We start from the raw sequence: 115343 nt of genomic DNA, 5'->3' as shown, positions 1-115343 counted from the left end.
AAAAACAGTATTAAAATTAGCATCAGTTGTTTCATTTATTACTTTTTTAGCATGATTTTTTACTCAAAACGAAAGTACAAAAAACCATTAAAATCCACTATCTTTGCGCCTATAAATTCACCAAATGAGATTACATAGAAATTTAGTTTACGCAGTTATTGACAGTTTACGTGACGTTTTTAATGATGACGTATATGCCGATAAAGCTGTTGAAAAGGCATTAAAAAGAGATAAAAGATGGGGCGCACGTGATAGAAAATTTGTTGCCGAAACTATTTATGACATCGTACGATGGAAGCGTTTATACGCAGAAATTGCAGATGTAAAAACTCCATATTCACGACCAGATTTATGGCGTTTGCTAGTAGTTTGGTGTGTATTAAAAGGAATTAAATTACCAGATTGGAATCAAATTGAAGAAACGCCAACAAGACGAATTAAAGGAAAATTTGATGAGCTTTCTCAAATTAGAAAATACAGAGAGTCTATTCCTGATTGGATTGATGAATTAGGTGTTAAAGAATTAGGCGAAACTGTTTGGACTAAAGAAATGGCGGCATTAAACAAACGTGCCGATGTTATTTTACGTACCAATACATTAAACGTAACCAAAGAACATTTACAAAAAGATTTACAACAAGAAGGTATTGAAACGGAGTTTGTAAACGGTTGTGATGATGCATTACGTTTAGTAGAACGTGCCAATGTTTTTAAAACAGAAGCATTTCATAAAGGATTTTTTGAAGTTCAAGATGCTTCTTCGCAATTAGTAGCGGCTTATTTAGACGTTGCTCCAGGAATGAGAGTTATTGATACCTGTGCGGGTGCTGGTGGTAAAACATTACATTTAGCGGCATTAATGAAAAACAAAGGGCAAATTATTGCCATGGATATTTACGAAAGTAAATTACGAAAATTAAAAGTTAGAGCGCGCAGAAACGGTATTAGTAATATCGATTTAAAAGTAATTGATTCTACCAAAGTAATTAAAAAATTATATGGTAAAGCCGATAGAGTTTTAATTGATGCACCCTGTTCTGGTTTAGGTGTTTTACGTAGAAACCCTGATAGTAAATGGAAATTACAACCTGAATTTATTGATAATATCAAAGAAATTCAGCAAGACGTTTTACAGCGTTATTCACGAATGGTAAAGCCAGGCGGTAAATTAGTATATGCTACCTGTTCTGTGTTACCTTCTGAAAACCAAGATCAAGTTAAAATATTTTTAGCCTCTGAAGACGGGAAAGATTTTAGCTTAGTAAAAGATCATAAAGTATTAGCCCATGAATTTGGATATGACGGTTTTTACATGGCGCAATTAGTAAAAAAATAATTGTTTTTCAATTTTAAGATTGAAACAAAAAAGCTCGGAATTAAAATTCCGAGCTTTTTACTTTTATAAAAGTATATAAAATGGCTAAATAAAGAGTTTAAACCTTATTTAATACGTAATTTTTGCCCAATAAAAAGAGTATTATCTTTTAATTTATTTAACTTTTTTAAATGATCTACAGGCTGTTTATAACGAACCGAAATTCCGTATAAAGTTTCTGTTGCTGTAACAGTATGATATTTAACTACCGCATTTTTACCTGTAACAACAGCTACTTTTTTTGCTATAACTTTCTTTTCAACAACAGGATCTTTTTCTACAATAAGCGCAAAACGTTTTGCGTACGATTCATTTAAAGCCTTTTTATTTTTAGGAGTATCTTTAGCTATTGTTTTTGTTTCAGCTTTAACTTTAATAGCTTTTTTAGTCGCTATTAGCACTTTTGGTTTGGTCAAAGTTGACTTCACCAAAGGTTTAGGCGTTGTTTCTACCTGAATTTTAGAGTTCACTTTCTTAAAAAAAGCAACTTTTTCTGCTTTACTTTGCCCGTAACCAATTACAACTTCTTGTCCTATTTTTAAGGTATCGAAATTAGTCATGCTATTTAATCGGTATAACCTAGATAGTTTTACATCATATTTTCTTGAAATAGTACTTAATGTTTCTCCTTTTTTTACTTTATGTGTAATTGTTGGATCAAAGGCTAGCTTCCCCGAAGGTTTTACCGCAGCTTTTGTAGGGTATTTTTTAGAAATACTTCCTGTAATTAAATTCATATAGGCTGTTTTATTATCTAAGCTAATAACATCCCAGCCTGCTGGTAATTTTTTATCTTGTGAAAAAACAGTTATACTTATAAACAATAAAAACACTAAACTAAATTCTTTCTTCATCTCGTTTATTTTAATTTTGATAAAACATTTTTCTATAAAACTACCCCAATTCACCCAAAGCATCGGCTTTTATTTTTGGTAATTCCAACTTATACTTCACTACAATTGATCGTATTAAAAAAACAACCAGTGTTGGTATTACAAACTGAAGGTCTTTATTTATCTTAAATTCTTCTAAAATAAGATATACGACTCCACCTGCTAGGCAAGCGGATGCGTATATTTCTTTTTTAAATATTAAAGGAACTTTTCGGGTAAGCACATCTCTAAGAACACCTCCAAAAACTGCGGAAACCATTCCCATAACCAAGGCTACAAAAGGATGTAAATCATACGATAAACCTTTTTCTAAGCCCAACAAAGTAAATACGCTAATACCAATAGTATCAAATAAAAACATGGTTTTACGTAGTGGCGCTATTTTACTTCTAAATAAAAAAGTAAAACCAACGGCAGTTAAAATTGTCCAAATATAATTAAGGTCACTAATCCAATTTATAGGATGCGCGTTAATTAAAACATCTCGTATCATACCACCACCTACAGCGGTAACAAAGGCGATAATAACAACACCAAATACATCAAATTGTTTTTTCATTGCCACCAAAGCACCACTAATGGCAAAGGCAAATGTTCCTGCAATATCAAGAGCGTAAATAATATCCACTGAAAATACTAATTAAATATTAATTTCTGAAAACTTTATCTGTAATGTTCTTTCCACCTCTTTAATATTATTTCTTTCGTTATTTAAAATTAATACTAAAGAAACACCTTTTTTCCCTGCTCTTGCAGTTCTTCCGCTTCGGTGTGTGTAATATTCTAATTGTTCTGGTAATTGATGGTGTACTACAAAACCTAAATCTCGTACATCAATACCTCTTGCGGCAACATCTGTAGAAACTAAAATTTGAAGACTCTCATTTTTAAAAGCTCGCATTACCTTTTCACGATCTCTTTGCTGCATATCACCCTCTAAAGCGGCAACCGAAAAACCATCATCTTGCAACAATTTTGTTAATTTTTGCACACCTGCTTTTGTTCTAGCAAAAATGATACCTCTTTCGCTAGGTCTTTTTTCTAAAAACTTTACAATTACATCTACTTTTTCAGGAATAGTCGTTTGTATAAACTGATGCGTAATATTAGCATTCACCAACGAATTTTTATTTACCTCCACTTGTTTTGCCGATGAATCCATGTATTTTTTAATGATATTTCTAATTTCATCGGGCATTGTTGCCGAAAATAACCATGTTTTTCTAGTACCTGAAGTGTATTTTAAAATACGATTTAAGTCTAATTTAAACCCCATACTTAGCATTTCATCCGCCTCGTCAAGTACCAAAGTATTGATATCTTTTAAATTTACTTCACCTCTTTCAATCAAATCGATTAAACGCCCTGGAGTAGCTACAATTACGTGTGTCGTTCTTTTTAAGTTATTTATTTGACGGTCTATTTTTTCACCACCGTAAACAGCTTCTATAAAAATTTTATCATCTACATATTTTGTAAACTTAAATAATTGTTTTTTTATTTGCTGCACCAATTCTCTTGTTGGCGATAAAATCAAAGCTTGAACCGTATCTTTTGAAGCGTCAATTTTATGTAAAACAGGCAAGCCATAAGCCGCAGTTTTACCCGTTCCTGTTTGCGCTAACCCGATAAAATCAGCATTATTTTGCAATAAATATGGTATTGCCGCTTCTTGTACTTCGGTAGGTTTTGTAATGCCTAATTCCTTCAGTCCTTCAACGTATTGCTTTTGTACTCCTAACCCTGTAAATGTTGTCATTATTTCTATATATAATATGCAAAGATATTGCTTATTTTTTTCCTAAAAGTACGTTTGTAACTTCTTTAGTTATTCTTTTTGGTTTTTGTGTTTTTGCATCTAATAAACAAAAGGTAGTTTCCGATTTCACTAATAAATCAGTGCCTTTGTGTATTTCAAAATGACGAACAGAACGAATTCCTTCGGTTTTACCAACCCATGTTTTTACACTTATTTCATCGCCTAGAACCGCTTGTTTTTTGTAATCAATTTCATGACGAATTACAAACCAAACATAATCAGGTTTAGCAATATTTTTAATTAGCAATAACCAGTGTGCAGCAGATACCTCTTGCATCCACTGTACATACACTACATTATTAACATGTTGGTATTCATCAATTTCGTTTGTGGTAACAGTATATATTTTTTCATAAAAATTCATAAAACAAAACTACATGAATACTGTTAATTATTACTTAAAATACCGCTTGATTTTCTTTCTAAATTACATTTTTATTTCCGCATGATCATAACCGCTGAAAATTATTATTTTTTGAAGCAATTTCCCGCTTTCCGCACTCGCTTTTTTTGTTTTTTAAAAGAAAAACAAAAAAGAGCTCAAACAAAGCTTCAATCGGGGCTAGGCATTTGTACTAATTTCAAGCTATTCGATTCTTTTGATTGTAACCTGTAATTCTTTAAATCCTGTTTAAATTATTACATTCTGTTATAAAAACTCAAAACAACCTGTCAGTTCGAGTTATTTTTTATTCTTCAAAAAAATGGTATCGAGAACTTTTTTAGCATAAAATAATTCAAATTATCGATATAATTTTAATTCTTTTTAATCATTAAAATCACTCGAATTGACAAAAATCATCAAAAAAAAGCGAAGAGAAAATTTATTTCAGCATCGCAGCAATCAAGTTTAAAGTAAACTTTCACCGTTTAAATTGGTTGTTAATACCTCGCTCACCAAATTAAAAAAAGGTCGTAAAGCTTTATAAGAAGTATCAATTTCTGATAAAAAATTATTAGACAACACCTCTTTATCTGTAAAATTACGCACAGCGATAAAGCCTTTTTTTCGTAATAAATCAATATCAGGATGGTTTTTATCAAAACCTCTAGGTGCCGATTTTAATTCATCGCCTTCAAACTTAGTTCCGAAATTTTTTACAAACTCAGGGTTGTTTAAAATTTCTCTAAAATCAGAAGCATCGAGTTCAATTTCTTTTCTAATACGTAGTAAATCTTCTTTATTGGGCTGCCAAAATCCACCGGCTAGAAAACTGTTTTCTGGTTCAATTTGTAAATAATAACCACCTCTTAAATGACTTCCTTTTCGTGAAAATGACCCTGAAAAATGTGTTTTATATGGCGTTTTATCTTTTGAAAAACGAACATCTCTATAAATTCGGAATAATTTAAACTTATCAATAACATCGTGTGTTTCTAGGTTTTCGCTTACTTTTCCATAAAACTCTTTTACGCTTTTTTGAACCTCAACAAAACGTGGTTTTTGATCGGTAAACCAATCTCTATTGTTATTTTGTTTTAAATTTTCTAAATATTGAAATATTGATTTATCGACCTGCATATTTATTAACGCTATTTTATGTTTGATAAGATACAAAAAAAACGCTGTAGAATTAATCTACAGCGTTCTGGTTTTGCGTTAGGGATTGAACGGCTTGTTTGAGCTCTTTTTTAAATTTTTTCTATTTAAAAAAAGCGAGTAGTGAAAGCCCGCCCGAACGCCCTAATTATTGTTTTAAAATTTAAAAAATTAAACGTTAAATCTGAAGTTCATAATATCGCCATCTTGTACAATATATTCCTTTCCTTCAACACCTAATTTCCCTGCTTCTTTTACTTTTTGCTCACCGCCTAAAGTAACGTAATCGTTGTATTTTGTAACCTCAGCTCTAATAAATCCTTTTTCGAAATCGGTATGAATAACACCTGCTGCTTGTGGTGCAGTATCGCCAATATTAATGGTCCAAGCACGTACTTCTTTTACTCCTACAGTAAAGTAAGTTTGTAGGTTTAACAACTTGTAAGCGGCTCTAATTAAAATCGATGCTCCTGCTTCTTTTAAACCGATATCGGCTAAAAACATTTCACGTTCTTCGTAGTCGTCTAACTCGGTAATATCAGCTTCGGTACCTACAGCTAACACAATTACTTGTGCGTTTTCGTCTTTTACAGCCTCTCTTACTTTGGTTACATAGTCGTTTCCGTTTACTGCCGATCCTTCATCAACATTACAAACGTATAACACTGGTTTTGCCGTAATAAATTGTAAACTTGCTACAATTTCTTGGTCTTTTTCTGAAAAATCAATAGCTCTAACAGAAACACCTTGTAATAAAGTTTCTTCGACTTTTAATAAAATTTCTAATTCTATTTGCGCTTCTTTATTACCAGTTTTAGCCGTTCTTTTTACACGCTCTAAACGTTTTTGAACGGTTTCTAAATCTTTTAATTGTAACTCAATATCAATGGTTTCTTTGTCTCTAATAGGATCAATAGAAGCATCAACGTGAATAATATTATCATTATCAAAACAACGTAATACGTGAATAATAGCGTCTGTTTCTCTAATATTTGCTAAAAATTGGTTTCCTAAACCTTCTCCTTTACTTGCTCCTTTTACTAAACCAGCAATATCTACTATTTCAACCGTTGCAGGCATTACTCTTTCTGGGTTTACCATACCTTCTAAAACCTGAATTCGTGGGTCTGGTACGTTTACCACACCAATATTAGGTTCTATCGTACAAAATGGAAAGTTGGCACTTTGCGCTTTTGCGTTTGATAAACAGTTAAATAATGTTGATTTTCCTACGTTTGGTAATCCTACAATTCCGGCTTTCATACTATTATTATGTATTGTTTTTATTGAAAATTTGCGTTTGCAAATATACTTGTTTGCTTTCAATTTTAACCGTTTATTTAAAGTTGAATTGACTTTTTTAAAACGAAATAAAAATTGATTAAAATATTTTTCACTACATTTAAAACGTATTAACCTAAATATCAACCCTTCTTTATGAAAAAATTGTCTGACGAAATTTTATGGAAATCATTAAAAGAAGGTGATTTAATTGCTTTTGAAGCGCTTTTTAAAAACCATTACGAGCCTTTATTTAAATACGGTCTAAAAATTTCAGGAAATAAAATAATTACCGAAGATTCTCTTCAAGATTTTTTTATGTATGTATATGAACATCGTGAAAACTTAAGCGATTTAACCAAAATTGCGCCTTATCTATTTGTTTCTTACCGAAGGTTTTTAATTAAAGTTCTTCAAAAAAATCAAAAAAATAAACTTGTTCGAGATATAAACCAACTTATTGTTGATATTCATTTTACCCCTGAAGAATTTCTTACGCATCAAGAAGCAACCGTTTTTAGAAACAAAAATTTAACAGCTTCGTTAAATAAACTTTCTAAAAAACAACGAGAAGTATTGTATTTAAAATATAATTGCAACCTAAAAACACCTGAAATAGCCGAAATTATGGATATTAACTACCAAAGTGTACTTAATCATATTCATAAAGCGATAAAACGATTGCGCGAAGACGTTTTAATTTTACAATTATTTAATGCTTAAATTTGCAATCTTAAAAAGAGTATATATTTTTAGTAAATTACTTCTAATAGTATATTTCTGTTTGGCACTATTGCAAAATGACACACAAAACATACCATAACATTACCGATTTTTTAAAAGATACTTCGTTTAAAAATTGGGCTTTAAATTCAAACCTAAGCGATGTTTCTTTTTGGGAATATTGGCTAAAAAATAATGCCGATAAAAAAGAACTCGCCCAAGAAGCTAAAGCAATTATTATAGGGATTCAATTTAAAGAAAATCCTATTGATACCAAACAAGTAAACCTTGCTTGGAATACTTTTGAAGCTAAAATTTTAGAAAAACAACAAACCAATAAAAACACTGCTGTTAGTAAATTGTTATGGCTTGGTATTACCGTTAGTATTGCACTTTTTGTAGGCATCGGTTTTTATAGTTTTAACAACCCTACTACAACATATAATAGTGGTTTTGGCGAAGTTTTACAGGTTAAACTTCAAGATGGTAGTTTGGTTACTCTAAATGCCAATTCATCTATTTCTTATTCAAAAGATGCTCCACGAAAAATTAAACTACAAGGAGAAGCGTATTTTAATATTGCTAAAAAAGAAACTAGCAATGCCAAATTTTGGGTTTGTACAAATGCCTTAAAAATTGAAGTTTATGGTACGAAGTTTAATGTAAATTCTAATAAAAAAAAGACACAGGTGTTTTTAGAAGAAGGAAATATATGGCTCGACTTAAAAAATGGCACTGCTAAAAAAATGCTTCCCGGTGATTTTATTTCTTATTCTGCCCAAAAACAGCAATTTTTAGAAACACGTACACAAGTAAATGCTTCTGAAAATACTTCCTGGAAAAATGGATACTTCACATTTAACAACGCAACACTATCCGAGGTATTTAAAAAGGTTGCTGATACTTACGGTTATAAAATTCTCTTTAAAAATACTGCGATTAAAAACACGTTAATTTCAGGAAGCATACCAACAAGAAACTTATCTATTTGTTTAAAAGCGATTGAAAAGGCTGCTAATGTTCACATTAGAAAAGAAAACACTAAATTAGTTGTTTCTAAAAAGTAATTTTTCATTTTATCAAACAATTTGTCTCTTTAAAAAAACGTATATCAATAAACATAATCCTCTTTTGGTTTTTATGTTTTTTTACGACGCTTTCGCTTTGTGGTCAAAATAACATTAATAAAAAAGATAGCCTTTCGCTTGCTCAATTACTAACTTATTTAAGCGACAAACACTCCGTACACTTTACTTACAATCCACAGATTTTAAGCAATATTACTTTTAAAAAAGTGCCTTTTAAAACGCTATCTTTAAAAGAATCATTACATCTTTTAAAAAAAATCACACCGTTAAATATTGATGCACTAGGCAATAATTATTATGTATTATATGCTACAAAACCGCAACATATTTTTACTTCGGATAAAAAAACCACCACCACCACGTTAAAAGCTAATTTACAGCTTGACGAAGTGTTAGTTACTGGTTCTAGAAATAATTTTAGAGCAACAAAAGATGCTGCTATTGCTACTGATATTATCGATTTAAATAAAATAGCCTCAAAAAGCAGTTTGCTAGAAATCAATGACTTTTTACAAAAAAACATTCCTTCTTTTAATGCCAACAAACAATCTGGTGCCGATGGCGCTGACCACAGTACTCCTGCCACGTACAGAGGTTTAGGGCCCGACCAAACTTTGGTACTTATTAACGGAAAAAGAAGGCATCAAGCATCGCTTATTAATTTGCACGGAACTCGTGGAAGAGGAAATTCAGGTACCGATTTAAACGCCATTCCTGTATCGGCGATTAAAAAAATTGAAATTTTAAAAGATGGCGCATCGGCACAATACGGTTCTGACGCTATTGCGGGGGTTATAAATATCCTCTTAAAAAACGATTCTAATTCACTAAACGTACAGACAACACTTGGTTTTAATAACGCTAGTAAAAACACGAATGCTACAAATAATATTGATGGTCATATTGATGGTTTTACCTATAAAATTGCTATTAATTACGGCACTAAATTATTTAATAAAGGGTTTTTAAATATTTCGTCAGATTTTTTATCAAAAGACCAAACCAGCAGATTAGGAACCGATATTAGGAGAAAATATGGCGATGCCGCTATAAAAAAAACGAGTAGCTTTTTTAACTCAGAAATCCCTATTGCTAAAAATTTAGTGTTCTATGCAAACGGCGGATATCATTTTAAAAACACTGCTGCCTATGCGTTTTCACGAAAAACGAATAGCGAACGAAATGTAACAGCGCTTTACCCGAAAGGTTTTGACCCTTTAATAACAGCCAAAATTTCAGATAAATCTTTTTCTACAGGTTTAAAATTAACCCACAATAATTGGAATATTGATGTTAATAACACCTTTGGAATAAACAACTTTCACTATTTTATTAAAAACACCTTAAATGCTACCTTGTTAGAAAAATCGCCTACAACCTTTAATGCAGGCGGTCATTTATTGAGTCAAAATACCACAAGTATTGATTTTTCTAAAAACGTTCCTACATTTTTTAAAGGAATTAATATTGCCTTTGGAACAGAGCATCGACTAGAAAAATATCAAATTTTTTCAGGCGAACAAGCCTCTTATAGTTCCTACGACACCCAGGGTAATTTAGTTACTCCTTTAACATTAAAGGAAAAATTAGTTACTTTAAATACGAAAATAAGACCTGGGGCATCGCAAGGATTTCCTGGGTATTCGCCTAAAAATGAGCTGCAAAAAAGCCGTAACAATTTAAGTTTCTACCTAGATTCTGAAGTAGATTTCACCAAAAAATGGATGCTTGCCACCGCTTTCAGATATGAACATTATACCGATTTTGGCAATGCCATTAATTATAAATTAGCTAGCAGAATTAAACTTTTGCCCACACTTAACTTAAGAACTTCTTTTAGCACAGGCTTTAGAGCGCCTTCGTTGGCACAGGTTTATTACAATTTTTCATTTACAAATTACATCGGAAATACTCCTAGCGAATCGGTACTTATTGCCAATAACAACCCTATTTCCCGCACATTTGGAGTCGATAAATTAAAAGAGGAAAAAACTAAAAATACGAGCTTCGGAATTGCTTATAATCCTAAATATAATTTTATTGTTAATGTTGATACTTATTTAATATCAATAAAAGACCGAATTATATTAAGCGGTAATTTCAATGCTACGACCTTAAATTTACCTGCCCAAAATATTCAATTTTTTGCCAACGGCGTACACAGTACTACCCGCGGTTTAGATATTAAAATAAATTGGTTTAAAAAATTTAACAATTCTAAATTATCAATAGACTTATTTGGAAATATAAATTCTATGAAAATAGATAAAGTAGCCCATAAAAACCTCGATAAAGAAACTTTTTTTGGTGTTCGAGAGCGTCATTTTTTACTAGCCTCTGCCCCTAAAAATAAATTTATCTTAAATTTTAATTATCAAAAAGAAAAAATCAATATCAACACAAATATTACTAGGTTTAGCGGCGTTACATTAATTGACTGGAAAATGAATAACGACATTTACCATCCAAAATATACGGTTGACCTACAATTTCAATACCATCTTTTTAAAAATATAATTGTACACACTGGGGCTAGCAATATTTTTAATACCTATCCAACAATTCAAGATAAATATACCGATAGCGGCGGCGTTTGGGATGCTACTCAAATGGGGAGTAGCGGTGCTTTTTACTACTCTAAAGTTCAATTTTCTTTTTAAAAAAAATTATTTGAAGCTATTTCCCGCTTTCCGCACTCGCTCTTTTTTGAAAAAAAATCAAAAAAGGAGCTCAAACAATTGCTACAATCGGGGCTAGGAATTTGCTGCTTTTATTAAAAATTCAAACTACATTGCTTATAAAAGTTATTTTAATTTAAATAAAAAGCAACAAATTGAACAAAATCGAACAAACTGCTCTTAAAAAACCATAGTCCTAACAACTAAATTATTATATTTGTAGCTCTAAAAATGAAGCCGATACATGTTTAATAATTTAAGTGAAAAGTTAGATAAAGCGTTACATACGCTTAAAGGACACGGAAAGATTACAGAAGTTAACGTTGCTGAAACACTAAAAGAAGTTCGTAGAGCTTTATTAGATGCCGATGTTAACTTTAAAATCGCCAAAGAATTTACTAAAAGAGTACAGCAAAAAGCCATAGGACAAGACGTATTAACTACGTTAAACCCAGGGCAATTAATGGTTAAATTAGTTAAAGATGAATTGACCGATTTAATGGGTGGTGACACTGTTGGTATTAATTTAGGAGGTTCAATGAGCGTTATCCTAATGTCTGGTTTACAAGGATCTGGTAAAACTACTTTTTCAGGTAAATTAGCAAACTTCTTAAAAACTAAAAAGTCGAAAGAAGTATTATTAGTAGGTTGTGATGTGTATCGTCCTGCCGCTATTAATCAGTTACAAGTTGTTGGTGAACAAATTGGTGTAGAAGTTTATGCCGAGGTTGACAATAAAAACCCGATTGAAATTTCTCAAAATGCTATTAAGCATGCAAAAGCAACGGGTAAAAATGTAGTAATTATTGATACCGCTGGTCGTTTGGCTGTTGATACAGAAATGATGGATGAAATTTCAAACATTCATAAAGCTGTTAATCCGCAGGAAACGTTATTTGTGGTAGATTCAATGACAGGGCAAGATGCTGTAAACACCGCAAAAGCCTTTAACGATATTTTAAATTTTGATGGTGTTGTACTAACAAAATTAGACGGTGATACTCGTGGTGGAGCTGCATTATCTATTAAATCAGTCGTAAATAAACCGATTAAGTTTATTGGTACTGGTGAAAAGATGGATGCCATTGATATTTTTCACCCCGATCGTATGGCAGATCGTATTTTAGGAATGGGAGATGTTATCTCATTAGTAGAACGTGCCCAAGAGCAATACGATGAAGATGAAGCTAGAAAACTTCAGAAAAAAATTGCAAAAGATCAATTTGGTTTTGATGACTTTTTAAGTCAAATTCAACAAATCAAAAAGATGGGTAGCATGAAAGATTTAGTTGGAATGATTCCTGGGGCGGGTAAAGCCTTAAAAGATGTCGATATTGATGAAGGCGCTTTTACAGGGATTGAAGCAATTATTCAATCAATGACTCCGCTAGAAAGAAGTACACCTTCTTCTATAGATGCGAGTCGTAAAAAACGAATTGCAAAAGGTTCTGGAACGTCAATTCAAGAAATAAACCAATTGATGAAGCAGTTTAACCAAATGAGCAAAATGATGAAAATGATGCAAGGTGGTGGCGGAAAAAAGATGATGCAAATGATGCAAAACATGAAATAATTAAAATACAATATATTAAAAAGAGAAGCCGTGGCTTCTCTTTTTATTTAGATATAATTATTAACAACAACACTCTACAAAATGATTTTACTAGACGGTAAGAAAACATCAGCAGATATTAAAGAAGAAATTGCTATTGATGTATTAGATTTAAAAAATCAGGATAAAAAAACCCCTCATTTAGCTGCTATTATAGTTGGTAACGATGGCGCAAGTTTAACCTACGTTAATGCAAAAGTAAAAGCCTGTGATCGTGTCGGTTTTGAATCTTCTTTAATTCGATTATCGGAAGATATCACAGAAGAAGAATTATTAAATGAAATTGCTATTTTAAACATTGATAATGATATTGATGGTTTTATAGTGCAATTACCACTACCCGATCACATTAATGAACAAAAAGTATTGATGGCAATAAACCCAGACAAAGATGTGGATGGTTTTCATCCAACGAATGTTGGTAAAATGGCATTAAATTTACCTACTTTTATTTCAGCAACTCCTTTTGGAATTTTAGAATTATTAGACCGCTATAAGGTAGAAACTTCTGGTAAAAACGTGGTAGTTATTGGGCGTAGTCATATTGTTGGTAGCCCAATGAGTATTTTATTATCTCAAAAAAGAAACGTTGGAAACGCTACTGTTACTTTAACACATAGTAGAACTAAAAATTTAAAAGAAATTACCTTACAGGCTGATATTATTATTGCTGCTTTAGGAATTCCTGAATTTTTAAAGGCTGATATGGTAAAGGAAAATGTAACGGTAATTGATGTAGGAATTACCCGTGTTGCCGATTCGTCTAAAAAGAGTGGTTTCCGTTTGGTTGGTGATGTTGCTTTTGATGAAGTTTCAAAAAAATCAGCATTTATAACGCCTGTTCCTGGTGGTGTTGGTCCTATGACTATTGCAATGTTATTAAAAAACACCTTGTTAGCTTGCCATAGAAATTCATAAAATAAAAAACAAATTATATAAATAAAAAGGAGGTCAAATTGACCTCCTTTTTTTTAAAACTATTATTATTATATTGTTAATTCAAAAAATAGATACTATATTTCAAAGATATTTTATCATATTCTCCACCGTAGTACCCATCAATAGCATTTAAAAATTCAAATGAATTACCATTGTTATTTTTTGGTACAGAAATTAATTTATTACGGCTATCATAACCTATCCATTCTTTTTTTTCTGCATTATACTCATATATAATAGCAGCAGTACCTCCATCTTCTTGAACTACATAACGATCATCAGCTTCACCAGCAACAGATACTAGTCTAAATCGCTCACCATTTACTTGATCTACATCAAAATCAATAAATTTACTGCGATTCCAAATATTTTTTGTGGTATCAAATTTGTAAAAATCCCTTACTACGTGCTCATTACTAAACCCCCAATTAATAGAAGATCCTATACTATACCAACTATTTGTAGCTTTATTAAATTTTTGTACACTTAATTTTCCAAATAATTCTAAACCAGAAGTACCATGATCGTACCCCCAATAATTAGTAGAAACAGTTAATGGGTTAAATCGTACTTTTTTTCTACTTACAAGTTCACAATCTCTTTGCACATACTTAACATTGCTTACAACCTTAAAAGGAGAGTTATTAGATACGTAATTTACTTTATACGAAATAGGATATCCTGGATTTGTTCTAGATACATTTGCTCCTTCTTTTAAGAAAGTATTTATAGCTTTCAAATCACCCGATACCGCACTTAAACCTGCAGTTATTCCTGGCTGTGCATCTCCACCAATTTGCTTTACTTTTACTGTAGTATTCTGTAATGTTTGATTATATTTTGTAGAAACATCAGCTTTAACAGAACCTATAGCGCCTTTATATGCAAAATTTAATGCAGCCGAGACATCTTTAGCACTCTCTGAAGATTCATAAATCAAAGAAAATAATCTACCATATGTTATAGATTCGATATAAGAAGCTGGATTCATATTAACATTTGAAATATTTTCCTTATAATCAGTTACATAATTAGTAAGATTTTCAGGAGTTACACTATTATTAAACCATCCTCTATCACCTATTAATTCAGCCTTAGGCGTTACTGTTGCAGTAAAAAAACGTTGTTTTAATGAAACTACATAACGTGTTTTTTTATCACTAAAATTAATTCCTAATTGACCAGCAACATCAACTCCTGAACCTGAGTAACCAGCTTTTAAAGCAAATTGTAAATCACTTGAGTTATGAACTCTTTCTATAGATACTTCAAATGCTGCTGGAAAACGAGCTCCTGAATCATAGTAGTTTCCTAAAATTCTATTCAACTCATTTCTCACAGAACCGGGTGTTGGGTTCGGAATAATTGTAGATGTAGATGCAGATGTACCTGAAATAACATCTAAACCTATCTCAATTGAATTTCTATCTCTACCATAAAATGGAACAGATGTTGGAGATCCATCTTGAATAGACCTTGCTCCGACTAAGTTACCTGGCCATAACAAGCTTCCATTTGGATTAATTAGAAAAAAATCTGAATCTGTTTTATCAAAACTTACTTCTTCCTCTACACAGTTTGTTTCAACCTCAGATATTAAACCTCTATTGTATTTGGTAATATCTTTAATCACTAAATTACTAATTCCATCTGGAATATCTTCATTTAAAAATTGACTTTTAGATGCTTTTAAATTTTTACCATCAAAAGTCTCTTCTTCATTACAAGATACTAGCATAGTTAAACATAATGCAAGTACTGTAAACCCTCTATATTTCTTCATTTTTAAAATATATTTATGTGTTAATTATAATTTATTTAAAATAAGGAAACAAATCAGATTAACCGATTGTTTTTTGAACAGTATCACACCAAAGAAGTCACTCCTTATTTTCATATCTCTTAATTATGAAATATAAATATAGGATTTTAAACAGCTATAATGACATATTACAAAAGTAATTTATCACGCAGTTCGATTGCACTCGGGGGATATGCCATCTCTTATTTCTAGTAAAAAGACCATTAATTACAAATGACTAGTATATCATATTAAGGTTAAATTACATACTGGCAATTTACACTTTCATCATTAATAAACTATTAATAATCATTATAAATTATAATAAAAATTAAAACACTCATATTCAAGTAGATACATATAGTGAAATTATAAAAATCCCTTAATATCAAAATTATAAGAGTTTAATTTTACAATTTTTATAGAATAAAACAGCTGGTAAATTTTATTTAATAACAATTTTGCAACTATTTTTTAATCATAAATACTTAATAATTATAATTATTTTTCATTTAGATAACTCACTCTTTATTTTTATTAACAGATGATGAGTAACCTACACAAAAACAAGTCTCTATTTATTTGTCTAACAGATAAAGAAATTTTTTATACTTCCCTCTTTTCATTTCTTCTTTAGAAATAAAACGTAAAGAGGCACTATTAATACAATATCTTAAACCTCCTTTATCAGCAGGGCCATCATTAAATACATGTCCTAAGTGAGAATTTCCTGTTTTACTACGTATTTCAGTACGAAGCATACCTAATGTTTTATCTGTTTTCTCATAAACTGATGATTTACTTAAAGGTTTTGAAAAACTTGGCCATCCACAACCAGACTCAAATTTATCCGTAGATATAAATAATGGTTCACCTGTTGTAATATCTACATAAATCCCCTCTCTAAATTCATTCCAATATTCATTTTTAAAGGGCACTTCTGTAGCATTTTTTTGTGTTACTTCGTATTGTAAATTACTTAATTTATTTTTAAGCGCTGTATCACTTTGTTTTTTATAAATCTGATTGTTTGAATCTGATATTCGATTAGCCTCTTTCGTCATTTGAAAAAAGAATTTAGGAATATGACAATATCCTGAAGGATTTTTATCTAAATACTTTTGATGATACTGTTCTGCTCGATAATAATTTTGTAATATATTAGATTCTACCACAATAGGGTTATCATATAATTTAGTAAGTTCGTTTAAAGTTAACTTTACAATAGCTTCATCTATTTTTTCAGTATAATATATACCTGTTCGATACTGTGTACCTATATCATTTCCTTGTTGATTAAGTTTTGTTGGATCAATAATTTTAAAAGTTTTTTTAATGTAATTTGAGCTGGATTATATTCTACTTTCACTGTTTCAACAAAACCTGTTTCCGTAGTAGATATAATTTTATAAGTCGGATTTATAATTTTTCCATTAGCATACCCAACCTCGGTATTTATAACACCTCCGATTTGTTGTAAAAAATGCTCTATTCCCCAAAAACAACCTCCTGCGAGATAAATTTCCTTATTTTTTATCATTATTTTTTCTGATACTTGAGCATTTAAACACTGTGTAATTACAGTAAATGCAAACAAAAACATTAAAAAATTTATTTTTTTCATATTTATTAATTTTTACAAAAAAGATACTTTGGTGACCTTTATATATATAGTCGAAAAATTTTATAAATACTGACAAAAAATAAAATTAAATATTTATTTTATTTTTAATTAAACCCTTAAGCTCCTGTATATCAGATTTATTTATTTTTATTTTTTTATTCTCTTCTATCATTTTTTTTGATAGAAGAGAATCTATTTTTTCAAATTTACGTTTATAAGAAGCACATGATATACATACGTATAAATGAAAACTAAGCCATTTTTCATTGATAAATGAAAGATTTCCTGTATTTTGTTTTTCTATTAAAATTGGAATTTTTTCACATGGCTTAATAATAAAATGAATTAACTTATTAATCGTTGTTTTCATAATTTTTCAAACCAATTTAATTCTATACATTTCCTTAATTGCATACGACTTCGTTGAAGTATTTTCCACAAGTTATTTAGGGAAATATTCAATTCACTGCAAACCTCATTGTTCTTTTTTTCTTTTAAATAATAAAGTTTTACAACAAGTAACCATTGAGCGGGTAAATCTTCAATACATTTATCTAATGTACTATGTAGTGAATTTTGATTTTCTTGTTCATTTAAATTTTGATCCCAATCATTAAAAATTGAATTATCTGTCCAAGAACCTGTTTTCGAATCAAAAAAATTTACTATATTAATGCTTTTAGTATTACGATATTTTTTTCGATAAAAATCGGCAACTTTATTTTTAAGAATAGTTTGTAACCAAGTAAGTGGAGTACTTTCTTCTTTAAAATGATGATACGCTTGTACTGCAGAAACAAAAACTTCTTGTACTAAATCTTTCGCATCATCTCTATTTTCTAGTAAAAATATAGCTCTTTTAAGTAATGGTTCTGAATAAAGATCTACCCATTGGTTAATTACTATTTCTTTATCTTTCATATTTAAAGTACACATCTAAAATGAATAAAAAGTGATTTATTAAAATAAATTCATTCTATGAATCTTTGTGTTTGTATTTAATTCTATTGGTTCTTTATCTTTTTGAAACAAACGTGCCGATAAAGTTCCTTTTAAAACAATTTCATCTCCTGTTACCGCTAACCAACTTCCTTCACGCAATCCTAAAACGGGTGTTTCATTAAAAACATGGTATTCTTTGATACGAGTTTCACGAGTCTCGCCCATATGAGTTGAGTTTTTTATAGGATCTAAATAATGCGCGTTAATATTAAAAGGAATCAAATTTAAGGTGTTAAAACTCGGCGGATATACAATAGGCATATCGTTGGTATTCATCATCGTTACGCCACAAATATTACTTCCTGCGCTGGTTCCTAAATAAGCTGTTCCGTTTTCTACAACATTTTTTAAAGTGTCAATTATATCGTTTTTATATAATTGATTTACCAATTCAAAGGTGTTTCCGCCTCCTGTAAAAATTCCTTTTGCTGCTTTTAAAGCTTCCTTCTGATTTTCAAATTCATGGATTCCTTTTACTTTTTTATCAAGCTTTGCAAAATATTTTTTGGCAATATCGGTATATTGGTCATAGGTAATTCCACCAGGTCGGGCGTAAGGAATAAATAAAATAGTGTCGGTATCTTTAAATAAATTAATCAGTGTTGTGGTTATATATTCTAAATATCCACTTGCGTGAACAGTCGATGTGCTTGCTATTATCATGTTTTTCATAGGTCAAATTAACAAAAATTTACCATAGCATTACAACATTTTTAAGACAATTAGGTGATTTATTTGTAATATGAAGTGCTTTTGATGATTTTTAAAAATAAAAATAACCAGTGTTCAAAAAAAATATATGAAAAAAAAATACCTATTAATTTTATTCCTTTTTAGTGTTATTAAAATCACTTTTTCTCAAGAACAGCAAAAAATCCCTCCAAAATTTTTATACGGTAACCTTAAAGATACTATTGGAAACCTATATAATGCGCACATCATCAATTTAACGACAAAACAAGGAACTTTTACCAACCAATCTGGTGAGTTTAGAATTTTAGCAAGCGTAAATGATTCTTTAAAAATATCGTTTGTTGGTTATAAATCAATCCGTATTAAAGTGAGCGCAAATCATTTTGGAATTCAAAAAAACAGCTTTATTTTAAGTAAAGAAACTTTTGAACTAGACGAAGTTACCTTAAAAAAGCATCAATTAAAAGGGCGTTTATTTAGCGATTTAAAAGAAGTTCCTACAAATTTTGGAGCGATAAAATCAAAAAAAGCAGTAGATTTTTCAATGATTGATTTTAACCAAATTGTTATTTCAAAAGTTGATGCAACAGCGCGTATCAAAGCGCCTGACATGAGAAAACAAGTTGATCCTACAGCAAGGTTTGAAGGTGTTTCTATCAAATCTGGAGCAGGAATTGACCAATATGCCGCCGAAAAAAGAAGGCTTCGAAAAGAAATTCAATTTAAAGAGAACTTTCCTAAAATATTGCTATCAGAATTTGGTGAAAAATTCTTTTTTATCGAGTTGAAAATCCCCAAAGAAAAATACCATCACTTTTTAAATTATTGCAATTATTTAGGTATTGAAGAATTATACAAAAAAGGCAGGGTTTTAGAAATGCTTAAAATACTTCAACAACAAAGTGAAAATTATTTAATAATTATAAATTCAACAGAATGAAAAAAATAGTTTATATCTTGTTTTTAATACTTTTTTGTTTAAAAATACAGGCGCAAAAACAACAAATACCTCGAAATTTTTTATACGGAAGCGTGAACGATAAAATTACCACTATTTATAATGCGCACATCATCAATTTAACCACAAAACAAGGAACTTTTAGCAATCAAGCGGGGGAGTTTAGAATTTTAGCTAAAGTAAATGATTCTTTAAAAATATCGTTTGTTGGTTATAAATCAATCCGTATTAAAGTGAACACAAATCATTTTGGGATTCAAAAAAATAATTTTAAACTACATAAACAAGCCTATGAATTAGATGAAATAACACTTAAAAAAAATGATTTGCTAGGTTTTTTATCCTCAGATATAAAAAATATAAAAACAACAGCTCAAATAAATGCGACAACATTAAACCTGCCTTATGCAGGCTCTAAACAACTAACACCTGCCGAAAGAACACTGCAAACCGCTATGGGAGGAAGTAAGCCTTTTACCTTTGGTTTGGCGAATGTAATTTCGTTAGACTACATTATAAACACCGCTTCTGGAAGGATAAAAAAGCTTAAAAAACTAAAAGCCATCGAAAGTTTAGAAGTAAAAGTAAACAAGATAAAAAGCAGCTATTCGGCGGCTATTGTGCAAGAATACAAGATAAAAAAAGCAGACATTTATAAATTTATTTATTATTGTACTTCGGATGAAAAATTTGAAGAAACCTATAACGCTGGTGAAATAAATATGATTTTATTTTTAAAAAAGAAGGTCGAAAAATTCAAAAAATTAAACTTAAACGATTACAAAGAGTAAAAAAGAGTAATTTGGCGCATTTATCAGTATAAAAACATCAAAAAATAAACTTAAAAAGATACATGAATAAAAATATCATAAAAATAAGCCTACTTTTTTTTATCCTTCCACTACTCGCTTTTAGCCTTCATAAATACTATATTTCATTAACTGAAATTAGCTATCAAGAAGAAACAAAATCAGTACAAATGATTATGAATGTTTTTATGGACGACATAGAAACTGCCATAAATAAAGAGTATAATGTCGATTTACAATTAACGTCAAACAAAGAATTGAAAAATGTTGACTCACTTTTTGTTAAGTATTTAGAAAAAAATTTTAAGATTAAAATTAACCAAAAACAGGTTGCTTATCATTTTATAGGTAAAGAATACGATGGCGATATTGTCTATTTTTATTTAGAAATAGACAATATAGCAAGCCTAAAAACCATTGAAATAGAAAATAACATGTTAATTAAGTACTTTGCTGAACAACAAAATTTAGTAAAAGCTTCTGTAAAAAAAGAACGTAAAAGTTTATTTTTAGATAAAAAAAACAATACAGGATTGTTAAAATTTTAACATTCTTTATTTATATTCCTCGCTTCTTATTATTTTTTTCAACTATTTATCAATAATTACTAAACTAAACACATCAATGAGGTACACTATTTTATTCATTTTTTCTATTTTTTTTATGACTAGCCCTGTTTTTTCACAGCATGTTTCTAAAAAAATATTCGAAATAAAATCCGAAAACATAACAAAGCAAGGGCATACAAATCAAAATAAATTCAAACAATTAAAAGAGCTTTTATCAACTCCAAATAGCCAACATACTGCGTCGGGAGCACCTGGAAAAAAATACACCCAACAAAAGGTTGATTATAAAATGGACATCGTTTTAAATGATGCTAACCAAAAAATAACGGGAAAAGAAACGATTACATATCATAATAATTCTGAAGATGAATTAACATATTTATGGGTGCAATTAGATCAAAATGTTCGTGCGTCAGATTCTAAATCTCCAGATATTAAATCAAATAAAATCCCTAAAAAACTAAGTCAAGAAATGTTTAAAAAAGCATTTCCTGAAACTCTTTTTGATGGCGGATTTAAAATAACTGCGGTTACCAATACCGATGGATCTAAATTATCGCACAGCATTAACCAAACCATGATGCGTATTAATTTAGCGCAACCTTTAGCTTCTGGAGCTACTTTTAAATTTAATATTAATTGGTGGTACACCATTAATAATCACAGAACGCTTGGGGGAAGATCTGGCTATGAACATTTTGAAAAAGATGGGAATAATAATTATGTAATTGCACAATTTTATCCAAGAATGTGTGTGTATAATAATGTAGAAGGTTGGCAAAATGAGCAGTTTTGGGGACGAAGTGAATTTGCCTTAGAATTTGGCGATTTTAATGTAAATATTACTGTTCCTGCCGATCATATGTTAGGCGCAACGGGTGTTTTACAAAATGAAAAAGAGGTTTTATCTAAAAAAGAATTAAAAAGATTAGCAAAAGCCAGAAAAACCTACGATAATCCTGTAGTTATTAGAACTCAAAAGGAAGCTATCGAACTTGAAAAACAGGATGCTAAAAAAACCAAAACTTGGAAATTTAAAGCTAAAAATGTAAGAGATTATGCCTTTGCAACTTCAAGAAAATTTATTTGGGATGCCATGGCAGTCAATATCAACGGAAAAAATGTAATGGCATATTCGTTGTATTCTAAAGAGGCAAACCCGTTATATGGCGAACATTCTACCAGAGCGGTGGCGCAAACTTTAAAAACATATTCAAATTATACCTTTGATTACCCGTATCATAAGGCGATTTCTGTAGATGGGCAAATGGGAATGGAATATCCGCAGATTTGCTTTAATCCAGGACGACCAAATGCTGACGGAACGTATTCTGACAGAGTAAAATACCGAATGATTAAAGTTACAATTCATGAAGTTGGGCATAATTTTTTTCCGATGATTGTAAATTCTGACGAACGCCAATGGACTTGGATGGATGAAGGTTTAAATTCATATATGGAAATGTTAGCGGAATTGGCTTACGACAAAAATTTCCCTGTTACTAGAGGCTATCCGAAGAATATTGTAAAATATATGAGTGGCGATCAATCTAAAATTGCGCCAATTATGTCAAAAGGAGATCACGTATATCAATTTGGAAACAATGCTTACGCAAAACCTGCTACCGCTTTATGGATTTTGAGAGAAACCATTATGGGGCACGAATTATTTGACCATGCTTTTAAAACCTATGCGAAAAGATGGAAATTTAAACACCCTACTCCTGCCGATTTTTTTAGAAGTATGGAAGATGCTTCGGCAATTGATTTAGACTGGTTTTGGAGAGGTTGGTTTTACACCACTGATGTTACTGATATTGGTATAAAAGCGGTTCAGAAATTTTATACCACTAAAAACAGCGATGCCTCAGTTAATTTTATAAAAGATAGCAGCAAAGGTTTAGGATTTTCTAATAACCACTCAAAATATCATTATCAAATTACCTATAATAAGCCAGGTGGTTTGGTAATGCCGATACTTGTGCAATTTACCTACAAAGATGGTAGCAAAGAGAAAAAAACATATCCTGCACAAATTTGGACCTATAATGACAAGCAAGTAACCAAGGTATTTTCTTCGGATAAAGAACTACAACAAATTACGATTGATCCGAACCTAGAAACTGCCGATGTTGATACTTCAAACAACAGTTGGCCTAGAAAAACAGCGACTAAATTTGATAAATTTAAGCGTAATCGTAAAAAATAAAATAGCACTTGTTTAAATAAAATAAACTGTCAGTTCTAGTGATTTTTTTTACTTCAAATTCCTTTTAGTCATTAAAATCACTCGAATTGATAAAAATCAGCAAAAAAAGGGAATAACTACGGAAAATTAAGATGCGAAACTGAAATAAATTCAGTTTGACAGATTCAATTTCTTATTTTTCTGTAATATTTTTTTCAGATGAAACTTAAACAAGCTCTTACCTATTAATAAAAACAAACTATTAAAAAGCGATGCCCTTAAAAGTATCGCTTTTTTTATACAAATTAAACAGGCTACAAAAGGTTTGTTAAAGTTTTAAAACAAATTTTTCTACTACTCAAATTTCAGTAACTTACCACGATATTTTAAAATTTAATTAAAAAAAGAAAATGAGAAAATATTCTACACTACTATTTTCAGCTCTTTTTGTATCTGCATCACTATTTGCACAAACAACAAATAAAGAGCCTCAAAAAGGTCATATTGATCAGAACAAATTTCGTCAATTAAAAAATGTGTTGGCTACACCAAACGACCAACACACAGCATCAGGAGCGCCTGGACATCAATATACTCAGCAAAAAGTTGACTATGTAATGAACTTACATTTAGACGAAGCTGCTAACAAATTATATGGTGACCAAACAATTACCTACCATAACAATTCTAAAGATAAATTAGACTATTTATGGGTGCAGTTAGATCAAAATATGCGTGCTCCAGATTCTAAAAGTCCGCTTGCGGAGTCTAAAGGAGCGAGTATTTTTCAAACTCCTGAAAAATTTGTAGCAAAAAACTTAGGGATTTCTAAAGATTTTGGATTCAAAATAGAAGAAGTAAAAAATGAAAATGGCAATGATTTATCATACACCATTAATCGTACAATGATGCGTATTAATTTACCAAAAGCATTAAAATCGGGCGAAGTTTTTACTTTTAAAATAAAATGGAACTACCTAATTAATAATTCTGTTGATGACGGTGGGCGTTCTGGTTTTGAATTATTTCCTGACGGGAACAAAAACTATACTATTGCGCAATTTTTCCCTCGTTTAGCTGTTTATGACAACGTTGAAGGTTGGCAAAACATGCAATTTTGGGGACGTAGTGAATGGGCATTAGAATTTGGCGATTACGACGTTAAATTAACCGTTCCTGCCGATCATATTGTAGATGCTACTGGTCAATTACAAAATGAAAAAGAGGTACTAACCAAAGAACAACGTAAACGTTTTACAAAGGCTAGAAAATCGTACAAAAGCCCTGTTTTTATTGTTACCCAAAAAGAAGCAGAAGCAAACGAAAAAGGAAGATCTACCAAAACGAAAACATGGCACTTTAAGGCAAATAACGTACGTGATTACGCTTTTGCATCTTCAAGAAAATATATTTGGGATGCCATGGCTGTAAAAATAAATGGTAAAAATATTATGGCGGTTTCTTTGTATCCAAAAGAAGGAAACCCTTTATGGGAGCAACATTCAACAAGAGTTGTGGCCAATACTTTAGAAGAATATTCTAAAATGACTTTTGATTATCCGTATTCAAAAGCAATTTCTGTTCATGCAAAAAAACAAGGAATGGAATACCCGATGATTTGTTTTAACTACGGACGTCCTAATGCCGACGGAACCTATTCTGATAGAGTTAAAAACGGAATGATTGGTGTTATTACACACGAAGTTGGGCATAACTTTTTCCCGATGATTGTAAATTCTGATGAACGTCAATGGACTTGGATGGACGAAGGTTTAAATTCTTTTGTTGAAACCTTAGCAGAATTAGACTACGACCCAAACTTCAATACGGGTAATTTACCCAAAGATATTGTGCGTTATATGAGTTTAGATCAAAGCAGATTATCGCCAATTATGTCGCAGGGTGATTACGTAAAAAACTTCGGTCCAAATGCTTATACAAAGCCTGCCGCTGGTTTATATATGTTACGTCATACCATTATGGGACCTGAATTATTTGATTATGCTTTTAGAACCTACGCTAAAAGATGGATGTTTAAACACCCTACTCCTGCTGATTTCTTTAGAACTATGGAAGACGCATCTGGTATGGATTTAGACTGGTTTTGGAGAGGTTGGTTTTATTCAACAGATTATACTGATATTGCAATAAAAGAAGTAAAATCGTTGTTTTTATCGAATAAACCAAACGAAAAAACGAAAAAACTACAAGAAAAATATCCTTCTTACTTTGCTGGTTTAGGTAAATTAGTTTTTTTAACAACCGATAAAAAAGCTGCAAATTCATCGGAAGTAGAAAACTATATTAATAGTTTATCTGCCGATAAAAAAGCACGTTTAAAAGCATTACCAAAGTATATGTATCAGGTTGAATTTGAAAAGCCAGGAGGTTTACCAATGCCAATTATTATCGAATTAACATACGCTGATGGCAGTAAAAAGAGAGAAACTTTTCCTGCTCAAATTTGGATGAATAACGATCAAAAAGCATTCCGTGTTTTTTCTTCGGATAAAGAAATAAAAAGCTTTGTAATAGATCCTGATTTAGAAACTGCTGATATTGACACTACAAATAACAGCTGGCCTAAGAAAAAAACAAGTAAATTTAACCGCTTTAAAAATAAGGCGAAAAAATAATTTTGATGTTTTTTCAAACATTAAAACAACAAAAAACCCGCTTTTAAAGCGGGTTTTTAATTTTATAAATAGCTGATTTATTAACAAGAAGTGTCTGCTATAATTTTCCATTTATTTTTTATCTTCTTAAAAATAATCATAAAAACACCCTTGGCATTCCCTACTTTTCGGGTTAAATGGTATTCGCCCATTACAAAATAAGCGCCATTGGTTATTTTTGAAATATCATTTACTTTAAATTTTAAAACTCCTGAATGGTTTTTTGTTGGATAGCCTTTTTTATAGTTCGATAGGGTTTTGTTCCATCCATAAGTAAGCCCGTTGCTTCCGTAAAATTTTAGAGAATCGCTTTTCCAATAGCCCTGCATATAACCTTCTAAATTATGGTTTGACCAAGCGGTTTCTTGGGCTTTCATAACGGCTAAAATTGCCTTTTTTTCTACTTTTTCTGACACTTCCTTTTTACAAGAAAAACTAATCAGTAATAACAGTGTTGCTATAAGTACTTTTTTCATCTTAAAATAATGATTTAATAATTTGTTCAATAGTAATTCCTTCGGCTTCGGCTTTGTAATTTTTAACAATTCTGTGCGATAATATTGGTACTGAAACTGCTTGAACATCTTCAATATCGGGCGAAAACTTACCTTTTATAGCTGCGTATGCTTTAGCGGCTAATATTAAATTTTGTGAAGCTCTTGGTCCTGCTCCCCAATCGATATATTTTTTAACTAACGGCATTGCTTTTTCCGATTTTGGACGTGTTTTAGCCACCAAACCAACAGCATATTCAATAACATTATCGGCTACTGGAATTTTTCGAATTAGGTGTTGCATTTCAATAATTTCTTGAGAAGAAAGAATAGAATTTACGGTTGGTTTATTTGTTGATGTGGTATTTTTTACTACCTGAACTTCTTCTTCAAATGTAGGGTATTCTAAATGAATAGAAAACATAAACCTATCTAATTGGGCTTCTGGCAACGGGTATGTTCCTTCTTGCTCTATAGGATTTTGGGTAGCTAACACAAAAAATGGCAGGTCTAATTTATAGTGATTTCCAGAAATAGTTACTGATTTTTCTTGCATCGCCTCTAATAAAGCTGCTTGGGTTTTTGGCGGCGTACGGTTAATTTCATCGGCTAAAATAATATTAGAAAAAATAGGCCCTTTTATAAATTTAAACTGACGGTTTTCGTCTAAAATTTCGCTTCCTAAAATATCCGAAGGCATTAAATCGGGTGTAAACTGAATACGACTAAACTGCAAACCCAATACTTCCGATATGGTATTTACTAGCAGTGTTTTTGCCAATCCTGGCACACCTATTAAAAGAGAATGACCTCCACAAAGAACAGATAATAGCGTATAATCAACAGCGGATTGCTGCCCAACGATAACCTTACCTATTTCTTGTTGTAATTGACTGAATTTTTTAACTAAATTATTTACAGCGGCTACATCTGACATAGAATAAATTTTAAATTTACGTATTTCAAAAATAGTGTTTTAGAAACTATTAAAAAACAAGAATCCCGCTAAAGGCGGGATTCTTGTTTTACTAAAATTAGTAGGGGTTATTTATGTTCTTTTTTCCAGTCTTTTTTAAAGACACACTTCTTATAATCGCTTGATAATTTGATGTAGGTTTCTTGTATTTTTTCTTTAGACCACTTGGTAATTTTTTCTTCTTTTTTCTTCGCCAAGGCAAATTCTTGTAATTTCACATAGTCATCTACCAGATTTGCTTTATGTGTTTGTGTTTTTGTTTTTAATAAAATCACTTTATACATTTTTTTACCCTCACGAGTTTCATCATAATGAATATCTGATAAATCTCCTTGATTAAGTTCGCTAATTCTACCAAATAATTCTGGTGCCATTCTAGTTAATTCAAAAGTAGTTTCTTGTGTATATGGGTTAATTAATAATCCGCCATTATTTTTAGTTTCTTCTTCTTCTGAATATTTTTTTACAGCATCTTCAAAAGTTATTTTCTTTTCTTTAATATCTTTTACAATATTTTGAATAGCTTGTTTTGTTTCTTTTAATTTTTCATCAGCAATTTCTGGCTGTAGTAATATATGAGAAACCTCACGTCCGTTACCTCTTATTTTATTTAGTAAAATAATATGGTATCCAAAAGGCGATTTAAAAGGTGCTGATATTTGCCCTTCTTCTAATGAAAAAGCTACTTCTTTAAATTCTTTTACAAAGTTAGTTTCTTTGGTAATAACCCCCATGTTTCCGCTGTTTTGAGCAGCACTTGGGTCTTCAGAGTTTATAATTGCTTTTAATTTAAAACTAGCACCATTTTCAACCTGCTTTTTAATTTCATTAAGCTTGTTAATAACACGTTCTATTTCTTGCGATGTTGGTTCTGCATTTAAAACTAATTGCGCTATCGATACTTGCGCAGGAATTTCTGGCAATTCATTTTTATCATTTAATCCTTTAAAATAAACACGTATTTCTTCGGGAGTTACATCTACTTTTTCTGTAATCTTTAACTGCTCCTTTTCAATAAGAATATTTTCTTTTTGTACCCTCGCTAATTCTTTTTTAAGGTCTTCAATATCGTTAAAACCATAGGCTTTAATTACTTTTTCTTCACTTCCGTATTGGTTGGTAAAATAAGAAATACTTCGTTGTACTTTACTATCAACATCTGACTGAGCAACAACAACACTATCAATAACTCCATGGTGAGCTAATAATTTTTGTTCCATTAATTCCTCTAACATTTCACAGTTAGAAATTTTTATTTTCCCTTCGCTTCTAACCTCAACTTCTTGTTTAAATTTATCAATATCAGAATCTAAAACAATGTTTTTACCAACAACCACAGCCACACCATCAACTTTGTTTTGTTGTGCATTTACACTCCCTAAACCTACCAAAAAAAAGGTAAATAACAGGCTAGTATTCTTTAAAGTTTTTATTTTGAATTGCATCATTTATCAAGGTTTTTTCTATCTCTCTAATTAATTCTAATTTTCTTTTGTGTAAAATTATTTGCTTAATCCTAGGACGTACAAATATTAAAGGGGCGCTCGCATTTTTTGGCAACCTCTTTTTTACAGCCACCAAATATACTCCTAAACTATCTTCTTTTTGTATGTATTTTGAAATTTTTAACAAACTTTGCGTGGTTTGCAGCTGAAAAGGAGGGATTATTTTAGGCAAATAAGAAAATGGCACCCAGGTTGTATCTCCTAATCGATACGATTTGAAGTTTAATAAATAACGTTCTAATTCTTCTCTATCGGATTGTTTTGATGATTTAAAATTTTTAATAACCTCGGCTTTATCTAAAAAATCTTTTCCAAAGTTAATATATTCAAATTGTAAAATTTCTTCGTTTAATTTAAAATTTTCTTTATTTTTATAATAATACGTTTCTATTTCTTGCAAGGCTACAACAGTGTCTAACTGTTGTTTTATTAGGCGTTCTTTGTAGCCATTTATATACAGACTGTTTTTGTAATTATGAACTAGAGCCGCTATTTTTTTACTATTAAGTTCTGATATATTTTCTTCTGCCTTAGCTAATAATAATTGTTTTTTTGCCCATGAGTAAATAAACCCTCGTGTCATAACAACACTATCTTTTGGGTTTATATCTTTTGGTAACAGCTCTTCAATATCTTTTTTATAAAGATTTTTATTATAAACCGTTGCAATAGGTTTGTGCTGTTCTGATACTTTTTTTGTTTTTAAACTGATAAAATCACAGGAAACAATAGACAATGCTATTAAAAAAAAGAATGTTTTTTTAATTATTTTTTTACTGATTGTATGTTTTTTTGAACTCACTTAAATATACTTACGTTTATTTTTACTTCTTTTTTTCGATTTGCAACAACTACAAATCGGTTTTTAACGCCTTAAAAACTATTAAAATTTTTAAGGCTATTCAACGTTTTTTTGATATTATAATGAAATAATACCCTTAATAACATCTGCTCTTTTATAATAAGTAATTACCTCTTGGGCGCTTTTAACATTTAAAAAAATAGAAAGACTGTTATACTTACCTGTTTTTGACTGTTTGGTTTTAATAACCGCACCCCCATTATTAAACACTTCTTTCACTTCTTCTGCCTGATTTTCATCCGTAGGTACAATAAATTTAAACAAATATTTCGTAGGAAATGTTGTTGTGTCTTCTAATTGTCCTTTCAATTTAATATAAAATGCTTCTCTATCTGACATAATACTTAACTATTATCGTTTTTAAAATTAATTTTTCATCCTTAAAAAATGATCTGGCACAAAATTACACTATTTATTACATTTATAAATTGAAACTTATATTTTTGCAGCATGCAACAAAAAATAGTTTTAATAGGTGGTCCTGGCACAGGCAAGTCTTCAATTTTAAACGAGTTTATAAATCTTGGTTATAATTGCATGCCTGAAATTTCGAGAGAAGTAACGCTAAAGGCCAAAAAAGAAGGAATAGAGCAATTGTTTTTAGAACAACCTTTGCTTTTTAGTGAAATGCTACTACAAGGTAGAGAACAACAATATTTAGATGCTGAAAAAAACACGGCAGATGTCATTTTTTTTGACAGAGGAATACCAGATGTACATGCGTACATGAATTATTTAGGAAACGAATATCCGCCTGTTTTTAAACAAAAAAGTGGGCAATACTTATACACTAAAGTATTTATGTGTCCGCCTTGGGAAGGTATTTATGAATCTGATAATGAACGATATGAAACCTTTGAACAAGCGGTTGAAATTGATCGTTTTTTAAAAAAATCATACCTAGAAATTGGTTATGAAATTATAACTGTTCCTTTTGGAACTGTAAGGGAACGCTGCGATTTTATTTTACAATCGATTTAAAAAAATGTATGAAAAATCGATAGAAATATTAACGCATTACTGGAAGCATCAATCTTTCAGAGCACCTCAACAAGAAATTATAACGGCTGTTTTAAACCGAAAAGATACCATCGCCTTGTTACCTACGGGCGGTGGAAAATCTATCTGTTTTCAAATTCCTGCTTTAATTAACGATGGCGTTTGTATTGTTATTTCGCCACTAATTGCCCTAATGCAAGACCAGGTAGATAGCCTTGTTAATAAAGGTATAAAAGCAACAATAATTCCTTCAGGAAGTTCTCAAGACGAAATAATTACACTTTTTGACAATATTCGCTTCGGAAAAACGAAATTTTTATACATTTCTCCCGAACGTTTACAGTCGCGTTTTATTCAAGAAAAGATAAAACAACTAGCTGTTAATTTAATTGCCATTGATGAGGCGCACTGTATTTCAGAATGGGGACACGATTTTCGTCCTTCGTATCAAAATATTGCTATTTTAAAAGAACTGCAACCAAAAGTTCCTTTTATCGCCTTAACAGCAACGGCAACTAAAAAGGTGGTGAACGATATTATTGTTTCGTTAAAACTTGATACCCCTAAAATTTTCAAAAAATCTTTTTATCGAAAAAATTTAGCCTATCAAATTTTTCAAACCGATGATAAACTTCGCAAACTAAATCAGATTTTTACCAAAACAAAAGGTTCGGCAATTGTTTATGTAAATTCAAGAGTCAAAACAAAAAATATTGCCAGCTATTTAAATGCGAAAGGATTTAAGAGTTCTTTTTATCATGCAGGCTTAACAATTCAAGAAAAAGAACGTGCTTTTGATAATTGGATGACCGAAAAAACACCCATTATAGTAGCCACAAATGCCTTTGGAATGGGAATAGACAAGCCAAATGTGCGGGTGGTAATTCATTTAAACCTTCCTGGATCTATCGAAAATTATATTCAAGAAGCTGGGCGTGGCGGACGAGACGGAAACAAAGCTTTTTCAGTGATTTTAAACAATCAGAATGACCTCAAAAAAAGTACTGATTTATTAGAAAAATCACTTCCTAATATTGCTGATATAAAATTAGTTCATCGAAAATTATATCAGCAATTTCAAATTACAAAAGGCGAATTGATTGAAACAGCTTTCGATTTTAATTTTCTAGAATTTTGTACAAAATATAAATTTACTTCTAGTAAAACACATGCTGTTCTACAACTATTAAATAGCAACGGAATTATTGAATTAAATGCCAATTTTCAACAAAAATCAAGCATTCATTTTATCGTTTCAAGCAAACAAGTGGTTTTATATTGGCAGCAAAATCCAGCAGCAAAAAATTTTATACAAACACTTTTGCGTTTATATGGCGGAGTTTTTGAAAATCCTGTAAAAATTGATGAATTTTATATCGCCAAAAAAACAGGCATTACCTCCTGGCAAGTTGTAAAGGAATTAGAACGAATGCTTGAAAAAAATATACTTGAATACCAAAAAGCAAGCAATAATTCTGAATTATTTTTTTTACAGCCAAGAGAAGATGATAAAACAATTAATAGGGTTTCAAAAAATATTGAGCTGTATTTAGCTCAAAAAAAGAAAAAACAGCAAGATTTAATTCATTTTTTAAAAAATAATGACGTTTGTAGAAGCGTGCAATTATTAAATTATTTTAATGAAGAGACGACTAATAATTGTGGTATTTGTGATGTTTGCCTACAACATAAACAAACTTTTTATATCAATCCTAAGCATATTATAGCGCTTTTTGATAAAGATAAAAAAGAAGGGTTAACTGTTTGTGAAATCTGTACCCGACTACATGAAAAACAAGCAAACATTTTAATACTTTTACGAACGCTTTTATCCGAAGAAAAAATTAGCGTTACTAACAATAAATATTTTTTACTATAATTTTTACTATAAACTTAACTATAAATGAGAGATTTACGAATCGTTTTTATGGGAACACCCGATTTTGCGGTTACCATTTTAAAACACCTTATCGAAAATGATTATAATGTAGTTGGCGTAATTACCGCGGCAGATAAACCTGCTGGTAGAGGTCGTAAACTAAACCAATCGGCAGTTAAAAAATATGCCCTTTCTCAAGAGCTTCCTATTTTACAGCCTACAAATTTAAAAGATGAAGCCTTTCAGGCAGATTTAAAAAATTGGAACGCTAATTTACAGATTGTCGTTGCTTTTAGAATGTTGCCAAAAACAGTTTGGGCAATGCCTGAATTTGGTACTTTTAACCTGCACGCTTCTTTATTGCCTGATTATCGTGGAGCTGCTCCTATTAATTGGGCTATTATTAATGGCGAAACAACCACAGGCGTAACTACTTTTTTTATTGATGATAAAATAGATACAGGTGAAGTTATTTTACAAAAATCGGTAGCTATTAAAGAAGATGAAATTGTTGGGCAGCTACACGACCGATTAATGAATTTAGGTGCTGGTTTAGTTGCTGAAACCCTAGATTTAATTGCCACTGGAAATGTTCCTACGACAAAACAACCCGAATTAGAAGAAAAGCCTGCACATAAGCTGTTTGCTGATAACTGTAAAATAGATTGGTCTAAATCTTTAAATGATATTTACAATCATATCCGTGGATTAAATCCATATCCTGCCGCTTGGACAAGCATAAAAAATGGCGAAACAGAAATTTCAGCTAAAATATACGGAACAACAAAAGAATTTGCCGAGCATGATTTAGCCAATGGAACTCTTGTAACTTCTAAAAAAGAATTGAAAATTGCGGTCAAAGATGGATATCTTATTATTAATGAAATTAAAATTTCAGGTAAAAAATTAATGGATGCTAAAAGTTTATTAAATGGTTTTCAATTTTCTGAAGATGCAAAAGCGCTGTAAGCCTTTATACATCAGCTTTAGCCATTTTCAACAAAAAACAAGCAGGGTTATTAACAATTTTAGGAATGTTATTAACAATTGGTGTTTTTTTCAGGGTAAAAACTTGCATGGAACCGCATTCCGTCTATATTTGTTGAGCTATTAAGCGAAAAAACAAAAATTAATATTTTAAACTATTAAAATTATGAACAAATCAGATTTAATCGATGCAATGGCTGCTGATGCAGGAATTTCTAAAGCTTCTGCTAAACTTGCATTAGACTCTTTAACTTCTAACGTTACTACTTCTTTAAAAGCTGGAGAAAAAGTTGCTTTAGTTGGATGGGGAACTTGGTCTGTTTCTGAAAGAGCTGCTAGAACTGGTAGAAACCCTCAAACAGGAAAAGAAATTCAAATTGCTGCTAAAAATGTAGTAAAGTTTAAGGCAGGTGCTGGTTTAAGCGATTCTGTAAACAACTAAGAATTTTTCTTAAAATATATTTTAAAACAGCATTTAGGCAACTAAATGCTGTTTTTTTTGTTATTGATACTAAAAAAGCGCAAGAAAAAGATCAAAAATTCGAAAATGAATATGAAACAATTAGACCTCTTCAATACTAATAAAGAATATAATGAATTAATTAAAATTAAAGATGGTGAATATATATACATTCCTAACTTTTTCAATAAACAAAAAAGTGATATTTTCTATCAGTCATTATTAAATGAAATCAAATGGAAACAACAAGAAATGAATATGTATGGAAAAGTCGTTAAATTTCCTAGACTTACCGCTTGGTATGGTGATATTAATAAAAAATATTCTTTTTCAGGTATTCATTTAACCCCTACAATTTGGACGAATGAATTACTAGAAATAAAAAAAGCAATAGAACCAAAATGTAACGTAAGCTTCAATAGTGTTCTATTAAATCAATATAGAGATGGAAATGATTCTATTTCTTGGCATACTGATGCAGAAAAAGAATTAGGAAAAAATCCCTTAATTGCTTCTGTAAATTTTGGCGAAACAAGAAAGTTTCAATTGAAACACAATGAAACAAATGAAAAAATAGAAATTGAATTGAAACACGGAAGTCTTTTAATTATGAAAGGTGAATTACAGCATTTTTGGAAACATCAAATACCTAAAACAAAGAAAAAAATTGGAAATAGAATTAACTTGACATTTAGAATCATAAAATAATGTCAGCAGAATATATTAAAAAGATACAACAGTTAAATGCTCCAACTTTTCAACAAATAAGAAAAATTGCAAATCAAAATATTTCTCATTTATCAAAAACAAAAAGAGATTTATTATGGAAAAAACTCAATAGAGGAGTTGATTTATTAGATACAAATGAATTAATGTGCCAATATTTGTTTTCTTATGGAAATATGCATCAAGCAAAAATACACGATGCTATTTCTAAATTACCAAAAGAATTATTTGAAAAAGATTTTGAAATTATTGATTGGGGATGTGGTCAAGGAATTGGAACAATTTGCTTTTTTGATTATTTAAAGGCACAAAATATTGAAAATAATGTTGTAAAAGCAACACTTATTGAACCGTCAAAAAAAGCATTAGAAAGAGCCTCTTTACACGTAAATACATACCTTGATGATATTTCTAAAATCAAAATAATTCCAACATTTTTAGATGATATTACCAAAGAAGATATAAAACAACAAGAAAATTTACCTGTAATACATTTTTTTTCGAATATACTTGATATTCCTCAAATTGACTTAAAACAATTAGCTACAAAAATTGATAAATCAGTTATTGAAGACAATTATATTGTTTCTGTTGGTCCATTAAATGCGACAAATCACAGAATTGATGCGTTTTATAATTATTTTAATGTTGATGTTCTATATGATAAAAATGAATCCCAATATTATTATGGAAATAATAGTAAATGTACTTACAAAGCAAAAATCTACAAACTAGATTTTAATAAAGAAGGAAATTTAATTCCTATCGAATTTTATCCTTCTGTTCAATTTCATTCTTCTTATCAATTAGACGGAACAAATAATGAGTTTCATAAAAATAATCATAAAGAACAATTAAATTTAATTACAAATAAATTAAATGTTTTTGAAACCTCAGCACCGTTTGATATAGGCGCAAGTGTTTATCAAGATATTCATCCGATATTAGCGGTTTTAAATAATATTATAACCAGAGGTTTACCAACAAAAGCAAGTCCCTTTATTGAAAATATTTTTCAAAAAGCATTTAATTTTTCTGAAAAATCTGTGAAACATGGCACTTTTTCCTTTGTAAATAAAAAAAATAGCACTCTTGATTATGAGAAAATAACACTTTGGTATAACGCTATAATTTCAAAAAAAACAGCATTAGATTACGCTGAAATTGATACAAATAAATTACAACTTATATATACTCCGATTGCAATCGCTAGAATTCAAAAGACAATTCTGGAAGCTTTAATCACCAATAAACTTGATTTCAAAAGTAAAAATTGGAAAATATTAGTCGAAGAAAAAGATGTTCCCTGTGCTAGTATTGCTTTTGAAGATTTATCACAAATATTTAATAATTTAACAAAATTAAGTCGTGATTATAGTCATTTAATTTTCCCTGAAATTGAACTTGATATTATTAGTAATGACACTTTTATTGATTCAAAATTACATCTTGATAAAAATGTCAATAAAAAAATAATTTCTAAACATCTTAAAACTCAATATGATTTAGTTATTGATATTGCCCTTTTTCAAACAACTAATATTGAGAAAGAAAGCTTTAGTAAATTCCAAAGCAAAAATAATTGTTATTTCAATCTTCGCTCCGTAAATGACGTAAAAACTGAACGAAATATTTATACAACAGATAAAATTATTTATCAAAATTTAGTTACCATAAATGACAAAGGAGTTTATTCTGATAAACTTGAAGCTAAAAAAAATCTAGAATATTTCTTACAATTAATTTTCAGAAAAGAACATTTTAGACCTGGACAATTACCGATATTAAATCGGGCGTTACAAAATAAAAGTGTTATTGGATTATTGCCTACGGGAGGAGGAAAATCTTTAACCTATCAATTAGCGGCAATGCTACAACCAGGCGTAACACTGATTGTTGATCCACTTCGCTCGTTAATGAAAGACCAATATGATGGATTAATAACAGCAGGAATAGATTCTTGTGCCTACATAAATTCATCTTTAACCAAACAAGAAAAAGATAATGCTGAACGTAAATTAGAGGAATCAAAACTTCTATTTATTTTCCTTTCTCCAGAACGACTTGCTATTTATAAGTTTAGAGAAAAGTTGAAAAACATGCACGAACTAAATGTTTATTTTTCTTACGGCGTAATTGATGAAGTTCATTGTGTTTCTGAATGGGGACACGATTTTAGATTCTCTTATTTGCATCTTGGGCGAAATTTATATAATTATGTTCGCTCAAAAGATGGTATTATTTCACTTTTTGGCTTAACAGCAACCGCCTCTTTTGATGTTTTAGCAGATGTTGAAAGAGAACTTTCAGGAAATGGTGCTTTTCCTTTAGATTCAGAAACAATCGTTAGATATGAAAATTCAAACAGACTAGAACTGCAATATAAAATTGAAAAAGTAACTATTGATTTTCAAAATGAATATGAAGTATTGAAAAAATCCAAATATGCAACGCCTCAAAATCTTGCTAAATTTGATTTTTTTATTGATAATAAATTACCTATTCCTATTAAAATTTCTGATAAATGGGGATTTTTTAATGCTAAAAAAGATTTTGTAAAAGAATATGTAAAAACTATTCCTCAATATATAAATGAAATTCAAACTTCAAAATCAATTGAATATATAAAAAATAGTTTTGAAGAACGACAAGGAAATAATGAAGGCGTTGAAAATGATTTACAAACAACTCTTTCTGATGATTATTATTCAAAAAAATCAGAATATGAACAATCAGGAATTATTTTTTGTCCTCATAAAGCCAATACAGGTATTTCGGTTCGAGAAAATGAAAAATCTTTAATAAATATAATTCCTGATATTGGTACATTTTCAGGAGGTGATGAAACTGATAATAAATCAATGGAAAACCTTGAGCTTTTTAGAACAAATAAACAACCTTTAATGGTTGCAACAAAAGCTTTTGGAATGGGAATTGACAAACCAAATGTTCGATTTACTGTAAATCTTAATTATTCAAGTTCCTTAGAAAGTTTTGTACAAGAAGCTGGTCGTGGAGGACGAGACCGAAAAACAGCCTTGTCTGTTATTTTTTTATCTGATTATAAATTAGCACGAATAAATCCAAAGTATCAAAACAGTTATTTTCCATATATTTTAAAAGGAAAATGGTTTAAATATGATGATTTACAAAAAATTATAAAACATTATAAGGTTAATATTGATGAAAAACACATCAATTACTTAACTCCTGAAAATGATTTAGTAAGATTTTTTTGTAAAGAAGGAACAAAACCTAAATATTATGGTTTTAATACTTGTAGTGATACTTCTTGTAAAATGTTTCAAAAATGTAATCTTAAAAAAATACCAAGAGAAGCCGAAAATTGGATTTACAAACAAGATTTAAACGATTTATTAGACGCTAAAAAGATTATCATCGATAAAAAATATATTGAGTATCAAAATGCTGATTATGAATCTGTAATGTATTTCTATAATAATAGTTTCAAGGGAGAAATTAGCGAGAAAAAATCAATGTATAATATCCTTAGTAAACAAGCTACAACTGTTTTTTATGGAGATAATTCGGAAACAAAATCAAGCGAAACAAATCAGGTTGTAGGGTTTCTTACAACACTTATAAATTCAAATATAAATGATGAAATAGTTTCTTTTGTCAAATATATTAAACCAAATCCTGCAAAAAAAATAGTAGGAACAGATACCGATTTAGCAAAAGCAATTTACCGAATGACTTGTATTGAATTAATACAAGATTTTACCCAAGATTATGCAAATAATAGGTATCGAATAGTTTCTAAAAGAAAAAAAGAAGGCAGTTATTACCAAGGATTGGAACGTTTTTTATTGCGATATTATTCAAAAGATAGAGCGAAAGAAGAAATTAAAAATGTCTATAATATCAATGTTACAAGTAAATCTAGATTAGAAAAAGAAATATTTCAATGTTTAAGTTATCTAACTACTTTTGTTTATGATAAAATTTCTGTAAAAAGAAAAAGAGCTATTGATGATATGCGAACTTTCTGTATTACAGGAGCTAATGATGAAAAAGATTGGAAAGAAACAAATGAAGAATTAAAAGATTTTATCTATTATTATTTCAACTCTAAATATGCAAAATCTGATTATATAGCAGATAATGGAGAAGAGTATTCTCTTACAAAAGATACAAATGGCGGGAAAATATCTAGTGAAAAATTACTGTTTAAATATTTAAAAGTGATTGATGAAAAAGTAGAATACGGAACACCAATTGATAATTTAAAGCATCTACAAGGAGCTGTTCGAATTATAAGAAGGTCATTAACAGACAGTAACCCTACTTTATCTTTATTAAATTCATTTTGCATCTTCTTCTTAGGAACAAATAATAATGAAAACCTGAAAAAAGAAGTTATTGAAAGTTATAAGGAAGGAATGTTAGACTTTGCAGAACGAGAAAAAGATTTAATTCATTTTTGGGAACTTTTCAAAAAATATAATGAAATTTTAACGCCATTTTCAGATACTAAATTATCCGAATTAAAAGAGGAAATAACATTAAAAATACACCGTAATAAATTTAAAAAAATAGCATCTAAATATATTGATTAAATGAATACAGAAAACGAATTAAATAAAACTCTTTCTGAGTTATATAGTAATTTAGAAGATTTACAAAGTGCAAGAGAACAAGTAGAAATTGTAACTAAAAGTAGTGATAACTTAACAAATTCAACCGCTATATTACTCGAAAAACTTAGCGTATTTTCAAAACAATTTGGTCAAAAAAATACCAATACTTTTTCTCAATTAACTAAAAATTTAGACAATTTTGAAAATAAAATAGAGAAAATAACAGCTCAAGGTACAGCATCAATTTTAAAGCAATCTAATTTTTTTAAAGAAAATAGTAATAGTATTATTTCAAAATTAGAAAAAAATACAGATACAAATAATACAAAACTAAAAAATAATTTAATTAATTTTGAAACTAAAATAAATTCAATTTCTGAAAAAGGAAATAAATCAATATCATCATATATCAACTCTTTTAAAAAAGAAATTGTTATTGTTATTGACCAATTTTCAAAACAGATATCAGAAAATGAAAAAAACTTAACAGCTATTAATAGCTTAAATAATGAAAAAATTAGTGAAAAAATCAAACAATTTGAGAGAACTACTAATGATTTAAAAGTTAATGCAGAGCAAGGAATAGAAAAAATTAAGTTAATTGCTATTGAAAAAATCGAGAAGCAAGAAGAAAAAATTACTAAAACAATTCTTTATATTACCGAAACAAATTTAAAAACAGAGCGTTTAATTAAAGTAATTACAAATTATGATATTCCAAATAGTCTTGAAAATATCGATAAAAAACTTGAATGCGTAATAAAAGAAAATAAATTGCTTAAAACAATGCTATTTGCTATAATTGGTCTATTAATATTTAGTGTTCTTGGACTATTTATGAAGTTTATGTAAAACATTCTTGAAATTATATTTAAAACCAGCATTTAGGCAACTAAATGCTGGTTTTTTGTTATTATTTATAATTAATCATTCTGATTTTCATCAAAATATGAGTACTTTTATTTTACATTTAATATGATGTTAATTTATATAAAATGAGATAGTTATGAAACATGTTTTAATAATTAACGGACACCCAGATAAACAGAGTTATAATTACGCATTATCCGAAGCTTATTTAAAAGGTGCTAGTAAAACAACGGCGGTTTTATCTCAAATTAATATTGCTGATTTAGATTTTAACCCGAATTTAGCCTTTGGATATCGTAAAAGAACCGAATTAGAGCCCGATTTATTAATCGCTATTGATAAAATAAAAAAAGCAACACATATCGTATGGATATTCCCGATGTGGTGGCAAGGCTATCCTGCTATTATGAAGGGTTTTATTGATCGTACATTTTTGCCTGGTATTACCTATCAACCTATAGAAGGAAAACCATTTCCTGAAAAATTATTAAAAGGAAAATCGGCAAGAATAATTATTACAACCGATACGCCTCGATGGTATGATTTTCTAATTATGAAAAGCCCAGCCCTACGTCAATTTAAAAAAGGAACTTTAGAATTTTGTGGTATTAGCCCTGTTAAAATAAGCTATATTTCGCCTATTAAAAACTCTAGTGTTTCGTTTAGAAACAAATGGATAGAAAAAATAACCTTGTTAGGTGAACAATTAAAATAAAGCACAAAAAAATCCGAAGTAATTTTACTTCGGATTTTTTTATATTTATACTTAAACGATGCTTAATTTATTCTTCTTCATCTGTATTTTGTACAGCTGTTTCATCATCAAAATCATTTTTAATTCTTTTACTTCCTTCATAAAGTTCATACTTTACAAAACGACAATCTAAATCGGCATTTTTAAGCGGTATTCTTTTTGATGTTCGTAAACCAACATGTTTTAATGCTTGCGAATCTGAAGTAATTAACCACGCCATTGAACCTGGATAATTATGCTTTAAAGTATCTCCAATTTTCTTATAAAATTCTTCAACATCAATATTTAAACGCTCTCCATAAGGTGGATTAAATAAAATAGTCGTGTTTCCAAATACCTCTTTCTTAGAATTGAAAAAGTTTACGTGGTGAATTCCTATAAATTCTTCTAAATTAGCATTAATAACGTTCTGCTTCGCCTTGGTAACTGCCGAAGGTGCTTTATCAAACCCCATTATTTTAAAATGAGAGCTTGTAATTTTTTTCAATAAAGCATCCTGAATTACAAAATACAATTCTTCATCGTAATCTTTCCAGCCTTCAAAAGCAAAATGCTTACGGTTAATATTTGCTGGAATATTATTAGCAATCATTGCTGCTTCAATTAAAATAGTCCCCGAACCACACATTGGGTCAATAAAGTTCTCATCTCCTTTATACCCCGATAACAACACTAATCCTGCTGCTAAAACCTCGTTGATTGGCGCAATATTCGTAGCGCTTCTGTAGCCTCTTTTATGTAATGAATCACCAGAAGAATCTAACGAAATTGTTAACCATTCGTTATGAATATGTATGTGAATTTTAACATCAGGGTGTTTTAAATCGACATTCGGGCGCTTTTTATATTTATTCACAAAATAATCAGCAATCGCATCTTTTGATTTTAAACTGATATAATGTGAATTTGTTGTAAAATTCTTAGAATTTACAACCGCTCCAATAGCAAAAGTTCCATCAACGTCAATGTATTTATCCCATTTTATACGTTGAATTGCCTCGTATAAATCTTCCTCATCAAAAATTTTACTTTTTTTAATTGGTTTTAAAATACGAATTGCTGTACGCAACGCAATATTTGCTTTGTACATAAAACCCGTGTCTCCTTTAAAAGAAACATTACGTATTCCTTCTTTAACTTCTTGGGCACCAAGCTTTCTTAGTTCATCTGCTAGTACACCTTCTAAACCTGCCATCGTAACGGCAGTCATTTTAAAATCTTTCTCCATATAACTGTAAAATTTCGCTACAAAAGTACAGCTAATTTTGGCTTGATAGGAATCTTTTCTTGTTTCAATCTAAAAAAGCTAAGATTTATGTATTTTTGCAGACCTTTTATACTTATGAAAACAACAGACTGGTTTACCTCGTGGTTCGACACAACTTATTATCACACGTTATACAAGCACAGAAACGATGCCGATGCACAGTTTTTTATGCGCAATATAACAACATTTTTACAACTCCCTAAAACAAGCCATATTGCTGATTTAGCTTGCGGTAAAGGACGACATTCGCTTTATTTAAACTCGCTTAATTACAAAATAACAGGTGGTGATTTAAGTAAAAATAGTATTGAATATGCCAAACAGTTTGAAAATGAAACACTCAATTTTGAAGTTTGGGATATGCGAAATGCTTTAGAAAGTAAATACGACGCTATTTTTAATTTATTTACCAGTTTTGGCTATTTTGATGACGATATGCAAGATATTGCTATTTTAAAAAGTGTTAAAAATGGCTTAAAAAAGCAAGGTGTATTCGTTTTAGATTTTTTAAATGTTGAAAAAGTAAAAAAATCATTGGTTAATGCAGAAGTAAAAACCATTGATGGCATTGAATTCAATATTAAAAGAGAAATTAAAGATGGTTTTATTTTAAAACACATTTCATTTATTGCCGATAAAAAACAACACAATTACACTGAGCAGGTAAAATTTTTAACCCTTGATAAAATGGAATTGTATTTTAAAGAAGCTGGCTTAAAATTAAAGCATGTTTTTGGTGACTATGCTTTAAATGAATTTGATAAAAACACTTCGGATAGATTAATTTTGATTGGAGAATAGCATGAGTTATATATTATTAATTATTGCCGTTTTAATTGGCGCTTTGCTCGTTTTAATATTAAAACCAAACAATAAACACGTTCGATTATTACTTGCCTTTAGTGGTGCTTATTTGTTATCGGTAACTATTTTACATTTACTTCCCGAGGTTTATATGCACACGCACAATGCTAAAAAAATTGGAATTTTAATTTTGGTTGGTATTGTTATTCAATCGGTATTAGAGTCTTTTTCAAAAGGAGCTGAACACGGGCATATTCATGTACATTCCGATAAATCACAATTTCCGTGGTTGTTGTTTATTAGTTTATGTATTCACGCATTTTCGGAAGGCTTACCAATACATCATGCTGGCGATAACTTGCTAGGAGCAATTATTGTGCATAAAATTCCGATTGCTATTGTTTTAACCACCTTTTTATTACAAACAAACTACAGTAAAAAAACAATTATTTTATTTTTAAGTATTTTTGCGTTTATGAGCCCGTTAGGTGTTTTAGTTTCTGATAAACTAGCTTTTTTCAGCGATTATCACACAGAAATTACCGCTTTAATTATTGGGGTTTTTCTGCATATTTCAACCATCATACTTTTTGAAAGTTCAGAAAATCATAAATTTAATTTAAAGAAATTTACAGCAATTATTTTAGGTGTTTTGCTTACTATTTTTACACTTTAATTTATAATTCCATATATAAAAGTAGAGACGCGATAAACGCGTCTCTACTTTTTGTGTTTTTTAATTAAACCAAATTGTAAATGATTTAATTTTTGCTAAATCAGGAATTTGCTCAATGCTTACTTTTTGAGTACTAAAATCTTTTAAACCTAAATCTTCTTTATCTAGAGAAATTGTAGCGTTTAAATCATCAATAAATAAGGTTACTGATAAAAATGATGACTCTACTTTGCTAATGCTGTTATTCGTATTAATTTCTTGAAATGACGAATTAATATTTAAACCAGAAGCTGTTTTAAAACGGTCATCAAAAATTTCAATACTTTTAATTGTTGATACTGAATCTAACTGTTCTTTTGGTACAATTGTTAATAAATGCTTCCCTCCTTTTTCAAAAATTAAATACTTATCATCTTCTTGAAAAAAGTTATTTCCCTTTGCTCCTTCGCTTAAAACTTTTACAATAGAATCATTTTTAAAAATGACATCTACCTGTTTCAGGGTTGTTTTACTAGTTAATTCACCTACTTTTCCTTTAGAAATATCATATTTACTATTTTCACATTGTATGAATACTACTGATATTAAAGCGATTATTAATGGTTTGATTATACTTTTCATCTAGTTTTTATTAATTATTTAAAGTTAAAAGTTAGGTTGCATTATTTTTTTCTTGATAAATAACGTAAAAGTAACAAAAATGATCCATAAAATTTTAATGTTAACTATCTTTGCATCCTTATGTTGAAAAAAGAAGTACAAGAGTTAATTGATAAAGGGCAAATGCTTCCATTAATGGAGGAATTTTACACTATTCAAGGAGAAGGATCGCACACAGGTACTGCGGCTTATTTTATTAGAATCGGAGGTTGTGATGTGGGTTGCCACTGGTGCGACGTTAAAGAAAGTTGGGATGCTAATTTGCATCCGCCAACCAAAACCGATATTATTGTTTCAAACGCTAAAAAACTAGCTAAAACCGTAGTAATTACTGGTGGAGAGCCTTTAATGTGGAGTTTAGATTATATTACAAAACAACTACAGGATCACGGCATGAAAACACATATCGAAACCTCAGGAGCGTATGCTTTTTCTGGTGTTTGGGATTGGTTTTGCTTATCTCCTAAAAAAACAAAATTACCTACAAAGGAATGCTACAAAGAAGCCGATGAGTTAAAAATGATTATTCATAATAAGAATGATTTTAAATTTGCGGAAGAACAAGCTGATAAGGTTGGCAAAAAATGCCAATTATTTTTACAACCTGAATGGAGTAAAAAAGAAGAAATGACTCCGTTAATAATAGATTATGTGATGAAAAACCCAAAATGGCGCATTTCGTTACAAACGCATAAATTTTTAAATATTCCTTAAATAATTAATAAAAACAACAAAAAAGCAACCTTAATAGGTTGCTTTTTTATTATGTAATAACTAAAAAATAGTTTTTATTTCTCATTATAAACACCCATCTTTTCGTATTTCTCCATACGTTGGGTAATTAATTCTGCTTCGCTTAAATCTTTTAAATCAGCAAAAGCACTTATTATTTGTGCTTGTACCGCTTTAAATGCGCCTTCTCTGTTAGCATGTGCTCCTCCTAATGGCTCTTCAATAATTCCGTCAATTAATTCTAATCGCTTCATATCTTCCCCCGTTAATTTTAACACTTCGGCAGCTTTTTGCTTATACTCCCAACTACGCCATAAAATAGAAGAACAAGATTCTGGTGAAATTACCGTGTACCAGGTATTTTCCATCATATAAACCCTGTTTCCAACACCAATACCTACAGCACCTCCTGATGCTCCTTCACCAATAACAATGGTAATTACAGGTACTTTTAAACGGGTCATTTCTAAAATATTACGAGCAATTGCCTCTCCTTGTCCACGTTCTTCTGCTTCTAAACCAGGATATGCTCCAGGAGTATCTACTAAAGTAACCACAGGAATACCAAATTTCTCTGCCATTTTCATTAAACGCAACGCTTTACGATATCCTTCAGGGTTTGCCATACCAAAATTACGGTACTGACGTGTTTTGGTGTTATATCCTTTTTGCTGACCAATAAACATAAACGACTGATCGCCTATTTTACCTAAACCACCAATCATCGCTTTGTCATCTTTTACATTACGATCACCGTGTAATTCCATAAAAGTATCGCCACAAATAGCCTTAATATAATCTAAAGTATAAGGACGGTTTGGATGACGTGATAATTGTACACGCTGCCAAGGGGTTATATTTTTATATATCTCTTTTTTGGTTTCTGCTAATTTTAGTTCAATCTTATTAGACGTTTCTGTAACATCAACATCGCTCTCTTCTCCCAAAGCAATACATTTTACTAACTGCTCTTCTAGTTCTTTTATAGGTAGTTCAAAATCTAAATATTCCATTATATATAGTTTGATTATATTTTTGTTGTTTGTAAAAGCAAACATACTAAAAAATTGTAATTTTTAGCTTTTTACTTTTTTTAAAAAAGATTATTTTTTAGTGAATTTCTTTTTTATTTCACTCCTGTTTTTTAAAATGCCGTTGGCTAAAACAATTAGTAAGATAACCACTGCTCCGTAATAAAAAGCAGCACTCATTTGTTCTTTTTCACCAAATATTATTAAGGCTAAAATAATAGCGTAAACAGGTTCTAAATTTATGGTTAACATCACCGTATAAGGCGTTATGTATTTCATCACTTTTACCGATGCAATAAACGCATATGCCGTACAAATACTACTTAAAAGCAGTAAATACAACCAGTCGTTTGTTGGTATCTGAAAAAAATCAACAGTAAATTTCTGGGTAAAAATCAAATACAAAGTGATGGCTAAAGCACCAAATAATAATTGATAAAATGAAATAATATTTGCTTCATATTTCTTGATAAAAATGCCATTTAAAACTGCAAATAATGCCGATAAAAAAGCAGATATCAAGGCGTATATAATTCCTAAGGTATATTGACTTTCAAAATTAAAAATTAGGTATAAACCGCCTATAATTAGCAAGCCTAATACAATTTCGAGAGTGGCTATTTTTCGTTTAAAAAATAAGGGTTCAATAAGTGCTGCAAAAAAAGCGCCTGTACTCATAGTTACTAAGGCTACCGATACGTTTGAAACCTTTATCGCTTCAAAAAAAGTAACCCAGTGAACGGCAATAATTACGCCTGAAATAGCAAATTTTAAAAGTCCTTTTTTATCAACTATAAAGGGTATCTTCTGAAAAAGAAAATAAATAGCTATAAAAACCACCGCCAAACACATTCGATACCAAACTAAGGGTACTGAATCTATTGAAATTAACGCACCAAGTATGGCGGTAAAACCCCAAATAAATACAATGAAGTGTAAATGAAGATAGTTTTTTAACTTATTTTCTTCCATTTAAATATAAATAAAGTGAATACAAACCAAAAACGATGTTTGGTATCCACACATTTAGCAAGGCGTTTGCTCCTGCAACTGCTCCTAGTACCTCTGCTACCTTTAAAAAGAATACATAAAGAAACATTAACGAAATACCTAACGCTAAATTAGCCCCTATTCCTCCTCGGGTTTTCTTGTATGCCAAACCTACCGCAATTAAGGTTAAAATATAACAGGCTATTGGTAAACTGGTACGTTTATACAGTTCAACCAAATACATATTTAAGTTTTTAATACCTCTATTTTTAGACATTTCTATAAATTCTATTAGTTCTGGTGTTCGCATTTCTTGCGCCATTACATTTTTATAGTTAAAGTCCTTAGGGGTAAAAGCAAAGGTGGTATCTACATTGTTTCCTGAAAAAATACTGTCACGGGCTTTGAAAATTTTTCTTAACTTCCAATTATAAAGCTTAAAAGTACTGTCTTTTTCACTCCAATTAATATTATCGGCCGATAGTTGCTGTTTTAATTGAATTCCATCATAAATTTCAGTGGTAAAATTATAGCCTGTATTTCTTTTTAAATCAAAACTTTGAAGATAAATATACGTACTGTCATTTAATTGTAAACTAAACTCTCTAATGGTATGATCGGAATATTTTCGCTTTTTTAAATAGGTTCTTTCAAACTTCTTTCTGGTTTTACTACTCGATGGCACAAAAAAATGATTCATCAATAAAGCCACCGAACACACAATTGTTGCTCCTATAAAATAAGGATATAAAAATCGGGTAAAAGATACTTGCGATCCATTTATCGCTACAATTTCGGTATTGTTTGCTAGTTTTGAGGTAAATAATATTACCGCAATAAATAATGCCAAGGGCATAAATGTATTGGCGTAGTAAATAATAAAATTCACATAATAATCATTTACAACCTCAAAAAATGTTAAGGTTTCTTCTCGTAAAAACTTGTCTATTTTCTCGGCAATATCAATAGCTACCGCAATAGGTATTAATATTAATAAGGTGAATAGAAATGTTGCCAAAAAACGCTTTAATATGTACCAATCAAGTATCTTCAAAAAAAAATATTTTATAAACGGTTATCCATTTGTTTGACCATTTTATCTTTCCACTGTACAAAATCGCCAGCAATAATATGCTTTCTAGCCTCTCTTGTAAGCCATAAATAAAATCCTAAATTATGAATAGAAGCAATTTGCTTTCCTAACATTTCTTTTGCCGCAAATAAGTGACGTAAATATGCTTTAGAATACATAGTGTCTACATAGGTAATTGCCATGTCATCAATAGGAGAAAAATCATTTTCCCACTTCTTATTTTTAATATTAATAGACCCGTGTGCGGTAAATAACATTCCATTACGAGCGTTACGTGTTGGCATTACACAGTCAAACATATCAATACCTAGTGCGATGTTTTCTAAAATATTAATTGGCGTACCAACTCCCATTAAATAACGAGGTTTGTCTTCAGGTAAAATAGCCGTTACAACTTCGGTCATTGCGTATAATTCATCGGCTGGTTCGCCTACTGATAATCCTCCAATGGCATTTCCTTCTGCTCCTACGGATGCGATATATTCTGCAGATTGTTTTCTTAAATCTTTATAAGTACTTCCTTGAACAATCGGGAAAAATGCTTGTTTATGCCCGTATTTGAAAGGTACTTTTTCTAAGTGATTTACACAACGTTTCAACCAACGATGCGTCATGTGCATAGAACGTTTTGCGTAGTTATAATCACAAGGATATGGCGTACATTCGTCAAAAGCCATGATAATATCAGCACCAATAGTACGCTGAGTTTCCATTACATTTTCTGGTGAGAAAAAATGTGAAGAACCATCAATATGACTTTTAAAGACTACTCCTTCTTCGTTTATTTTTCTTCTTCCTGATAATGAATATACTTGATATCCACCACTGTCAGTTAAAATATTGCGATCCCAATTCATAAACTTATGCAAACCACCTGCGGCTTCTAAAGTTTCTAATTTTGGACGCAAATATAAATGATAGGTGTTTCCTAAAATAATATCTGGGTTTATTTCATCTTTTAGTTCGGATTGATGCACACCTTTTACTGTACCAACAGTTCCTACTGGCATAAAAATTGGTGTTTCAATAATTCCGTGATCTGTAGTAATAACTCCTGCGCGGGCTTTACTTTTTGGGTCTGTTATTTTTAAGTCGAATTGCATAGGCGACAAATATACGTTTATTTACTAAAAAATAAACGTATGGGGTGTTTTTAGGTTTTTTTTAGCTATTATTTTTTATCCGTTATAAAACGTACTTTATTTACGTCTTCTTGCCGATTTTCCTTTTGCACTTGCTTTTACAGTTCGTATGGTTTTAGGAGAATTCTTTCTAAAAGCAGCACTTTTTTTGTTAACTAGCTCTTTTTTCTTTGCTTTTTTCGCTTGTTTTGCCTGCTCTTTTTGACCTGATTTACTTGCTTGACCTGATTTACTCGCTTGATTTTCTTCCCTTGCTAGCTTGCTTTGTTTCAACTTATCACTCTTAAAATCAGAAGCTTCTTCGGTTTTAGACGAACTTGAAATCATTTCATTAATTTCGTTCATTTCCTCTTCGGTTAACTCGCGCCAATCTCCAGGTTTTAAGTTTCCTAAACCAACATTCATAATACGATTACGCTGTAACTTAGTTACTTCGTACTCTAAATATTCGCACATTCTACGAATTTGACGGTTTAAACCCTGAGTTAAGGTAATTTGAAAGATAAAATCTGTTATTTTTTCAACCTTACATTTTTGAGTTACTGTTCCTAACATCGGGATTCCGTTACTCATTTTAGCAATAAACTCGTCAGTTATTTTTTTATCAACACTAACAATATACTCCTTTTCGTGATTGTTTCCTGCTCTTAAAATTTTATTAACAATATCGCCATCGTTGGTTAAAAAAATTAATCCTTCGGATGGTTTGTCTAAACGACCTATCGGAAATAATCTGTCGGGATGCCCTACAAACTTTACAATATTGTCTTTTTCTCGACTATCGGTCGTACAAACAATACCTACGGGTTTATTTAAAGCGATATAAAGTATCGTTTCTTTTACTATTAAACGTCGGCCATCAACCCGAACATCATCTCCTTTAGAAACTCGATTTCCTAATTGTGCTACATTTTTATTGATGGTAATTCTACCTGATCTAATATATTTTTCAGCATCTCTACGAGAACATAACCCGGTACTACTGATAAATTTATTAAGATTTACTGAAACTTTATTTTGATTTTCCATTAGTGCAAAGAAAAAGAAAATCCCCAAGTTTTACTTGAGGATGTTCATTAATTATTATTATTATTTTAAAAAATAATCATTTTTTGGGTACATCTAGCTAAACTTGGGCGTCTATCGTAATCAAAACCAAGGGTTATCATATGTGTTCCGTAATTAAAATTTTGTGTTTTATTTAAATCGATACTAAAACCGTACGACATATATAAATTATTCTTTTTTAAACCTACTAAAGGTGCAATAGCATGAGGCTTAAATATTTGATCATTTAATGAGGTGTAACTTGCCCCTACCCAAACATAACCATCATAAATACCTTTTCGAACCTTTACGTTCAAATCTGTTCTTGATCTTTTGTCAGATTCATAGTATTCTATAAATATAGAGGGTTCTATTTCTATCTTATTACTAATTCTGGCTAAAACATAGGAAGTATAAAGTGTATAACGCCCTAAAGATTCAGGCTCACTTGTTAATAGATTGTCTATTTTTTTATCTAAAATATTATTTGCGTTTACACTAATACTAAAACGTTCGTAACGGTACAACAGCCCTACATCAAAATTAGAATTTGTTTCTGATATATTTGATACAAATTGCCCTGAATTATTTTGAGAGGTGTCAATACCAAATTGTACAAAATTATAGGTCAATCCGAAGGATAAAAAACTATCGTGAAATTGGCTTAGCGTTAAATGACTTGCCAACGATAATTTAATTCCTTTTTGACTTGTAAACCCATTTTTATCATTAAAAACAGTTATACCACCACCAAAACGCTCTGCCAAACGGGCATCTATAATTAACGATTGTGTATCAGGAGATTCTTTAACCCCAATCCACTGACTTACCCCATTTAATCGAACCTTAAATTCCGAGCCAATACCAGCATAACTTGGCGATATCAAAAATGGATTATCTGCCATATGGCTTACATATTGTGGTAAATTAATTTCCTGAGCCACTAACTTTACACTACAAATTAGAATACTTATTGTTATGAATATTTTTCTCATTTTTTATCTGTATAAAGTAAAGTGACCCATTAATTTTTTCTCTTCTCCTGATAATTCATTGTAATAAATGGTGTACCAATAATCTCCTGCTGGTAATGGTTTCCCTTGGTAAGTTCCGTCCCATCCTTGAGTTAATCCTTGGTAGTTTTGAATTTTACGAGCGTATCGGTCATAGATATACACTTTTATATTATGATAATTTTCTACTTCTAAAGGATACCAGAAATCGTTAATTCCATCACCATCTGGTGTAAATAAGTTCAATACACTTATACTTACATATCTTCCTGTTACAAGTAATATTACCTCACAACCTCTAGCATCGGTTACTTTAATTTCATATTCTTTGGTTTGTAAAATGGTAAACTCATTGTCTTGCCCATAATCTACGCCGTCAAGAGTGAAATTATATGGCGGTAAACCGAAATTAACATTGGCGATTAATTTATTTTTCTCAGAATCGTCAATAGTCATTGCTAATGCCTGAATGTCTTGAATATCAAATTCATCCGTAGAAGTTTCTGTACAACTAGAAGCATTATGCGTTGCCGTTACTTTATAAGCATCGCCTGGTGCTACATCTATAAATTCACCTGTTGTATTAGTTAAAGGAGTATTTATACCGTTATCTAAAGTAAAAATTACATCATCTTTATATTTATCAGCAACAAAGGCTTTGATAAAATTCCCGGAATCACAAGTATAATTAGAAAATGCTTCTACATCTAAACTAATAGCTGCTGTTGTTTCTTGTATATCTAATGTTGCTACTGAACAACCTTTATCTTTTCCTCGAACGCTAATTGAATACTTTTTTCCTGCTTCAATTCCTTCATCTTTACCTAATGTAATTTGATTTAAAGAATACGGAACTAGCAATTCATCATTATTTATACTGATGTAATAAGGCTGTGTTCCTCCTGTAACATTAACTGTTATTGTTGGTGTTGCATCATAAATACAAACTTGTTGAGTTATCGCTACTGCGGTTATATCTATATTATTTGGTTGTTTAACAGTTACTTCTATAGCTGCTTGTGTACAACCTCTAACATCTTTTACTGTTACATAATATGTACCTGCTTTTAAGTTTGTAAACTCGCCATCTTGAACAAATTTATTTGCAGGATATTCAAGACTTCCGGGATCTGAAACAATATTATATTCATAGTGTTTAGTTCCACCTGTTGCCGATGCTGTAATAACACCTGTGTTTCCGCCATTACAGGTTACATGTTGTGTAACTTTTACATCAGGAATTAACGCTTCAGGTTCTTTTATTTCGTGATCTTTTATGGTTTCCATTTCACAAACTTCACCAAACCTATTGGTACTTCTTACCTTAATTTTATAGGTTGCTGGTGTTAAGCCTGAAAAAGTATTTGATATTTGCCAAACTCCTGTAATTGCTACACCATTTCCTGCTAATAATTGATATTCATAATTTCCAAAACCACCTGTTACTGTTGCCGATAACACTCCGTTGCTATCATCTTTACAGGTAATAAAACCTAAATCTACATTTAAAGTTGCTTCTAAATCTACATATTCAGCAATTGTAGCGGTTGTTGTTGTTACACACTGCTCAGTATCTTTTACATAAAATGTATTTAATCCTGGGTTAAGCCCTGTAAAAGTATAAGTAGTACTTGCTGATGCTGTATAATTAATTCCATCGGTACTAAATTCGTATGGTGCTTTTCCGCCACCTGCTGTAACCTCAACGCTTGCTGTTGAATTATTCTCACAAGTAATATCTTCTGTAATATTTACAGATGATATTATTACTTTATTAGGGTCTTTAATTTCAACCTTAACATTTTCTAAAGCTCCTGTGGTACAACCGTATTTATTATCAATCACTCTTACTTGATAATTTCCTGCTTGTAAACCTGTAAAAATATTTGAGGTTTGCTCTAGCACAATTCCGTTCGGATATTTTAAAATATAACTGTAAGTTCTTATTGAAGTATCTTGCGTTTGCCCGCCACCAGTTACGTTTACTTCAATACTCGCATTTTTTTCACCTTCACAAACATTTTGAGTTACTTTAGGAGTATCCACAATTAATTTTACTCCTTTCACTAATACAAAATCAAACGTTGCTTCACAGTTATTAATGTCTCTTACCGTTGCCGTATAGCTTCCTTCTTCTAATTTCTCAAATTTATTATTTTTACTAAAAGGTTGTTCTATTGTTGTTATATTATTTTTGGTTTTTTCTAATTGATATTCATAATTACCCCAACCGCCATCGGCTTTTAAAATAATAGCTCCTTCACCAGAGTTACAACTGATAAACGTTACAATACTATCATCTAAAGTTAATTCAGGTTGCGATTCTATCGTAAAATCTTTAGATAAAGGCTCACATCCAGGAGCATCGGTCATCGTTATTTTTACTTTATAAGTTCCTGCAGTTAAGCCTGAAATCATATTTTGAACTCCGCCTGTTCCGTTTCCTGTTATTGGTGCTGTTAATGAACTTTCTGTTATTGCATCTACAACTTCATAAGTATAAGCACCTGTGTAATCAGCAGCTGCAATAATAGTTTCAATATCTAAAGTTACTGTTGCTGTTGCAATTCCTGTTGCATCAAAACAAGTTCTTTTATTACCACCAATTTTGATATTAAATGTTGGTTCATCTTTTACAGTATGACTTGTTCTAAATACACAACCTATTGCTGGGTTTGTAATTGTTATGGTATAAACATCCGTATCTAAACCTGTAAATGTTGCACTACCTGTTGCAGAAACAATTGTTTCTTGCTCATCATAAGTTGTGTTCGTTCCTTTTATCGTATAAATTAAGTTTGCGATATTAGGGTTTGCGATATCATGATTTGCTTTTACAGTAATTATTTCTTTATTGGTACAATCTAATTTCTGAGTTATTTTAATTTCTGCTTCTGCTATTTTTTGAAAAGCATCAATAGCAACTGTTGTTGTTGCTGATGAACAATTTTGTGCATCGTAAACCGTAATTGTAACAGTTCCTGCTTTAATATCATTATTATTATTAACAATATTAAAGATCAAGTCATTTTCATCTTGTTCAATATCATCCGTAGCATCTAAAGGTGTTCCGTTATCGTACACAAATACGATTCTGTTAATATTTTGAACGCCTCCAGGAACTGTTCCGCCATTAATTGCATCTGTAACAGTTACCGTTGCCATATTTGTTTGGTTTCCTGTTGTACAAGAAAATTCTACTACCGAATTTTGAATTTCAACAATATCAAGAGTAATTTTTGTTTTTTCAACAATCGTTACATCTTTAGTTGCTGTACAGTCGTTTGTTCCTTTTCCTGTAATAGTATAAGTTCCTGCCGATAATCCTGTGAATTTAAACTCTCCAATTGGTAAAGTTATTATCGGGTTTGTATTTATAGAATATTCTAAAGGATTAATTCCATTTGGTGTTTCTTTTACTAAAACTTCACCCGTAGAACTTCCGTTACAAATATTATTTACAAGTATTTGTGGTTCAAAAGCTGGTACTAATTTATCATCAACTACAATATCTTCTGATTCAATTGAATTACAGGTAATTTCTGCTTTATTGTCTGTGATTTTAAGAATATACGTTCCTGCATCTGCGATGCTAAAAGTTGGTGGATTTGTTGTTTTTATAACTGCTACTATGTTAGTCGCATCATTTTTATCAACAACTGAATAACTGAAATCACCACTTCCGCCTGTTACATTTATGATATACTCTGCATTTTCACTTCCTGGAATACAAGTTAATTTACCTGGAGTTAAGCCTAAAGCAATATCAGGATAAACTGTTACAACATCTGCATTTACTGTTTCAGGAGTTCCGATACAACCTTTTACATCGTTTACGCTTACCGTATAATCTTCGTTATTATCTACAGATAAATTATCGAAAGTATGTGTTAAAGAAGTTGTTGTAATACTTTCTTCGATTCCTGCACTATCTTTTAATGTATAAATATATTCCCCTGAACCTCCTTGTGCGGTTACTTTAATTGCTGGTTTTGTATCTGAACAAATATTGGCAATCATTTCCGTTTTAAAAGTAACTGGTTTTGGGTTTACTATAATTTGCTCTTTAGAATATACGTTGTCACATCCTAAAACATCTTTTACCTGAACTTTATAAGTTCCCTCAGGTAAGTTTTTAAAGATGTTATTGCCTTTATTATTTGCAAAATCATAAATAACATCAGCTCCTAAAGCATCTTTTACTGTAATAGTATTTCCTAAATTATCTTCCAATTGATATTCATAATTACTTCCCCAACCGCCTGTTGCTGTTGCAGTAATTGTTGCATTGTTATCGTTAGTACAAGTTATTTCTGATGAAATATCTGCTGTTACTTCTAATTTTATTGGAGCATCTTCAATTGTAAATACTTCGGATGTAAAACTACACGCTGTAGCATTATCAATTTCTGTAATTTTAACATAATAGCTTCCTGCTTTTAAACCTGAAATTTTAAGCGGGTTTGTTGTTCCTGTTGCTGCTTGTACATTTTCTTTTATTGGACTAGGTGTTAATGAATTTCCTACTGAATCTAAAACTTCATATTCATACTCTCCTGTATAAAATTCTTGTGAATTTCCTTTTTGAACATCTATAACCACGCTTCCTGTTTCCGAACCTGTACAAGTTGTGTTTTCAATACTAGAAGAAAGAACATTATAAACAGGCGCTTCAACACTATACGATTGCGCTGTTGTAACACATCCTGTTACTGGGTCTTCGATTGAAATAGTATAAATACCTACAGGTAAATTGTTAAAAACTGTTCCTGTAATATTAGCTAATGCTCTTGGAATTTCTTTTGAAATTATAGTTCCATCAGGTTTTTCAATTTCAACTTTAATAGGAGTTATTATTGTAGGATCTAAATTATCTAATTTAACAGTAATACTTTGCTTACCAACTTCACAAGTTGGTGTATGTGATATTTGAATATCGCTTGGTAGTATCGCTGCAAAAGCAGGGATAGTAACTGTTTTTATATCTGAATCACAGCCTTGGTCATCTGTAACTTTAATTTCAACTATTCCTCCTAAAACATTTGTTGTTGTAAATGTAAAGGTTGATGAATCGATTTGTGTTACATCATCTGTATTATCCGTTGGCGTTCCATTATCATATACAAACTCTACATTATAATTTCCTGTTCCGCCTTTAATATCTGTTTTATCAACAGTTATCGTTGCCGTTGGGTTTGCTACATCACAATTATAAGTTATTGCGTTTTGTATATCTACTGCTAATAAATTAAGAATAACTTTATCTAATTGCTCAATTGTTACATCTTTAGATGTTACTGAACATCCGTTATCTCCTGTTCCTTTTATTATATAAGTTCCTAATTTTAAAGCTGAGAAAGTTTTTGTTACTGCATCAAAAGTTCCATTTTCGAAAGTTCCACCATTTAAACTTATTGTATAAGTTACAGGGTTCACTTCTGCTACAAAAACTTCATTAACCGCAATTACACCGTCAGAACTATCAAAACAAATATTATTTGTTGTTGCTTTTGGATTAAAATCTGGCTGTGCAGGTTCATTAACAGTAAACGTTCTTGTTATTGGATTTAAACAATTACCTATTGCTCCTGTATCTGTAATAGTTACAGTATATGTTCCTGCTTTACTTGTTTTAAATATTGTTGGACTCGTAAAAGTTGTTGTTGCTAGCTCTTCAATATCTCCAGATGCTTCATTTTTAACAATTCCATAGGTAAAAGTTCCACTTCCTCCGCTTGCAACGATATTAAACGTTACCTCATCTGTACTAACACATGTTAATAAATCTGTAGAGGTTGGTGTTGGGAAATCAATATTTTCAAAAATTTCTAGTGTATCATTTCCTGATATTTTTACAGTTCCATTACACTGGTTTGTATCTTTTACTGTTACCGTATAATTTGCTGCTGGTAAATTTGTAAATGTGTAAGCTCCTGTAGCTCCTGTTTCCTTTGTTACTTTTACAGGATTTGAATCATCTGTTAAGGTATAGGTATAAGTTCCTGTTCCGCCAGAACCTGTTACCGTAATTTCTCCACCGATTTTATTATCACAAATTGTATCATCTTTAGATACTGTAAACTCTACTTTCGTTGGATTTTCTACAATTACCTCAGCAGATTCAACATCACAACCTAAAGCATCTTTTACTCGAACTTTATAAGTTCCCTCAGGTAAGTTTTCAAAGATGTTGTTGCCTTTGTTATTTGCAAAATTATAAATAACATCTGTTCCTGTCTTATCTTTTACTGTAATAGCAGTTCCCGAAGTATCTTCTAATTGATATTCATAAGAACTATTCCAACCGCCTGTTGCTGTTGCCGTAATTGTTGCATTTGCATCATCAGTACAACTAATTTTTGTTGTAACATCTGCTGTTACACCTAAAATAATTGCAGGTTTTATAATTTCAAATTCTGAAGATAAATTAACGCTACAATTTTTATCATTAGAATTTATTAAAGTTATTTTAATTTTATATTTCCCTGCTTCTAAACCTGTAATTTCTTCTGATGTTCCTGCGGAAATATTTGTTCCTGTTATTGCAGATGTTAATCCAATTCCTGTTACAGAATCTACAACTTCATAATTATAATTTCCTGTATAATCTTTAACATCAATTTCGATACTTCCTTTACCATTGAAACAAGCTATATCTTTTTTATCAGAAAGAACAACATCATAAACTGGTATTTTACTTACCGTATGGAATCTTGTTGCTTCACAACCTGTTACTGCATCGGTTACTGATATGGTATAATTTCCTGTTGGTAAATCTGTAAATTCTATTGGTGATGTTAATACTGGGCTTGCAGGATTTTGAACATATCCGCCTGTTAATACACCTGTTTGTGTTACAGTAATCTTATTTATCGTTCCTGTAAAAATTACTTTAATACTTTCATTTACTGAACAAGTTATTGGAGTTTTCTGAGTTACTTTTAAATCTCCAATCGGTGCAAAAGCTGGAATTGTTACTTCTTCTTCCGTAGATGAACAACCTTGGTCATCAGAAACGATAATTTTAACTTTTCCTCCTGAAGTGTTTGTTGTTGTAAATTTAAAAACATTTGGAACGGCTTGTGTTACATCATCTGTAGTATCCGCTGGCGTTCCATTATCATATACAAATGCTACATTATAATTCCCACTTCCTCCTGACAATTCATTTTTATCAACTTTTATCGTTGCCATTGGAATTTCAGGGCTACAGCTATATTCAATATCTTTTATTGCATCTGTAGCAATTGTAACTTTAGGTGTTTGTTTAATTTCTATTTCAGCATGAACAAATGTACAATCGTTAGTTCCTGTTCCTGTAACAATATATTTTCCTGCTTTTAAACCTTTGAAAGTTTTTGTTGCTTTATCAAAGTTTATTACTGGAGTTGCATTTATCGTATAATCTAAATCATTAATTCCATTTTGTAATTCTGAAGTTATCGAAATTACACCATCAGAACTTTCAAAACAAATATCCGTTGTTGTTGCTTCTGCTTCAAAATATGGTTTTACAGATTCAGCAACTGTAAAATCTCTTGTTATTGGACAATTTCCTCCTATATCTGTAATTGTTATGGTATATTCTTCTGCTACACTTGTTTTAAAAGTTGGTGGAGTTGTTAATGTTGCTGGTGTAACTATAATAACCTTACTTGTATCATCTTTTTCAGTAACTAAATACGTAAAGTTTCCACTTCCGCCACTTACATTTATATTATAAACTGCGTTTGTATTCGTATTTGGAGAAACTCCTGTTCCTGTTTGACATTTTAATCCTGTAACAAGTGTTGGCTCATTAAATACAATATCATCAAAGATTTCTATATCCGCAGTTCCTGTTCCTATACATTGATTCCCATCTTTTACGCTTACCGTATAATTTGCTTTTGATAAACCTGTAAATGTGTATTCTGTATCGGTTATAGTTTTTGTTTTTACAACTCCTGAAGTTGTATTTGTTAAAGTATAAGTATAAGGAGGTTTTCCGCCTGCTAATCCTGATACTGCATCTTTTAAATCAACAGTAATACTTCCTGCGATATTCGCATCACAAACCGTATCATCTTTAGTTACTGTAAATTCTACTTGCGTTGGGTTTGTAATTATTATATCATTAGAAGGAACAATACAACCTAAAGCATCTCTTACGCTAACTTTATAAGTTCCATGAGATAAACCTGTAAATATTTTATTCGTTGTATTTGTTGTGAAATCATAACCTAAAACTATTCCCGAAGCATCTTCTAATTGATATTCATAACGACCCCAACCGCCTTTTGTTTCGGTTACAGTAATTGTTGCATTTGCATCATCTATACATTGTACTGCTGATGTTTCTTCTGCTTCTACACTTAAAACTGCTGGAGCATCTTCAATTTTAAAATCTATTGGAGTAACTGTACAGTTTATAGTTCCTGTTGTTATATTAACAGTATAATCTCCAGCTTTTAAACCTGTAATTTCTTTTGGTGTTCTTACTGGTATTGTCCCTGTTCCTGTTCCTGTTTTTGCAGGAGATAATGAAGCTCCTGCTTTGGTTACAATTTCATAATCATAATTCCCTACATAACCATCAACATCAATTTTAATACTTCCTGAATCTGTACCAAAACAAGATGTATCTATTTTATCTGAAAGAAGAATAGTATAAGCAGGAATTGCCGTTACCGTATGATAAGTAGTTAATTCACAACCTGTAGTTACGTTTGCTAAGGTTATTTTATATTTTCCTACTGGTAAACCTTTAAATGTCGCTGTGCTTACTCCTGTTCCAGTTTGTGTTACCGCTGCATAACCACTTCCTGTAGTTTGCGTTACTGTAATAGTCGCTGTAGTTGCTAAAGGAGCATCAAAAGTTACTGTGATTTCTTCATTAGTTCCACAACTAATTAATTGGCTTGCCGTTGGTGTAGCTGTTGTTGGTAAAGCATCAAAAGCAGCTATTGTTGCTGATGTTGTTCCTTCACACCCTTGGTCATCATAAACAGTAATATCAACTGTTCCACCTAAAACATTATCCGTAGTAAATTCAAAGTTTGATGAAGCGGGTGGTGTTACTACTGCTCCTCCACCGTTTGGCGTAAATACAAATTCTGCTTTTATATAAGTTCCACTTCCTTTTGTTATGGCTGTTTTATCAACTTTTACAATTGCACTGTTTCTTGTGTTTCCTGTTGTACACGCAAACTCTGTTACTGTTGGCGCAGGTACTATTATTGGGTCAAATTCTTCAATTTTTATAGTATTTGGTGGTGTTGTACAACCATTCGCTCCTTTTGCTGTTATTTTATATTCTCCTGCTGAAAGATTATCAAAAATAACTGGGTCTGCTGTTGATACTGTTTTTGTCGGTAATGTTACGTTTGTTGTTGTATTTAATACCGTAAAAGTTAAAGGTTCAGCACCGTTAATTGTTGGAGTTATTGTTATTTCTCCATTTGTTGCAGCATCACAAATATTATTTTTTGTAATTATAGCCGTAAAACTTGGTGTTATTGTATTTGATACTGTAAATGTTTTCTTTAGAGAACAATTATTAGCTGTATCAAAAATTTCAATCGTATGATTCCCTGTATTTAAGTTTGCAGGTAAAATAACGCTAGTTCCTGCAAAAACTACAGCTGTTCCTGAATCTAAAATATATTGATAATTTCCTGCTCCTGAACCTGTATTTACGGTTATAGTTGCTGTTGCATTATTCGCTGAATTATTGCTAGTATCACAACTTGGTACTGTTATGTTATCAATATCAAAAGTAATATCAGGATGAACATTAAATGTCTCAGTAGCAGTACAACCGTTTGCGTCTTTTACTGTTAATATTTGATTTAAACCATCAGAAACATTCATTGTATGGTTTGCTGTGCTTATTGGTGCGGTAAAAGTTACGCCACCATCAATAGAATATTGATAAGGAGCTAATCCGCTTGTTGTATTAATATCAATAGTATTTACAGCTCCACAACTATTTACCGTTACAGGGCTAATTGTTGGGCTTTGGCTTACTGTTAAGCTTAGATTTCCTATAGTTTTTGTACAAGAATTTGGTGCAGGGTTTGCATCTACAATTTCTATATCAAAGGTAACTGGTAATGCTGGATCTGTAACATCAGTATGAGCTACTGTTATACTACTACCTGTTACGGTAGCAGTTGTAGCATTCACTAAATTAATTACCTTGTAAGTATAAGCTGCTCCTGTTGTTGCAGGAAGCCCACCGACAACATTTTCAATTAAAACCTCTCCATCAACAGAACAAGTAATATCGTTAATTTTCTTAAAAGTTCCGTTAATAGGTGCAATTGGTTCTATTTTAACATCCTGACTACCAAATGTACAGGTTTTTATATTATTTTCTATTTCAAGGTAATACTTTCCTTTTCCTAAACCATTTACTATAATATCAGTAAATCCTGTTTGTGGTTTGTCTATATATGAAGAAACTTTTACTCCTAAATTAGTTGTTTCATCTCTTTTAAATAATGTCCAAGTAAAATCATTAGATAAATCACCAAAGTTATTAACTATTGAAAAAGTAATACTTCCATTATCATTCGTTGCACAGGTTTGGTTATTTACAAGTCCTGTAATAGGCACGGTCGGATTAAAATCTACGTATAAATCTTCACTATTTTTTTCAATACATCCTCTAGAGTCTCTTACATAAAACACATAACTTAAACCTGGGGTTAAACCGTTATATGTTAAAGTTCTATCCGCATCAATTACAACTCCGTTCTTATCAGTATTAATTAAAATATCTGCACTTTGCCATGCTGTTGGCGAGGTAATATCATCTATAGCAAACTCAAAAGGACCTACACCATTAATTGCCTGTACTGTTACAGAAAAACCTAAAGCACAATTCCCAGGGCTAGCAATAGGATCTACAATTAAACCATTTACATCAAAAGGTATTTCATACGAATTAAATTTTTCTGTACATTTTACAACGCCATTTTCTAATAATCGTATTATTGGGTACACTACAATTCCTTGATTAATACTCGTAAATACTGGAGATGTTTCCCAAGTAATCCCATTATCTTTACTATACTCAATTGCATAAGGAGATGCTACAGCTGTAATATTTTCAAATTTAAAACCAAATAGCGTTTCATTTCCTACAAAAGGCACATCACAATCAGGTAATATTGATGCTAATGTTGCCGCTAAAACTGGTGGAGTTACTAAATCAAAAGTTTTAGTATCTGTACAACCAAGGCTATCGGTTATTTCAACTTCATAACCTGTTCCCGCAGGAATATCATTAAAATTAAAGGTAGATAAACTATGGTTTGCTATGGTTTCTATTAAAACTCCTGCATTATCTTTTAAAGTAATTGTATGTTCAATTTGCCCAGTATTTGCCGTAATTATACCACTTACATTTCCATTGGTAGTACATGTAGGGTTATTCGGTGTTAAGGTAATTTCAATAGGCGTTATTGTTTTTATAAGTATGTCTTCTACTATATATTCACAATTTTGAGCATCTTTTACATAAACGTCATAAGTTCCTGCGGCTAAACCTGTAATTGGATTTGTTGCTGAATATGTTCCTGCTGCGGGTGCTGTGGTATTTGCTGTTACTACTGAAAATTGATAATCTGTAGGAGTAACAAAACCAGTACCACCACTTGGCACTACTAATATTTGTCCTGTCGGAGCTCCTGCTGGTGTACAACTTAAATTTGTTGGTGTTGCAGTAGCCGATAATTCAGGATAAATAGTTATTGTTTTTTCTAAAGAACAACCTCTTTCATCGATTATTTTTATTTTATGAACTCCTGGTGATAAACCTGTTATTGTAAATGAAGTAGCTCCTGCAGGTATTGCATTTAAAGTCGTACCACCATTTTGAGTATATTTAAATTTACCATTTCCTAGGATATTAGTAACATTTATTGTTCCGTTGCTTCCATCGTAACACAATGCTTTTACATCAAAACTTACATCAATTTTAGCTTTAACTTCTATCGTAACAGCATCTGACTTACAACCTGCTCCGTTTTTATCCGTAGCAACAATTTTATATTTTCCTTTGGATATATTTGTAAAATTAGTTGTCGTTGTTATTGGAATTGGTAATGGATTTCCAGAACTGTCCAGCAATTCAAAAGTATAAGGAGCGATTCCGTTTTTTGGTGTAACTTGTATAGTTGCTCCAATATTTGGATTACACGTAATTTCTTTAATTACTGTTGCGGTAACTCCTACTTTATCAGGATTATCTAATTTTTCTGTTGATACAATAACTTCACAAAGTAGTGCTGTATTATTTTGTCTTACTTTAACATCATACGTTCCGTCTGCTAAACCAGATTCAGTAACAATATTTGTAGCTGCACTTTTCCAAGTTCCTCCATTAATAGAATATTCATACTGCAATGTTGCGTTTACAGCTTCAATAGTAATACTACCATCAGATGCTCCAAAACATGTCGGGTTTACCGTCTTGATTACACTTGCACCAAATTTTTTATCATTTGCTACAATTACATCAATATCTGTAAAACAATCACTTCCATAACCTACAGATACCGTATAAGAACCTGCATCTAAATCAGCAAAAACATTTGGATTAGCTCCTGTTTGTGGCGTTGCTCCATCTAGGCTATATGTATAACTAGCATCAAAAGGCAATACTGTAATCCTTCCTTTTCCATCACAATTATAAGCTACCGATTCTGTTAATGTTGGTGCTGTTGGTAATGGATTAATTGTAACATCGTTTAAAGATATCTCACAATTATTTACATCTTTTACTTTAATATTATAAGTTCCTGCATCTAAACCTAAGTGCTGATTTCCTACAACTGGTTGAAAATCTGTAACAGGTGCTGTGTCTAATTTATAAGAAAAAGTATAAACGCCTGTTCCTCCGTTAGGATTTACAAAATCAATTCCTCCTTTTAGTGTTTTACAAGTAAAATGTATCGGTATTGCTGAACCGTTTTCTAATTTATCTGGAGCTTTAATTGTTTGAGTTGGAATTGTAACAGTACAAGTATTTGCATCTTTTACAATAATATCATAATCATCTGCTACTAAACCTGCAATTGTATGTGTATTTCCTACTACAGTAACCGTTGCTGCTGCTGGAATTGCTCCATTTATAGTATAAGTATAAGTTGGTTTTCCACCTGATATTTCAAAAACAAGACTACCAGTTTCTCCAAAACAATTTGGTTGTATTATCGTTTTTTCTGTTGCTGTTAAATCAGGGATTTTAGTTATTTCTTTTGTTTCTTTATATTCACAATAATCAGTACCTAAAGTTCCTGTTCCGTTATTATCTCTAATATAAACATCGTATTTTCCTTTGGATAAACTAACTGTTGTTAATAATGGATTTGTTATTGGAGTGAAAGTAGTAGGTGCTGTATTTTCAGTTACAACCGCATACACATAATTTGCTCCGCTTGCACCTGCGACACTTGCTATTGTTAAAGTTCCATCCTTACAGGTTTCTTGTGTTGTGCTTAGTGTTGCTGTAATTTTTGCATTAATTGTAATATCTTTTACTTCCAATTTACAACCAAAACCATCTGTTACAGTTACGGTATAAATTCCTGCGGATAAATTAGGAATTGTATGTGATGTTCCTGTTATATTTCCTGTTTTTGTTGCTGTTCCTGTTAAAGCAAAACTATAAGTTCCGTTTCCTTTGGTAACATCTAGTGTAATTGACGCATCACTTCCTGTATGACAAGCTGATGCTGTTGCAGTAAATTCAACATCTTTTTTAGCAGCAATAGTTACTTCAAAAGGTGCTGATGGACAATTTTCTTTATCTTTTGCTACAACATAATGCGTTCCTGCAGCTACATTTGTAAATGTAGTTGTCGTTGTTTTTACTGGAGAATATGAAGCTTTTGCACTATTTAATAATTCAAAAGTATAAACTGCTCCATTTCCGCCACTTGCTGTTGGTGTTATCGTACTTGTTGGTGAAGTACACGTAATTTTTGTATGCGGTGCTTTTGTAACTTTTACTTCCGTTGGGTTTGTTAATATTTTAGTTAAAGTAACATCACAAGCTGATGGCGATGTTTTTCCTGTTGGACGAACATTTATCGTGTGAGTAATATCAGGAGTTCCTGCATTAAATCCATCAATTGTAACTTTATTTGAATTTACAGTAATCCAAGTTGTTCCATCCGTAGAATATTCAAAAGATGTTGGTGTTACTGATGGAAAAGAAGCCGTTACTTCAATTTTACCGTTCTTATCATCTTTACATACAGGATTTGTTTGTCCTGTTATACTTGCCGTAAATTCTTGATTTGCTTTAACCTCAACAATAATATCCGTAGAACAATTACTTCCATAACTTACAGAAACCGTGTGAGAACCTGTTGCTACAGCTGTAAATTCTCCTGTATTATTAGTCGTTGTTTTATCTTTATCTAGCATATAACTATATGCCATTGCTGCTGCAACTGTAGGTGTTACTTTAATAGTTGCTGTTCCATCACAATTATAGGTAATTGTTGTAGGGTCAAAAGTTGGTACAGCTGGTAATGCTTTTATTGTAACCTGAGTTAAAGGAATTGTACAACCTTCAGCATCAGAAACCTTTGTATCGTAAGTTCCTGCCGATAAATTTGATATAACTGTTTCTCCTACAGCTAACGGCATATAAGTTGCAGCACCTATAAGTTTATACGAATATATGTAACCTGGTGTTCCTCCCGTAGGATTTGTAAACGTAATGCTTCCTCCTGATACGCCACAAGCTAAATCGGTAGGTACAGCTTCACCATCTTTTAATGCTGATGGAACTTTAATTTCTTGTGTTTTTTCTGCGGATGCACAAGTATTTACATCCGTAACTTTAATTGTATAAGTATCTGCAACTAAATCTTTAAATTCATAGTTTAATGAATTTCCTGTTTGTGGTTGCACTGATGTTGTTCCCAATAAACCTGTTAAAGTTACTGTATAAGCTGCTTTTCCTCCTGAAACTGTTACATTTATTGTTCCTTTGTCCGTGCTACATTTTGGTTGTATAGCCGTTACAGTGTCTACTTTTAACTCTGGAATTTTAGTTACTTTATTGGTCGTAAATATTGCTTGACAATAATCCGTTCCTAAAGTTCCTGTTCCTCCATTATCTCTTACATAAATATCCCACGTTCCTGCGGTAATTTCTGTAGGTGCTGTTACACTAAAACTTGTATCTGCTGGAACTCCTGCTCCACTAGTTACAACCGCATAAACATAATTTGTATCTTTTCCTCCTGATGCTGTAATTGTTAAATCTCCAGGATTACAAGTTTGCTGTGTTGTTGTTGCTGAAATTGTTAAGTTCTCATTAATTATAACATCTTCTGTTTCTGAACAACCAAAACCATCAGTTACAGTTACTTTATAGGTTCCTGCGGATAAACCAGAAATTGTATGTGCAGCTCCTGTTATACTTCCTGTTCTTATTATTGATGTTCCATCATGTACACTAAAAGTAAAATTAGCATCGTTTCCTGTAATACCTGTAACTTCAATTTCTGCATCATTTCCTGTATGACAAACAGATGCTGTTGCTGTAAAAGTTACTGTTTTTGGTGCTTTAATTTCTATTTCAAAAGAATCTGATTTACATCCTAATTTATCTGTTGCTACAACAGAATAAGTTCCTGCAGATAAACCTGTGAATGCTACAGGATTATTTAAACTATCAAATAATTCAAAAGCATAAGGTGCTCCATTTCCACCACTTGCTGATGGTGTTATAGTTGCTCCTGTATTTGGATTACACGTAATTTCTTTAGTTAATGTTTTTGTTGATAAATCTACAATTACTTCTGATGCTGGCGCTGTTAATTTTATTGCATTTGAATCAACTTCACAACCTCCTAAATTTTGACGAACTTCTATTATATGATTTCCTGCACCAAATGTATCAATTATAACTTCATTTGAAGCTACAGGAATCCAAGTTGTTCCATCTGTAGAATATTCAAAAGAATTTACAGCCACCGAGCCAAAAGAAGCGACAACTTTAATTTTTCCATCTGTTCCGTCTTTACATTTTGGGTTTTCAACAGAACTAGCCACTGCCGTAAAATTCTGATTATCTTTAACCTCAACAATAACAGGCAATATACAATCGCTTCCATAATTTACAGAAACCGTGTGATTTCCTACTTGTAAATTAGTAAACTCTCCTGTTTCATTAGTATCTGCTCCTAAAGTATAGGTTATTGGCGCTGTTGCTGTAGGTATTGGCGTTGTTGTTACTGTAACCTTTACATTTCCTTTTCCATCACAATTATAGGTAACTGGTTTTGTTGTTGTTAATACCGTTGGTAAATCATCAATAGTTAAATCAGGGAAACTTAAAGAACAACCTTTTGAATCAACAACTTTTGTATTATAAGTTCCTGCAGGCAATCCTGTTTTTGAATTTCCTGTAGCTACATTGTATGCTGTATCAGCTGTAAGTTTATAATAAAACGTATAATTTCCTGATAAATCTGGTGTTCCTGTTGTAGGGTTTGTAAATGTAATTGTTCCAAAAACAGTTCCTGAAGTACTACATTTTAAATTAGTCGCTACTGCCGAACCACCTGTTAAAGAAGCTAACGCCTCAATTTTTTCACTTATTTCTGCCGATACACAATTATTTGTATCAGTAACAATAATTTTATAAGTTCCTGCATCTAAATTAGGAATAGTAGCCGCATTTCCGTTTGATAGTATTGTTTTTGATGTTCCACCATTTACGGTATAACTAAACGGTGCTTTTCCTTCGGATACTTCAAAAGAAATACTTGCTTTTGTATTTACTGTACAATCTAATGCTGTTGCAGTTATATTTGTTATTATTGGGCTTTTAATTTCGGTAATTGGCACAATTTCTTCTACTGTACAAAAATCGCCTGTTCCGTTATTGTCTTTAACTTTAACGGTGTAAGGAATACCCGTATTTGTAACCGTTATTTTATTTCCTGTAATTGTTGTTCCTGCGCTTGGGCTAATTTCATATACATAATTAGTATCTCCACCTGATGCTGTAATTGTAATTGTTGCATCTTTAGTACAAGTTTTAGGTGTTTTAGCTGTTTTTATTTCTAACTTCGGATAAACAGTAAGCGTACTTACTGGCGATTCACAACCGCCGCCATTTATTGTTTTTACCTGATAATTTACAGCCGTAGTAGTTGGCAATGCTAATCCGTTGGTAGTATTAAATACAAACATTGCATTATTTGATGTTTGCCAAGTAGCTCCATTATCAATAGTAAATTGATATGGCGCTGTTCCTGTTGCTGTAATTTCAATTTTAGGATCAGTACAGCTATTTGTAACTGTTGCCGTATGTGTTGCAGCCGCTGCAGCTGTTACTTTAATATCTTTAAGAACACAGGTTTTTCTGTTAATTTCTATTTTTACAGCATCAATAAAGTTACCTATCGTTTTATCACCTCCCGCAGTACTTACAGCATCAAAAGAAATTACTGTTGTTGTTTGACCTGCTGGTACAATATATGGTGTTGATGAAGAATATTCTTTCCAAGTTTTACCATCAGACATTGTTGCTTCAATATTGGCAGATGCAAGGCTTCCCCCTATTTTAACGGTAGCAACGTCAACACCACTTCTACCTCTATGGGCTACAGACCAAGAAATTTTATCACCTGGTTTTGTACAGAACTCTTGATATAATGACCCTTCTACATTTCCATTTAATTCAACAAAATTATCACCATCATAAGAAGGAATATTTTCATACTTCTTTTCGCTCCAAATTTCTATTTTATTATCGGATGCGGTAGTTTCCCATCCTGGAAAATCATCTTCTTTTATATGTTCAGGATAAAATTTTCTAAAATTAAGATCTTCAAAACTTCCGTTTTCAAAAGGATTATCGGTACAACCACATTCATCACATTTTTTACTATCCAATAACATTACCTGGTATTTTTTAGCGCGTACTGCTACACCAGTATATATATATTGATTACTTGAATTTGCATTTTGCCAAGAAGTACCGCCGTCAATACTAAATTTATAAGGTGGTGTTCCTCCTGATGCTTCTACAGTAATTGTTGCCCCTGTTACACAAGTTGCAGGCGTTGTAATACCTGTATTTATTAATTCTAATTTAGTAGGCTCGCCTATGGTATGTTTACCTAAATCAACTTCACAGCTAACCAGATTAGGTGCTGTTCCTATTGTTTCTCTAATTTTTAAATCGTAATCTCCTTTTGCTAGCCCTACAATTCTATACGGATTATCTCCTGTTTCTTCCCAAGTAATTCCACCATCCGTAGAATATTCATAGCTTCCTCCTTGAAAATTACGTGCATTAACTGTAATACTTCCATTATCCGAACCAGAACAATCACTATCGGTAGTAGCTGTAACACTTCCTGTCAGTGGTCGCCCATAAACCAATACATCAAGTGTTCTTGTACATGACTTACCATATTTTACCGTAATCCTATGCCATCTTTGAGCTACATTTTCAAAAACATTACTAGCTTGAAAATTTGTACCATCAATACTATAGGTATAAGAAGGATCATTTGGTGCTGCTGTTATAATAATCGTTCCTGTAGTTCCACAAAGTAATACTTCACTACTTAAAACAGGTTCTGTTGGTAAAGCATCAATAGTAACGGTATCTAAAGCTAAAGAACAACCATTTTTATCTTCTACCTTTGTATTGTATGTTCCTGCAACAGGAACTGAAGCTGTAATTCCAGAGGTTACTGTTGTAAAATTAGTATCGGAAGCAAGTTTATAAAAATACGTAAAAGGTGCTGTTCCTCCTGTTGGCTGGGTAAACGTAATTGTTCCTATTGGACTAGATTGCGTATTTTCCCAACGACATTCTAAACCTGTAGCAACTGCACTTCCTGCCGATAAACCTCCAGTTTCTGTAATAGCAATATTTTGTATTTGGTAATTACATTGATATGTTCCTTTGGTTGCTCTAATATAAACGGTATATAATGTTGCTGCTGTTGTAGCATTCAAACCATCGAAAAAACCTGTAGTTTTCCAAGTAGCATTATCAATACTATATTCTAATTTATAACCCGTATTATTAGTAACATCAACTGTTATAGTTCCTTTCTTATTACAATTTACTTGGGTTTCTTTATGTGTAAATTGTAAAGGTGCTTCTACACTAATTTTAGCGGTAGCCGTTGCTGTACAGTTTTTACTATCGGTAACCTCAAAAATATAATCACCTTCTGTACCATTTACCACATTATATGTTGTATCTGTAAAATAGGTTTTTGGGCTAACAGCTATTCCATCTATTGATAATAATGCGTATGAATATTTGTCGCCTGTAGTATTTGGTACGCCATTAGCTCCTACTAAAGTTATTATCCCATCAGATGAACCTGCAGTACAGGTAATATTTTTAGTTGCTACTGCGGTTAATATAAGCGGAGTTGGTTTAATAACTCTGGTTATTACTGTCTCTGTACAAGTAGTCGTAGCAGTTGCTACTTTTACACTATACAATCCTGCTGTTGTTACCTCAAAAGTCACACTTTTATCAGAAGTTGCTGCCTTTGTTTCAATAACTCCACCAACACTATTTAATAATGTATAAATATAATTACCTGGTAAAGTACCGTTTACTTGTGCTGTTATTATTGCTTTTCCATCACAGCTAGCATTAAATTCAGGGGCAACAGTTAAACCTAGTGCTTGTTTTTGAATATTTATATTAGGAATAGTATAATGACATGCTCCTGCTGGTGATCCTTGTAATCTTATTTTTACATCATAATCTCCTGAATCTTTTAAACCTGTAAAAGCTTTTCCGTTCTGAAAACCATTAGCAGGAATAGTAGTTCCATCAGGTTTTGTTAATTGATATTCGTAATCTACTGACACATCATTTACAGTAATACTCCCATCAGTACCACAAATAATATGTTTTTTTACAATTGTTTGGCTTAATGATGAAGTAAATACATTAAAATAATAGGTCGAAGGACATTTACCGTCATAGAAAACTTCTACTTTATACTGTCCTTTTGTTGAAAATTCTTTAGAAAAAGTAGTTCCTATTTCATTCCAAGTACAGCTAGTATCTAAATTCGCACATTTTTTTGCTGCTTTAAAAGCACAGGTTTCATCTAATTTAAACCATTTTACCGTAGTTCCTGTTGCTCCTGTAAATGGTAAATTTATCGTTCTTGATCCACCACATAAAATTATTTCAGCAAGTTTTTCATTATTACTTGCACAGCTTGTTGAAATTTGATCCGCAAAAGGAATTAAAGGGTTTGGCGCTGTACTATAAGGAATAACTATTATTTTTTCGGTAGAAGTAACACAACCTGTTGGCGCAACTTTTGTTACAAGGTAAGTTCCTGTTTGTGTTGCGTTATATGTTTGACTTGTACCTAACACTGTTAATGGTGCATTTTCATTTACCCATGAATATGATGTGAAACCTGTTCCGGCAGCAAGAAGAATGTTTTTACCACAAAGAATTTCTGTTCTTTCAAAGGTACATCCACTGGTATCAATTAAAAAATTAGAACTCCCTGCTTGCCCTAAATTACAAGCGTCAATTCCTGAAAAACTTGGTGTATTTTCTATTCTGTTATACCCTGGAGTATAGCCTAAATCCCCTACATTTAATGCAGATAAATCCCTACTATAATTAGCGTAAGCTTGGTTCTCTATTTTATCAGAACAAACATCTCGTAATTTACTACAATCACTAACAACTTCAATTTTTAATTTTATTGAATGCTCAGCTCCTTTTATTTTAACGAAACTATCAGGTATATAAAAACGTAACTTCCCTCTAAATCCATTTGCTGAAACAGGTGGTTCATAAGTATATACAATATCTGTGTTTGTGTTTGGGTACGCAGGTGCTGTAGCCACGAGTTGTATACTCGCAGGTAAAATATCTCCTAGTGATAAATTTACATTTTTAGGTAATTCATCTATTATTACCGTGTTTTTAGCATTATCGGTACCTACACTACTAAAGGTTAAGTCATAAAACAAAGAGCTACCTAAACCTACAGGTGTTCCCGAAATATCCCCCCCTGAAGCATCTGTAATTGTTTTTACTAATTTTATTTTAGGCTCTACAACCTCAACAGACATGGCGTTTAAAAACGGCCAATAAACATCTCCTACCGAAGTAAATTTCACTTCTGCTTCTATCTCATTATTCCCTATAATACTATTCCCTGTGTTTTTGATTTTAATATGGTCTACATCAAAACCAAGGGTATTTGTACTCGCTGGGTTTCTGCCTGCTAAATAAGTATCAAAAACACTAATAGACCCATTAAAGAAATTATCCTGAGGACTAATAGTGTTAAATACATTTACATAATTGCCTGCTGCATCTTTAATTTGATAATCATCTCCTGTAATATTACTATCCCCCTCTAAAGTAGCCATTATTAATTCTACATTAACAGGTCCTTTTGGTATAGTTTTAAAACCAGTAAATTTTACTTCCTGAGAATTCCCATTACTAACAGCAGCAAATCCATCAAAAACTGAAAATTTCTTACTTGACTCATTATCATTTTCATATACTACTATCATTACCCAACCAGACGCACCTCCTAAACCATTAGCAAAACCTCTAATTGCTCTAATATTCGCTGCTGTATACACTCCATTAGGGTTTGCTTCTGCCTGTACGTCAGTCGTTATATCTTTAAAACAGATATAAGGTTCGTTTACATTGTAAATAATTTCATCAGCTGTTATATTTTTATACGCCATTGACGAAGGGTATTTGAATTTTATTTTATCATAATCATTTGACCTTGGTACAGCATTTTCCCAAAATTCACTAGGATATACCCCTGCCCAATACAAACCAGCATAGGCTACACGTGAACAATTAGGTAAGTTTAAAGTAGCTGTACTTGATGAAAAAGTAGAAGCATCTGAATCAACATCTACATAATCCATGTAAAACTGACCATTACCTGTTAATGAATAAGCTCCGCCTGTTCTTAAATTATATATCAATAAATCTAAGGGGTCATAAGAAGTATTTGGCTCATCATCTAAATTATATAATTGAATACCCTGAGCACTACGCCTTACAACAACATTATCCCTATCAATATTTTGCCAATATTCTCTAGTTTTTTTAAGGTTTCTATTCAGATTACTATTCCCTATAAACGTCATATTACCTCGCAAAGTTAAATCCTTATCTGCAGAGTTTTTATTAATATCACTTTGCGTAAAACCTGAAGGTCTCTGCCCTAATGCTAAAGGTATTGTTCTTTCCATCATTACACTCTCACCTTCTCTTAAATGCTCTAATGAAGCATCTATTTTTTGCGAAAACGAAATTAGTGTAAAGAATAAACTAGCTAATAAAAGTATTTTTTTTATCATATTATGAAAATTTATCGGGGGAAATTCTTAAAAATTTTATTATTTTATATATACTATCGTTTTACGATCATAAAACGCGCCATCTAAATTACTATTATATAAACGGATAATTTCTTCTCTATTATCTGTTTTTGCTATATACACGTGCATATAACCTGTGGTTGGATTTATAAAATATCCTGCTTCAATATCGTCATTTCTTAGCTCGTCTACATTTCTGTCTGCTAATGGTTTTTTTGAATTTACATAAACTTGTAAATAATACCCTGGCTCAATTCCTTGTGAGTTTGACATTGTTCTTACCCTTGCTGTTGGTTGTTTTTTAGGCTCTTTATATGAATCACCTTTTTCACCAATAGTTAATTTAACCACATAAACAGGATCTTTACCTCCTTTTTTCATCTTTATTGATGATTGGTCGTTTTTGTCGTTATTTTCAAACAGACGGGTTTTATCGTTAAAATCGTACACCTTATCTTCAGCATCCGACTCTTTTGCGTATCTGTCAATATATACGTAATACCATTTATCGGTAGGGTCGTAAATATATTTAGCTTCTATATCTAATCTGTTCCATTTTTCTATTAGAACCTCTACATTTTCTTTATTTCTGTACCTATCTGAAACTACATAATACATAGTTCCGCCTCCGCCACCGTCAGATTTCGTAATAGTGCTTTCACGCCAAGGTGCTTTTGATCTTCTTTTTAAAGAAGTGTCTTTTTCATCGCCTTTAATCTCCTTAGGAATAAATGTTTTTGGTTCTTTTATTACCTCTTTTATTAGTGCTGGTTGATTTTTTAAAATTCGAAGCACCTCATCTACTTTTTTATTTAAATTATTAATAGAGTCTTGTGCTTGCTGAAGTTCATCAGATAAATCATGATGTTCTTCGTCTTTATATACAGGTTTTTTCTTAGGTTTTCGTTTTGGCAAGGTAATATTTACTTTACCCGTTCTTCTCTTCGATATTTCTCGAGTATATCTTTTTTGCCCTAAAGTATAAACCAAACCAACTTCATTCGTTGCCGAAAATTTATTTTTTTCATAACTAAACCCTATAGCTAGTTTATCAGAAATATTAACACCTAAACCAGCAGACATACCATACGTTTTATCGTAACCTGCTTTTATCCAACCTGCTTTAGGTAAATCTAATATTACAGTAGCTGCACCACTAAAGCCTTCTGTACCTTCTTTTCTAGCAATTATTAATGTTCTCAAATCTGTGCCTTCAAAAATACCTGAAGCGTAAGTAAACTCGTGAGAATACATTGCGTGAGCTGATATTGTTTTTTCGCCAAAAGTAGTTGCTAATTCGTTATTTTTCAAATTAAAATCAACTAAATTTTCAAAAAACACTCCTACATCAAACTTACCAAACGACAAGGTTACCGCAGGCTGTAGCATTACAATAGGAATATCTTGAAAATTACTTAAAAAAGAGTCCTCTTTCTTTTTCACCAATACCCTAGCCCAATCTAAACTGCTTCTACTATATAAAAAATTAAAACCAAAAGTTAAATCTAGGCTTTGGCTTAACTGCAATCGCTGAGCGTAATTCGCGATAGCGCCAAAATCTTTCATGCCTGCAACTTCTTGCTGATAAATAGCAAAGCCTGCACCTATGTTTTCACGCATTTTCCCTGCATAAGAAACTACATGCAACCTTGGGTTGTCTTCAAAATCAATATTACTGTTACGGGCAATAGCTGTTATTGTTGTTTTACTTTCTCGCAATGATGAAAAAGTTGGCACTGTTAAAAAACGATTAAACTTCATAAAATTACGTGAAGTAAAACTATTGTACTGCTGCCCACTACTAGATACCTGTGCCTCTAACGAAAGAACGGTGAAAAATAGCGTTATAATATATAATGTAATTCTTTTAATCATCTTTAAACATTTAATCTAACACAGATATTGTTCCTGCTTTAATCAATATATTTTCTTTTATTATTTTATAATAAAAAACTCGCTGATTCCCTAAGCTTTCAAAAGGCCAATCATTTTGATAATCATTTGTTTTAAATATTTCTTTTCCGTTGGCATTATATAATTGCACGCTTATCGTTGGTTGAAAGGCATATTTATTTGAAATACTCCAAGTATCATTAACACCATCGGCATTAGGGGTTACAATATTTGGTACAATTACCTGATCATCTTGAGCTACCACTTCAATTGTTTTTTCTATTCCACAGGCTCCTGCAGTGGCTACTACAGTATAAAAACCTAAAGATGTCACCTCTAAGGTTTCACTTGTTGATAAAAGCATCCCATCGATATTTTCACCTTCATACCACACGTACGACTCTGCACCTGATGCTGTTATTGCAGTGCTTTCACCCTCTTTAAGCACCACCTTTTCTGATGGTGTTACAACAATAGCCGCTGCATCAAACAAAACAACTTCTAGTGTTTCTATTATTTTTTCACAACCAAAACCTGTCATTTTTAAGGTATAAGTTCCTATTTCATCTACTACAAACTCGGCTACATCAGTTGCTAAAGCTGTTTGATCATCATTTTTAAACCATTGATACGTATAACCATCAACTACATCTTTTATTGTGTAGGTAATAATACCTCCGGGGCATAATGAGTTTGAAGACGGTTCTGATGTTACTACTGCTGGCTTAGCGATTAGTTTAATATCTAATTCGCTAGAAGATACATTATTTAAATGTCCTGCGCTAATCCCTAACGTATAAATTCCGTTTTGCGTATATGAACTACGTGTTAATTTGTTGTCTGTAGCATCAACAATATTTACACCGTCTAAAATCCATTGATAATTTAATAATTCTAATTGCTCCGATGTTAAAACATACTCGTTATCATCTTGAGCAATAACATTTACTTGTTGTAGTTTTAAATCAACACCTGTGGCGGTACAACTTTCATAATTGTCATCTGTAATCATAACAGGTTCAAATCTTTTTACACTCAACAAGCGTATTGGCTGTGATGACAAGCCTGAAGAACATAATCCTGTAGCTGTTTCTACAACATTTGCAATATAAGTACCTGGCTGATTCACATTTAAAGACGTTCCATCTACACCAAATAATCTTTTATCATCTTTATACCATTCAACCTCAAAATTAGCGGCGTTATTTACTGTAATCGATATATCTATAGCTTCTCCTGGTAATAATACCGATGCTAAAGGAGTGTTTTCTGTAATGGTAAAACTAGGCGCATTTTTTTGATTTAGACTTACATTATTTGAGGTGGTTACACAAACACCTGTATCAATTTCTAAAGAATAAACCCCTAACTGCCCTACAGTGGGCGTTGTATATGTTGAACTATTTGAAGACTGCACCTCTTGATTATCTAAAAACCAAGTATAGGTATAAGAAGTATCCGTAACATTCGCTTGAAAAGTATGTGCTTCATCTCCACAGATTTCAACAACATCAGGGCTATTAATTTGTGCATCTGTTTCACTAAAAGTAACCACATTTATTAAGGTTGACTTTCCAAAACCACAAGCACCATAATCTATTTTAACCTGATACTTACCCGAAGCCGAAACTTCTAAAAAAGGATCCGTTGTTGTTGTAATTATACTGCCATCTCTATACCAAGTGTATGCCCCTTGTTGATCGGTATCTAATATTAATTCAGTGGTAGCGCCATCACAAAGCACTACATCTTCGTAATTATTTAAAACCCTGTCATTAAATAATCTATAAAAAGACTCAGAATCGGGGCTTGTCATTACAGGCGAAGTTGCTACTAATCTTATTTTATAATTTTTATCAAAAGTTTTTGGTAATTGAAAAGTTCTCGAAAAAGTAAAGGTATCGTTTTCAGTAGCAACTGTTGCTAAGTTTACAGGGCTATTCCAAGTACCATTTGCGTCAGACAATTCAACAGTAAATGTATTGTCGTCAGCGAATGCCGATGTTTTGTACTTAAACGTAACCGTATAATCGGTGCTTTTTTTAATATCATTGTCACACAATGATGTAAATTCTATTTCAGGCTTCAACAATGTTTGAGATACTATAGAAGTACTCATAAAAAAGAGAAATATCCCTAAAAGTATGTGGATGCTTTTAATTATTTTCATTTTTGAAATATTACTTAAGGGGAGAACAAATGTAAACTTTTTTACAGAAAAAAAACAGTAAATACAAAATCTATATCGAATATATGTAAAAATAAACAAAAAAACTATAAAAACCATAAAAATAGACTTGTTACAAGCTTTTTTTTAAAGAATTATTAACTAGAAACCCCAAAGAGAATCGTAAAATCTATTGTATATTCGTACCTCTATTTTTTATTATTTTATGACACAAAAAATTACCATAGCCATTGATGGATTTTCATCGACAGGAAAAAGTACGATTGCCAAACAATTAGCAACAAAATTAGGCTATATTTATGTTGATACAGGCGCTATGTACAGAGCAGTTACCCTATACGCAATGCAACATAATTACATTTCAGACACGCATTTTAATTCTGCTGATTTAATTGCTAATTTACAGAAGATTTCGCTTAAATTTATTTTTAATGAAAAAGCGGGTTTTGCTGAAATGTACCTAAATAACGTTAATATTGAAACTCAAATTAGAAGTATTGAAGTTTCAAGACTTGTTAGTAAAATTGCAACCATTTCAGAAGTTCGTAGAAAATTAGTTAGCGAACAGCAAGAAATGGGTAAAAACAAAGGTATTGTAATGGATGGTAGAGATATTGGTTCGGTTGTTTTTCCTGATGCCGAATTAAAATTATTTATGACCGCCTCTGCCGATAAACGAGCAACACGTCGTTATAAAGAATTATTAGACCGTGGCGACAATGTAAATTATCAAGAAATTTTACACAATGTTCAAGAGCGTGATCGTATTGATTCTACCCGAAAAGATTCGCCCTTAATTTTAACCGATGATGCTATAGAATTTGATAATTCTAATATGGGACTAGAAGATCAGTTTGATAGAATTATGAGCTTAGTAAAAATGAGATTGACTTCATAAAAAAACTAGCACAAATGCCTAGCCCCGATTGAAGCTTTGTTTGAGCTCTTTTTTTGATTTTTCTTCAAAAAAAAGCGAGTGCGGAAAGCGGGAAATTGCTTCTAATTATTTTACTATTTAAAACAATATTAAACGCAAAAAACCAGCCGAAAAGCTGGTTTTTTTATATCAATATTTCTGAAAAAAATTATTCTTCGTCTTCGTCTAATTCTGGTAATTTAGAATTTTCAGAATAGGTACGCCATTTTACTAAACAGGCTTCAATATCAGCAGGTATTTCTGTATTAAATTGCATAAACTCACCACTTACAGGATGTGTAAACCCTAATGTTTTAGCATGTAAAGCTTGTCTTGGTAAGGTTTTAAAACAGTTTTTTACAAATTGCTTGTACTTTGTAAAAGTTGTTCCTTTTAAAATATCATCACCACCATAACGCTCATCGTTAAATAAGGTATGACCAATATGCTTAAAGTGTGCTCTAATTTGGTGCGTTCTTCCTGTTTCTAATTTACATTGTACTAATGTAACATAGGTCAAACGCTCTAAAACCTTATAGTGTGTTACCGCATGCTTTCCTTGATCGCCTTCAGGAAAAACATCCATTTGTAAACGATTTTTAAAACTACGCCCGATATTTCCTTCAATAGTTCCAGTATCTTCTTTTACATCACCCCAAACTATGGCATAATATAAACGTTCGGTAGTTCTATCAAAAAATTGCTTTGATAAATGAGTCATTGCAAATTCATTTTTTGCAACCACTAATAAACCACTAGTATCTTTATCAATACGATGTACTAAACCAGGACGCTCGTTTGAGTTGGTAGGTAAGTTTTCAACATGATGAATTAACCCGTTTACTAAAGTTCCTGAATAATTTCCATGCCCTGGATGCACCACCATTCCCGGGGCTTTATTTACCACAATTACATCGTCATCTTCATAAACGATATCAAGCGGTAAATCTTCGGCTACTAATAAGTTTTCCGCTGGCGGATATGCTAAAACAACACGAACAACATCTTTTGGTTTTACTTTATGATTTGGTTTTACAGCCACCTCATTTACCAACACATTCCCTGCTTTCGCTGCTTGCTGAATTTTACTTCTGGTTGAGTTTTCAATGAAATTCATTAAAAACCTATCAACTCTTAATGGTTCTTGACCTTCTGTTGCCACAAACCTGTGATGTTCGTGCAATTCGCTATTTTCTATTTCTAAATTCGTGTCTTCCTGCATTAATCAATTATATAAATTAGTTACCATTACCATCCCCTAAAATTAGGTTGATCGTTGTTTTTTTAGGCAATTTTGTTCCTACTGTAATTTCTTTCCCGTTGTATTTTAAGCCTCTTACAACATCTTTACCAATATCTTCTACCCATGTAATTTCGTTACCAACAATAAAACCTTGCGATCGTAAATGTGTTGTTGCCTGCCTTTTTGTTCGACCGTTTAAATTTGGCACTTCAATATCTCTATATTTAGACGGATTTAATGTTAAATAAATTTTACGTTTTTCTTTTACAAAATCGTTTACCGCAGGGTTTTGTTCTATCACTGATTTTTTTGGATACTCCGGATTATAAGTAGCACTGTCAATAATAATAAAGTCTAAATTAAGTTCTTCTAATTTTTTTTCAACCTGTGCTAACGACATTTTATGTAAATTAGGTACTTGTATTTTTTGATCGTGATTCGTTGTAAACCCTAACCACCATTTTAATACAAAAACAGTTATAAATAACGAAACTACGGCAATTCCTATTTGTATAAAAAATGTTTTACTTTTTATAAATTGAAATAAATTTTTAAGTTTTTCTGAAAAATTACTCATATTTTTTAGCTGTTTTTTGAATCTTTTTTAGCGATATGTTTTTTTGAATATTATTTTTAATACGGTTGCAAATTTACAGTAAAAATATTAGTATTTTTAACTCATTAAGTCTTTAACGAGTTTTTTTAGTAAGTTTGCCTGTTTTACACCCTTAATTTTTACAAAAAAATAATTTAAAAATAGTAACGTGAAAAAAAATATAGCGATTATTATGGGAGGATATTCTTCGGAAGCAGCAATATCCTTAAAAAGCGGAACAGTAGTTTACACGCATCTTGACAAAGAAAAATATACGGCATATAAAATTCATATTTTAAAAGATAAATGGGTTTTAGTTGATGATAACGATCAAGAATATAGCATCAATAAGCATGATTTTTCTGCGGATGTACATGGTAAAAAAATTACTTTTGATGTTGTTTTTAATGCCATTCATGGCGCACCTGGCGAAAACGGAGCTATTTTAGCCTATTTTGATTTAATCGGAATCAAGCATACCTCAGCTCCTTTTTATCAAATGGCATTAACATTTAACAAACGAGATACGTTAAGTGTTTTAAAAAACTACGGAATTTCAACGGCAATTTCGGTGTATTTAAACCAAGGTGATCTTATTGATGTTGATAAAATCATTAAAAAAGTTGGCCTGCCATGTTTTGTAAAGCCCAATAATGCAGGTTCTAGCTTTGGTATTTCAAAAGTACACAGCAAAGAAGCCCTTCTTCCTGCCTTAAAAGTAGCTTATAAAGAAGATACCGAAATATTAATTGAAAGTTTTTTAGACGGTACAGAAGTTTCCGTAGGTGTTTTTCAATATAAAGGAGCAACCACCGTTTTACCGATTACAGAAATTGTATCAGAAAACGATTTTTTTGATTATCAAGCAAAATACGAAGGTAAATCAACAGAAATTACCCCTGCCAGAATTTCAAAAAAGCAAGAAAACCGTGTTTCAGAAATATCAAAACGAGTCTATGATATTTTAAAAATGAAAGGTTTTACCCGTTCTGAATATATTTTTATAAATGATGAACCTCATTTCTTAGAAATAAACACCGTTCCTGGTTTAACCCAAGCAAGTATTTTACCACAACAAGCAAATTGTGCGGGTATTAATTTAACCGAGTTATTTGGCAACGCTATTGAAATGGCTTTAAAAAACGATCTTAAATAATTAAAAACATGAAAAAGGCTATTTTCCCAGGATCTTTTGATCCTATTACGCTAGGACACCTAGATATTATTGAGCGTGGCGTTACTTTGTTTGATGAAGTTGTTATTGCAATTGGCGTAAATGCTGATAAAAAATACATGTTTTCATTAGAAGAACGCAAACGTTTTATTGAAGAAACTTTTAAAAATCAGCCTAAAATTAAGGTCGTTATTTATAGCGGATTAACGGTGAAATTTTGTCAAGAAGAAAATGCACAATTTATTTTAAGAGGTTTGCGAAATCCTGCCGATTTTGAATTTGAAAAAGCTATTGCACATACCAACAGAAAACTGTCAGAAATAGAAACGGTATTTTTATTAACATCATCAGGAAAAAGTTATATTTCGTCATCAATTGTACGTGATGTTATTCGAAATAATGGTGATTATACAGGTTTAGTCCCTGATGCAGTGCGAGTTTAATTAATCAGGAACACTTGCTTTATAAATTTCAACACCTTTTGAAGAAACAATTCTATAACGAGTATTTGCTTTTATTAAAACGGCTTGTCCTTTTTCAATATTAATGCGATTTTTATGCCTTATAACAGTAGCATTACCCTCTAAAATAATTAAAATTTCTATCGATTTTGATGTTGAATTATATTTTATAGCATCGGTTGATTGAATTTTACTTAATTTAAAGTCTTTTGCTTTTGTTTGATATACTAATTCATCATTAAGTGGACTTTTAACACCGTGTAAAATAGTTGGAATTGTTTCTTCAAATTTGGTGTTTTTCAAAAGTTCTTCAACATCGATATGTTTCGTTGTTAAACCGCCTCTTAAAACGTTGTCAGAATTAGCCATTAATTCAATGTTTTTTCCTTCTAAATATGCGTGTGGAACACCTGCGTCTTGAAAAATAGCTTCACCTTTTGATAAATTTACAATATTAAAAAAATAGAAAGAAAAAATTCCTTTATCAATATTTTCTAGACTTTTATTCTCTAAAGCTTTCCCAACCCAATATGCTGGCGATGATTTGGCTATTTTATTATTTAAAAAATCTGGTAAAATTCTATTCGCTAAAGGCTTTAGAATTTCATTTACTTCTTCCTGAGAAAACTGCATCACTTTTTTGTACAATTCAAAATAATTCGATTCTTGAAAAGTTGACAGTAAAAAACGCAACTCACTTGTTTGTTCAAGATTATTTATTATTTTTTCACTTTCTAAAAAACCATGTAACAGCCAAAAATCACTTAAAGCAACCATTACCTCTGGCTTATGATTTTTATCTTTATAATTTCTATTTCTTGCTGTTAATAAAATCCCTTTTTTATTTTCACGTTTAAAGCCTATTTCAGCTGCTTTTTTTGTTGGATGCACTTGTATTGACAGCATTTTATGAACATCTAATACTTTAAATAAATACGGGAGTTTACCATAGGTTTTAGCGACTCTTAATCCTAAAAACTCAATTGGTTTTTGTCTTAAAAAGAAATCTAAAGAAATATTACCTGCCTTTGTTTTAATAATTGATGGCGCTTTTAAATGCGCTCCTAACCAATATTCGGCATAATTAGCGATGCTTTTTCTTCTTTTGATTAAATTTGAGATAAATTTTTTACCTCCCCAATCATATCGCTGTATTCTCCCTTCGATTAAAAAAATTTTATGAATAGTTTGTTCTAAAATCATCATCTCCTGTTTTAATAATTAATTATTTCATTCATAGAATACACTCTTCTTAGTAATATTCTTTCGTTTTTTTTGTGTGGTAATTCTATCTTAGATAAATCTAATTCTTGATCAATCCAAGTAGCATTTAACATATTTCTTGGGTTTGTATATATAATTAAACCAATATTTTTTATAGTTGATAAAAAGCGTACCCCTGCTTTTATAGCTGATACTACTTTTTTTTCTCGCCGTAGTGTTAAAATTGAAACATCACATTTCGATGTATCTTTCAAAATATTTAAAAACTCAAATACCACCTGATGATTGCCATTATTAATTAATACTATTTTTAGTTTTTGATTTATAAATGACCTTAAACAAAAAGCATTTAAAATAGCTGCGTCTTTTTTTTCAAAAATAATAATGAGTCCTTTCTTCATAGTACACTTGCTAAATATTAAGTTATGATTATTTTTTATAAGACCAGGCTATTTGCCCTAATTGTCCTATGATTTTAACAGAATCTTTTATCGATAATTTAGAACCATCTGCATGAATCCATCTTTTTAAAGGCATCTCACACAGTATTTTTTTTGCTTGTTCTAAACCAAAATGACGTGTAATTCTTTTAAAAATTTCAACATCAAAAATCCATTTTGTTATAAATTTTTTACCAAAAGAAATTTCAATCACATCTTTCTTAAAAATTTTAGCACCGCATTGGGTATCTTTAAAATCCATAGAAAGAATTTTTCTGATGATAAAATTTATGGATAAACTTATTATTTTACGGGCAGATTCTTTTGTAATATTTGCCCCCATTCTACGAATTCTAGAACCGCTTACAATTTTATAATCCGAATTTTCAATAACAGAAACTAAAGCATCAAAATCAGTTAAATTGGTCGATAAATCAGCATCTAAAAAACCGATATAATCTAAATCATCTTGTTTTGAAAGATATAACATTCCTTGTCTTACGGCTTCCGCCTTACCACCATTTTCTACACAATTATGTATGGTAATAAAATCTTCTCTTCCTTTTCTTAAATCGTTTAAAACAGTTAATGTTTTATCAGTACTTCCATCATTTACAAAACATAAATGATAGCCTGAATTTTTATCAATAAAAGCCGTAAAATCTTTACTTAAAAGTCTTTTTTCTTCATTATAACACGGAATTACAACACCAACACATCTTTGTTGTATAATGACACCTTTATATTTTATATTTTTATTGACAGCCTTTGCAATGCCTATCAGTCTTTTTACCCTAGCGCAGACTTCTACTAAACTTAGCGGTTTTTTCATATAATCATTAATACCTAAATCAAAACCTTGTGTTATCATGTTATCGTCGGTATTACCTGACAAAATCATAATAGGCGTGTCTGAATTTTTAGTTATTCTAATATGTTTTACTATTTCCATGCCTGAAACCCCTGGCATATTAAGATCTACAATTACTAAATCTGGCTGAAAAGAACTGAATAAAGCAATTCCTTTTAAAGCATTTGTTTCTGTTACAACTTCATAACCCAATTCTTTTAAACGAATCTCTAATGGTATTAAAACTAATTTTTGATCATCTATCGCTAATATTTTCATAACAAATAACATTTAATTCAAAAATAACGTAGTTTCTTCTAAAAAAAATAGCACCGCCTTTAAAGGAGCTTTTCTTTAGTCCAATGGAAGATTAGCGCTGTTAAATAAAAAATTCAAGCATCCTTTAAAATGATTTATATTTACATTACTGAAAAAGAGCACTTTGTTTTATGAAAGAGACTTCTAATAAATATTTAATATCTGCAATACTATTCGCTATTGCCTTTCATGGAAGTGCTATTTTTTTTACTTTAGAAACTACTTATGATGCTTTAATTCACTTGTTTTTTGCCGATCATTACGCAAATAATTGGTTTGAACCTTGGAATTTTAAATGGTACACAGGTTTTACAGTGATGAGTTATCCGCCTTTAGTACATCAATCTATTGGGGCTTTATCTTTAATTGCTGGTTTAAAATTCGGGCTTTTTAGTGTCGCTATTATTGCAATTCTATTATTTATTACAGGAGTTTATCGTTTTTCAGTATTGATAACTTCTAATAAAACAGCGGCTGGTTATGCTGCTATTTTAGCTGTTTTTTCATCTTCTTTTGTAGAAACACTTCATATTTTCGGGCAGTTACCAAGTATTATTGGTATTGCTGTTTTAATGCACGCTTTACCCGAGGTATATTCTTGGCTAAAAACAGGTAAATATCGCTATTTATTTACAGCACTTTCTTTAATTTCCGTTACAGTTACCTCGCATCATGTTACACCTATTTTTGGAATGATTTTTTTTATATTTCCTTTAATTGGAATGGTTATTTTAGATATTTCTCGTGAACAAGTAACTTCCTATAAAGAAGTTACTTTTAAACTATTTATAAAAAATTTCGGTAAACAATTTAAACGAAATATTAGTTTTGGTTTTTTTTCTTTGATTATAATTATTTTCTGCCTCTTACCTTATTGGATTAATTCTAAAAAAAACCCGATTACACAAGTTCCTATTCCGCATGGTTCTAGAGATAATTTTTTAGAAATCACCTCATCGGGGCTTGTTTTTTTTATAATTCCTTGGGGTGTTTTATTATTCCTTTTACCGTATTTTTTTTACAGATTTTTTCAAAAAAGATATTTATTCTTCGGAATTTCTTTTACAATGTTATTGATTTTGGGCACAGGAGGAACAACGCCTATTCCTAAAATAATTTTAGGACACAATGCCTTTAATATTTTAACTTTAGATAGATTTACATTATGGGCATCGATTATGGCTTTACCACTATTTGGTGAATTTGCTTATCGCTTTATAGAAGGCGATTTAAAAGTACTAATTCAACGTAAATTTGGCACAGTATATCATCGTTTAATTGGAGGATTATTAGCTTCTTTATTTTTATTGATGACTATTTTCACCATGAGTTTAGGCTATTTTAGACCCTCGCAACCACAAAAAATTAAAATGTTACCTATTGTTAACTTTCTTAATCAAGATCAGCATGATCAATGGCGGTATTTAACCTTAGGTTTTGGTGATCAAATGGCGTGGTTATCAGCACAAACAAAAGCAATGACTGTTGATGGAAATTACCACTCAGCAAGGCGTTTACCCGAACTAACAACAAGACCAATAGAACGTTTAGAAAACTCAAAATTTAAGGGTGTTGCAGGAATTGGATCTTTACAACAATTTTTAACAACTCCTGAAAAATACAATTTAAAATATATTTTTTCTAATGATAAATTTTACGACCCTATTCTTTATTTCTGTGGATGGCAACGCTTACCACAACTAGAAAACGGAATTATGGTTTGGGAAAAACTAAATGTACCACCACTTTCTTCTATTTTACCAAAAGAAGATGTTGCTACTTGGCAAAAAGTAATGTGGGGAATCATTCCTTTTTTAACAGCTATTATTGCATTTATTTTAAATATTCAAGCTATTTTTATACGTAGTTTAAAAACTAAAGTAAGAATATTACCTCCATATTTAAATAGTAAATTTAAAAACAAATACAGTCTTTTTTCTAAAGGTCTTTTAACAACAATACATATTTGGGCAGTTATATTATGTGGAATTTTATTTTATAGTTCTTATTTATTTTATATAAAAAATGATTCACAAAGAACTCCTGAAAATGCTATAAAAGCCTATTATGATGCCATTGATTTTAAAGAATATGAAAAAAGTTATCAATTAATAGATCCTGAAAGTGGTATCTCTATTGCGCAATTTATGTTAGAAATTTCTGTTTCTGATGGTTTATTAGGTTCTTATGCTAAATTAGATGCTTTAAAAACTATTACGACTAAAAAAACAGCTAGTTTAGCTATTTTAAAAGTACATACAAACTGGATTACTCCTCTTGAAAAAATTAGTAAAACAGATTTTAAAACATTGGTTAATAGAAAAGGTAAATGGTTTATATTACCTGAAAACATGGATTCTGATTTACCGCCAGATCAATTATATTCAAATAATATAACAGGCTATTTTAATCAAGGAAGACGAAAAATAACCACAGAACAAACACATCACGAAGATGTTTTAAAACAACCTGTTTTAGAAATTGTATCTGCTAAATTAGTTAAATTTAAAACACATTATGCACTTATCGGAGAAGTACAAAATATAGATAATGTACCTGCCGATGTTGTTTTAAAAGGAACATTATATAATGATGAAAACAAAAAACTAGCTACTTACAATGCTAAATATCATATAAAACATAAATTAATGCCTAAAGAAGTTAGTTCGTTTAGAATTAATTTTGAAGGAATTGCTTGGTCTAAAACAAAAGATGCTATTCCTAAAACATTTAATCCTGATGAATTTACACCTGTTGAATTTGAAGAACAACCTACTAAATTCAACTTACAAGCAGCAGGAAATGTGTCTAATTCTGATTTGTATAAAAATGTAGTTTTAAGTGATATTAATATCGATAGTAAAAAAATACAAGGAACTTTATTTAATAGTGGTTTACAAGAAATTACCATTCCTCAATTATTAATCACTTATTATAATAAAGATAAAATATTAGTTTGGGTAGATCATTTATTTTTAGAAAATGGCATAAGACAACAACGAAAACAATATTTTGAATACACTATTTTAAAAAACAATGAAGTTATTATTATTAATGATGATATGACCGATTGTTACGTTAACGGACTACCAAATAAAGATATTTCAGATAAAATAATACCTAACAGAATAGAAAATCATGGAAATACTCAATTTCAAAAAATAAAGCATCCGCTGTATTCTTTTATCAAAATTGAAATGAATAATTACATCGGAAATCCTAAATAATGAATTTTAGAAAGAACCTTTTTTTACTTTTTTGTTGCTTTGTAACACTTGTTTCTACAGCTCAAAATACCATAAAATTATTAACGCAACAAAAAGAATTTATCGCAGGAGATACTATTCATTTAAAATTTAATAGCAACAACACAAAAATCTATCAAATTTATTGCAGCAATAGTTACGGAAGTACTTTAATTAATTCTGAAATTAATAATGATACTATAATTTTTAAAATACCTCCTTACGTAAGTAATAAAATTGGTGTTTTAAATTGGAAAATTGTAAATGATAAAAACAATATTTCAGGACAATTTAAAATAATACCAAAACATAATCCTATTTCTTTAGAAACTTATTTAGGTCCGCCAAGTATTGAAGCAGGCAGCATAGATTACACCATGTTAGTTGTAATACCTACAGATGATTTAGATAATCCTTTAAAAAAAGGCACTTCGGTAAAAGTGAAACATCAATTTTTAAAATCAGAAAGAAAAGTAAACGTTTTAACGGATAATTTAATTGCATTTAAAAAAATATACTCCCCTTTAAAAAGCGGAAGAATGCTTATATCATCAGCATCTTTAGGTTTAAATTCTAAAGAATACAGTCTAAATATAATGCCTGCTATAGGTACTGATTTTAAACTGTTTTTTAAACGAAATCATAAATATGCAGACGGAAATCAAATAACAACTTTTTACACTTCTATTATAAAAGATAAAAATAAGAATGTTATTAGCGATGGTAGTTTTGTTGATTTTTTTATCACTAATAAAAAAGGAAATATGCTAAAAACAGCTGGAACTACTATAAATGGTATTGCTTATGCTAAAATGATTCATCCCGAATTTGAAGACACTTGGAAAGTAAAAGCTTATATAACTGGTATTTCGGAAAGTAAAATATTAAAAATAAGTTATAAAAAAATAATAGAAAAATTTGACATTAATTTTTCAAACAATAACAGAACTGTAAAAATTGGACCTTTAAAAAGTTTTATGAATCAGATGATTCCTGACGGATTAAAAGTAAAATTAGCAATTTATAAAGATGAAAAATTATTAAATGATATTATAAAAAAATCTAAAGATGGATTTGTGTACTTTAACTTAAATTCGAACATCTATAAAAATGGCAACTACACTATAAAAATTACTGCTGCGGCAGTAACTGAGACTTTTCAAGCTAAAAAATTATGGTAAATACCAAAAATATTTTAAAAATGGATAACACTAATAAAAACATAATGAGAGGTATTTTAATTTCTTCCTATGTTCTTATTATGTCAATCGTTATCTTTTTAATAAGTTCATTATATACTCATTTTAATACGGGTGCTGATAGACGTAAAATGTTACATGTTGAAGTCAAAAAAGTAGATCAATATTTACCTAAAATGATTTGGAAAGAAGATGGTAACCAAGGCAGAAAAATTGATGAACAAACCTTAAATAATATCGAAAATGATTATATCGATGCTTGGTATGTAAAGCATGTAGCCAATAAAACAAACCTAAAAAGTGGTATTAATGATTATTTTACAAAAAATGCACGCAAAAATTTATTCAATTTTATAGCACATAATAAAAAAGAAAAAATCACTATTGAAAGTACCACATTAAAACACAATCCTAATCTTATATTTTTTAGTGAAGATGGACAATCAATTGTTTTAGAAGATAAAAATGTTGTTGAATATAAAAAAATACTTAAAGATAAAAAACTAGTTTTAGAAACTACCGAAGTATCCGATTATAAAATGGTCTTATTATTAGAAGATGGTTTTTGGAGAATTAGACACTTAGTTAAAGAAAATTCATCAATTTTTGATAATTCAATTAAAGCTAGTCCTATCGATTCATTAAATATAAAAGGAATTAATTATTATCCACAAGATACACCTTGGGATATGTTTGGTGATAATTTTGATATTAAAATTATAGAAAATGATTTTAAAATCATCAAAAAAGCAAACTTAAATACGATTAGAATTTTTCTTCAATATGAAGATTTTGGTAAAGCAAATGTAAAAATCAGTAAACTAAATAAATTAAAACAAGTTTTAGATAGTGCTGAAAAAAGTAATTTAAAAGTTATTGTTACTTTATTCGATTTTTATGGAAACTACGACGTTTTAGATTGGACTTTAAACCACCGACATGCAGAAATTATTGTATCAAAATTTAAAAACCATGAAGCAATACTTGCTTGGGATATTAAAAATGAACCGAATTTAGATTTTATATCAAGAGGAAAAGAAAATGTTATTGCTTGGTTAAATCATATGGCTATTTTAGTGAAATCTATTGATAAAAAACACGCTATTACCATTGGTTGGTCAAATATTGAAAGTGCTCCTATTTTAAAAGATAAAGTTGATTTTGTTTCTTTTCATTATTATGAAGACATTCATAATTTTGAAAAAAACTATAAATCATTAAAAACTAAAATACCTGAAAAACCTATTGTTTTAGGTGAATTTGGAGTTTCATCTTATAATGGTATTTGGAAACCTTTTGGTAATTCAGTAAAAAAACAAGCTAATTATTATAAAGTGATGCAACAACTGTTAACCAAAAACAACATTCCTTTTCTGTCATGGACTTTATATGATTTTCGTACAGTACCCAAGGAAGTTGTTGGGAAACTTCCTTGGCGAATAAATCCTCAAAAAGAATTTGGTTTTATTGATAAAAAAGGACGTAAAAAACCTGCTTTTAACTATATTTCTAAATAATTTATGATTCAACTAATACTTTTTTTGCTAATTTTTTAACCATTATAATAGCTTCAAACTGATTTAAATACATTGCTGTAATTCTTTGCATTGGAAATGCGGTAGCTGCTTTGTAATTTGCTTCTCCTAAAGCTATTCTATGTGTTTCATTAGTTACGATTAGCTCAATTGCATTGGCTAAACTAGCTACATTTTCTGGCTCAAAAAACTCACCTCTGTACCCTTCATCTTCAATTAAAGTTGCTAAATCGCCTAAATTAGGCATTACAACTGCTTTTCCATAACTACCCGCTTGGTGTAAAACGCCTGAACTACCTGTTGTAGAGGTATAAGGAAAGACTACAACAGCACTTTCATTAAATAAAGGAGCTACTTCCACTTCTTCAACATAACCTGTAAATGTTATTTGAGCTACATTTTTGTATTTTTCTTGTACAGATGCTAAATAACCTGGTACATTCGGATTGTCTGTTCCTGCAATTACTATTTCTAAATTTAAACCTGTTGAAACTCTAACTTTTTGAACAGCTTCAATCATTTTTTCAACTTTTTTATAAGTACCAAATTTACCGAAAGTCATTATTTTTAAAGCTCCTTTTGGCAATATATGTGATGGTTTATTAGGAATTTCAAAGGTTCCATGAGGAATCATTTTTACATTATTCACTTTATATTTATCCTGTAAAGTAGTTACATACTTATGCATAGTAACAGCTACAATATCAGCTTTTAAAATTAATTTAGTTAGTGTTTCTCCAATAAAATTATATACTTTTTGTACTATTTTATTTGAAGTAAAACCTGCGCTTTCTAAATCTGTTTGTTCTAAAATATTGTGTAATAATACAATGGTAGGTATTTTTTTTATCTTACAAACTAAAGGCAACATTAATCCTAAAGCAGCAGCAACTTTTTTATCGCCAAACTTCATAAATTGTAAATTAAACAATATCGCATCTGGTTTTATAGCACTTATAGCTTTTGTTACTTTTATAACATTTGTATAGCTATTAAATTTCCAACACTCTTTTATAGTAATTTTACATCCATCTTCTGTAAAGTGAATGTCTTTTCCTTCAGGAGTTACATCTGTTAATAAAACTAATTCGGTTACTTTTTTATTTTGTCTAAAGCTTTTTACTAAATGATAAGCATATTCATTTAGAGTTACTTTACTTGGCGGATATGCCGTTACAATAGCTAGTTTCATAGTATTTTCTTTTTGATTATATTAAATTTCGTAATAAAAAAGAGTTTACAGGTATTACTATAGTTGAAATGGAATCATATATCGTTAAAAGGTGTAAAAGTTTAGTTATTATTTTTTAACGCTATTTTTTATCATTCAAAAAGAAAAAAGATAATTGCATCAATAATAATAAAACCATTGCTAAAATTTGTACATGTACAACCTGTTCTAAATTTTTATGAAATAAAATAATTAAACCTATTTGTAGCATCCCAAAAAGTCCTGAAATAACAACGGGAATGTATTTATCTAAAGATAAATAATAATATGCAAAAATATTTGAGATTGCAAAAACACCTGTTGCTACAGCATATTTCCATAATAAAGGCGTTATTGCCATATATTCATCTCCAAATAAAATGGCTATAATTTGTTCTGGAAAAAAATAACACGCCATTATTATTGATGATGAAATTACAAAAATATACCCCACATATTTTAGTAAAATTGGCACGGTAGGTTTTCCTTCTTTTTTTAATTGAACAACCGTTGGTAATAATAACATGACAAACATCCAAGCGATAAAATAAACCACTCTACCTATTAAGGCAAGTGAAGCGTATAAACCTGCATCGTAAGGCTCGAAGTAATGTTTTACTAATAAAATATCACTATTATTTATGATTATTTGAGTTAACTCGTAAAATGCTGTAATTATAAAAAAATTACGAACCATTTTAGATTCCGTATTTTCTAATGATACTATTTTAGAAAAAGAAATATTTTTAAATTCAAACGGAATTAATCCAAATACGAAAGAACATAAAATTCCGAAAGCAATTAATATGGAAGATTCAATATTTAAAAAATATAATAATCCGAAAGTAATTAATAAACGGCTTATCATTTCTAACTGATAAGTAATCGATAATTTTTTCAACTGTTTTTTACCTTGAAAAACCCCTCTATTTACACTCATCAAAAAATAAATAGGAACTCCGATTCCAAAAACAACAAACATAGTAGAAGATGTCGTTTTAAAAAAAACTTGTAATTCTGACGCAAATACCATAATTAAAATTCCTAAAAACACTCCTACAATAGCTGAGTTTTTATATATTTTTGATATAAAATTTTTAAAAACAATATCTTCAAAAAGTACCGAAAACTTAGCGGTTACTAACTGAAAAGTCATTGCTATAAATGAAAGAACTAATAAAAAAGTAATCATAATAGCTGCATCGGCAAACTTTGCAGGGCCTAAAATTCTACCTAAAGCTAAATTATATACATAATTTCCGCCATTTACAAGTAAAACACTTATCATAAACAATTGTTCTGATGATATTTTATGCTTTACTTGTTTTAAAACTTTAATCATTTTATTTATTTTTAAAAATTAATTATACTGCATCCATCTGATTAAATTCATCATAAATCTCTTTAGCTCCATAGCCTATAACTGCAAATTTTTTATTCTTTTTAAAAGCAATCGAAATCAACGTACTTATTGCTTTTAAACCATCTCTAGTAATTTCATTTACTTTATCTATTTTTATTATCACCTTTTTATTTCTAGCGATAAAATGCTCAAAATAAGCAATAAGAAATTTAGATGTTGTATTATTTAATTTTCCTTTTAGGTGAAATTTCCCATTTCTTCTTGTAATTTGTAAAGCCATAATTATTGTTTTTAATGATTAATACTTACACCAATATCTTATTAAAACTATTAAAAAATTAGCTATTGTCGATGAAAAACTATTTTGTTTAGTTGAATGATGAAATCGATTCCTTAACTTGCAAATAAGAAAAAAGCTATATGAAAATTAAACTCCTTACATTTTTAGTATTTTTTATTACAACTACTGCTATCTTTTCACAAAATATGAAAGAAGGTTTCATCTATTTAGAAACAGGAAAATACCAACAGGCAGAAGTTTTTTTTAAAACCATTTTAAAAACGTATCCAACTAATAAAACAGCAAGGCTTTGCTATGGTAGAGCTATTGGTTTAAATGGAAGTTCTTATAAAGCAGTTACATTATTTACGAATCTTTTAAATGATTTTCCTACTGATTTTGAAGTAAAATTAAATTATGCCGAATCACTTCTTTGGAATAAAAATTATAATAAAGCTGAAAATTATTATCAAAATTTAATTTCAGAAAATGATAAAAGTTTTCCTGCTCTTTTAGGCTATGCGAATACCTTATCTAATTTAAAAAAATTTGATAAAGCGATTACTTACGTAAATAAAGCGTTAATCGTATTGCCTAATAATCAAAATGCGTTGATTTCTAAAAAATATATGCGTTTAGGTTTGGCAAATAGTAAAGTGACAGATCAAAAATATATAGAAGCTGAAAATATACTAAAAGAAAATTTTATCGATTTTAAAAAAGATAAAGAAACCCTATTAAACTTAGCTAATCTTTATCTAATTTCAAATCAAATAAACAAAGCTAAAGAAACATATATTATTATTGGTGAAGATTCAGCAAGTAAATTAACCTCTTTAAACGGAATATCGTTGGCAAATCATCTTGATGGTAATGATAAACAAGCTTTAATCATCAGTAAAAAAGCTGTCAGTCTTTTAAATAATACTACTGATAAATCTATAAAAAATCAAACTAAAGAACGTTTTATACAAGCTTTAATATGGAATAACAAATATTCTTTAGCCCAAAAAGAAATTAATAAATTATTAGTCAATAATAAAGATTCTGAAAATTGGATACTTTCATTAAGAGCCACTTTAAATATTTATAAAAGTGATTTTAAAAAAAGTATTGCTGATTATAATTTGATATTAAAAAAAGATAGCGCTTCTTTTGATGGTAACTTAGGCAAAGCAAATGCTCTAAAAGCTTCAGGATACTTTATAGATGCCTACAAAAGTGCTGAAAATACTTTAAGTTTTTACAAAAAACAGAAAGATGCGACTAATTTTATTAAAAATTTAGATAAATCATTTACACCTTTTGTTGAAGTTAAAACAGCATACTCATTTGATAATGCTGATAATAAAGCGTATTTATATGCTGCTAATTTAGAATTTCCTTTTTCAACAAAACTTAAATTATTTGGTAATTATAGCTACAGAACAACAAGTAATTCTGTAACTAAAGCAAGTGGAATTTCTAATAATTTTTCAGCAGGAATAGCGTATCAATTATTAAACAATGCAACTTTTAAAGGTGTTTTAGGTATTAGTGCTTCCGATACTGATACAAATAAATTCAGTCAATTATTAGCAGATTTATCCTTAAAAATAAAACCTTTTAAGCTTCAAGATTTAGAAATAGGCTACAAAAGAGAAGTCCAAAATTTTAATGCCGATTTATTAGACAAAGAAATTATTCAGAATAATTTTTTAATAAATTATAGTTTGAATACCAATTTTAATCTAGGTTGGTACACACAACTTTACTACACTTCTCAAAGTGATGAAAATACACGAAACTTATTATTTACTTCGCTTTACTATAATATATTTAAGAAACCATCTTTAAAAGCGGGTGTCAATTATCAGAACATATCTTTTAAAAATCAAGTTCCTACAATTTATTTTAGCCCGCGTACATTTAGTGCTGCTGAAATTTTCATCAATATTATAAAAGATGAAAATATTGCGAAAAATAAAGAGTGGTTTTATGAACTAACTGCCGCTACAGGATTTCAATTTATTGAAAAAAACAAAAAACAAAGTACCTACAGAATTCAAGCTAAATTAGGATATAAATTTTCAGAACGTAGTTTATTAAATATCTATGGTACTCAAAGTAATATTGCTTCTGCCTCGGCTATTTCAAGTAGTGCTGATTTCACTTTTACTGAAATTGGTTTACGCTTTAAATGGTGCTTAAAGAATGTTTTTTTCAAAAAATAACAATTTGTGTAGGAAACGTAACGTTTAAAAAGACCATCAAATTTTTATATTTATTTTATAAAAGCTAAATTTAAAAATTTGATGGTCTTGGTAGAAACCTTTGAAATCAGTAGATATTTGTTTTATTCTTTAAATTCTTTCTTTATTTCGTTAATAAATAAATTTTCAATTTTAGAAATATTATTTAGACTAGCAACATACCAATCTCTTTTTCCTAAAATTGAATCGAATGGAATTATCTCTAAATTCTTATTCTTTAAAAAAGGTATAACTGCCCATTTTGCCATTATTGAAACCCCTAAATTTGCACTTACTAACTCAATAATAGCCTCAGTTAATTGTACTTTCTGAATAGAATTTACGAGTCCGATATTATTATGTAAGATATTTGTAAGAACATAATTTTTTTTTTCTGGAATATCATATAAAATTAAATTTTGATTAATTAAGTCTATTAAATTTATTTTTTCTAATATATTCAATGGATTAATTTTGGATAAAATCAAAACCATTTCATCGGTTACTAAAGGTTCTAAACGAATTGATGGATGATTTGTTTTATTACTCACAATAGCCAAATCAATTTTACCTTCTAAAAGATATTGAATTGGTTCTTTCGTTGCCTCGATGTTAATCTGAACGTTTATAGCTGGATTTTCTTTTCTAAACTCCTGAACTACTCTTGGCAACCAATGATAGCATGTGTAACACTCAGTTGTCAACCTAATTTCCTTTTTATTTCCTTTTTTTATTTCATCTAATTCTAAATTTAGTAGATTTATTGATGCTAATATTTTCTCTGAATTAGAATAAAGTACTCGACCAATATCTGTTAGAATTAATTTTTTATTCAATCGGTTAAAAATTTTTAATCCAATTTCTTCTTCCAATTTTTTGAGCTGATGGCTTAATGCAGGTTGGGTAAGAAATAATTTTTCAGAAGCTCTAGTTATCGAACCTTCTTTTACAATAACATTAATCAACTTTAAATTACGTAGTGAAATATTCATCATTCAATTAATTTATTAATTCCATAAAATTAATTCATTTTTTTCATATATGCAAGTCTTATATATTTGCATCATAAATAATTTATAATGATTAATACTAATTAGATGATTTTCAACTTGATATTATCAAGTTTTTATTAACAATAAAACCTTTAAAATAGAAATTATGGCACAGGATAGTGACGACATGCACTCAAATTATTATGAAATATATGGCAGTAAAATGCACGTATTAGAATACGGTAAAGAAGAAAAAGGAAACCCAGTTTTATTTTTGCATGGGAACCCATCAAGTAGTTTTTTATGGAGAAATATTATACCTTACGTTGAAGAAATCGGACATCATATTATAGTTCCTGATTTAATTGGAATGGGGAAATCCGATAAACCAGCAATAGATTATACATTTATAGAACAATATATATATGTGGAAAAGTTAATTAAGCAAATGAAACTTGAAAATATTACTTTAGTTTTACACGATTGGGGTTCTGGTTTAGGTTTTAATTATTTTGCAAATCATCAAGATAATGTAAAATCAATTGTATTTATGGAGGGAATTATTCAAGATATTGGGACATATTTCCCCAAAAAAAACATTGATTTATTTAATAAATTAAGAAGTCTAGAAGGACATAAGATGATTACAAAAGATAACTTTTTTTTAAACGATATTTTACCAACTTGGGTTTCAAGAGATTTAACTAAAAAAGAATTGGAAAGTTATAAGGCTCCATTTCAAACAGTAGAAAACAGAAGTCTTATTTGGAAATTTATTACTCAAGTACCTTTAAATGGAAAACCAGAATTAACAGCTTCGATAGTCAAAAACTATAGAAAAATCTTGCAAAATTCTAAATTACCTAAATTGTTTTTCTATGCAGAACCGGGTGCTTTTATGCCAGAATCTGTTAGAAATTGGATTATTGAAAATATACCAAATATACAATCTGTTAATATTGGTGAAGGAGTTCATTTTCTCCAAGAAGATAATCCAGATTTGATTGGTGAAAAAATCAAAAATTTTATATTAAATTAAAAATCATAATCATGAAAAAATTAAATTTTTTAAACCTTATATTATTACTGGTTTTAATGTCTAGTTGTGCCTCTTATACTAAAAAAATTAATACTCATGGAGAAACAGCAATTATACTTCCTGTTAAAGAGTTAGAGTGGACAACTGCTTTTGACGGTTTTCCTATTAAGTTTGCTTCTGCAAATGGAAGTACTTTTGAAACAGCTCATGGTAATTTTGGTAAATTCCCAGGAGGTGAAAATTTTATTACACCAGAACATACGCATAGTAATAGTTATCAAGCTGTCGTAATTTCTGGAACAATGATTAACCCCATGGGAGATGAAGATTCTAAAAAAGCTAAAAGAATGAGACCTGGATCTTATTGGTATGTACCAGCAAATCAAGCTCACACTACAGGGTGTGTTTCTGAAGAACCTTGTGTATTCTATTCATATCAGTCAGCCGGATTTGATTTTACTCCGACAAAAAAATAATTAAAATACGCTACAATATCTTGTAGCGTATTTTTTTGCGCTTTTAATTTCGAGGTTTATTTTTTTATATAAAACAACTATGTCATTAATTGATTATTAATTTTACAACTTTATGATCTTCTGAAGCTCCTATAATTTTACAAAAATACAAACCAGTAGTTAAGCGTTCTTTTTTAAGTGTTATCTTATTTTCACCAACTATTGTTCTATAAGGAATTTCCTTTACTACTCTTCCTAATTGATTGTAAATAACCAGTCGTACCGTTGCTATCTGATTGGTATTAAAATAAATTTCAGATATTGTTTCCAACGGATTTGGAGCTGCTTTTAAAGCATTTCCTTTGGCAATTAATTCAGGTACTACAACTTTAGTACCTGTCGAAAATCGGATATTTTCTAAATTAATTCTTTTTGTAACCATCGCTCCTTGCTCAGATAACATGGTAAATACAATAGTTGTTATATCATTTAAAATAAGTTCTGTTCCATTAGTTGATTTAAAATCTGAAAAAGATATTACATAATCTTCAAAATTTTCTGTTACAGCAATTGTTGCTTTAAATTGCTCTTCCCAAGTAGCAATACTTTGTTTTATAAATGTAACCTCAACATTTCCTGTTCCCTTTGCTGTTAAATTAAAACTATTATAATATGCTAAATTTACAGGTTTAAAACGTGGTGTTAAAGCTCTGTGCACTGCAAAATAAGAATCCGTTGTTACCTCTAACGCGACATTTCGCTCTATTGGGAAATCGGTATTTTCAAAATCAAGAGTATTTGCCGAAACAACATAATCAATCACTTTAGTATTTGCTTGAGAATCATCAACTCCCCAAGGTCCGTCAGACATAAAAATATCATCTGGCGTATTAATTCCGTCTCCAATTCTAAAACCGATATCAAATAAATTCCCTGTTTCAATTTTTATGTTTGTTATATAATTTTTTTCTAAACCTATTCTCTTATTGGTTTTATTTAAATCACTTGTTTCTGTGATTCTAAAACCTGCATCAAAATCAATATTTTCACTTGCGTTCGTATTTATAATTTCTAAAGCTAATGCTCCATTAATATATTTTCCTTTTCGAACAAATACAGTTGGCGGTGGCGATATTTTATAAGATAAAATAGGTTTTTCTATGGATAATAAATCGATAACTTCTTTTGCTAAAAGATATAAATCATCTAAAGAATTAGACCATATTTGAAAATTATAAAAAGGAATATCGCTTTGATATTTATCTAAATTCCAATGACTTTCTATTTCAAAATTAGCATTATTATTTACTATTTTAGCCGAAAGACTTAATACAAACTCAACTGTATTATCGGTATTTCTAATCAATGATTTAATAAATTGCTGACCATTAATATCTATGGTAGATACCGAAATTAATTCAGCCCCAAGTAAACGATCGCAAATATATTTGGTATGCTCATATACACCATTTTCTGTTTTCAATGCTAAAACTGAAGCTACTGAAACACCACTTTTCATGTAATCTACCGCATAAATTTCTGTAGCGTTTGTAATTGAAATTAAATCGGTAGGTGACGATTCTATAATTTCATCTTCATTAATAATATTTAAAGGAATAAAATTATTTAAATTAAAAACAGCACTTGTTCTTTTTCTATAATTTTTAGATTTTATAACCCTTGCAGCCTTCTTTTTATCAAATTTATAATTTCCTTTAGTACGATTATAATTTCGTTTATTTATTTGTTCTGATAATCTATTATTACTTTCTAAACCTCCTGCATTTCCTCCTGATGTTGGTGGTAAAATAACATCACATTCTCCATATCCTGAACAAGAAGGATCTTGACAATCAATCAAACCATCTCCATCATCATCTATTCCGTTGTCACAAATTTCTTGTAGCACAGGTGCTGTTGGACAGCGTGCACCATCGTTACTTGCGCTTGAAGGACCGAATGCAAATAAATTAGAATCTATAGTATTTATACCTGTTAAATCTTGCACGCTTTGAATAACATATATAGTCCCTGTTTGATTTGCGGACACATAAAATCGTCCTGAAGCATCAAAATATACAGCACCATAGGTATAATTTAATCCTGATAAAATTGGAACTTCGCCTAATGAACTTACAATACCATTACTAGGGTCTATTCTATATAAAATATTGGTGTTTTTTTCCACAGCATATAAATTGCCGTCAACAGCATTAAAAGCCCAATCATGAATGCTTATATTTTTAGATAAATTTGCGGTAGCTAAATGCTCCGTATATGTTGGTGAGTTAGGATCAACATCTATTTTATAATAAGTTGAACCTCCTCCTTTAAGATAATAAACACCGTTTGTATTTATATCACCTACATATCTTGTGTTAGTAGGAAGTTCATCGACATAAAAAGTAGTAGTTGAAAAATTTTTTCCAATTCGTACAATTGTTTTTGATGGTGTGCTTAATGACCCCCAAATATATCCATCCGTAGGATTATAAGCTGCTGCATTTATACTTCCTGGAGTAACATCCGTTGCAACTAAATAAGAATTCCCTGATGCTAAATCAATAGAATAAACATCATTATATTGAAATAAATAAGCGTCATAAGTACAATTAAAAGGTATATTTTGCGCAGCAATAGTAAAACTATATAACACAAAAAAGATGGCTAGTATTTTTTTTGAAAAAGTATTTTTTTTTGTCATGATAGTAGGTATATGTTCAAACCTAAAATACAAACCACTTTTTACTCCTTTCAAAAAATTAGCTGTAATCAAACTTAGCGTCGTTGAAATGTAATTTTCGTTAGATAAATTATCTTTTTACAATAAATTTAAGCGCTTCATTAATTCTGGTCTTTTTGATCTACTAACAGGAATTACATCTCTTTTTATTAATACGCTATTATCTTCAATATCAATAATTTTTTTAAGATTGATAATATAAGAACGATGTACTTTTAAAAATAACGATTCAGGCAGTTTTTCTTCTATTTTTTTTAAGGTAGAATGTACCAAATAGTTTTTAGTCTCTGTTTTTATATGAATGTAATCACCCTTGGCTTCTACCAAATAAATACTTGGTAAATCAATTTTAATAAGTCGTCTGTCAATATTTATATAAAAATCATTGCTGTAAGACCCTACTGATTCTGTGTGCTTTGAACTGGTTGAAACTGCTTCTTTTAATTGATGATTTTGAGCTTTAACCATTGCTTTTTCAAACCTAGGCAATTCAATCGGTTTTAATAAATAATCAACAATAAAATCATATTCAAAAGCTTGGATAGCAAAATTAGGATCAGAAGAAGTTAAAATTATTTTTGGCGGATTTTTAAGTGTTTTTATAAAATCTAAACCATTAAAATCAGGCATGTGAATATCTGAAAAAATAAGATCGACTTCATGCGAGTTTAAAAATTTTATAGCTTGCATTGCGTTTGAAAATTCACCTACTACGTTTAAATTTTTTATTTGATTACAGAGCGTACCAAGTACTACTCTTGCCATTTTTTCATCATCAACAATTATACAATTCATACTTTTAAATAGTTTTCAAGTAATTTGAAATAACTATTAAAATTTTCTCAAAATCTGGCGCTTTATCTAACGTAAGCGCTCTTAGATTATGTTCAAATTCATTCGCTATTTTATAACTTTTTTCAAGACCTAAAATACTAATTTTATGTTTAATTTTATGTACATTTTCTTCAATTTTTTTGTATTCCTTACTTTTTAAGCTTTTATAATAGGCTATTTTTTCGGCAGGAAACTCTTCTTTTATTACCTCTATGAGTATTTTACGAATAGCTTGATCTCCTCTTGCTAATTTTTCTATATATTCTAAATTAGGTGTTTCCATCATTATTTTTTAATTGTAAAATTAAAAGTAGTTCCCACATTTAATTGAGATACTACCCAAATTTTTCCGTTATAAACGTGTATAATTTTTTTAACAATTGCTAAGCCAATACCTGCTGACTTATAATCATTTTCCAATTTAAAAAAAGCAGTAAAAATTTTATCAAAATACTTTTCAGCTATTCCGTTGCCATTATCTTTTACATAAAACTCCCAAAAATCAGTATTTTCAGAAAAACCTATTGTTATTTCTTTAACTTCTTTATCATTAAATTTAATAGCATTTCCGATTAAATTCAAAAACAATTCTTCTAATATTTTTTTATTTCCTTTTATAACTGGAAGTTTTTCAGGGATATTTATGATTGTTTTTTTAGAAATATTTAACTGATTAATTATGGTAGTTAGTAAATTATCCATTTTTAAAACAGCACCTTTCGCTATTGTTTTATCAATAGTTGCATATTTATGAATTGCGCTTACTAAGGTGTCTATTTTTTCAATGTTATCTCTTATAAGGGCTATTCTTTGTTTTCCTTGTTTGCCTAAAACACTGCCATAATCTTCCAAAAACCAAGCAGATAAAGCCTCAATACTTTGCAAAGGTGTTTTTAAATCATGAGAAATCATCTGTGCATAATCGTTTAACTCCTTATTTTGTTGTGCTAAACTTTTTAATAAAAAATCTTTCTGTTGATTTATTTTTATAATTTCTTTGGTTTGATTATCAATTAAATCGACTAATTTTAAGGAGTCTGTGTTTTCTATAGAATACCCATCTTCTAAATCATAAAATTTAAGCGTATCAATAACACCTTTTAGTTTACCAATAACCTTGCGCTGAGAATTTGTTTCTTCTTTTAATTTTTCACCTGCATCAAAAAGTTCTTCTGAACTTATTGTCGTGGCTCTTTGTAGCATTAAAAATTGATCATCCGAAGTGGTATATGACCTATCAATAGCATCTAAAAATGTTACTAATTCTTTATTCGATTGTAAATTTTTAGGTAAATATTTTCTAATTTGTCTTTTTAAAAGAGAGTTCATTATTCACTAATTAATGTTATCGTCATTGTTTGATTATGTAATTGACAATTATTTTCTCCATTAAACGGAGCAATTTCGCCATAAGAATACAAACCACAAACAGTCGTTTGAGTTCCTATCACTTCTACAACCTCTTCCACTTCTTCTTCGACTCTTTGGTCTAAAACTAATTTGCGTCCAATACAACTAACTAAAATAGCTAATTCAGCTTTTTTAGTTCTTAATTCACTTGCATTTATAGCAGCTAATTCGGCGGCATTAACAATATTATCAACATTGGTCATCATTAATTGCACTTTCGAATTCTCTAAAATATCGCCTGCTAAAATCATTGAATTATCCGCTTCATTAATATTTAAAATAGTTCTAACAATAGATTGTTTATTATTGGTAGATTTTACTTTTAGTGGATATAACAACGCCGCACCAGGTAATTCTTTTGATTTATCACCTAAATATTTTTTATATAAATTCAAGGCTGGTTTATTATCTAACTCATATAAAATATTTCCTTTTGATTTTGTTACAATTCGTTCAGGACCAAAAGGTGTCCAACCTCCATTAATAGCAAAAGAAACCTCTAAAGATTCGCCATACAAACCGATCGCTATTATTTCGCCCGATATTGGATTTTCATTGTAAGATGAAACTGTTTTTTCAAATCTAGCAGCATCCGCACATAAAGCACCTGTTATTAATAAATTATTATTAGTAGCAGCATTCATACCTTTTGTTAACTGGCTTGCGTTGATAAAACTCCCTTCTGAAACTAAAAAAACATACCTTAAGCCTTCTTGAGTAAACTGCTGTATTAATTCTTTACCTATTTGAAAACTACCTGTTTTATTTGCCGAACTTAAAACATTCGCTCTTTTAATTACGTAGGTGCTTTTTTCAAATTCGATAGCTGTAATTGTAATACTTTGATCAGCTACTGTTTTAGAAAATATATCACCAGCAGTTGATCCAAAAACCAAATGACCCTGCTTAAAAATAGCCCTAATTTCATTGTAAATATTTTCATCTTCCAATAAAAATCGATTTCCAAAAACCAATACTAGCGGATTCTTTAAAACTATTTTAGTGGTTAAATATTCCCAACTTCCATTTATTTTTTGCAATTGAACTGTTTTCATATATTATTTTTTAATGGTAAAATAAAAGGTAGTTCCTACATCAGGCTTACTCACTAACCAGATAGTTCCTTCATATAATTCTATAATTTTTTTAACAATAGACAGCCCAATACCCGTAGAATCTTCTCTTTTATTAAGCGCTTGAAAAATTTTAAAAATTTTATCATGATATTTCTTGTCAATTCCAATACCATTATCTTTTACTGAAAATTGATAAAAAGACGTTTGCTCTATAAATTCTATTTCAATCAATCCTTTTTCTTTATTATTAAATTTAACCGCATTGCTAATTAAATTCTGAAAAAGTTGCTGAAACTTCGTTGGATCACCATTAATCATTGGTAATTTTCGTGGTACTTTAATCAAAATATGATCCGGAATAAATAATAATCCTCTTAAAGTATTAATAATCAAATTTAAATCGACCTGTTTTTTTTCACTTGTTTCTGTACCTGCACTTGAATACTCTAAAATATTAGAAATCAAATTTTCCATGGTTTGCAAAGTACCTTCTATTAGCTTAAAATTTGCTAAAGTAGCCGTATCAAAACTTCCTTTATTATCTGTTTTTATCCAAGAAACTAAGGCATCAATACTTCTTAATGGCGATTTTAAATCGTGAGAAACAATATGTGCGTACTCGTTTAACTCATTATTACTTTTTTCTAACTGACTTAAAAGTTCTAAGTTTTCTATTTCTGCTTTCTCTCGTTGCCTTCTATTTATGGCACTTTTTAATTGCATCGATACTAAACTAGCTATGTTTTCTAGCACATTTAAATGCTCTTGGGTATAGTAATTTTTATCTATATGTTCTGAATCGATAACACCGATTACCTTTCCTTCACTTATTATAGGTACTGATATTTCAGAAAACCGACGCTCGCCTTCTATAACATATCGAGCATCTTTAGAGGTGTCTTTTATAATCTCTGCCTTACCCGATTTGGCTACATTTCCTGCTATTCCTTTACCTATTTTTAAACTATTTTTTTTGATATTTTTTTTATCAAGTTTCAAATGATGTGAGGCAACCTGTTCTAAAGTATTATTTTTATGATTTACTAAAAAAATAACACAATCTTCCGAATCTAAATAAGTTGCTATTTTTTGAGTTACCTCCCAAGCTATTTCATAAATATTATCTTTTCCTAAAATAGATTTAGCCAAATCATTAATCATATCAATAATCAATGTTCTTTCTCTTTTTAAAGTAACATTTTCAACAAGCACCACTTCATATTTTATGGCTCCAACAGCATTTCTTACGGCATTTACATTTGCTTTTACCCACAAAACGGTACCATTTTTTCTTTTGTATTTTTTTTCTAACACAAAATTATCAATAGCGCCACTATTCATTTTATCTAAATACTCTTTAGAAAAAGCATAATCTCCTTTAAAAAAAATATCTTTAATTGTTAATTTAGAAAATTCAGCTACTGAATACCCCAAAAGCTCTTGAAACATTCGATTCGTTTTTAAAAAACGACCTTGTTGTATAAGCGCAATTCCTAAAGAAGAATTTTCAACAATAACATCCAACTCTTTTTTTTGTTCTGCGATAAGTTCTGTTGTTCGTTTTGTTGCTGTTATATCTCTAATAATTCCTTGGGCTGCAATTTTTTTATCATTTTTATCATAAATTAAACTTGCATTTATTTGCACCCATTTAATTTCTTTTTCCTTCGTTAAAACCCTTGCTATATAATTTGAAAAAGAACCTGTATGGTACAATTTATAAAACGATTCAAAAGCATAGGTAGCATCTTCAGGATATATTAAATTTTTTGCATTTAATTTTTCTTTTGAAATATCATACCCAAAAAGAGCAATTGCAGCATCGTTCATTTTAAGAACATCGCCTGATAAACTCATTATTAAATAAGAATCATTAATATTATCAAAAACACCTTTTAACTGCGATGATTTTTCTATTAATGATGCTTCTAATTTTATATTTGTTGCCTTTAATTCTTCGGATATTAAATATAATTCTCTTGATTTATCTTCTAATATTTTCTCGGCTATTTTCCTTGCTGCTTTCTGTCTTTTTAAAGCTCGTTCTAATATATCTATTCGATGATTACTCATTAATTTTTATGAATGATAAATTTAACTTCCGTACCATCTTGTTTTATTTTTTCTAAAACAATAGTAGCACTTGTATTAAAATGTTCAAATGTTTTATTCATTAATCCTAAGCCAAAATGATGCATCGCCCTACTCGATTTATAAATCATTATTAACGAGTTTTCGGTTCTTTCTTTTATAATAAAGGTTGGCAATTCAGCATCAGGATATATTTTTTGTACCTCTACGTGAATATGGTTTTCAATAGAAGCCAACATTTCAATCGGTTCTTTGTAGGTTGCTAAAAGCCCTGGGTAACTATTTTCAATAACGCTAAAAAAATGTTCTGCATATAGCAATAATAAATCATCTATAGAAATTCCACTATGTTTACTTAAATGTTGTAATAACTGTAACATTTCAGAAAAACTATACGTTCCTATTGCTGTATATATTCCTTGGGAATCTAACGTTGATTGTGATATAATTTTATCAACAACCTCTAGCCCAAATTTTTCTTCTACTAAATCTAAAAATTCTGTAAAAACGATTCCTTTCATATTTTTTTTAATACTTTTTCAATTCATTGATGCTCCAATAAGACAAAACAACTTCAATTTTAGCTACATAATCCTCATATTTCAAAGGCTTTAAAATATATCCTGAAACGCCTATTCTATAACACTCTTCTAAATCTTTTTGGTTATCCGAAGTTGTTAAAATAACCGTTGGTATGTGTTTTAAAGCGTCATCATTTTTTATTATTGATAAAAATTCAATGCCACTAATTTTTGGCATGTTTAAATCTAGTAAAATTAAATCAGGTAAATTACTTTTTTCTTCTAAAATTTTAAGTGCTATTTCTGCATCTTTCGCCTCTGTAATAGTATGTTGTAATTCTAAAAATGAAACAGTACGCTTCATTTTCATTATTTCAATAATAGTATCTTCAATTAATAAAACATTTATTTTTTTTCCCATCTAATATTTAATAAAATTTAGTTCTAATGTATAGCATAGTCGTTTACATTTCATCTTAAACAAGTTAAATTTACTTAATATATCGTTATCTAAACAATAAGTGTCGATAAACTGTAATTCTTATTAACGAACACTATTTACATACTATGACTTTTATCATTTTTTATAAACTACTTTCTACTGTAATTTGTTGTAGAAATCAAAACCATTATGAAAACAAATAAACTTTTTAGTGCATTATTAATTCTTATTACAACAATATCATACGGACAGTTAAAAGTAGCTGCTGAACTTCGTACTCGTTCAGAATATCGACACGGTTTTAAAACCCTAATCAAAGACAATCAAAGCGCTGGTTTATTTACCTCGCAAAGAACCCGTTTAAATTTTTCTCAATCTATTGAAAAATTAAATTTTTATGTAAGCGTACAAGATATTAGAGTTTGGGGAGATGTGCCTCAATTAAACACCACCGATGCCAACGGATTAAGCTTACATCAAGCTTGGGCAGAAGTGTTATTAAGCCCAAATTACTCGTTAAAATTAGGACGTCAAGAAGTCCTGTATGACGATAGCAGAATTTTAGGTAACCTAGGTTGGGCACAACAAGCTCGTAGCCATGATATTGCCGTTTTTAAATACAAAAGAGATGGAATTAAGTTAGATTTAGGTTTGGCTTTTAATCAATCAAAAGAAAATGTAACAGGAAGAACTTTAGAAACTGAAAAAACCTATAAAGCTATGCAATATGCTTGGTTACATAAAGATTGGAGTACTTTATCAGCAAGTTTTTTACTATTAAATAATGGTTTAGAAACTACTGATGGAATTAAATACAGTCAAACTGTTGGTACACATTTAAAAAGTAAGCAAAATAATTTACAAGTAGCTGCAAATTTATATTATCAATTTGGTACTGATAAAATGAACAGGGATTTAAGTGCTTATTTAGTAGGTTTAGAAGGTAATTATAACGTTTCAACCAAAACAAAATTAGGTCTAGGAATTGAATTACAAAGTGGTAATGATTACGATTCTAATACTAGCGATAACAACGCTTTTACACCTTTATATGGAACAAATCATAAATTCAATGGATTTATGGATTATTTTTACGTAGGAAACCACGGAAATAATGTTGGTTTATTAGATATTTATGCTAAAGCTAATTTCAAATTAAATGAAAAATCAGGCTTAACGGCATTTGTTCATAATTTTTCAGCAGCAGCCGATATTAATGCAAATGTTTCTAAGCAATTAGGTACAGAAATTGACCTTGTTTACGGATATAACTTCACCAAACAAATCGGTTTTAAAGCAGGATATTCTCAAATGTTTGCTTCACAAGGAATGGAAGTTTTAAAAGGAACATCTGACAACAATACTAATAACTGGGCTTGGTTAATGGTTACTATCAAACCAACTTTATTTACCTCTAAATAATAAAAACAACCTTTTTCAATACACTAAGCAACGTATTTATTTTAACGAATAAATGCGTTGTTTTTTCTTCGGATATTCTTCATTTTACAATATTCTCCTTTTATTACCTTCTATTTTTAGATGATTTTTCAACTATTTTTACATAATTTTTACGTGCTTTTTACGTACTTTTATCTGTATGAAAACCTCGTTAAATACTTCTTCTAATTTATTACAAAAACACAGTAAAATAGCCATAGGATATTTTATTTTAATTGCTTTTTTAGGCGTTTTACTTCGTGTTTTTGCAGTAATTGACCTGCCAATAAATTATCGTTTTATGGTACATGCACATTCTCACGTTGCTTTGCTAGGTTGGGTTTATACTGCTTTAACTACGCTTATTTTTAAATTATATTTAGATAAAAAAACACTTCACACTCGTTACAAGCAATTATTTTGGGCAACCCAAATAACCATTATTGGCATGCTGATTAGCTTTCCATTTACAGGCTACGCATTTTTTTCGATTGTATTTTCCACCCTATTTTTAATAGCTTCTTATTTCTTCGGATACCTCTTTTTCAAACACAGCTCAACGATACAAAAACAAACAAATTCATACAAATGTATTCGCATCGCCTTATGGTTTATGATTATTTCAAGCTTAGGACCTTGGGCGTTAGGAATTATTATAAAAACAGTAGGAAGTGGCTCCAGTTTATACCGAAATGCCATTTATTTTTACCTTCATTTTCAATACAACGGCTGGTTTATTTTAGCACTTTTCGGCGTGTTTTTTTATATTTTAGAAAAACATAAAATCATCCTTGCTAAAAAAATATTTAATCGATTTTTTTGGATGCTAAATATAGGCGTTGTATTAACCTTCGGGATTTCCTTATTGTGGGACAAACCAAGTTTTATACTCTATTTAATTGCTAGTTTTGGTACTTTATTACAAGGAATAGCTTTTTATATTTTAAGCAAGCATTTACTTGCTGATTATCAAAAGATAAAAAACATTTTTTCACCAGTTCTTTTTAAAGGATTAAAAGTTGTTGTGCTACTTTTTATGATGAAATTAATTTTTCAATTTGTAGGAACACTTCCTTATTTTTCAGCTGTTATCTTTTCAAATATCGATTTTATAATCGGCTATTTACATTTTAATTTTTTAGGAATTGTAAGTATTTCATTGCTTGTTTTTTTACAGCAATTTCAATTGATACAGCTATCAAAAAAAAGCCTACTCTTTTATATAATAGGCTTTTTATTAACCGAAATTGTAATTTTTTACAAAGGAATTGTTGTTTGGTTAAATATTGATTTAATCAATTATTACCCTGAATATTTAGTTGCAGTTAGCCTACTTTTTTTAGTTGCAATAGCGGTAATTTTCAGCCAACAATTTAAAAAGAAACAAGCTGTTAAAATATTCTCTCAAAAATAAACAGACCTCACAGGTTTTAAAAACCTGTGAGGCCTACTATTTAACTTAGCGCCTGTTTAAGTTTTATCAAAAAAAGTTTTATCGCAGGAAAACAGAAAATCGCAGCCTGATTTACCGTAGTTCTCCTATTGATGTGATACTGAAATAAATTCAGCAGGACGAGAATTTGGTTTTTATTTAATTTTTAAACACGCGCTAAAATATGATCAATATTATAATGACCACCTTTATTTTCTGATTGTGCTGCCGATTGATTAATAATTAAATGAGCTACATTAACCATGTTTCTTAATTCACAAAGCGGAACACTTATTTTTGAATTTTTATACAATGTTTCAACTTTATTATATAAAATTGCTAATTTAATTTTAGCATTTTCTAAACCTTCATTACTTCTGACAATTCCCGCATTATTACGCATTAATTGCTGTAATTCTTCTACATATTGTTTAATTAAATCTTCATTATCTGAAAACACTATTTTTTTAGCTTTCCACTGAGGAATACGATCACTTTCTTGATTTATTTGATTCAATTTATCATCTTCTAGGCTATTTTTAGCTAGAAATTTATAAATATTATCGGCATACACCAAGGCTTCTAATAACGAATTTGACGCCAATCTATTTGCGCCATGTAACCCTGTTCTTGATGCTTCACCACAAGAAAACAAGTTTTTAATCGCTGTTTTTCCGTTTTTATCAACCACTATTCCACCACACATATAATGTGAGGCAGGAACTACAGGAATCCAATCTTTAGCAATATCAATATGTAACGATTTACATTTTTGATAAATAGTAGGGAAATGATTTTTAAAACTTTCGATATCTAAATGTGTGCAATCTAAATACACCTGTGTATCGCCCGATTTTTGTAATTCTTTATAAATACACTGCGATACAATATTACGAGAAGCTAATTCTGCTCGTTTATCATAAGTAGGCATAAAACGATTTCCTTTTTTATCGCGTAAATACGCCCCAAAACCTCTTACAGCTTCTGAAATTAAAAAAGAAGAATTTTGTTCTTTTTGATATAAAACCGTAGGATGAAATTGCACAAATTCCATATCTAAAATAGTCGCTTTTGCACGATATGCCATCGCAATACCATCGCCTGTAGCAATTACAGGGTTGGTCGTATGCCCATAAACACTTCCTACGCCGCCCGAAGCTAACAGGGTATTATCAGCTTTTATAGTAAAAATTTCGGAAGTTTTTTGATTCAATACATAGGCCCCAAAACAGGTTAAATCCGTTGATGATTCTATAGATTTTTCTGTGGTATTTTTTAATAATTTAGTGGAAGGTTTTACTGTTTTTAACTGATGATTTGTAATTAAATCTATCGCAAAATAATGGGGTAATACGGTTACATTTTTTAACTGATGCACACGTTTTAACAAGGCTCTTTCTACCTCATATCCTGTAATATCTTTGTGATGAACAACCCGATATTCTGAATGTCCACCTTCTTTTGCTAAATCAAAAGCGCCTGTGCTATCGGTGTCAAAATTAGCCCCCCAAAGCACTAATTCTTTAAACCGCTTCGGACCTTGTTTAACCACCATTTCAACGACTTTTTTATCGCAAAGCCCTGCACCGGCAATTAAAGTATCGGCAATATGTTTTTGAAAAGAATCTTCGTCTTTATCTAAAACAACCGCCACGCCTCCTTGGGCATATTTTGTATTGGATTCATCTTCGTTTCCTTTGGTAATTATGGTAATGGTTTTATCAGGGAATTTCTCCGCCATTTTTACGGCAAAAGTTAATCCCGCAACCCCTGACCCTATGACTAAATAATTTGTTTTAATCATTTATTTTGATATATCAAGCATTCGTTGAATAGGAATTAAAGCACGCTCACGGATGGTTTTATCAACCTCTATTGTAGGGCTTTCCGTTGCTAAACAATCATATAATTTCTGCATGGTATTTACCTTCATATAAGCACATTCGCTACAGGCACAAGTCGTATCTTCCTTTACAGGAGCGGGAATTAATTCAGCCATCGGAACTTCTTGCTTCATTTTATGTAAAATACCAACTTCAGTTGCTACGATAAATTTTCCTGTTGGATGTTCTTTTACATACTTTATCATTCCTGCGGTAGACCCAACATAGGTAGCCGTTTTTAAAATATGCTCTTCCGATTCTGGGTGTGCAATAATTTTATAGTCTGGATATTTCTGACATAATTCGGCTAATTTATCTAAAGAAAAAGCTTCATGAACTACACAGCTTCCGTCCCAAAGTAGCATCTCTCTGCCTGTTTCTTGCATAATATAATTCCCTAAATTTCTATCAGGAGCAAAAATAATTGGCGTTTCAGCGGGTATAGATTCCACTATTTTTAAAGCGTTAGACGAGGTACAAACAATATCGGTAAGCGCCTTAACCTCAGCACTACAATTTACGTAAGTAACAACGGTATGATTTGGGTGTTTTCTAACAAATTTTTCAAAGGAATCGGCAGGGCAAGATTCTGCTAACGAACAGCCCGCATTTAAATCGGGTAACACAACTTTTTTCGTTGGATTTAAAATTTTTGCAGTTTCTGCCATAAAATGAACCCCTGCAAACACAATAATATCAGCGGTTGTTTCTGCTGCTTTTTGCGACAAGCCTAAACTGTCTCCTACATAATCTGCAATATCTTGAATTTCGGTATCTTGATAATAATGTGCTAATATAATGGCATTCTTTTTGTTTTTAAGCGCTGTAATTTTCTCCTTTAATGTCTGCTTCAATTTCATAATAGATAATTAGAGCACGAAATTATCATTTTGCAACCCCTTAAAACATGATATAAATCATTAAATAAATTTAGCGCCTGTTTAAAATTCTTCAAAACAGACGCTAAGTATTTTTATAATTTTTCTATAGCTAAAGCTACTTTATTTATGTTTTGGCTACTTAATTCTAAATCGGCTAAAACTGCTGGGTAATGTAATATTGCACTTTGATATTTGGTATTAAATAAGTTTTTATAATACAACAAACCTTCTTTTAAATTCTTGACAAAAGTTTTTAAATATTTAATTTCTTTCGGCGAAGCATCTGCAGGCGTTTCTTTTAATTTATCTTTTAAATAATCAATATAAATAGTCAATTCTTTGATAAATAAATTAGGTCTTTCTAAGCTTGTAACACTTGCCGATTGCCCGTAAATAGTTTTTGTAATTTCCTTTAAACTCATCTTTTTAGAAAAATAAGCAATATTAGGGCTAGGACAAACCGACACGCCAGCACCTTCTGTTTTGGTGTCTAAACCGTACGCCAATAAAGCTGAAGTTCCTAAGCCAACACAGGTACAACTTTTGGCTATTATTTTTGAATATTCTTTGTAATAAGCTTCTTTTGGTAAGTTTTGAGCCGTTAATTCTTTTATTTTTAAATGCTGAAATTGCCTTGAAGCCGTACAAACTCCTTTTTCGTTAAACTCTTTATTTAAAGCGATAAATTTTTTCGGGCAAGAACTCCCAGGGCGTCCTTTATCAATAAAAGATTGCTTTTCTAGGTCTTTTGTGTTTCCTTTTAAATTATAAAACGGCACGCCTAATGGCGAAATATCACTCAAATAAACATCCTTTTCTTTGGCTTTAATTAATTTCTCTAGCGTTTGTTTATCGACTGTTGTCGCTTCAGGAACTAATAAAAAAGGCGTTCCCCACCCCACAGAATCTACCTGATAATGGTCTAGTAAAAATTGATGCTCATCGGCAGTACCAACACCTCCTTGTGCCGATATTTTAAAAGTTAAATCGGTTTCTGGAACTACATATTCTTTTTTGTCTAAAGCACTAAAAAGCAAACTTTGAATTGACTCTTGTAATTCAGCTCTTTTCACTTTAAATTCTTCTAAAACAGGCCCTAATAAATATCCATCTGTTGCGAAGGCGTGTCCACCACAATTTAAACCAGATTCTATGCGGTATTCCGATACCCAAATTCCTTTTTTTGCTAAAAATTTCCCTTGGATTAACGCCGAACGGTAATCACTTACTTTTAAGATAATTTTCTTGTTGATATGCCCATTTTTATCAGGATAAAAACCTTTAAAACCCTCTAAATAAGCATATAACCGAGGATTCATACCTGCCAAAAACACCACTGACGAATTAACATCACTCTTTGCAAAACCTCTTAAAGCGGCGTGTGCATCGTTATATTCAATAGCTAATTTATCGGTTTTAGAGCCTGTTTAAATTTGTAAAATAAAAAGAAAAAGGTTTCTGAAATTCTATTAAAATGTTTCTTTTGTGGTTCTCAAAACAAAAAAGATGTAT

80 protein-coding genes and 1 pseudogene (1 of these 81 running past the window's edge) are annotated in these 115343 nt (G+C 30.5%); 33 read left to right on the top strand and 48 right to left on the bottom strand.

All coding sequences use genetic code 11. The annotated features are described in order from the left end of the window. Positions 1 to 35, bottom strand: the beginning of a protein-coding gene (locus AQ1689_RS12660; RefSeq protein WP_101956315.1) for an SH3 domain-containing protein. The gene continues 760 nt to the left of window position 1, outside the view; 35 of the gene's 795 nt are visible here — the first part of the coding sequence; it begins with the start codon at positions 33 to 35; the stop codon falls past the left edge of the window. Between the two features lie 89 nt (positions 36 to 124). Between AQ1689_RS12660 and AQ1689_RS12655 the strand changes: the two genes are divergently transcribed. After that, entirely contained in the window at positions 125 to 1336 is a 1212-nt protein-coding gene (locus tag AQ1689_RS12655; protein WP_101956314.1) for an RsmB/NOP family class I SAM-dependent RNA methyltransferase, read from the top strand. A gap of 104 nt (positions 1337 to 1440) precedes the next feature. Here the strand turns inward: AQ1689_RS12655 and AQ1689_RS12650 are convergent, their stop codons facing one another. The 6 genes from AQ1689_RS12650 to ychF all read right to left on the bottom strand — a co-directional run bounded on the left by AQ1689_RS12650 (position 1441) and on the right by ychF (position 6890). After that, positions 1441 to 2229 (bottom strand): muramidase family protein, encoded by a 789-nt coding sequence (locus AQ1689_RS12650; RefSeq protein WP_180947594.1) that lies wholly within the window; start codon positions 2227 to 2229, stop codon positions 1441 to 1443. A gap of 40 nt (positions 2230 to 2269) precedes the next feature. Next, entirely contained in the window at positions 2270 to 2896 is a 627-nt protein-coding gene (locus AQ1689_RS12645) for a trimeric intracellular cation channel family protein (RefSeq protein ID WP_101916079.1), read from the bottom strand. 12 nt (positions 2897 to 2908) lie between these two features. Further along, positions 2909 to 4027 carry a DEAD/DEAH box helicase gene (locus tag AQ1689_RS12640; protein WP_058885154.1) on the bottom strand — a complete coding sequence of 373 codons (1119 nt, stop codon included), beginning with the start codon at positions 4025 to 4027 and terminating at the stop codon, positions 2909 to 2911. A gap of 31 nt (positions 4028 to 4058) precedes the next feature. After that, on the bottom strand, positions 4059 to 4451 hold the full coding sequence (locus AQ1689_RS12635; protein WP_058885155.1) for an acyl-CoA thioesterase: 393 nt from the start codon (positions 4449 to 4451) through the stop codon (positions 4059 to 4061). Positions 4452 to 4937: 486 nt separating this feature from the next. After that, positions 4938 to 5609 carry a DUF2461 domain-containing protein gene (locus AQ1689_RS12630; RefSeq protein WP_101956312.1) on the bottom strand — a complete coding sequence of 224 codons (672 nt, stop codon included), beginning with the start codon at positions 5607 to 5609 and terminating at the stop codon, positions 4938 to 4940. Positions 5610 to 5798: 189 nt separating this feature from the next. Then, complete coding sequence (gene ychF, locus AQ1689_RS12625) at positions 5799 to 6890, bottom strand: redox-regulated ATPase YchF (RefSeq protein WP_101956311.1); 1092 nt, start codon at positions 6888 to 6890, stop codon at positions 5799 to 5801. A 174-nt stretch (positions 6891 to 7064) separates the two neighbouring features. Here ychF and AQ1689_RS12620 point away from each other — a divergent pair, with 174 nt between their 5' ends. The 5 genes from AQ1689_RS12620 (at position 7065) to folD (ending at position 13927) form a co-directional block, all read left to right on the top strand. Continuing rightward, positions 7065 to 7631 carry an RNA polymerase sigma factor gene (locus AQ1689_RS12620; RefSeq protein WP_058885158.1) on the top strand — a complete coding sequence of 189 codons (567 nt, stop codon included), beginning with the start codon at positions 7065 to 7067 and terminating at the stop codon, positions 7629 to 7631. A gap of 77 nt (positions 7632 to 7708) precedes the next feature. Next, positions 7709 to 8698: a FecR family protein gene (locus AQ1689_RS12615; RefSeq protein WP_101956310.1), complete on the top strand. Its 990-nt coding sequence runs from the start codon at positions 7709 to 7711 to the stop codon at positions 8696 to 8698. A 227-nt stretch (positions 8699 to 8925) separates the two neighbouring features. Then, entirely contained in the window at positions 8926 to 11379 is a 2454-nt protein-coding gene (locus AQ1689_RS12610) for a TonB-dependent receptor plug domain-containing protein (protein ID WP_232122534.1), read from the top strand. 262 nt (positions 11380 to 11641) lie between these two features. Continuing rightward, the gene (gene ffh, locus AQ1689_RS12605; RefSeq protein WP_101916085.1) at positions 11642 to 12970 is read left to right on the top strand and encodes a signal recognition particle protein; all 1329 of its coding nucleotides are present in this window, start codon (positions 11642 to 11644) and stop codon (positions 12968 to 12970) included. Positions 12971 to 13051: 81 nt separating this feature from the next. After that, a complete protein-coding gene (gene folD, locus AQ1689_RS12600; protein WP_101916086.1) occupies positions 13052 to 13927 on the top strand; it encodes a bifunctional methylenetetrahydrofolate dehydrogenase/methenyltetrahydrofolate cyclohydrolase FolD in 876 nt (291 codons plus the stop codon). A gap of 76 nt (positions 13928 to 14003) precedes the next feature. Here the strand turns inward: folD and AQ1689_RS12595 are convergent, their stop codons facing one another. The 5 genes and pseudogenes from AQ1689_RS12595 to pepE all read right to left on the bottom strand — a co-directional run bounded on the left by AQ1689_RS12595 (position 14004) and on the right by pepE (position 19047). Then, positions 14004 to 15731, bottom strand: coding sequence for a thiol-activated cytolysin family protein (locus AQ1689_RS12595; protein WP_101956308.1), 1728 nt, complete (start codon positions 15729 to 15731; stop codon positions 14004 to 14006). A gap of 596 nt (positions 15732 to 16327) precedes the next feature. After that, positions 16328 to 17373: pseudogene (gene msrB / locus AQ1689_RS12590) on the bottom strand (peptide-methionine (R)-S-oxide reductase MsrB). 85 nt (positions 17374 to 17458) lie between these two features. Next, a complete protein-coding gene (locus tag AQ1689_RS12585; RefSeq protein ID WP_101907715.1) occupies positions 17459 to 17743 on the bottom strand; it encodes a hypothetical protein in 285 nt (94 codons plus the stop codon). Next, complete coding sequence (locus AQ1689_RS12580) at positions 17740 to 18309, bottom strand: RNA polymerase sigma factor (protein WP_232122533.1); 570 nt, start codon at positions 18307 to 18309, stop codon at positions 17740 to 17742. The genes AQ1689_RS12585 and AQ1689_RS12580 overlap by 4 nt, the downstream gene beginning before the upstream one ends. Before the next feature lie 24 nt (positions 18310 to 18333). Next, on the bottom strand, positions 18334 to 19047 hold the full coding sequence (gene pepE, locus AQ1689_RS12575) for a dipeptidase PepE (RefSeq protein ID WP_101956307.1): 714 nt from the start codon (positions 19045 to 19047) through the stop codon (positions 18334 to 18336). A gap of 127 nt (positions 19048 to 19174) precedes the next feature. On the opposite strand from pepE, the gene AQ1689_RS12570 reads away from it, so the two are divergent. The 5 genes from AQ1689_RS12570 to AQ1689_RS12550 all read left to right on the top strand — a co-directional run bounded on the left by AQ1689_RS12570 (position 19175) and on the right by AQ1689_RS12550 (position 26228). Beyond that, a complete protein-coding gene (locus AQ1689_RS12570; RefSeq protein ID WP_101956306.1) occupies positions 19175 to 20008 on the top strand; it encodes a carboxypeptidase-like regulatory domain-containing protein in 834 nt (277 codons plus the stop codon). Continuing rightward, entirely contained in the window at positions 20005 to 20817 is an 813-nt protein-coding gene (locus tag AQ1689_RS12565; protein ID WP_101956305.1) for a carboxypeptidase-like regulatory domain-containing protein, read from the top strand. The genes AQ1689_RS12570 and AQ1689_RS12565 overlap by 4 nt, the downstream gene beginning before the upstream one ends. Before the next feature lie 62 nt (positions 20818 to 20879). Beyond that, on the top strand, positions 20880 to 21383 hold the full coding sequence (locus AQ1689_RS12560; protein WP_101956304.1) for a DUF6702 family protein: 504 nt from the start codon (positions 20880 to 20882) through the stop codon (positions 21381 to 21383). Between the two features lie 115 nt (positions 21384 to 21498). Further along, positions 21499 to 23613, top strand: a complete 2115-nt coding sequence (locus AQ1689_RS12555) for a M1 family metallopeptidase (protein WP_239761285.1) — start codon at positions 21499 to 21501, stop codon at positions 23611 to 23613. Between the two features lie 389 nt (positions 23614 to 24002). Continuing rightward, the gene (locus AQ1689_RS12550; RefSeq protein WP_101956302.1) at positions 24003 to 26228 is read left to right on the top strand and encodes a M1 family metallopeptidase; all 2226 of its coding nucleotides are present in this window, start codon (positions 24003 to 24005) and stop codon (positions 26226 to 26228) included. An 80-nt stretch (positions 26229 to 26308) separates the two neighbouring features. On the opposite strand, the gene AQ1689_RS12545 is transcribed toward AQ1689_RS12550, so the two are convergent. The 5 genes from AQ1689_RS12545 to AQ1689_RS12525 form a co-directional block, all read right to left on the bottom strand. Further along, positions 26309 to 26743, bottom strand: a complete 435-nt coding sequence (locus tag AQ1689_RS12545; protein WP_101956369.1) for a DUF4440 domain-containing protein — start codon at positions 26741 to 26743, stop codon at positions 26309 to 26311. Between the two features lies 1 nt (position 26744). Beyond that, on the bottom strand, positions 26745 to 27698 hold the full coding sequence (locus AQ1689_RS12540) for an AAA family ATPase (RefSeq protein ID WP_101916096.1): 954 nt from the start codon (positions 27696 to 27698) through the stop codon (positions 26745 to 26747). A gap of 107 nt (positions 27699 to 27805) precedes the next feature. Then, entirely contained in the window at positions 27806 to 29185 is a 1380-nt protein-coding gene (locus tag AQ1689_RS12535) for a peptidylprolyl isomerase (protein WP_232112556.1), read from the bottom strand. Beyond that, complete coding sequence (locus AQ1689_RS12530; protein WP_145993698.1) at positions 29148 to 30044, bottom strand: hypothetical protein; 897 nt, start codon at positions 30042 to 30044, stop codon at positions 29148 to 29150. Before AQ1689_RS12530 ends, AQ1689_RS12535 begins: the two co-directional genes overlap by 38 nt. A gap of 117 nt (positions 30045 to 30161) precedes the next feature. Beyond that, the gene (locus AQ1689_RS12525) at positions 30162 to 30443 is read right to left on the bottom strand and encodes a DUF493 family protein (RefSeq protein ID WP_101956301.1); all 282 of its coding nucleotides are present in this window, start codon (positions 30441 to 30443) and stop codon (positions 30162 to 30164) included. Between the two features lie 111 nt (positions 30444 to 30554). On the opposite strand from AQ1689_RS12525, the gene AQ1689_RS12520 reads away from it, so the two are divergent. From AQ1689_RS12520 to AQ1689_RS12485, 8 genes are all read left to right on the top strand, one after another. Next, positions 30555 to 31085: an AAA family ATPase gene (locus AQ1689_RS12520; protein ID WP_101916099.1), complete on the top strand. Its 531-nt coding sequence runs from the start codon at positions 30555 to 30557 to the stop codon at positions 31083 to 31085. A gap of 4 nt (positions 31086 to 31089) precedes the next feature. Continuing rightward, on the top strand, positions 31090 to 32982 hold the full coding sequence (locus AQ1689_RS12515) for a RecQ family ATP-dependent DNA helicase (RefSeq protein WP_101956300.1): 1893 nt from the start codon (positions 31090 to 31092) through the stop codon (positions 32980 to 32982). Positions 32983 to 33006: 24 nt separating this feature from the next. Beyond that, positions 33007 to 33951 (top strand): methionyl-tRNA formyltransferase, encoded by a 945-nt coding sequence (gene fmt / locus AQ1689_RS12510; protein WP_180947593.1) that lies wholly within the window; start codon positions 33007 to 33009, stop codon positions 33949 to 33951. Between the two features lie 184 nt (positions 33952 to 34135). Next, positions 34136 to 34411, top strand: a complete 276-nt coding sequence (locus AQ1689_RS12505; RefSeq protein WP_101901545.1) for an HU family DNA-binding protein — start codon at positions 34136 to 34138, stop codon at positions 34409 to 34411. A gap of 105 nt (positions 34412 to 34516) precedes the next feature. Next, complete coding sequence (locus AQ1689_RS12500; protein WP_232122751.1) at positions 34517 to 35137, top strand: alpha-ketoglutarate-dependent dioxygenase AlkB family protein; 621 nt, start codon at positions 34517 to 34519, stop codon at positions 35135 to 35137. After that, the gene (locus AQ1689_RS12495; RefSeq protein WP_101956299.1) at positions 35137 to 39735 is read left to right on the top strand and encodes a DEAD/DEAH box helicase; all 4599 of its coding nucleotides are present in this window, start codon (positions 35137 to 35139) and stop codon (positions 39733 to 39735) included. Before AQ1689_RS12500 ends, AQ1689_RS12495 begins: the two co-directional genes overlap by 1 nt. Continuing rightward, the gene (locus tag AQ1689_RS12490; protein WP_101956298.1) at positions 39736 to 40608 is read left to right on the top strand and encodes a hypothetical protein; all 873 of its coding nucleotides are present in this window, start codon (positions 39736 to 39738) and stop codon (positions 40606 to 40608) included. 154 nt (positions 40609 to 40762) lie between these two features. Next, positions 40763 to 41341: an NAD(P)H-dependent oxidoreductase gene (locus AQ1689_RS12485; RefSeq protein WP_101956297.1), complete on the top strand. Its 579-nt coding sequence runs from the start codon at positions 40763 to 40765 to the stop codon at positions 41339 to 41341. A 67-nt stretch (positions 41342 to 41408) separates the two neighbouring features. Here the strand turns inward: AQ1689_RS12485 and AQ1689_RS12480 are convergent, their stop codons facing one another. Then, positions 41409 to 42608, bottom strand: coding sequence for a THUMP domain-containing class I SAM-dependent RNA methyltransferase (locus tag AQ1689_RS12480; RefSeq protein ID WP_101956296.1), 1200 nt, complete (start codon positions 42606 to 42608; stop codon positions 41409 to 41411). A gap of 114 nt (positions 42609 to 42722) precedes the next feature. Between AQ1689_RS12480 and AQ1689_RS12475 the strand changes: the two genes are divergently transcribed. Together AQ1689_RS12475 and AQ1689_RS12470 are read left to right on the top strand one after the other, a co-directional pair. After that, a complete protein-coding gene (locus AQ1689_RS12475; RefSeq protein ID WP_101956295.1) occupies positions 42723 to 43448 on the top strand; it encodes a class I SAM-dependent methyltransferase in 726 nt (241 codons plus the stop codon). A 1-nt stretch (position 43449) separates the two neighbouring features. Beyond that, positions 43450 to 44127 carry a ZIP family metal transporter gene (locus tag AQ1689_RS12470; protein WP_101914215.1) on the top strand — a complete coding sequence of 226 codons (678 nt, stop codon included), beginning with the start codon at positions 43450 to 43452 and terminating at the stop codon, positions 44125 to 44127. Positions 44128 to 44187: 60 nt separating this feature from the next. On the opposite strand, the gene AQ1689_RS12465 is transcribed toward AQ1689_RS12470, so the two are convergent. Next, positions 44188 to 44748, bottom strand: a complete 561-nt coding sequence (locus AQ1689_RS12465; protein WP_101956294.1) for a hypothetical protein — start codon at positions 44746 to 44748, stop codon at positions 44188 to 44190. 120 nt (positions 44749 to 44868) lie between these two features. Here AQ1689_RS12465 and AQ1689_RS12460 point away from each other — a divergent pair, with 120 nt between their 5' ends. Then, positions 44869 to 45501: a 7-carboxy-7-deazaguanine synthase QueE gene (locus AQ1689_RS12460; RefSeq protein WP_058885178.1), complete on the top strand. Its 633-nt coding sequence runs from the start codon at positions 44869 to 44871 to the stop codon at positions 45499 to 45501. 74 nt (positions 45502 to 45575) lie between these two features. Here AQ1689_RS12460 and AQ1689_RS12455 read toward each other — a convergent pair whose 3' ends face one another. The 9 genes from AQ1689_RS12455 to AQ1689_RS12415 form a co-directional block, all read right to left on the bottom strand. Continuing rightward, on the bottom strand, positions 45576 to 46532 hold the full coding sequence (locus tag AQ1689_RS12455; RefSeq protein WP_101914217.1) for an acetyl-CoA carboxylase carboxyltransferase subunit alpha: 957 nt from the start codon (positions 46530 to 46532) through the stop codon (positions 45576 to 45578). A 90-nt stretch (positions 46533 to 46622) separates the two neighbouring features. Next, a complete protein-coding gene (locus AQ1689_RS12450; RefSeq protein WP_101956293.1) occupies positions 46623 to 47522 on the bottom strand; it encodes a DMT family transporter in 900 nt (299 codons plus the stop codon). Next, positions 47509 to 48594: an LptF/LptG family permease gene (locus tag AQ1689_RS12445; RefSeq protein WP_101956292.1), complete on the bottom strand. Its 1086-nt coding sequence runs from the start codon at positions 48592 to 48594 to the stop codon at positions 47509 to 47511. The genes AQ1689_RS12450 and AQ1689_RS12445 overlap by 14 nt, the downstream gene beginning before the upstream one ends. Positions 48595 to 48605: 11 nt before the next feature. Then, a complete protein-coding gene (gene tgt, locus AQ1689_RS12440; protein WP_101914220.1) occupies positions 48606 to 49736 on the bottom strand; it encodes a tRNA guanosine(34) transglycosylase Tgt in 1131 nt (376 codons plus the stop codon). A gap of 96 nt (positions 49737 to 49832) precedes the next feature. Beyond that, positions 49833 to 50804 carry a 23S rRNA pseudouridine(2604) synthase RluF gene (gene rluF, locus AQ1689_RS12435; RefSeq protein ID WP_101956291.1) on the bottom strand — a complete coding sequence of 324 codons (972 nt, stop codon included), beginning with the start codon at positions 50802 to 50804 and terminating at the stop codon, positions 49833 to 49835. Positions 50805 to 50869: 65 nt separating this feature from the next. After that, entirely contained in the window at positions 50870 to 51817 is a 948-nt protein-coding gene (locus tag AQ1689_RS12430; RefSeq protein ID WP_101914222.1) for a PorP/SprF family type IX secretion system membrane protein, read from the bottom strand. A gap of 3 nt (positions 51818 to 51820) precedes the next feature. Then, positions 51821 to 74206 (bottom strand): T9SS type B sorting domain-containing protein, encoded by a 22386-nt coding sequence (locus AQ1689_RS12425; protein WP_101956290.1) that lies wholly within the window; start codon positions 74204 to 74206, stop codon positions 51821 to 51823. A 39-nt stretch (positions 74207 to 74245) separates the two neighbouring features. Continuing rightward, positions 74246 to 76102, bottom strand: coding sequence for a PorP/SprF family type IX secretion system membrane protein (locus tag AQ1689_RS12420; RefSeq protein WP_101956289.1), 1857 nt, complete (start codon positions 76100 to 76102; stop codon positions 74246 to 74248). Positions 76103 to 76112: 10 nt separating this feature from the next. Further along, a complete protein-coding gene (locus tag AQ1689_RS12415; protein WP_180947592.1) occupies positions 76113 to 78290 on the bottom strand; it encodes a T9SS type B sorting domain-containing protein in 2178 nt (725 codons plus the stop codon). Positions 78291 to 78513: 223 nt separating this feature from the next. On the opposite strand from AQ1689_RS12415, the gene cmk reads away from it, so the two are divergent. Next, entirely contained in the window at positions 78514 to 79206 is a 693-nt protein-coding gene (cmk, locus tag AQ1689_RS12410) for a (d)CMP kinase (protein WP_101956287.1), read from the top strand. A 187-nt stretch (positions 79207 to 79393) separates the two neighbouring features. Here the strand turns inward: cmk and AQ1689_RS12405 are convergent, their stop codons facing one another. Both AQ1689_RS12405 and AQ1689_RS12400 read right to left on the bottom strand, forming a co-directional pair. Further along, positions 79394 to 80446 (bottom strand): RluA family pseudouridine synthase, encoded by a 1053-nt coding sequence (locus tag AQ1689_RS12405; RefSeq protein ID WP_101914227.1) that lies wholly within the window; start codon positions 80444 to 80446, stop codon positions 79394 to 79396. A 16-nt stretch (positions 80447 to 80462) separates the two neighbouring features. Continuing rightward, the gene (locus tag AQ1689_RS12400; RefSeq protein ID WP_101914228.1) at positions 80463 to 81044 is read right to left on the bottom strand and encodes a PASTA domain-containing protein; all 582 of its coding nucleotides are present in this window, start codon (positions 81042 to 81044) and stop codon (positions 80463 to 80465) included. A gap of 187 nt (positions 81045 to 81231) precedes the next feature. Between AQ1689_RS12400 and AQ1689_RS12395 the strand changes: the two genes are divergently transcribed. Both AQ1689_RS12395 and coaD read left to right on the top strand, forming a co-directional pair. Further along, on the top strand, positions 81232 to 82218 hold the full coding sequence (locus AQ1689_RS12395; RefSeq protein WP_101956286.1) for a D-alanine--D-alanine ligase: 987 nt from the start codon (positions 81232 to 81234) through the stop codon (positions 82216 to 82218). 8 nt (positions 82219 to 82226) lie between these two features. Further along, positions 82227 to 82679 carry a pantetheine-phosphate adenylyltransferase gene (gene coaD / locus AQ1689_RS12390; RefSeq protein WP_101956285.1) on the top strand — a complete coding sequence of 151 codons (453 nt, stop codon included), beginning with the start codon at positions 82227 to 82229 and terminating at the stop codon, positions 82677 to 82679. Here the strand turns inward: coaD and manA are convergent, their stop codons facing one another. Genes manA through AQ1689_RS12375 form a run of 3 tightly spaced genes read right to left on the bottom strand, consistent with a single transcriptional unit; the run spans position 82680 to position 85490 of the window. After that, complete coding sequence (manA, locus tag AQ1689_RS12385; RefSeq protein ID WP_101956284.1) at positions 82680 to 83900, bottom strand: mannose-6-phosphate isomerase, class I; 1221 nt, start codon at positions 83898 to 83900, stop codon at positions 82680 to 82682. A gap of 11 nt (positions 83901 to 83911) precedes the next feature. Beyond that, positions 83912 to 84322, bottom strand: coding sequence for a hypothetical protein (locus tag AQ1689_RS12380; RefSeq protein ID WP_101956283.1), 411 nt, complete (start codon positions 84320 to 84322; stop codon positions 83912 to 83914). Positions 84323 to 84350: 28 nt separating this feature from the next. Further along, positions 84351 to 85490 (bottom strand): response regulator, encoded by a 1140-nt coding sequence (locus tag AQ1689_RS12375; RefSeq protein ID WP_101914270.1) that lies wholly within the window; start codon positions 85488 to 85490, stop codon positions 84351 to 84353. Between the two features lie 170 nt (positions 85491 to 85660). On the opposite strand from AQ1689_RS12375, the gene AQ1689_RS12370 reads away from it, so the two are divergent. From AQ1689_RS12370 to AQ1689_RS12360, 3 genes are read left to right on the top strand one after another with little or no spacing between them, the layout of a single operon-like run. After that, positions 85661 to 88756 (top strand): hypothetical protein, encoded by a 3096-nt coding sequence (locus tag AQ1689_RS12370; protein ID WP_101956282.1) that lies wholly within the window; start codon positions 85661 to 85663, stop codon positions 88754 to 88756. After that, a complete protein-coding gene (locus AQ1689_RS12365) occupies positions 88756 to 89955 on the top strand; it encodes a hypothetical protein (protein ID WP_101956281.1) in 1200 nt (399 codons plus the stop codon). Before AQ1689_RS12370 ends, AQ1689_RS12365 begins: the two co-directional genes overlap by 1 nt. Positions 89956 to 89975: 20 nt before the next feature. Further along, the gene (locus tag AQ1689_RS12360) at positions 89976 to 91490 is read left to right on the top strand and encodes a glycoside hydrolase family 2 TIM barrel-domain containing protein (protein ID WP_101956366.1); all 1515 of its coding nucleotides are present in this window, start codon (positions 89976 to 89978) and stop codon (positions 91488 to 91490) included. Between the two features lies 1 nt (position 91491). Here AQ1689_RS12360 and AQ1689_RS12355 read toward each other — a convergent pair whose 3' ends face one another. From AQ1689_RS12355 to AQ1689_RS12345, 3 genes are all read right to left on the bottom strand, one after another. Beyond that, a complete protein-coding gene (locus AQ1689_RS12355; RefSeq protein WP_101956280.1) occupies positions 91492 to 92700 on the bottom strand; it encodes a glycosyltransferase in 1209 nt (402 codons plus the stop codon). A gap of 121 nt (positions 92701 to 92821) precedes the next feature. Further along, positions 92822 to 94060 carry an MATE family efflux transporter gene (locus AQ1689_RS12350; RefSeq protein WP_101956279.1) on the bottom strand — a complete coding sequence of 413 codons (1239 nt, stop codon included), beginning with the start codon at positions 94058 to 94060 and terminating at the stop codon, positions 92822 to 92824. A gap of 22 nt (positions 94061 to 94082) precedes the next feature. Then, positions 94083 to 94361, bottom strand: a complete 279-nt coding sequence (locus AQ1689_RS12345) for a hypothetical protein (RefSeq protein ID WP_101956278.1) — start codon at positions 94359 to 94361, stop codon at positions 94083 to 94085. A 140-nt stretch (positions 94362 to 94501) separates the two neighbouring features. Here AQ1689_RS12345 and AQ1689_RS12340 point away from each other — a divergent pair, with 140 nt between their 5' ends. Then, positions 94502 to 96574 (top strand): tetratricopeptide repeat protein, encoded by a 2073-nt coding sequence (locus tag AQ1689_RS12340; RefSeq protein WP_101956277.1) that lies wholly within the window; start codon positions 94502 to 94504, stop codon positions 96572 to 96574. A gap of 122 nt (positions 96575 to 96696) precedes the next feature. Here AQ1689_RS12340 and AQ1689_RS12335 read toward each other — a convergent pair whose 3' ends face one another. Then, complete coding sequence (locus tag AQ1689_RS12335) at positions 96697 to 97587, bottom strand: LysR family transcriptional regulator (RefSeq protein WP_101914239.1); 891 nt, start codon at positions 97585 to 97587, stop codon at positions 96697 to 96699. A gap of 163 nt (positions 97588 to 97750) precedes the next feature. Here AQ1689_RS12335 and AQ1689_RS12330 point away from each other — a divergent pair, with 163 nt between their 5' ends. Both AQ1689_RS12330 and AQ1689_RS12325 read left to right on the top strand, forming a co-directional pair. Then, on the top strand, positions 97751 to 98623 hold the full coding sequence (locus tag AQ1689_RS12330) for a haloalkane dehalogenase (protein WP_101914240.1): 873 nt from the start codon (positions 97751 to 97753) through the stop codon (positions 98621 to 98623). An 11-nt stretch (positions 98624 to 98634) separates the two neighbouring features. Next, entirely contained in the window at positions 98635 to 99099 is a 465-nt protein-coding gene (locus AQ1689_RS12325; RefSeq protein WP_101956276.1) for a DUF4437 domain-containing protein, read from the top strand. Between the two features lie 85 nt (positions 99100 to 99184). On the opposite strand, the gene AQ1689_RS12320 is transcribed toward AQ1689_RS12325, so the two are convergent. The 8 genes from AQ1689_RS12320 to AQ1689_RS12285 form a co-directional block, all read right to left on the bottom strand. Then, positions 99185 to 101782, bottom strand: coding sequence for a DUF6923 family protein (locus AQ1689_RS12320; RefSeq protein ID WP_101956275.1), 2598 nt, complete (start codon positions 101780 to 101782; stop codon positions 99185 to 99187). A gap of 117 nt (positions 101783 to 101899) precedes the next feature. After that, on the bottom strand, positions 101900 to 102616 hold the full coding sequence (locus tag AQ1689_RS12315) for a LytR/AlgR family response regulator transcription factor (protein ID WP_101914243.1): 717 nt from the start codon (positions 102614 to 102616) through the stop codon (positions 101900 to 101902). 4 nt (positions 102617 to 102620) lie between these two features. After that, the gene (locus tag AQ1689_RS12310; RefSeq protein ID WP_101956274.1) at positions 102621 to 102938 is read right to left on the bottom strand and encodes a histidine kinase; all 318 of its coding nucleotides are present in this window, start codon (positions 102936 to 102938) and stop codon (positions 102621 to 102623) included. A gap of 2 nt (positions 102939 to 102940) precedes the next feature. Further along, positions 102941 to 103984, bottom strand: coding sequence for a sensor histidine kinase (locus tag AQ1689_RS12305; protein ID WP_101956273.1), 1044 nt, complete (start codon positions 103982 to 103984; stop codon positions 102941 to 102943). Continuing rightward, positions 103984 to 105120, bottom strand: a complete 1137-nt coding sequence (locus AQ1689_RS12300; RefSeq protein WP_101956272.1) for an FIST signal transduction protein — start codon at positions 105118 to 105120, stop codon at positions 103984 to 103986. The genes AQ1689_RS12305 and AQ1689_RS12300 overlap by 1 nt, the downstream gene beginning before the upstream one ends. Before the next feature lie 3 nt (positions 105121 to 105123). Beyond that, positions 105124 to 107214: a PAS domain S-box protein gene (locus AQ1689_RS12295; protein ID WP_101956271.1), complete on the bottom strand. Its 2091-nt coding sequence runs from the start codon at positions 107212 to 107214 to the stop codon at positions 105124 to 105126. After that, positions 107214 to 107753 carry a heme NO-binding domain-containing protein gene (locus AQ1689_RS12290; protein ID WP_101914248.1) on the bottom strand — a complete coding sequence of 180 codons (540 nt, stop codon included), beginning with the start codon at positions 107751 to 107753 and terminating at the stop codon, positions 107214 to 107216. The genes AQ1689_RS12295 and AQ1689_RS12290 overlap by 1 nt, the downstream gene beginning before the upstream one ends. Positions 107754 to 107760: 7 nt before the next feature. Next, on the bottom strand, positions 107761 to 108174 hold the full coding sequence (locus AQ1689_RS12285; RefSeq protein WP_101914249.1) for a response regulator: 414 nt from the start codon (positions 108172 to 108174) through the stop codon (positions 107761 to 107763). Positions 108175 to 108384: 210 nt separating this feature from the next. Here AQ1689_RS12285 and AQ1689_RS12280 point away from each other — a divergent pair, with 210 nt between their 5' ends. Then, a complete protein-coding gene (locus AQ1689_RS12280; RefSeq protein WP_101956270.1) occupies positions 108385 to 109617 on the top strand; it encodes an alginate export family protein in 1233 nt (410 codons plus the stop codon). A gap of 178 nt (positions 109618 to 109795) precedes the next feature. After that, complete coding sequence (locus tag AQ1689_RS12275) at positions 109796 to 111049, top strand: hypothetical protein (protein ID WP_101956269.1); 1254 nt, start codon at positions 109796 to 109798, stop codon at positions 111047 to 111049. Between the two features lie 184 nt (positions 111050 to 111233). On the opposite strand, the gene nadB is transcribed toward AQ1689_RS12275, so the two are convergent. The 3 genes from nadB to AQ1689_RS12260 all read right to left on the bottom strand — a co-directional run bounded on the left by nadB (position 111234) and on the right by AQ1689_RS12260 (position 115159). Then, positions 111234 to 112871, bottom strand: a complete 1638-nt coding sequence (nadB, locus tag AQ1689_RS12270; protein WP_101956268.1) for an L-aspartate oxidase — start codon at positions 112869 to 112871, stop codon at positions 111234 to 111236. Beyond that, a complete protein-coding gene (gene nadA, locus AQ1689_RS12265; RefSeq protein ID WP_101956267.1) occupies positions 112872 to 113810 on the bottom strand; it encodes a quinolinate synthase NadA in 939 nt (312 codons plus the stop codon). A gap of 113 nt (positions 113811 to 113923) precedes the next feature. Next, on the bottom strand, positions 113924 to 115159 hold the full coding sequence (locus tag AQ1689_RS12260; RefSeq protein WP_101956266.1) for a hypothetical protein: 1236 nt from the start codon (positions 115157 to 115159) through the stop codon (positions 113924 to 113926). Positions 115160 to 115343 lie beyond the last annotated feature (184 nt).

The organism is Tenacibaculum finnmarkense, assembly GCF_900239185.1.
GTDB lineage: Bacteria > Bacteroidota > Bacteroidia > Flavobacteriales > Flavobacteriaceae > Polaribacter > Polaribacter finnmarkensis.
The sequence above is the reverse complement of the archived record's forward strand: the minus strand, read 5'-3'. Positions and strand labels throughout refer to the sequence as shown.

Excerpts from the sequence above, each read along its gene's own strand:
- AQ1689_RS12655 (WP_101956314.1), top strand. The coding sequence starts at position 125 with ATGAGATTACATAGAAATTTAGTTTACGCAGTTATTGACAGTTTACGT.
- AQ1689_RS12650 (WP_180947594.1), bottom strand. The coding sequence starts at position 2,229 with ATGAAGAAAGAATTTAGTTTAGTGTTTTTATTGTTTATAAGTATAACT.
- AQ1689_RS12640 (WP_058885154.1), bottom strand. The coding sequence starts at position 4,027 with ATGACAACATTTACAGGGTTAGGAGTACAAAAGCAATACGTTGAAGGA.
- AQ1689_RS12635 (WP_058885155.1), bottom strand. The coding sequence starts at position 4,451 with ATGAATTTTTATGAAAAAATATATACTGTTACCACAAACGAAATTGAT.
- AQ1689_RS12630 (WP_101956312.1), bottom strand. The coding sequence starts at position 5,609 with ATGCAGGTCGATAAATCAATATTTCAATATTTAGAAAATTTAAAACAA.
- ychF (WP_101956311.1), bottom strand. The coding sequence starts at position 6,890 with ATGAAAGCCGGAATTGTAGGATTACCAAACGTAGGAAAATCAACATTA.
- AQ1689_RS12620 (WP_058885158.1), top strand. The coding sequence starts at position 7,065 with ATGAAAAAATTGTCTGACGAAATTTTATGGAAATCATTAAAAGAAGGT.
- AQ1689_RS12615 (WP_101956310.1), top strand. The coding sequence starts at position 7,709 with ATGACACACAAAACATACCATAACATTACCGATTTTTTAAAAGATACT.
- ffh (WP_101916085.1), top strand. The coding sequence starts at position 11,642 with ATGTTTAATAATTTAAGTGAAAAGTTAGATAAAGCGTTACATACGCTT.
- folD (WP_101916086.1), top strand. The coding sequence starts at position 13,052 with ATGATTTTACTAGACGGTAAGAAAACATCAGCAGATATTAAAGAAGAA.
- AQ1689_RS12595 (WP_101956308.1), bottom strand. The coding sequence starts at position 15,731 with ATGAAGAAATATAGAGGGTTTACAGTACTTGCATTATGTTTAACTATG.
- AQ1689_RS12585 (WP_101907715.1), bottom strand. The coding sequence starts at position 17,743 with ATGAAAACAACGATTAATAAGTTAATTCATTTTATTATTAAGCCATGT.
- AQ1689_RS12580 (WP_232122533.1), bottom strand. The coding sequence starts at position 18,309 with ATGTGTACTTTAAATATGAAAGATAAAGAAATAGTAATTAACCAATGG.
- pepE (WP_101956307.1), bottom strand. The coding sequence starts at position 19,047 with ATGAAAAACATGATAATAGCAAGCACATCGACTGTTCACGCAAGTGGA.
- AQ1689_RS12570 (WP_101956306.1), top strand. The coding sequence starts at position 19,175 with ATGAAAAAAAAATACCTATTAATTTTATTCCTTTTTAGTGTTATTAAA.
- AQ1689_RS12565 (WP_101956305.1), top strand. The coding sequence starts at position 20,005 with ATGAAAAAAATAGTTTATATCTTGTTTTTAATACTTTTTTGTTTAAAA.
- AQ1689_RS12560 (WP_101956304.1), top strand. The coding sequence starts at position 20,880 with ATGAATAAAAATATCATAAAAATAAGCCTACTTTTTTTTATCCTTCCA.
- AQ1689_RS12555 (WP_239761285.1), top strand. The coding sequence starts at position 21,499 with ATGACTAGCCCTGTTTTTTCACAGCATGTTTCTAAAAAAATATTCGAA.
- AQ1689_RS12550 (WP_101956302.1), top strand. The coding sequence starts at position 24,003 with ATGAGAAAATATTCTACACTACTATTTTCAGCTCTTTTTGTATCTGCA.
- AQ1689_RS12545 (WP_101956369.1), bottom strand. The coding sequence starts at position 26,743 with ATGAAAAAAGTACTTATAGCAACACTGTTATTACTGATTAGTTTTTCT.
- AQ1689_RS12540 (WP_101916096.1), bottom strand. The coding sequence starts at position 27,698 with ATGTCAGATGTAGCCGCTGTAAATAATTTAGTTAAAAAATTCAGTCAA.
- AQ1689_RS12535 (WP_232112556.1), bottom strand. The coding sequence starts at position 29,185 with ATGATGCAATTCAAAATAAAAACTTTAAAGAATACTAGCCTGTTATTT.
- AQ1689_RS12525 (WP_101956301.1), bottom strand. The coding sequence starts at position 30,443 with ATGTCAGATAGAGAAGCATTTTATATTAAATTGAAAGGACAATTAGAA.
- AQ1689_RS12520 (WP_101916099.1), top strand. The coding sequence starts at position 30,555 with ATGCAACAAAAAATAGTTTTAATAGGTGGTCCTGGCACAGGCAAGTCT.
- AQ1689_RS12515 (WP_101956300.1), top strand. The coding sequence starts at position 31,090 with ATGTATGAAAAATCGATAGAAATATTAACGCATTACTGGAAGCATCAA.
- fmt (WP_180947593.1), top strand. The coding sequence starts at position 33,007 with ATGAGAGATTTACGAATCGTTTTTATGGGAACACCCGATTTTGCGGTT.
- AQ1689_RS12505 (WP_101901545.1), top strand. The coding sequence starts at position 34,136 with ATGAACAAATCAGATTTAATCGATGCAATGGCTGCTGATGCAGGAATT.
- AQ1689_RS12500 (WP_232122751.1), top strand. The coding sequence starts at position 34,517 with ATGAATATGAAACAATTAGACCTCTTCAATACTAATAAAGAATATAAT.
- AQ1689_RS12495 (WP_101956299.1), top strand. The coding sequence starts at position 35,137 with ATGTCAGCAGAATATATTAAAAAGATACAACAGTTAAATGCTCCAACT.
- AQ1689_RS12490 (WP_101956298.1), top strand. The coding sequence starts at position 39,736 with ATGAATACAGAAAACGAATTAAATAAAACTCTTTCTGAGTTATATAGT.
- AQ1689_RS12485 (WP_101956297.1), top strand. The coding sequence starts at position 40,763 with ATGAAACATGTTTTAATAATTAACGGACACCCAGATAAACAGAGTTAT.
- AQ1689_RS12480 (WP_101956296.1), bottom strand. The coding sequence starts at position 42,608 with ATGGAGAAAGATTTTAAAATGACTGCCGTTACGATGGCAGGTTTAGAA.
- AQ1689_RS12475 (WP_101956295.1), top strand. The coding sequence starts at position 42,723 with ATGAAAACAACAGACTGGTTTACCTCGTGGTTCGACACAACTTATTAT.
- AQ1689_RS12470 (WP_101914215.1), top strand. The coding sequence starts at position 43,450 with ATGAGTTATATATTATTAATTATTGCCGTTTTAATTGGCGCTTTGCTC.
- AQ1689_RS12465 (WP_101956294.1), bottom strand. The coding sequence starts at position 44,748 with ATGAAAAGTATAATCAAACCATTAATAATCGCTTTAATATCAGTAGTA.
- AQ1689_RS12460 (WP_058885178.1), top strand. The coding sequence starts at position 44,869 with ATGTTGAAAAAAGAAGTACAAGAGTTAATTGATAAAGGGCAAATGCTT.
- AQ1689_RS12455 (WP_101914217.1), bottom strand. The coding sequence starts at position 46,532 with ATGGAATATTTAGATTTTGAACTACCTATAAAAGAACTAGAAGAGCAG.
- AQ1689_RS12450 (WP_101956293.1), bottom strand. The coding sequence starts at position 47,522 with ATGGAAGAAAATAAGTTAAAAAACTATCTTCATTTACACTTCATTGTA.
- tgt (WP_101914220.1), bottom strand. The coding sequence starts at position 49,736 with ATGCAATTCGACTTAAAAATAACAGACCCAAAAAGTAAAGCCCGCGCA.
- rluF (WP_101956291.1), bottom strand. The coding sequence starts at position 50,804 with ATGGAAAATCAAAATAAAGTTTCAGTAAATCTTAATAAATTTATCAGT.
- AQ1689_RS12430 (WP_101914222.1), bottom strand. The coding sequence starts at position 51,817 with ATGAGAAAAATATTCATAACAATAAGTATTCTAATTTGTAGTGTAAAG.
- AQ1689_RS12425 (WP_101956290.1), bottom strand. The coding sequence starts at position 74,206 with ATGATAAAAAAAATACTTTTATTAGCTAGTTTATTCTTTACACTAATT.
- AQ1689_RS12420 (WP_101956289.1), bottom strand. The coding sequence starts at position 76,102 with ATGATTAAAAGAATTACATTATATATTATAACGCTATTTTTCACCGTT.
- AQ1689_RS12415 (WP_180947592.1), bottom strand. The coding sequence starts at position 78,290 with ATGAAAATAATTAAAAGCATCCACATACTTTTAGGGATATTTCTCTTT.
- cmk (WP_101956287.1), top strand. The coding sequence starts at position 78,514 with ATGACACAAAAAATTACCATAGCCATTGATGGATTTTCATCGACAGGA.
- AQ1689_RS12405 (WP_101914227.1), bottom strand. The coding sequence starts at position 80,446 with ATGCAGGAAGACACGAATTTAGAAATAGAAAATAGCGAATTGCACGAA.
- AQ1689_RS12400 (WP_101914228.1), bottom strand. The coding sequence starts at position 81,044 with ATGAGTAATTTTTCAGAAAAACTTAAAAATTTATTTCAATTTATAAAA.
- coaD (WP_101956285.1), top strand. The coding sequence starts at position 82,227 with ATGAAAAAGGCTATTTTCCCAGGATCTTTTGATCCTATTACGCTAGGA.
- manA (WP_101956284.1), bottom strand. The coding sequence starts at position 83,900 with ATGATTTTAGAACAAACTATTCATAAAATTTTTTTAATCGAAGGGAGA.
- AQ1689_RS12380 (WP_101956283.1), bottom strand. The coding sequence starts at position 84,322 with ATGAAGAAAGGACTCATTATTATTTTTGAAAAAAAAGACGCAGCTATT.
- AQ1689_RS12375 (WP_101914270.1), bottom strand. The coding sequence starts at position 85,490 with ATGAAAATATTAGCGATAGATGATCAAAAATTAGTTTTAATACCATTA.
- AQ1689_RS12370 (WP_101956282.1), top strand. The coding sequence starts at position 85,661 with ATGAAAGAGACTTCTAATAAATATTTAATATCTGCAATACTATTCGCT.
- AQ1689_RS12365 (WP_101956281.1), top strand. The coding sequence starts at position 88,756 with ATGAATTTTAGAAAGAACCTTTTTTTACTTTTTTGTTGCTTTGTAACA.
- AQ1689_RS12360 (WP_101956366.1), top strand. The coding sequence starts at position 89,976 with ATGGATAACACTAATAAAAACATAATGAGAGGTATTTTAATTTCTTCC.
- AQ1689_RS12355 (WP_101956280.1), bottom strand. The coding sequence starts at position 92,700 with ATGAAACTAGCTATTGTAACGGCATATCCGCCAAGTAAAGTAACTCTA.
- AQ1689_RS12350 (WP_101956279.1), bottom strand. The coding sequence starts at position 94,060 with ATGATTAAAGTTTTAAAACAAGTAAAGCATAAAATATCATCAGAACAA.
- AQ1689_RS12345 (WP_101956278.1), bottom strand. The coding sequence starts at position 94,361 with ATGGCTTTACAAATTACAAGAAGAAATGGGAAATTTCACCTAAAAGGA.
- AQ1689_RS12340 (WP_101956277.1), top strand. The coding sequence starts at position 94,502 with ATGAAAATTAAACTCCTTACATTTTTAGTATTTTTTATTACAACTACT.
- AQ1689_RS12335 (WP_101914239.1), bottom strand. The coding sequence starts at position 97,587 with ATGATGAATATTTCACTACGTAATTTAAAGTTGATTAATGTTATTGTA.
- AQ1689_RS12330 (WP_101914240.1), top strand. The coding sequence starts at position 97,751 with ATGGCACAGGATAGTGACGACATGCACTCAAATTATTATGAAATATAT.
- AQ1689_RS12325 (WP_101956276.1), top strand. The coding sequence starts at position 98,635 with ATGAAAAAATTAAATTTTTTAAACCTTATATTATTACTGGTTTTAATG.
- AQ1689_RS12320 (WP_101956275.1), bottom strand. The coding sequence starts at position 101,782 with ATGACAAAAAAAAATACTTTTTCAAAAAAAATACTAGCCATCTTTTTT.
- AQ1689_RS12315 (WP_101914243.1), bottom strand. The coding sequence starts at position 102,616 with ATGAATTGTATAATTGTTGATGATGAAAAAATGGCAAGAGTAGTACTT.
- AQ1689_RS12310 (WP_101956274.1), bottom strand. The coding sequence starts at position 102,938 with ATGGAAACACCTAATTTAGAATATATAGAAAAATTAGCAAGAGGAGAT.
- AQ1689_RS12305 (WP_101956273.1), bottom strand. The coding sequence starts at position 103,984 with ATGAACTCTCTTTTAAAAAGACAAATTAGAAAATATTTACCTAAAAAT.
- AQ1689_RS12300 (WP_101956272.1), bottom strand. The coding sequence starts at position 105,120 with ATGAAAACAGTTCAATTGCAAAAAATAAATGGAAGTTGGGAATATTTA.
- AQ1689_RS12295 (WP_101956271.1), bottom strand. The coding sequence starts at position 107,214 with ATGAGTAATCATCGAATAGATATATTAGAACGAGCTTTAAAAAGACAG.
- AQ1689_RS12290 (WP_101914248.1), bottom strand. The coding sequence starts at position 107,753 with ATGAAAGGAATCGTTTTTACAGAATTTTTAGATTTAGTAGAAGAAAAA.
- AQ1689_RS12285 (WP_101914249.1), bottom strand. The coding sequence starts at position 108,174 with ATGGGAAAAAAAATAAATGTTTTATTAATTGAAGATACTATTATTGAA.
- AQ1689_RS12280 (WP_101956270.1), top strand. The coding sequence starts at position 108,385 with ATGAAAACAAATAAACTTTTTAGTGCATTATTAATTCTTATTACAACA.
- AQ1689_RS12275 (WP_101956269.1), top strand. The coding sequence starts at position 109,796 with ATGAAAACCTCGTTAAATACTTCTTCTAATTTATTACAAAAACACAGT.
- nadB (WP_101956268.1), bottom strand. The coding sequence starts at position 112,871 with ATGATTAAAACAAATTATTTAGTCATAGGGTCAGGGGTTGCGGGATTA.
- nadA (WP_101956267.1), bottom strand. The coding sequence starts at position 113,810 with ATGAAATTGAAGCAGACATTAAAGGAGAAAATTACAGCGCTTAAAAAC.